97 protein-coding genes (1 of these 97 running past the window's edge) are annotated in these 115,343 nt (G+C 73.3%); 61 read left to right on the top strand and 36 right to left on the bottom strand.

All coding sequences use genetic code 11. The features are described from left to right. From OC439_RS05415 to OC439_RS05380, 8 genes are all read right to left on the bottom strand, one after another. On the bottom strand, nt 1-675 hold the 5' portion of the coding sequence (locus OC439_RS05415; RefSeq protein WP_262012498.1) for a ribonuclease Z. 255 nt of this gene lie to the left of the window's left edge; 675 of the gene's 930 nt are visible here — the first part of the coding sequence; it begins with the start codon at nt 673-675; its stop codon lies beyond the left edge, outside the window. 309 nt (nt 676-984) lie between these two features. Further along, the gene (locus OC439_RS05410; protein ID WP_262012497.1) at nt 985-2,169 is read right to left on the bottom strand and encodes an osmoprotectant NAGGN system M42 family peptidase; all 1,185 of its coding nucleotides are present in this window, start codon (nt 2,167-2,169) and stop codon (nt 985-987) included. Then, complete coding sequence (ngg, locus tag OC439_RS05405) at nt 2,166-4,004, bottom strand: N-acetylglutaminylglutamine synthetase (RefSeq protein ID WP_262012496.1); 1,839 nt, start codon at nt 4,002-4,004, stop codon at nt 2,166-2,168. The genes OC439_RS05410 and ngg overlap by 4 nt, the downstream gene beginning before the upstream one ends. Nucleotides 4,005-4,006: 2 nt before the next feature. Further along, the gene (locus OC439_RS05400) at nt 4,007-5,797 is read right to left on the bottom strand and encodes an N-acetylglutaminylglutamine amidotransferase (RefSeq protein ID WP_262012495.1); all 1,791 of its coding nucleotides are present in this window, start codon (nt 5,795-5,797) and stop codon (nt 4,007-4,009) included. A 354-nt stretch (nt 5,798-6,151) separates the two neighbouring features. Continuing rightward, nucleotides 6,152-6,814, bottom strand: a complete 663-nt coding sequence (gene msrA / locus OC439_RS05395; RefSeq protein WP_262012494.1) for a peptide-methionine (S)-S-oxide reductase MsrA — start codon at nt 6,812-6,814, stop codon at nt 6,152-6,154. Nucleotides 6,815-6,890: 76 nt separating this feature from the next. Continuing rightward, complete coding sequence (locus OC439_RS05390) at nt 6,891-7,304, bottom strand: HIT family protein (protein WP_135243386.1); 414 nt, start codon at nt 7,302-7,304, stop codon at nt 6,891-6,893. Between the two features lie 117 nt (nt 7,305-7,421). Beyond that, entirely contained in the window at nt 7,422-8,114 is a 693-nt protein-coding gene (locus OC439_RS05385) for a nucleotidyl transferase AbiEii/AbiGii toxin family protein (protein ID WP_262012747.1), read from the bottom strand. Further along, nucleotides 8,114-8,443, bottom strand: a complete 330-nt coding sequence (locus OC439_RS05380) for a hypothetical protein (RefSeq protein ID WP_262012493.1) — start codon at nt 8,441-8,443, stop codon at nt 8,114-8,116. The genes OC439_RS05385 and OC439_RS05380 overlap by 1 nt, the downstream gene beginning before the upstream one ends. A 95-nt stretch (nt 8,444-8,538) precedes the next feature. Between OC439_RS05380 and OC439_RS05375 the strand changes: the two genes are divergently transcribed. The 4 genes from OC439_RS05375 to ilvA all read left to right on the top strand — a co-directional run bounded on the left by OC439_RS05375 (nt 8,539) and on the right by ilvA (nt 13,263). Continuing rightward, complete coding sequence (locus tag OC439_RS05375; protein WP_262012492.1) at nt 8,539-9,681, top strand: cystathionine gamma-synthase; 1,143 nt, start codon at nt 8,539-8,541, stop codon at nt 9,679-9,681. A 16-nt stretch (nt 9,682-9,697) separates the two neighbouring features. Then, nucleotides 9,698-11,110, top strand: coding sequence for an amidase (locus OC439_RS05370; RefSeq protein WP_262012491.1), 1,413 nt, complete (start codon nt 9,698-9,700; stop codon nt 11,108-11,110). Between the two features lie 147 nt (nt 11,111-11,257). After that, nucleotides 11,258-12,046, top strand: a complete 789-nt coding sequence (locus OC439_RS05365) for a DUF4328 domain-containing protein (RefSeq protein ID WP_262012490.1) — start codon at nt 11,258-11,260, stop codon at nt 12,044-12,046. Continuing rightward, nucleotides 12,043-13,263, top strand: coding sequence for a threonine ammonia-lyase (gene ilvA / locus OC439_RS05360; RefSeq protein ID WP_194798525.1), 1,221 nt, complete (start codon nt 12,043-12,045; stop codon nt 13,261-13,263). The genes OC439_RS05365 and ilvA overlap by 4 nt, the downstream gene beginning before the upstream one ends. A gap of 171 nt (nt 13,264-13,434) precedes the next feature. Here the strand turns inward: ilvA and greA are convergent, their stop codons facing one another. Together greA and OC439_RS05350 are read right to left on the bottom strand one after the other, a co-directional pair. Further along, on the bottom strand, nt 13,435-13,935 hold the full coding sequence (gene greA / locus OC439_RS05355; protein ID WP_018787521.1) for a transcription elongation factor GreA: 501 nt from the start codon (nt 13,933-13,935) through the stop codon (nt 13,435-13,437). Nucleotides 13,936-14,080: 145 nt separating this feature from the next. Further along, nucleotides 14,081-14,515 (bottom strand): DUF4307 domain-containing protein, encoded by a 435-nt coding sequence (locus OC439_RS05350; RefSeq protein ID WP_262012489.1) that lies wholly within the window; start codon nt 14,513-14,515, stop codon nt 14,081-14,083. Nucleotides 14,516-14,758: 243 nt separating this feature from the next. Between OC439_RS05350 and mca the strand changes: the two genes are divergently transcribed. From mca to purE, 7 genes are all read left to right on the top strand, one after another. Then, the gene (mca, locus tag OC439_RS05345) at nt 14,759-15,640 is read left to right on the top strand and encodes a mycothiol conjugate amidase Mca (protein ID WP_260026532.1); all 882 of its coding nucleotides are present in this window, start codon (nt 14,759-14,761) and stop codon (nt 15,638-15,640) included. Nucleotides 15,641-15,688: 48 nt separating this feature from the next. Continuing rightward, nucleotides 15,689-15,973: a hypothetical protein gene (locus OC439_RS05340; protein WP_262012488.1), complete on the top strand. Its 285-nt coding sequence runs from the start codon at nt 15,689-15,691 to the stop codon at nt 15,971-15,973. A 216-nt stretch (nt 15,974-16,189) separates the two neighbouring features. Further along, on the top strand, nt 16,190-18,685 hold the full coding sequence (locus tag OC439_RS05335) for a putative bifunctional diguanylate cyclase/phosphodiesterase (RefSeq protein ID WP_262012746.1): 2,496 nt from the start codon (nt 16,190-16,192) through the stop codon (nt 18,683-18,685). A 111-nt stretch (nt 18,686-18,796) separates the two neighbouring features. After that, on the top strand, nt 18,797-19,693 hold the full coding sequence (locus OC439_RS05330) for a hypothetical protein (RefSeq protein WP_262012487.1): 897 nt from the start codon (nt 18,797-18,799) through the stop codon (nt 19,691-19,693). 85 nt (nt 19,694-19,778) lie between these two features. Next, the gene (locus OC439_RS05325) at nt 19,779-21,815 is read left to right on the top strand and encodes a thioredoxin domain-containing protein (RefSeq protein ID WP_262012486.1); all 2,037 of its coding nucleotides are present in this window, start codon (nt 19,779-19,781) and stop codon (nt 21,813-21,815) included. A 64-nt stretch (nt 21,816-21,879) separates the two neighbouring features. Then, nucleotides 21,880-23,037 (top strand): 5-(carboxyamino)imidazole ribonucleotide synthase, encoded by a 1,158-nt coding sequence (locus OC439_RS05320; protein ID WP_262012485.1) that lies wholly within the window; start codon nt 21,880-21,882, stop codon nt 23,035-23,037. After that, nucleotides 23,037-23,528: a 5-(carboxyamino)imidazole ribonucleotide mutase gene (gene purE / locus OC439_RS05315; RefSeq protein WP_262012484.1), complete on the top strand. Its 492-nt coding sequence runs from the start codon at nt 23,037-23,039 to the stop codon at nt 23,526-23,528. The genes OC439_RS05320 and purE overlap by 1 nt, the downstream gene beginning before the upstream one ends. Before the next feature lie 291 nt (nt 23,529-23,819). Here the strand turns inward: purE and OC439_RS05310 are convergent, their stop codons facing one another. Continuing rightward, a complete protein-coding gene (locus OC439_RS05310; protein WP_262012483.1) occupies nt 23,820-28,727 on the bottom strand; it encodes an SCO7613 C-terminal domain-containing membrane protein in 4,908 nt (1,635 codons plus the stop codon). A 161-nt stretch (nt 28,728-28,888) separates the two neighbouring features. After that, nucleotides 28,889-30,316, bottom strand: coding sequence for a UDP-glucose dehydrogenase family protein (locus OC439_RS05305; protein ID WP_013284143.1), 1,428 nt, complete (start codon nt 30,314-30,316; stop codon nt 28,889-28,891). 247 nt (nt 30,317-30,563) lie between these two features. Between OC439_RS05305 and OC439_RS05300 the strand changes: the two genes are divergently transcribed. Continuing rightward, on the top strand, nt 30,564-31,727 hold the full coding sequence (locus tag OC439_RS05300; protein WP_262012482.1) for an acyl-CoA dehydrogenase family protein: 1,164 nt from the start codon (nt 30,564-30,566) through the stop codon (nt 31,725-31,727). 53 nt (nt 31,728-31,780) lie between these two features. Here the strand turns inward: OC439_RS05300 and OC439_RS05295 are convergent, their stop codons facing one another. Further along, the gene (locus OC439_RS05295) at nt 31,781-32,434 is read right to left on the bottom strand and encodes a hypothetical protein (RefSeq protein ID WP_262012481.1); all 654 of its coding nucleotides are present in this window, start codon (nt 32,432-32,434) and stop codon (nt 31,781-31,783) included. 23 nt (nt 32,435-32,457) lie between these two features. Between OC439_RS05295 and OC439_RS05290 the strand changes: the two genes are divergently transcribed. Then, nucleotides 32,458-32,973: an acyl-CoA thioesterase gene (locus OC439_RS05290; protein ID WP_262012480.1), complete on the top strand. Its 516-nt coding sequence runs from the start codon at nt 32,458-32,460 to the stop codon at nt 32,971-32,973. A gap of 153 nt (nt 32,974-33,126) precedes the next feature. After that, nucleotides 33,127-35,118 (top strand): acetoacetate--CoA ligase, encoded by a 1,992-nt coding sequence (locus OC439_RS05285; protein WP_262012479.1) that lies wholly within the window; start codon nt 33,127-33,129, stop codon nt 35,116-35,118. A gap of 10 nt (nt 35,119-35,128) precedes the next feature. Here the strand turns inward: OC439_RS05285 and OC439_RS05280 are convergent, their stop codons facing one another. Then, nucleotides 35,129-35,818 carry a TIGR03089 family protein gene (locus OC439_RS05280; protein WP_262012478.1) on the bottom strand — a complete coding sequence of 230 codons (690 nt, stop codon included), beginning with the start codon at nt 35,816-35,818 and terminating at the stop codon, nt 35,129-35,131. 150 nt (nt 35,819-35,968) lie between these two features. Here OC439_RS05280 and OC439_RS05275 point away from each other — a divergent pair, with 150 nt between their 5' ends. Then, nucleotides 35,969-37,114, top strand: coding sequence for a glycosyltransferase family 4 protein (locus tag OC439_RS05275; RefSeq protein ID WP_194798512.1), 1,146 nt, complete (start codon nt 35,969-35,971; stop codon nt 37,112-37,114). Nucleotides 37,115-37,178: 64 nt separating this feature from the next. Next, nucleotides 37,179-38,270 (top strand): mannose-1-phosphate guanylyltransferase, encoded by a 1,092-nt coding sequence (locus OC439_RS05270; RefSeq protein ID WP_262012477.1) that lies wholly within the window; start codon nt 37,179-37,181, stop codon nt 38,268-38,270. Between the two features lie 55 nt (nt 38,271-38,325). Here OC439_RS05270 and OC439_RS05265 read toward each other — a convergent pair whose 3' ends face one another. Next, nucleotides 38,326-38,895, bottom strand: a complete 570-nt coding sequence (locus OC439_RS05265; RefSeq protein ID WP_262012476.1) for an NUDIX hydrolase — start codon at nt 38,893-38,895, stop codon at nt 38,326-38,328. Between the two features lie 39 nt (nt 38,896-38,934). On the opposite strand from OC439_RS05265, the gene OC439_RS05260 reads away from it, so the two are divergent. Beyond that, nucleotides 38,935-39,978, top strand: a complete 1,044-nt coding sequence (locus OC439_RS05260; RefSeq protein WP_262012475.1) for a DUF4185 domain-containing protein — start codon at nt 38,935-38,937, stop codon at nt 39,976-39,978. 242 nt (nt 39,979-40,220) lie between these two features. Then, nucleotides 40,221-41,210 carry an ArsR/SmtB family transcription factor gene (locus OC439_RS05255; protein WP_262012474.1) on the top strand — a complete coding sequence of 330 codons (990 nt, stop codon included), beginning with the start codon at nt 40,221-40,223 and terminating at the stop codon, nt 41,208-41,210. 15 nt (nt 41,211-41,225) lie between these two features. Here the strand turns inward: OC439_RS05255 and OC439_RS05250 are convergent, their stop codons facing one another. Both OC439_RS05250 and cofD read right to left on the bottom strand, forming a co-directional pair. Continuing rightward, complete coding sequence (locus tag OC439_RS05250; RefSeq protein ID WP_262012473.1) at nt 41,226-42,311, bottom strand: coenzyme F420-0:L-glutamate ligase; 1,086 nt, start codon at nt 42,309-42,311, stop codon at nt 41,226-41,228. Next, nucleotides 42,308-43,255 carry a 2-phospho-L-lactate transferase gene (cofD, locus tag OC439_RS05245; RefSeq protein WP_262012472.1) on the bottom strand — a complete coding sequence of 316 codons (948 nt, stop codon included), beginning with the start codon at nt 43,253-43,255 and terminating at the stop codon, nt 42,308-42,310. Before cofD ends, OC439_RS05250 begins: the two co-directional genes overlap by 4 nt. 99 nt (nt 43,256-43,354) lie before the next feature. Here cofD and OC439_RS05240 point away from each other — a divergent pair, with 99 nt between their 5' ends. The 6 genes from OC439_RS05240 (at nt 43,355) to OC439_RS05215 (ending at nt 49,972) form a co-directional block, all read left to right on the top strand. Next, nucleotides 43,355-44,290 carry a hypothetical protein gene (locus OC439_RS05240; protein WP_262012471.1) on the top strand — a complete coding sequence of 312 codons (936 nt, stop codon included), beginning with the start codon at nt 43,355-43,357 and terminating at the stop codon, nt 44,288-44,290. A 169-nt stretch (nt 44,291-44,459) separates the two neighbouring features. After that, complete coding sequence (locus OC439_RS05235; RefSeq protein WP_262012470.1) at nt 44,460-46,985, top strand: bifunctional FO biosynthesis protein CofGH; 2,526 nt, start codon at nt 44,460-44,462, stop codon at nt 46,983-46,985. A 150-nt stretch (nt 46,986-47,135) separates the two neighbouring features. After that, complete coding sequence (locus OC439_RS05230; protein WP_262012469.1) at nt 47,136-47,429, top strand: hypothetical protein; 294 nt, start codon at nt 47,136-47,138, stop codon at nt 47,427-47,429. A gap of 72 nt (nt 47,430-47,501) precedes the next feature. Continuing rightward, nucleotides 47,502-48,899, top strand: a complete 1,398-nt coding sequence (locus OC439_RS05225) for a DUF4331 domain-containing protein (protein ID WP_262012468.1) — start codon at nt 47,502-47,504, stop codon at nt 48,897-48,899. A gap of 13 nt (nt 48,900-48,912) precedes the next feature. Continuing rightward, entirely contained in the window at nt 48,913-49,251 is a 339-nt protein-coding gene (locus OC439_RS05220) for a hypothetical protein (protein ID WP_013284160.1), read from the top strand. Nucleotides 49,252-49,711: 460 nt separating this feature from the next. Then, on the top strand, nt 49,712-49,972 hold the full coding sequence (locus OC439_RS05215) for a WhiB family transcriptional regulator (protein WP_013284161.1): 261 nt from the start codon (nt 49,712-49,714) through the stop codon (nt 49,970-49,972). A gap of 99 nt (nt 49,973-50,071) precedes the next feature. On the opposite strand, the gene OC439_RS05210 is transcribed toward OC439_RS05215, so the two are convergent. Then, a complete protein-coding gene (locus OC439_RS05210) occupies nt 50,072-50,521 on the bottom strand; it encodes a metallopeptidase family protein (protein ID WP_018787548.1) in 450 nt (149 codons plus the stop codon). A 153-nt stretch (nt 50,522-50,674) separates the two neighbouring features. Between OC439_RS05210 and OC439_RS05205 the strand changes: the two genes are divergently transcribed. Next, entirely contained in the window at nt 50,675-51,046 is a 372-nt protein-coding gene (locus tag OC439_RS05205) for a DUF3499 domain-containing protein (protein WP_091418612.1), read from the top strand. Between the two features lie 298 nt (nt 51,047-51,344). Here the strand turns inward: OC439_RS05205 and OC439_RS05200 are convergent, their stop codons facing one another. From OC439_RS05200 to OC439_RS05190, 3 genes are all read right to left on the bottom strand, one after another. Then, nucleotides 51,345-52,724, bottom strand: coding sequence for an NAD(P)/FAD-dependent oxidoreductase (locus tag OC439_RS05200; protein ID WP_262012467.1), 1,380 nt, complete (start codon nt 52,722-52,724; stop codon nt 51,345-51,347). A 5-nt stretch (nt 52,725-52,729) separates the two neighbouring features. Next, nucleotides 52,730-54,076 carry an aspartate aminotransferase family protein gene (locus OC439_RS05195; RefSeq protein WP_194798500.1) on the bottom strand — a complete coding sequence of 449 codons (1,347 nt, stop codon included), beginning with the start codon at nt 54,074-54,076 and terminating at the stop codon, nt 52,730-52,732. A gap of 148 nt (nt 54,077-54,224) precedes the next feature. Further along, nucleotides 54,225-54,737: an Lrp/AsnC family transcriptional regulator gene (locus OC439_RS05190; RefSeq protein ID WP_262012466.1), complete on the bottom strand. Its 513-nt coding sequence runs from the start codon at nt 54,735-54,737 to the stop codon at nt 54,225-54,227. 205 nt (nt 54,738-54,942) lie between these two features. On the opposite strand from OC439_RS05190, the gene OC439_RS05185 reads away from it, so the two are divergent. From OC439_RS05185 to OC439_RS05150, 8 genes are all read left to right on the top strand, one after another. After that, nucleotides 54,943-56,127, top strand: coding sequence for a spermidine/putrescine ABC transporter substrate-binding protein (locus tag OC439_RS05185; RefSeq protein WP_262012465.1), 1,185 nt, complete (start codon nt 54,943-54,945; stop codon nt 56,125-56,127). Further along, entirely contained in the window at nt 56,124-57,281 is a 1,158-nt protein-coding gene (locus OC439_RS05180; protein WP_262012464.1) for an ABC transporter ATP-binding protein, read from the top strand. Before OC439_RS05185 ends, OC439_RS05180 begins: the two co-directional genes overlap by 4 nt. 76 nt (nt 57,282-57,357) lie before the next feature. Continuing rightward, nucleotides 57,358-58,266 (top strand): ABC transporter permease, encoded by a 909-nt coding sequence (locus tag OC439_RS05175; RefSeq protein WP_262012463.1) that lies wholly within the window; start codon nt 57,358-57,360, stop codon nt 58,264-58,266. A gap of 58 nt (nt 58,267-58,324) precedes the next feature. Then, on the top strand, nt 58,325-59,149 hold the full coding sequence (locus tag OC439_RS05170) for an ABC transporter permease (RefSeq protein ID WP_043326456.1): 825 nt from the start codon (nt 58,325-58,327) through the stop codon (nt 59,147-59,149). Next, nucleotides 59,146-60,567: an NAD(P)/FAD-dependent oxidoreductase gene (locus OC439_RS05165; protein ID WP_262012462.1), complete on the top strand. Its 1,422-nt coding sequence runs from the start codon at nt 59,146-59,148 to the stop codon at nt 60,565-60,567. Before OC439_RS05170 ends, OC439_RS05165 begins: the two co-directional genes overlap by 4 nt. After that, the gene (locus tag OC439_RS05160) at nt 60,567-61,769 is read left to right on the top strand and encodes a saccharopine dehydrogenase family protein (RefSeq protein ID WP_262012461.1); all 1,203 of its coding nucleotides are present in this window, start codon (nt 60,567-60,569) and stop codon (nt 61,767-61,769) included. The genes OC439_RS05165 and OC439_RS05160 overlap by 1 nt, the downstream gene beginning before the upstream one ends. Further along, a complete protein-coding gene (gene speB / locus OC439_RS05155) occupies nt 61,766-62,779 on the top strand; it encodes an agmatinase (RefSeq protein ID WP_262012460.1) in 1,014 nt (337 codons plus the stop codon). The genes OC439_RS05160 and speB overlap by 4 nt, the downstream gene beginning before the upstream one ends. A 212-nt stretch (nt 62,780-62,991) precedes the next feature. Further along, nucleotides 62,992-63,840, top strand: coding sequence for an endonuclease domain-containing protein (locus tag OC439_RS05150; RefSeq protein ID WP_262012459.1), 849 nt, complete (start codon nt 62,992-62,994; stop codon nt 63,838-63,840). A gap of 145 nt (nt 63,841-63,985) precedes the next feature. On the opposite strand, the gene OC439_RS05145 is transcribed toward OC439_RS05150, so the two are convergent. From OC439_RS05145 to OC439_RS05130, 4 genes are all read right to left on the bottom strand, one after another. Continuing rightward, nucleotides 63,986-64,435, bottom strand: coding sequence for a hypothetical protein (locus OC439_RS05145; protein ID WP_262012458.1), 450 nt, complete (start codon nt 64,433-64,435; stop codon nt 63,986-63,988). A gap of 133 nt (nt 64,436-64,568) precedes the next feature. Continuing rightward, complete coding sequence (locus OC439_RS05140; protein WP_262012457.1) at nt 64,569-64,916, bottom strand: DUF779 domain-containing protein; 348 nt, start codon at nt 64,914-64,916, stop codon at nt 64,569-64,571. Next, the gene (gene adh, locus OC439_RS05135; RefSeq protein WP_262012456.1) at nt 64,916-66,421 is read right to left on the bottom strand and encodes an aldehyde dehydrogenase; all 1,506 of its coding nucleotides are present in this window, start codon (nt 66,419-66,421) and stop codon (nt 64,916-64,918) included. Before adh ends, OC439_RS05140 begins: the two co-directional genes overlap by 1 nt. A 40-nt stretch (nt 66,422-66,461) precedes the next feature. After that, nucleotides 66,462-67,742: a transcriptional regulator gene (locus tag OC439_RS05130; RefSeq protein ID WP_262012455.1), complete on the bottom strand. Its 1,281-nt coding sequence runs from the start codon at nt 67,740-67,742 to the stop codon at nt 66,462-66,464. 236 nt (nt 67,743-67,978) lie between these two features. Here OC439_RS05130 and OC439_RS05125 point away from each other — a divergent pair, with 236 nt between their 5' ends. The 6 genes from OC439_RS05125 to OC439_RS05100 all read left to right on the top strand — a co-directional run bounded on the left by OC439_RS05125 (nt 67,979) and on the right by OC439_RS05100 (nt 74,441). Then, a complete protein-coding gene (locus OC439_RS05125; RefSeq protein ID WP_091418650.1) occupies nt 67,979-68,644 on the top strand; it encodes a response regulator transcription factor in 666 nt (221 codons plus the stop codon). Further along, nucleotides 68,641-69,693 carry a sensor histidine kinase gene (locus OC439_RS05120; RefSeq protein WP_262012454.1) on the top strand — a complete coding sequence of 351 codons (1,053 nt, stop codon included), beginning with the start codon at nt 68,641-68,643 and terminating at the stop codon, nt 69,691-69,693. Before OC439_RS05125 ends, OC439_RS05120 begins: the two co-directional genes overlap by 4 nt. 115 nt (nt 69,694-69,808) lie before the next feature. Next, the gene (locus OC439_RS05115) at nt 69,809-71,944 is read left to right on the top strand and encodes a pyridoxal-phosphate dependent enzyme (protein ID WP_262012453.1); all 2,136 of its coding nucleotides are present in this window, start codon (nt 69,809-69,811) and stop codon (nt 71,942-71,944) included. Further along, complete coding sequence (locus OC439_RS05110) at nt 71,941-73,074, top strand: D-alanine--D-alanine ligase family protein (protein WP_262012452.1); 1,134 nt, start codon at nt 71,941-71,943, stop codon at nt 73,072-73,074. The genes OC439_RS05115 and OC439_RS05110 overlap by 4 nt, the downstream gene beginning before the upstream one ends. After that, entirely contained in the window at nt 73,071-73,706 is a 636-nt protein-coding gene (locus OC439_RS05105) for a M15 family metallopeptidase (RefSeq protein ID WP_262012451.1), read from the top strand. The genes OC439_RS05110 and OC439_RS05105 overlap by 4 nt, the downstream gene beginning before the upstream one ends. A gap of 75 nt (nt 73,707-73,781) precedes the next feature. Next, entirely contained in the window at nt 73,782-74,441 is a 660-nt protein-coding gene (locus tag OC439_RS05100; RefSeq protein ID WP_262012450.1) for a septal ring lytic transglycosylase RlpA family protein, read from the top strand. A gap of 67 nt (nt 74,442-74,508) precedes the next feature. Here OC439_RS05100 and gabT read toward each other — a convergent pair whose 3' ends face one another. Both gabT and OC439_RS05090 read right to left on the bottom strand, forming a co-directional pair. Next, the gene (gene gabT / locus OC439_RS05095) at nt 74,509-75,780 is read right to left on the bottom strand and encodes a 4-aminobutyrate--2-oxoglutarate transaminase (protein WP_262012449.1); all 1,272 of its coding nucleotides are present in this window, start codon (nt 75,778-75,780) and stop codon (nt 74,509-74,511) included. Between the two features lie 5 nt (nt 75,781-75,785). After that, nucleotides 75,786-77,222, bottom strand: coding sequence for a gamma-aminobutyraldehyde dehydrogenase (locus tag OC439_RS05090; RefSeq protein ID WP_262012448.1), 1,437 nt, complete (start codon nt 77,220-77,222; stop codon nt 75,786-75,788). A 142-nt stretch (nt 77,223-77,364) separates the two neighbouring features. Between OC439_RS05090 and OC439_RS05085 the strand changes: the two genes are divergently transcribed. After that, nucleotides 77,365-78,804 carry an aldehyde dehydrogenase family protein gene (locus tag OC439_RS05085; protein ID WP_262012447.1) on the top strand — a complete coding sequence of 480 codons (1,440 nt, stop codon included), beginning with the start codon at nt 77,365-77,367 and terminating at the stop codon, nt 78,802-78,804. 12 nt (nt 78,805-78,816) lie between these two features. On the opposite strand, the gene OC439_RS05080 is transcribed toward OC439_RS05085, so the two are convergent. Beyond that, nucleotides 78,817-80,052, bottom strand: a complete 1,236-nt coding sequence (locus OC439_RS05080) for an SUKH-3 domain-containing protein (protein ID WP_410054889.1) — start codon at nt 80,050-80,052, stop codon at nt 78,817-78,819. 156 nt (nt 80,053-80,208) lie between these two features. Here OC439_RS05080 and OC439_RS05075 point away from each other — a divergent pair, with 156 nt between their 5' ends. The 14 genes from OC439_RS05075 (at nt 80,209) to efeB (ending at nt 96,581) form a co-directional block, all read left to right on the top strand. Further along, nucleotides 80,209-80,544, top strand: coding sequence for a YbaB/EbfC family nucleoid-associated protein (locus OC439_RS05075; protein WP_262012445.1), 336 nt, complete (start codon nt 80,209-80,211; stop codon nt 80,542-80,544). Between the two features lie 3 nt (nt 80,545-80,547). Next, nucleotides 80,548-80,904 carry a hypothetical protein gene (locus tag OC439_RS05070; protein ID WP_135243437.1) on the top strand — a complete coding sequence of 119 codons (357 nt, stop codon included), beginning with the start codon at nt 80,548-80,550 and terminating at the stop codon, nt 80,902-80,904. A gap of 432 nt (nt 80,905-81,336) precedes the next feature. Beyond that, nucleotides 81,337-85,155: a toxin glutamine deamidase domain-containing protein gene (locus tag OC439_RS05065; RefSeq protein ID WP_262012444.1), complete on the top strand. Its 3,819-nt coding sequence runs from the start codon at nt 81,337-81,339 to the stop codon at nt 85,153-85,155. Beyond that, nucleotides 85,152-85,595, top strand: a complete 444-nt coding sequence (locus OC439_RS05060) for a hypothetical protein (protein ID WP_262012443.1) — start codon at nt 85,152-85,154, stop codon at nt 85,593-85,595. Before OC439_RS05065 ends, OC439_RS05060 begins: the two co-directional genes overlap by 4 nt. A gap of 17 nt (nt 85,596-85,612) precedes the next feature. Then, the gene (gene nfi, locus OC439_RS05055; RefSeq protein ID WP_262012442.1) at nt 85,613-86,332 is read left to right on the top strand and encodes a deoxyribonuclease V; all 720 of its coding nucleotides are present in this window, start codon (nt 85,613-85,615) and stop codon (nt 86,330-86,332) included. Nucleotides 86,333-86,437: 105 nt separating this feature from the next. Beyond that, the gene (locus tag OC439_RS05050; protein ID WP_262012441.1) at nt 86,438-87,385 is read left to right on the top strand and encodes a hypothetical protein; all 948 of its coding nucleotides are present in this window, start codon (nt 86,438-86,440) and stop codon (nt 87,383-87,385) included. A gap of 199 nt (nt 87,386-87,584) precedes the next feature. Then, entirely contained in the window at nt 87,585-87,791 is a 207-nt protein-coding gene (locus OC439_RS05045; RefSeq protein WP_013284195.1) for a Trm112 family protein, read from the top strand. Beyond that, the gene (locus OC439_RS05040) at nt 87,788-88,984 is read left to right on the top strand and encodes an SIS domain-containing protein (protein ID WP_262012440.1); all 1,197 of its coding nucleotides are present in this window, start codon (nt 87,788-87,790) and stop codon (nt 88,982-88,984) included. Before OC439_RS05045 ends, OC439_RS05040 begins: the two co-directional genes overlap by 4 nt. Before the next feature lie 28 nt (nt 88,985-89,012). Next, on the top strand, nt 89,013-90,035 hold the full coding sequence (locus OC439_RS05035; RefSeq protein WP_262012439.1) for a cation diffusion facilitator family transporter: 1,023 nt from the start codon (nt 89,013-89,015) through the stop codon (nt 90,033-90,035). A 3-nt stretch (nt 90,036-90,038) separates the two neighbouring features. Next, nucleotides 90,039-91,199: a mannose-6-phosphate isomerase, class I gene (gene manA / locus OC439_RS05030; protein WP_262012438.1), complete on the top strand. Its 1,161-nt coding sequence runs from the start codon at nt 90,039-90,041 to the stop codon at nt 91,197-91,199. A 289-nt stretch (nt 91,200-91,488) separates the two neighbouring features. Then, complete coding sequence (gene ahcY / locus OC439_RS05025) at nt 91,489-92,988, top strand: adenosylhomocysteinase (RefSeq protein ID WP_262012437.1); 1,500 nt, start codon at nt 91,489-91,491, stop codon at nt 92,986-92,988. Between the two features lie 187 nt (nt 92,989-93,175). Next, complete coding sequence (gene efeU, locus OC439_RS05020; protein ID WP_262012436.1) at nt 93,176-94,102, top strand: iron uptake transporter permease EfeU; 927 nt, start codon at nt 93,176-93,178, stop codon at nt 94,100-94,102. Nucleotides 94,103-94,131: 29 nt separating this feature from the next. Beyond that, the gene (gene efeO / locus OC439_RS05015; RefSeq protein WP_262012435.1) at nt 94,132-95,262 is read left to right on the top strand and encodes an iron uptake system protein EfeO; all 1,131 of its coding nucleotides are present in this window, start codon (nt 94,132-94,134) and stop codon (nt 95,260-95,262) included. Then, nucleotides 95,259-96,581: an iron uptake transporter deferrochelatase/peroxidase subunit gene (gene efeB / locus OC439_RS05010; protein ID WP_262012434.1), complete on the top strand. Its 1,323-nt coding sequence runs from the start codon at nt 95,259-95,261 to the stop codon at nt 96,579-96,581. The genes efeO and efeB overlap by 4 nt, the downstream gene beginning before the upstream one ends. 7 nt (nt 96,582-96,588) lie before the next feature. Here the strand turns inward: efeB and OC439_RS05005 are convergent, their stop codons facing one another. Further along, nucleotides 96,589-97,542 (bottom strand): RDD family protein, encoded by a 954-nt coding sequence (locus OC439_RS05005; RefSeq protein WP_262012433.1) that lies wholly within the window; start codon nt 97,540-97,542, stop codon nt 96,589-96,591. Nucleotides 97,543-97,583: 41 nt separating this feature from the next. Here OC439_RS05005 and OC439_RS05000 point away from each other — a divergent pair, with 41 nt between their 5' ends. Next, nucleotides 97,584-98,537: a stage II sporulation protein M gene (locus tag OC439_RS05000; RefSeq protein WP_262012432.1), complete on the top strand. Its 954-nt coding sequence runs from the start codon at nt 97,584-97,586 to the stop codon at nt 98,535-98,537. Here OC439_RS05000 and OC439_RS04995 read toward each other — a convergent pair. Genes OC439_RS04995 through OC439_RS04975 form a run of 5 tightly spaced genes read right to left on the bottom strand, consistent with a single transcriptional unit; the run spans nt 98,515 to nt 103,535 of the window. Then, nucleotides 98,515-99,825 carry a DUF58 domain-containing protein gene (locus OC439_RS04995; protein WP_262012431.1) on the bottom strand — a complete coding sequence of 437 codons (1,311 nt, stop codon included), beginning with the start codon at nt 99,823-99,825 and terminating at the stop codon, nt 98,515-98,517. The two genes, OC439_RS05000 and OC439_RS04995, sit on opposite strands and share 23 nt — an antisense overlap. Continuing rightward, nucleotides 99,822-100,799 (bottom strand): AAA family ATPase, encoded by a 978-nt coding sequence (locus tag OC439_RS04990; protein ID WP_194798463.1) that lies wholly within the window; start codon nt 100,797-100,799, stop codon nt 99,822-99,824. Before OC439_RS04990 ends, OC439_RS04995 begins: the two co-directional genes overlap by 4 nt. Beyond that, entirely contained in the window at nt 100,796-102,097 is a 1,302-nt protein-coding gene (locus OC439_RS04985) for a DUF4350 domain-containing protein (protein WP_262012430.1), read from the bottom strand. Before OC439_RS04985 ends, OC439_RS04990 begins: the two co-directional genes overlap by 4 nt. After that, the gene (locus tag OC439_RS04980; protein ID WP_262012429.1) at nt 102,094-102,693 is read right to left on the bottom strand and encodes a DUF4129 domain-containing protein; all 600 of its coding nucleotides are present in this window, start codon (nt 102,691-102,693) and stop codon (nt 102,094-102,096) included. Before OC439_RS04980 ends, OC439_RS04985 begins: the two co-directional genes overlap by 4 nt. After that, nucleotides 102,690-103,535, bottom strand: a complete 846-nt coding sequence (locus tag OC439_RS04975; RefSeq protein ID WP_262012428.1) for a hypothetical protein — start codon at nt 103,533-103,535, stop codon at nt 102,690-102,692. The genes OC439_RS04980 and OC439_RS04975 overlap by 4 nt, the downstream gene beginning before the upstream one ends. A 223-nt stretch (nt 103,536-103,758) precedes the next feature. Here OC439_RS04975 and mtrA point away from each other — a divergent pair, with 223 nt between their 5' ends. From mtrA to hpf, 5 genes are all read left to right on the top strand, one after another. Beyond that, nucleotides 103,759-104,448 (top strand): MtrAB system response regulator MtrA, encoded by a 690-nt coding sequence (gene mtrA, locus OC439_RS04970; protein ID WP_088969953.1) that lies wholly within the window; start codon nt 103,759-103,761, stop codon nt 104,446-104,448. Between the two features lie 13 nt (nt 104,449-104,461). Continuing rightward, nucleotides 104,462-106,213 (top strand): MtrAB system histidine kinase MtrB, encoded by a 1,752-nt coding sequence (gene mtrB, locus OC439_RS04965; protein ID WP_262012427.1) that lies wholly within the window; start codon nt 104,462-104,464, stop codon nt 106,211-106,213. Beyond that, nucleotides 106,210-108,009, top strand: a complete 1,800-nt coding sequence (locus OC439_RS04960; RefSeq protein ID WP_262012426.1) for an LpqB family beta-propeller domain-containing protein — start codon at nt 106,210-106,212, stop codon at nt 108,007-108,009. The genes mtrB and OC439_RS04960 overlap by 4 nt, the downstream gene beginning before the upstream one ends. 7 nt (nt 108,010-108,016) lie before the next feature. Beyond that, nucleotides 108,017-108,721, top strand: a complete 705-nt coding sequence (locus OC439_RS04955) for a ComF family protein (protein WP_262012425.1) — start codon at nt 108,017-108,019, stop codon at nt 108,719-108,721. Nucleotides 108,722-108,971: 250 nt separating this feature from the next. Further along, entirely contained in the window at nt 108,972-109,616 is a 645-nt protein-coding gene (gene hpf, locus OC439_RS04950) for a ribosome hibernation-promoting factor, HPF/YfiA family (protein WP_091418726.1), read from the top strand. Nucleotides 109,617-109,658: 42 nt separating this feature from the next. On the opposite strand, the gene OC439_RS04945 is transcribed toward hpf, so the two are convergent. Next, the gene (locus OC439_RS04945; protein WP_262012424.1) at nt 109,659-110,765 is read right to left on the bottom strand and encodes a GNAT family N-acetyltransferase; all 1,107 of its coding nucleotides are present in this window, start codon (nt 110,763-110,765) and stop codon (nt 109,659-109,661) included. Then, nucleotides 110,762-111,919 (bottom strand): GNAT family N-acetyltransferase, encoded by a 1,158-nt coding sequence (locus OC439_RS04940; protein ID WP_262012423.1) that lies wholly within the window; start codon nt 111,917-111,919, stop codon nt 110,762-110,764. Before OC439_RS04940 ends, OC439_RS04945 begins: the two co-directional genes overlap by 4 nt. 169 nt (nt 111,920-112,088) lie before the next feature. On the opposite strand from OC439_RS04940, the gene secA reads away from it, so the two are divergent. After that, entirely contained in the window at nt 112,089-114,989 is a 2,901-nt protein-coding gene (secA, locus tag OC439_RS04935) for a preprotein translocase subunit SecA (RefSeq protein WP_262012422.1), read from the top strand. Nucleotides 114,990-115,343 lie beyond the last annotated feature (354 nt).

The raw sequence follows: 115,343 nt of genomic DNA, 5'->3' as shown, positions 1-115,343 counted from the left end.
CAGCAGGTCGGCGTGCTCGGCCAGCGCGTACACGCCGTCGCAGAGCCCGGTGTCCATCACGAACGCGAACCGCTGCCCCGGGCGGGTCACGCTCACCTCGTCCCGGGTCACGCGGCGCCCGTCGCGGTCCAGGTGGCCGTCGCGCAGCAGCTGCCCCACGTCCGGACCGGCGATGCCGTACGCGGCCAGCCGCTCCGGCAGCATCCGGCAGCCGTCCGGCTCGACCAGCCGGTACCCGTACGTCTCGATCGGGTGCCGCAGCCGGCGGGCCTCCAGCGTGCCGACGCCCAGCGTGATCCGCTGCCCGTCGGTGTCGATCGGCTCGACTGCCAGTTCGGCGGTCTCGTAGAAGCTGGACGCGTGGCGCAGCCGGGCGAAGTACTCGGCGCCGCCGGCCGGGAAGTGCACCGCCACCGGACGCGGTACGCGGTCCAGCGAGAGGCGCTGGATCATGCCGGGCAGGCCGAGGCAGTGATCGCCGTGGAAGTGGGTGACGCAGATCCGGGTCAGGTCGGTGGCGGTGATCCCGGTGTGCAGCATTTGGCGCTGGCTGCCCTCGCCCGGGTCGAAGAGGATCACCTCGTCGTCCCAGCGCAGCAGGTAGCCGTTGTGGTTGCGTTGCCGGGTCGGGGCCTGGCTTGCCGTACCGAGCACCACCAGCTCACGCATGGACACGGCATCCTCCGGAAGGCAAAAAGCGACCCCCGGGGCTTCCGCGCTCGCGCGCGGGCCGGCTGGACTGGGCCGGCACCCCGGGGGTCGGGTGGCTGTCGTGGTTTCGCCGCACCGCTGCCACACGGTCTCGACGATCCTGCAGGTGCCCGCCTCGCGGCGGGCGAGTTTTCACTGTCGAGGACAGCGGCTAGCGGACAGCCACCTCACGAGTCCGATTGCTATACAAGTCTGGACCACCTCCTTTCCCGTGTACCGCCACGCTATCCACTTCGCGGCGGCCGCGGCAACGGATTTCGATCACAGGCCCGGTCAGTCCAGGCCGATCGGGCCCTCGCGCGGGCCGTCCTCGTTCGCCGGCTGCACGGCCAGCGACGGGAAGTCGGCCAGGTCGCCCTCCGGCTCGGCGTCCCACTCCGGGAAGACCAGCGGGCTCTGGAGGTAGAGGCAGAGCAGCTGGGTGAGCTGGTGCAGGCCGTCGAGGTGGGTGCGCTCGTGGCCGTGGGTGGCGTCCACGCCGAACCCGAGCAGCGCCACCCGGGCGTGCGCCCCGGCCTCGACCGCGGCGGCCACGTCCGAGCGGTAGTAGTCGAACACGTCCCGGACCAGGTCGACGCCGTGCTCCTTGGCGATCGAGGCGAGGTTGCGGGTCAGGTGGTAGTCGAACGGGCCGACGCCGTCGCCCATCGCCAGCGTGGCGGCGGTCTCCCGGGACTGCTGGCCCGGCGCGACCACCGCCGCGTCCACCGAGACGATCTCCGCGACGTCCGGGTCCAGGCCGTGGCTGGCGCCGTGGCCGATCTCCTCGGTGACGGTGACCAGCAGGTGCGCGGTGACCGCCGGGGTGATCCCGGCGTCGACCATCGCCTTGAACGCGGTCAGCACCGCCGCCACGCCCGCCTTGTCGTCCAGGTGCCGGGACTTGACGTACCCGTTCGGGGTGATCGTCGGGTTGGGCAGGAACGCGACGAAGTCCCCGGCGTCGATGCCGAGCGCCCGCAGCCCGGCCTCGTCGTGCACGGGCTCGTCCACCCGCACCTCGACCAGTTCCCAGCCGACGCCCTGGAGGTCGACCGCCTCGTTGTAGCGGTGGCCGCTCGCCTTCAGCGGCAGCACCTGGCCGGTGACGACCCGCTCCAGGTCGTCGGTGAAGATCCGCACGTGGGCGCCCTCGGCGAAGCGGGCGCTGTGCGTACCGATGGGGTTGACCTCCAGCCGGCCGTTCTCCTTGAGCCGCTTCACCATGCCGCCGATGGTGTCGGTGTGCACCACCACGGCCCGGTCTGCGCCGGTCGACCGGGGGCCGGGCAGACAGGCGCTCAGCGCCCCGCGACGGGTCAGCGTGGAGCTGATCCCGATCGCGGAGAGCCGCTCGCCCACGTACTGCTGGATGTGGTCGGTGCGCCCCGACGGGCTGGGGATCTCCAGCAGCTCCACCAGCACCTGGCGGAGGTAGTCGAGGTCGAGCTTGAGCGGTTGGGGCTTGCGTGCGGTCATGCCCCAGAGCTTGCCGCACCGGCCGGCGACCAGAGTCGCTGCGGTGCCCGGGTACCCGGGAAGAGCAGGTCGACGAAGCGCTCGGCGGTCGGCTGCGGCTCGTGGTTGGCCAGTCCGGGGCGCTCGTTCGCCTCGATGAACACGTGTTCCGGCTGGTCCGGGGCGGGGACCAGCAGGTCCAGCCCGGTGACCGGGATGTCCAGCGCCCGGCTCGCCGTGACGCACGCCTCGGCGATCGACGGGTGCAGCTCGGCGGTCACGTCGTGGATCGTGCCGCCGGTGTGCAGGTTGGCCGTCCGCCGGACCGCCAGCACCTCGCCCTCCGGCAGCACGTCGTGCATCCGGTACCCGGCCTCCGCCACCACCTCGCGGGTCATGTCGTCGACCGGGATGCGGGACTCGCCGCCGGTGGCGGCGGCCCGGCGGCGGCTCTGCCGTTCGATCAGCTCGGTGATGTCGTGCACGCCGTCGCCGGTGATCTGCGCCGGCCGGCGCACCGCGGCGGCGACCACCTCGTGGTCGATCACCACGACCCGCAGGTCCTCGCCCGCGCGCAGCTCCTCGATCAGCACGTCCGGGCAGAACCGGCGGGCCAGCTCGACGGCCGCGGTCAGGGCCTCCGGCGTACGCACGCCGACGGTGATGCCGTTGCCCTGCTCGCCGCGCGCCGGCTTGACCACCACCGGGCCCACGTCGTTCAGGAACGCGACGTCGTCGGGCTCGCCGGTGGCGGTACGCCCGCGCGGCACCGACAGCCCCGCCTCGGTGAGGATGCGCCGGGTCACCCGCTTGTCGTCGCAGCGGCTCATCGCCACCGCCGAGGTCAGCTCCGACAGCGACTCGCGGGTGTGGATGGTCCGGCCGCCGGTGGTCAGCTTCAGCTCACCCCAGTGCGGGTCGGTCACCTCGACCCGGATGCCGCGGCGCATCGCCTCGTCCGCGACGATCTTCGCGTACGGGTTCAGCTCGTCGTACCCCTCCGGCATGGCGGGCAGGAACAGGCGCTCGTTGATCGGGTTCTTCCGCTTCACGCAGAGCGTGCCGGTGCGGTGGAAGCCGAGGCGCTCGTACAGCCGGATCGCACCCGAGTTCTCGGCCAGCACGGACAGGTCCACGAACGCCCGGCCGCGCTCGTCGAGCCGGTCCGCGAGCGCGGTCAGCAGCGCCTGCCCGGTGCCGGGCGGGGCGGTGTTGAAGTCGACTGTGAGGCACCACAGGCTGGCGCCGTTCTCCGGGTCGCCGAAGACCGCGACGTGGTCCACGCCGGTGATGGTGCCGACCACCTCACCTGTGGTGTCCTCGGCCACCAGGTGCAGGAACCGGTCCGTGCCGGCGTTGTCCACCAGCACCTCGACCGGTGCGGTGACCATGCCGTTGCGCGCGTAGATCCGGTTCACCGCCTCGGCGTCGGCGGCGTCACGCAGCGGCCGGACGGTCAGCCCGGGCACCTCGCCGCCCTCGGTGGCGGCGGGCCGCTTCTCACCCAGCGGCAGCCGGTACGTCAGCGACGGGTCGATGAACAGCTCGTCCGGCAGCCGGGACACCAGCACGTGCGGGTCGCGCAGGTAGATGCAGATGTCCCGGGCGCCGACCGCCTCGGAGCGCAGCACGTCGGCCACGTGCACCTGGTCGTCGAACGTCTGCCCGAACACCAGCCGGCCCCAGCCGCAGTCCAGCACCACGCCCGAGGCGTCGGTGGACGCGGTCTCCGGCTGCCGCGGCTCCGGCGTACCCGGTGCGACCGGGTCACCGCCGGGGCCGATGCGTTCCCGGCGGCGCCCCAGCACCCGTTCCCGGTCGGTACGCGCCGTTCCGGTGGCGAGGGTGTCCGTCACGGTCAGTCGATTCCGTGGCTCTGGAGCCACATTTCCAGGAGTCCCAGTTGCCACAGCTTGTTTCCGTTCAACGGGGTCAGTTCGGCATTCGGGTCGGCGAGCAGCGCGTCGACGTAGTCGGCGCGGAACAGGTCACGACGGCGCGCCTCCGGGGCGGTGAGCGCGTCGCGTACCCGGTCGAGGAGCTTGCCCTCCAGGTGGGTGAGCCCGGGCACCGGGAAGTAGCCCTTGGGCCGGTCGATGACCTCGTGCGGCAGGACCCGGCGGCCGATCTCCTTGAGCACGCCCTTGCCGCCCTGAGCCAGCTTCAGCTCCGGCGGGCAGCTCGCAGCCAGCTCGACGAACTCGTGGTCGAGGAACGGCACCCGGGCCTCCAGCCCGTGCGCCATGGTCATGTTGTCGACCCGCTTCACCGGGTCGTCCGTCAGCATGACCTGGGTGTCGATCCGCAGGCCGGCGTCGACGGCGGTCTGCGCCCCCGCGCGGCCCAGGTGCGCGGCCACGAACTCCCGCGCCGGGTCGCCGTCGGCCAGCCACGCCGGGTTGAGCACCCGGGCCAGTCCGGCCGCGTCGCGGTCGAAGAACGCCTTCGCGTACGTCTCGAGCGCCTGCTCCCGGTCCACCCCGGCGAGCGGCGGGTACCAGTGGTAGCCGCCCAGGATCTCGTCCGCGCCCTGACCCGACTGCACCACCTTGACGTGCTTCGCGACCTCCTGGCTGAGCAGCCAGAACGCGACGCAGTCGTGGCTGACCATGGGCTCGCTCATGGCCGCGACGGCGGCCTCCAGCGGCGGCAGCAGGTCACCGGTGGGCACCCGGATCTGGTGGTGGTCGGTGCCGAACGTCTTCGCGACCAGATCGGAGTAGACGAACTCGTCGCCCTCCCGCCCGCCGACCGCGTCGAAGCCGATGGAGAACGTGGCCAGGCCGGACCGGGCCTGTCCCTCGCCGGCGAGCAGCGCGACGACCAGGCTGGAGTCGAGGCCGCCGGAGAGCAGCACGCCCACCGGGACGTCGGCCACCATGCGGCGGCGTACGGCGGTGGTCAGCGAGTCGAGCAGTGCGTCCTGCCAGTCCCGCTCGGACCAGCCGGCCCGCTCGGCGGCGCGGCCGAAGGACGGATCCCAGTAGACCCGCTCGTGGGTGGAGCCGTCCGCCTCGTACACCCGGACCGTGGCCGGCGGCAGCTTGGTGACGCCGGCCAGGATGGTGCGCGGCGGCGGCACGATGCTGTGGAAGCTCAGGTAGTGGGCGAGCGCCACCCGGTCGATGGTGGTGTCGATGCCGCCGCCGGCGAGCAGCGCCGGCAGAGTCGAGGCGAACCGGACCACACCGGGGCTCTCGGCCAGGTAGAGCGGCTTGATGCCGAGGCGGTCCCGGGCCAGCACCAGGCGGCCGGTGTCGCGCTCGCTGATCGCCACCGCGAACATGCCGATCAGGTGGTCGACGAAGTCGAGCCCCCACTCGGCGTACGCCTTGACCACGACCTCGCTGTCGCCGGACGAGAAGAACCGGTGGCCCTTGGCCTGCAGTTCGGCGCGTAGTTCCCGGTAGTTGTAGATGCAGCCGTTGAAGACACCGGTGAGCCCGGCGGCGGCGTCCACGATGGGTTGGCCGCTCGCCGCGGACAGGTCGATGATCTTCAGGCGCCGGTGTCCCAGCGCGGTCGGGCCCTGCGACCAGATGCCGCTGTCGTCGGGCCCTCGGTCACTCATCGTGGCCGCCATCCGCTCCACGGCCGAGACGTCGGCGCGTGAACCGTCACGGCGGAACTCTCCCGCAAGTCCGCACATACGAGCCAATGCTGCCAGAGCTTGTTGCAGTTCGCCTGTTGAGACGATGACGAACGTGTGACAGCTTGCTACGATGCGCCGTCACGCAGGGTGGTTGCCTGTCACGCCTTCGGTTCCTGCCCCTCCACGCCCGGATGCCGGAAACCCGGCCCGTCCCCGGTGTGAGGAATACCGCACGGACCGGCGCGCCCCGGCATCGGCGGCTTTCGCCGATCTTGCACTTTGGTGCCCCGTAATCCTCGTAATCCGGGCAACTCGTGGGCCGAAACTGCAAGATCGCGTGAGCGTAGACGCTGCCGGCACGGTGATCGGCCTCGCCGTTCACCGTGCCGGACTCGTGGTGCGGGTCGCGGGCTAGCCCGCGGTGCGGGCCACGCCGACCGGGCAGCTCAGCCCGTTCGGGCCGTGGTTGCAGTAGCCGTTCGGGTTCTTCGTCGGCGCCAGGTACTGCTGGTGGTAGTCCTCGGCGAAGTAGTAGTCGCCGAGCGGGGCGATCTCGGTGGTGATCTCACCCTTGCCGGCCCGGGCCACGATCGGCGCGAACGCGTCCCGCGACGCCTTGGCCGCGGCCAGCTGCTCGTCGGTGGTGGTGTAGATCGCCGAGCGGTACTGGGTGCCCACGTCGTTGCCCTGGCGCATGCCCTGGGTCGGGTCGTGGTTCTCCCAGAAGACCTTCAGCAGGTCCTCGTAGGCGATCTTCGACGGGTCGTAGACCACCTGGACCACCTCGGCATGCCCGGTCATGCCCGAGCAGACCTCCTCGTACGTCGGGTTGGTGGTGTACCCGCCCGCGTAACCGGCGGACGTGGTGATCACGCCGGGGAGGGTCCAGAACAGCCGCTCGGCGCCCCAGAAACAGCCCATGCCGAAGACGGCGACCTGCGCGCCCTCGGGGAACGGGCCCTTCAGCGAGGACGGAAGCACCTCGTGCCGGTCGGCGATCGGCATCGCGATCGGGCGGCCCGGCAGGGCCTGGTCAGGAGAGATCATCTCGGCCTTCATGCGGCGGAGGAACACGGTGGGACTCCTCTCTTGGCTTTCCCAGCGTGTGCAACAGCGTCGGCCCCGGGTTCCTTACCCGCCCACGCCGACGTCAGGCCAGCGCCGCCGAGATCCGCCCGGCGAACTCCGTCGCCTCGGCGTCGTCGGCGTAACGCGTACGCGGCCAGAAGAAGCCGCGCAGCCCGTCGCCCTTGGTGCGGGGCACCACGTGGGTGTGCAGGTGCGGTACGGACTGGGACACCCGGTTGTTCATCGCCACGAACGTCCCACCGGAGCCCAGACCGGTCTCCACCGCCACGGCGATCCGCTGCACCAGCCGGAAGTAGCCGGGCAGCGCGTCGGCCGGCAGGTCGGACAGGGTGACCAGGTGGGTGCGGGGCACCACGAGCACGTGGCCCTTGAACACCGGCCGGGTGTCGAGGAACGCGACCCCGTCCGGCTCGTCGGTCACCCGGAAGGCCGGCACCTCGCCCGCCACGATCCCGCAGAACACGCACCCGCTCATCCGCCCACCCTAGGCCCGGCCCGGCCACCCCACCTCGGGCGAGCGTGATCATGAAGTTGGCGGCGACAAATCGGACCGTCGGCACCGCTAACCTCATGATCGGCGAAACCGGGCGGGTCAGGCGCGGTCTAGGTAGGCGTCCCAGTCGTCTTCGGGGATGCCAGTCGGGCCGGTCTCGCCGTTGGCGAGGCGAGCCCGGATGTCCGCCTCCCACCGCAGCGCCCATCCGCGCAACTCGTCGACCTGCTGCTCGGTGAGCCCGTACGAACGGAAGGTCCGACCGTCCCGCTCCGTCACACCACCCAGCCGGTCGGCCAGTTCGTCCAACGAGAAGCCGGCGGTGTGACGGGCGCCGAGGTGCTCCAACTCCGACCAGGTGAGCCGCTCGGAGGCCGCGCGGACGTCGATGTAGTCCCGGTGCGCGGCTCGGTCGTGCAGCGCGCGGACCTTCAGCCCCACCGCATCCTCGAAGGCCAGCACCGGGCCCAGCGCCATGCGGGCGGGCGGCGCGAGCGCCTCTTTGAGCAGGTCGACCTCGCACGAGGAGGCGTTGTCCGAGATCAGCAGGCGAGCCATGCGCGGCGTCGACTCGATGATCCGAGCGGAGAACCCGGCCGCGACGTAGGCGGCGGCGAGGCGGTCCGTCACGGCGTCGAGCGGCAGCGCGGCGGCCGTAGCGAAGTCGATGTCCTGGGAGGGCCGGTCGACCAGGTCGTGGGCACACATGGCATAGCCGCCGGCGAGCATCAACCCCAGGTCGTCACCAGCAGCGAAACCGATCTCCAGCAGGCGACGGTGCAGCGCGTCCATCACCCGGCGACGAGGTCGGGCAGTTGCCGCTCCCAGAGGCGGGTCACCCGCCGCGCGGTCAAGCGCCGAATACGTGGCCAGTCCTGGCGGAGCAGGGCGGCGTTGACGTGTCTGATGATGTCGTCCCGCTGGCCGCAGTCCAGCAGGAGGCAGTAGAGGGTCAGCCGCTCACTCGGGTCACCCACGTCATAGTCGGCGGGGCCCGACCAGGCGAGGCGCACGGGCAAGCTGACCCGCCCCGACCGCGGGCCGCTCAGGAGACCCAGCGAGGCCGGGATCCGGTCGGCGACGCCGTGCAGGCGAGAGGGGAGCGCCTCGGTCGTACTCACCGAACCAGTATGGCCGACCGCCCCGACACCTTCGCGGTTGTGACTCGCGCCGGGTTGCCGGAAGCGGGAGCGGGCGGGAGGCTAACGTCTGCGGCATGAGCCACGGCTTCGAGACACTCGCCATCCACGCCGGTCAGGACCCGGAGGCCCGCACCGGTGCGGTGATCCCGCCGATCTACCAGACCAGCACGTACGCCCAGGACGCCGTCGGCGCGCCCCGCGAGGGCTACGAGTACAGCCGCTCCGGCAACCCCACCCGGGACGCGCTCCAGGAGTGCCTGGCCGCGCTGGAGGGCGGCCCGGTGGCGCTCGCCTTCGCCAGCGGATTGGCCGCCGAGGACACGTTGCTGCGGACCGTCTGCAAGCCGGGCGACCACGTGGTGATCCCGGACGACGCGTACGGCGGCACGTACCGGCTGTTCGCCAAGGTGGCCGAGCGCTGGGGCCTGGCGTACACCCCGGCGAAGGTCTCCGACCCGGACGCCGTGCGGGCCGCGATCCGTCCCGGCGCGACAAAGATCGTCTGGGTGGAGACGCCGACCAACCCGCTGCTCGGCATCGCTGACATCGCGGCACTCGCCGCCGTGGCGCACGACGCCGGCGCGCTGCTGGTGGTCGACAACACGTTCGCCTCGCCGTACCTCCAGCAGCCGATCGCGTTCGGCGCGGACGTGGTGGTGCACTCCACCACCAAGTACGTCGGCGGACACTCCGACGTGGTCGGCGGCGCGCTCGTCGCGGCGGACCGCGCGCTCGGCGAGGAGCTGCGCTACCACCAGAACGCGATGGGCGCGGTCAACGGGCCGTTCGACGCCTGGCTCACCCTGCGCGGCATCAAGACCCTCGGGGTACGGATGGACCGGCACTGCGACAACGCCGAGCGGATCGCGGCCTACCTGGACGGACACGCCAAGGTCGCCCAGGTCGTCTACCCGGGCCTGCCCTCGCACCCCGGCCACGAGGTGGCCGCCAAGCAGATGCGCCGGTTCGGCGGCATGATCTCGTTCCGTGCGGCGGGCGGCGAGGAGCACGCCGTGGAGATCTGCAACCGGGCCCGGTTGTTCGTGCTCGCCGAGTCGCTGGGCGGCGTCGAGTCCCTGATCGAGCATCCGGGCCGGATGACACACGCAAGCGCTGCGGGCTCGCCGCTTGAAGTTCCCGGCGATCTCGTGCGACTGTCTGTCGGCATCGAGACGGTCGACGACCTGCTCGCCGATCTGGAGCAGGCCCTGGGCTGACCGCTGGTTGGGGAGGGTGGCAGTGCCGGACATCTTGCCGACGACCTGGGTCGGGACGACCGCGAAACAGATCGCCCGGGCGGTACGCCGTGGCGACGTCTCCGCCACCCAGGTCGTCGCCGACCACCTGGACCACGTCGCCCGGGTGGATCCCGAGCTGGGCGCGTTCCGCGCGGTGCGCGGCGGTGAGGCGATCACCGAGGCGGAGAAGGTCGACGAGCAGGAGGAACTGGCGAACCTGCCGCTCGCCGGGGTGCCGGTGGCGGTCAAGGAGAACACGCCGGTGGCCGGCCTGCCCACCTGGAACGGGTCGGCCGCGATGCGTACGCAGGTGGCGGAGGCCGACCACGAGGTGGTCCGGCGGCTGCGCGGCGCGGGCGCGGTGATCCTCGGTGTGACCCGGATGCCGGAGCTGGGCCTGTGGGCGCTCACCGACGACGACACCGCTGTCACCCGCAACCCGTGGGATCCGGCGCGTACCCCCGGTGGTTCGTCCGGCGGCGCGGCCGCCGCGGTGGCCGCCGGGCTGGTGCCGATGGCCCACGGCAACGACGGTCTCGGGTCGATCCGCATCCCGGCGGCCTGCTGCGGCCTGGTCGGGCTCAAGCCCGGCCGGGGCGTGGTGCCCTGCCAGCTCGGCGCGGACGACTGGTTCGGCCTCACCGAGCACGGCATGCTGACCAGCACCGTCGCCGACGCGGTGGTGGGTTTCTCGGTGCTGGCCGGCCGCCGGCCGGACAAGCTGGTCCCGCCGGAGCGGCTGCGGGTGGGCGTCTCGCTGCGCTCGCCGGTGCGTGGCGTCTCGCCGGACGCGCCGAACCGGGACGCGGTCGCCGCCGCCGGCCGGTTGCTGGCCGCGGCCGGTCACGACACCGTGCCCGCCGATCCGGTCTACCCGACCCGGCTCGGGCTCCAGGGCATCGCCACCTGGTTCGCGGCGGCCGCCGCCGACGTGCGCGCCGCCGGGGTGGCGCCGCGTCAGCTCCAGCGCCGCAGCCGCCGGCACGTCACGCTCGGCGAGTGGGCGCAGCGCCGGGGGTACGTGCGGGAGGCCGACCGGGCCGCCTGGCGCGAACGGTCGGTGCACTTCTTCGCGGACAACTCGATCGACCTGCTGCTCACCCCGGCGCTGGCCGGGCCGCCGCCGGAGGCCGCCGGCTGGTCCGGCCGCTCCTGGCTGGCGAACATGTCGACGAACATCAGGTACGCCCCGTACGCGGCGCCGTGGAACATCGCCGGGCTGCCGTCGATCGTGGTGCCGGTCGGCCGCCGCCCGGACGGCCTGCCGGTGGGCGTGCAGTTCGTCGGGCCGCCCGGCTCCGAACTGCTGCTGCTCGGGGTGGCCGGCCAGTTCGAGATGCAGGCGCCGTGGGCCCGGCACGCCCCCGGCTACCCCCGCGTCGGAACGGGGTCGCCGGCCACCGCGTGATCGTCTAGCGTGTGCGCACCCTGTCGCGCACACCATCTCGGACGGTCCCCGATGAACTGCCAGACCTGCGGGGACCCCACGTCCCCGGCCTATGAGGAGTGCCGGCGCTGCGGCACCCGAGTCGGTCAGCCCGCCGTGAGCCCCGGCGTGCCCACGTACGGCGTGCGCGGCCTGGCCGTGGCCGGCGCGTTCGCGGTCGGTGCCGCCACCCTGTGCTACCTGCTCACCGCCCTGTTCCCGCTCGTGGGTGTGCAGATGGCCCGCTCGGCCGCCGAGCAGCTCGACCGGGACGTGCTGCTCGGCGCGGTGCTGGCCGAGGTGCTGTTCTCGCTGCCGTACCTGCTCGCCCTGCTGACCGCCGGGACGCTCGTGGTGATCTGGACCTGGCGGGCGCGCAAGAACCTGGACGCCTTCCCGGGCGCCGTGCCGAACCTGAGCCCGGCGTGGGCGATCGCCGGGTGGCTGGTGCCGCTGGTCAACCTCGTGGTGCCGGCCCGGGTACTCGCCGACCTGCTCCGCAACAGCGTGTGGCAGCGCCGCCAGTCGTGGCTGGTCGGGGTGTGGTGGGTGAGCTGGCTGGTGTTCCTGATCGGTGACCGGTTCGTCGCGCGGGCCGAGCAGCAGCGCTACGACCGGCTGACCGAGCTGCCCCGCAACGACGCGGAGTTCGCCACGTACGTGCGCTTCTACGAGGACGCGCTCGCACCCCGGCTGGTGCCGGCGGTGGCCTGCCTGGTCGCCGGGATCGCGTTCGTCGTGCTGATCCGCCGGATCTCCGCCGCCCAGCAGGACCGGCTCTCCCGGGCCGTGCCCGCGTGGCCGGGGCAGCCGGTCTGGCCCGGCCACGCGGGCTGGCCCGCGCCCGCCGCGCCGATGCCGGTTGCGCCGACGTCGCCGCAGGTTCCGCCCACCCCGGGTGGCACGATCGGGGCATGACGGAACTGGTCGGCCTCGCCGACGTGCAGGCCGCGCGGGAACTGCTCGCCGGTGTCACCCGCACCACCCCGCTGGAGCCGTCCCGGCCGCTCAGCGCCGCGCTCGGCGGGCCGGTCTGGCTCAAGTGCGAGAACCTCCAGCGCGCCGGGTCGTACAAGGTGCGCGGCGCGTACGTGCGGATCTCCCGGCTCTCGGCCGAGGAGCGGGCCCGCGGCGTGGTCGCGGCGAGCGCCGGCAACCACGCCCAGGGGGTGGCGCTCGCCGCCGGGCTGGTCGGCGCGCACGCCACCGTCTTCATGCCGGTCAACGCGCCGCTGCCGAAGGTCGCCGCGACAAAGGGGTACGGCGCGCAGATCGAGCTGGTCGGCAACACGGTGGACGAGTCGCTCGTCGCGGCGCAGACGTTCGCCGAGCGGACCGGGGCGGTGTTCATCCACCCGTTCGACCACGCCGACGTGATCGCCGGGCAGGGCACCGTGGCGCTGGAGATCCTGGAACAGTGCCCGGAGGTGCGCACCATCGTGACCGGGGTGGGCGGCGGCGGGCTCGTCTCCGGCATGGCGGTGGCGGCCAAGGCGCTGCGTCCCGACGTACGCGTGATCGGGGTCCAGGCGGCGAGCGCCGCCGCCTTCCCGCCCTCGCTGCGGGCCGGCGAGCCGCTGCGGCTGCCCTCGTTCGCGACGATCGCCGACGGCATCGCCGTGGGCCGTCCGGGCGAGCTGACCTTCACCCATGTCCGCAAGCTGGTCGACGACGTGGTCACGGTCTCGGAGGAGGACATCTCCCGGGCGCTGCTGATGCTGCTGGAACGCGGCAAGCAGGTGGTCGAGCCGGCCGGTGCGGTCGGTGTGGCGGCGCTGCTGGCCGGCGCGGTGGAGGTGACCGCGCCGGTCGTCGCGGTGCTCTCCGGCGGCAACATCGACCCGTTGCTCATGCTCCGGGTGATCGAGCACGGCCTGGCGGCGGCGGGGCGGTTCCTGCGCATCACCGTGCGCTGCACGGACCGGCCCGGCCAGCTCGCCTCCCTGCTCGGCGAGATCGCCGAGCACCGGGCCAACGTGGTGGACGTGGTGCACCAGCGCGCCAACCCGCACCTGCGCCTCGGCGAGGTGGAGGTGGCGCTGTCCGTGGAGACCCGCGGGGTGGAGCACTCGGACACGCTGATCAGCGCGCTGCGGGCCAGCGGCTACCAGGTGGTCTTCACCGGCGAGGGCTGAGCCCCCGGCGGCACGGGCGCCCGCGGCGGATCGCGAACGTCACAGCCGAACGCGAACGCCCCGGCCGGATGATCCGGTCGGGGCGTTCGGGTGTGCGGCTCGGGTCCGAGGAGGGCCTGTCAGCCTCGGTCGGGTTCGGGACCCGAGCCATCCGGCGCGGGTCCGGAGGGGTCAGCCGCTGTACGGCTCGAAGGAGACGATGGTCACCTTGATATCGGCGCCGCTGGGCGCCGTGTAGGTGCAGGTCTGCCCCGCCTTGCCGCCGAGGATGGCCTTGCCGAGCGCGGACTCGGGGCTGTAGACCGTGAGGTCGGTGGTGGAGGCGATCTCCCGGGAGCCGAGCAGGAAGGTCTCGCTGTCGTCGGCGTCGTCGTCGAAGTAGATCTTCACGACCATGCCCGGCGACACCGCGTCGGCGTCCGGCGCCTCGCCGACCTTGGCGGTGCGCAGCAGCTCCTTGAGGTAGAGAATGCGGCCCTCGGCCTTGCCCTGCTCCTCGCGGGCGGCGTGGTAGCCGCCGTTCTCCCGCAGGTCGCCCTCCTCGCGCCGGGCGTTGATCTCGGCGGCGATGACCGGCCGGTTGGCGATCAGCTCGTCGAGCTCGGCCTGCAGACGGTCGTAGGCGTCCTGGGACAGCCAGGTGGCGGGCGCCTCGTTTCCATTTGTGGACACAGGCGGTCTCCTCGATTGGTGCGGACTGGCTGACAGGTGAACTTGCAAGGCTACCAGTGCGGGTCGCGTCGAGGTGTGATCAATCACCCCGGGTGCCGGCGGCGGGACCGGGGTGCGGTGGCCGGCGACTCGCCGGCGGCCCGGCTCAGCCGGCGGGCCGGCAGCGCAGGACCTCGCCGATGAACGGCCGGGCGCTCGTGGGCACCTCCTGCCGGGTCCGGATGTGGCGCTGGCCGGGCTCCGCGGTCACGGTGGCCTCGGCGCTGCCCACCTGGGCCCCGTCGTGGGAGCGGGCCCGCAGCAGACAGGTGGCGGAGCCGCCCGGCGGCACGGTGACCCGGAAGTCGACGACCACCCGGGAGTCGGTGATGTCGGAGTAGCTGATCATCTCGCCCTGGTACTCCGGGTCGCCGTACTGGTAGTAGAGCTTCGCCGCGCCCAGCCCGAGGACGGCGAGCATGACCGTCACCGTCAGGGCGAGCAGGACCGGCCGGCGGCGCCCCGGCTCCCGGCGGCGGCCGTAGCGGCCCGGCGGGAAGACCGGTGCCTTCGCGGCGACTGTGGCGTGCGTCTCGCTCACCGGCGGGTATCTCCTGGCGTTGTTGTCGGCGGCATCGGCAAGAATGGCTAGGTCCATCTTCCCAGCCCGGCGCTGAGTCAAGGATGGCAGGTCGGCCTGGACCGGCGGGCGTGGCCCTGGCCACTCCGGTGGCGGCCCCCGACCGGCCGTCACGGGGGCTTTCGCGGGCGCGGGGGGAGATTCCGGCAGGTCAGCCGGTCGGCCCGGGGGTCGGTCGGCGGGCACAGACGAGGAGCGCCGAAGGTGGCAGAACAGCTGCGTCTCATGGCGGTGCACGCCCATCCCGACGACGAGTCGAGCAAGGGCGCCGCCACCATGGCGAAATACGTCGCCGAGGGGGTGGACGTCCTGGTCGTCACCGCCACCGGTGGCGAGCGGGGCAGTGTGCTCAACCCCAAGATGGACCGCCCCGACGTCTGGGCGAACATCGGTGACATCCGGCGGGCCGAGATGGACGCCGCCCGGGCCATCCTCGGCGTCGAGCAGGCGTGGCTCGGCTTCGTCGACTCCGGGCTGCCCGAGGGCGACCCGCTGCCGCCGCTGCCGGAGGGCTGCTTCGCCCTCCAGGACGTGGACGTCGCCGCCGCGCCGCTGGTGCGCCTGATGCGGCAGTTCCGCCCGCACGTCGTCACCACGTACGACGAGGAGGGCGGCTACCCGCACCCCGACCACATCATGACCCACAAGGTCACCGTGGCGGCGTTCGACGCGGCCGGTGACCCGGACCGCCACCCCGAGCTGGGCGAGCCGTGGCAGCCGCTGAAGCTCTACTACGACGTGGGCTTCTCCCGCGCCAAGATCATGAGCCTGCACGAGGCGGTGCTCGCCGCCGGGCTCGAGTCGCCGTACGGCGACTGGATGAAGCGCTGGGACGAGCGCCCCGACAAGGGCGCCCGGATCACCACCCGGGTCGAGTGCGCCGACTACTTCCCGGTCCGCGACGACGCGCTGCGCGCGCACGCCACCCAGATCGACCCGGACGGCTTCTGGTTCCAGGTCCCGATGGAGCTGCAGAAGCGCGCCTGGCCGACGGAGGACTTCCAACTCGCCCGCTCGCTGGTCGACAGCCCGCTGCCCGAGTCCGACCTGTTCGCCGGCGTACGAGAGGCGTGCCGTGCCCACTGACCCGGCCGGGGTCTACCCTGGTGCTCAGTCGCACATCGGAGGAACACCATGCTGACCACCGTCGAGGTGCTCGCGCAGAACAACTTCGGTGACACCCGCACGGGTGGTCTGGCCGGTCCGATGGGCCTGTTCCTCATCGTCGCGCTGGCCACCGTCACCGTCCTGCTGATCCGCAACATGAACGCCCGGCTGCGCCGGCTGCCCGACCGCTTCCCCCAGCAGGGCACCCCGGGCCGGGCCGATTCCGCAGTCGCCGATCCGACAGACGGGCTCGTCGAGCAGGATTCACCGACGAACGCCCACAACGGCTCCCAGCAGGGTCGCAACAGCTGAACACCGCGTGAATCACGTCGAAGCCGGTCGTCGCCCCCTGTTGCGACCACCGGCTTTGGCTTAGCCTTCCGCCGGGGGGGCCGTCAGGCCCCGGACCCTGCGCGGAAGGGGGACGCCGATGTCGATGGCAGCACCGGCCCCCGACCATGCCCCGGCCCGACGCGTCGACGGGGCGGCCCCGTGACCACCGAGCCGGCCGACCGTTCCCCCGACCGGATCGGCCTGCGCGGGACACCGGTGGGCGTCGTCCTGCTCACCGTCGCGGTCGCGCTGACCGGTCTGCTCGCCGCCGTGCTGGGCCTCACCGTCCCGTCGCACCTGCCGGCCGACGACTCGCTGCCCGGTGCGGCGCGGTTCGGCATCGCCGTTGTCGCGTTCGCGGTGGCCCAGCTCGCCCGGCTGCGCTTCCGCAGCGCATCGGGCATGGTGAGCATCACCTGGGGCGAGGCCGCGCTCGTGGTCTGCCTCTGGCTGGTGCCTGCGGGCTGGCTCCCGGCCGCCGCCCTGCTGGGCGTGGGCACCGCCTGGACCGTGATGTCGCTGGTCTCCGACCGTCGTCCCGCGCTGGAACTGGTGGGGATCGCCGGTTCGCTCACCGCCGCCACCGCGCTCGCCGCGGCGGTGGCCACCGCGCTCGGCCCGCCGCTGCTCGCCGCGCCCACGCCGGAGCTGGCGCTCACGCTCACCGCCGCCGCGGTGACGTACCTGCTCACCACCGCCTTCCTGGGCGCTGTCACGCTCGCCCTGCGGCACGGCATCGCGATCGGGCCGCCGCTGCTCGCCGCGTTGCGCGGCAAGCTGCTCATGTTCGTCGGCAACGTGGCGGTCGGCCTGGTGGTCGTCGCGCTGCTCGAACTCGACGCGCGCTGGCTGCTGCTCCTGCCGCCGCCGCTCTGGCTGCTCCAGCAGACGTACCGCCACCGGCTCCGCGCCGACCAGGAGCGGCGTACGTGGCGGGCGTTCGCCGAGGCCACCGCCGCACTGAACCAGCTCGACGAGCGCGGCGTGGCGACCGCGGCGGTGACCGGCGCGCTCACCCTGTTCGGCGCGGAACTGGTCGAGGTCGACGTGGCCCGGGGCGAGGGCCGCTGGCGCCGCTACCGGGCCGACCGCGGCGGGCAGGTACGCGACCGTGAGGTGGAGCCGTCGGCCGGCGCCGAGGCGGGGGAGCACGAACTGGTGCGCCGCCTCGCGGTGGGATCCGCCGACGTCGGCCGCCTGCGGGTGCGCTTCGCGCGGTCCGCCCCGCCGAGCGCCCGGGAACGCGACGGCGTGGCGGCCTTCGGGGACGCGCTGGCCGCCGCCCTGCACGACGCCGCCACGCACCGGGAGCTGCGGCTGGTCACCGCCCGCTCGTCGTACGACGCGGTGCACGACCAGCTCACCGGGCTGCTCAACCGGGCGGCGCTGCTCGCCAAGGGGGACCAGGCGCTGCGGCAGCGCGCCCACGACCACCCGGTGGCCCTGCTGCTGCTCGACGTGAACCAGTTCAAGGAGGTCAACGACACGCTCGGGCACTCGGCGGGCGACCAGCTGCTGCGGCTCACCTCCAACCGGCTCGCCGCGCTGACCCGGCCGGGTGACCTGCTCGGGCGCCTCGGCGGCGACGAGTTCGCACTGCTGCTGACCTCGGTGCCGCTGGTCGAGGAGCGGACCGCCCCGCTGGCGTACGCGCTGCGCCAGGCCCGGGAGGTCGCCGAGCGCCTCGCCGCGCCGACCGAGGTGGCCGGGGTGCGGATGTCCATCGAGGTGGCGGTGGGCGTCGTGGTGGCCGACGCGGGCGCGGCCGACCTGACCGAGCTGCTGCGGCGCGCCGACATCGCCATGTACCAGGCGAAGGAGGGCGGCGGCAGCGTCGCCGCGTACGACAGCTCCCGCGACGCGGCGAGCACCGACCACCTGGCGCTGCTCGCGGAGATGCGGGAGGCGCTGGCCGCCGACGACCAGCTGGTGCTGGCGTTGCAGCCGGCGGTGGACCTGGCGACCGGCGCGCCGACCGGGGTGGAGGCGCTGATCCGGTGGCGGCATCCGCGCCGGGGCTGGCTCGGCCCGGCCGACTTCATCCGCCCGGTGGAGAACAGCGAGCAGCTCGGCACCTTCACCCGGTACGTGCTGGACAAGGCGCTGGCGGTCGCCTCCGGCTGGGCACGGGACGGGCTGGACGTCCCGATCTCGGTGAACCTGTCCGCGCGCAGCCTGCTCGACCCGCGGCTGCCCGCCGAGATCGACGAGGCGCTGCGCCGCCACCAGGTGCCGCCGCACCGGCTGGTCCTGGAGATCACCGAGACGGTGGTGATGAGCGAGCTGGAGGTCATCGACGAGGTGCTGGCCACGCTCCGCGGCATGGGCGTGCAGCTCGCCGTGGACGACTTCGGCACCGGGTTCTCGTCGCTGACGTTCCTCACCCGGATCGCCGTCGACGAGTTGAAGGTGGACCGCTCGTTCGTACTCCGGATGGCCGACTCACCGGAGGCGGCGGCGATCGTCCGGACTACCGTCGGGCTGGCCCACGAGCTGGGGCTGCGGGTGGTGGCCGAGGGCGTGGAGACCGCCGAGCAGCGCACCGCGCTCGCCGAGCTGGGCTGCACCGCCGCCCAGGGCTACCACTTCTTCAAGCCGATGCCGGCCGACAAGATCACTGCGGTGCTGGGGTCGCTGCGCGACGCCGCCCGCGGCAACGTGTTCCCGCTGCGCGCGGACGGCGCCTCCTGACCCGTCCGTCCGACGTGGACGGGGCAGCGGAGGACGCCCGGTCGGTCCTACGCTGCTGGCACGGCGGGCGCGGCAGGCGTCCCCGCTGACGTCCACACGGGGAGGACGACGATGAGACGTTCCTGGAGACGGGTCCTGCTCGCCTCGACCATGGCGCTGACCACCGGCGCTGCCGGCCTGGTCATGTCCGCGCCGGCGCAGGCCCGGCCGGCGGAGTCCTGGTCGTTCGCCGTCATCGGCGAGCCGGGTGATCCGATCACCGCCGGCAACTCCTACTCCTACAGCTCCGCCGCGCCGACGCCCGGCGACGAGATGAACGCGTGGGGCGGCGAGCAGCGGCGGTTCGGGATGGACTTGTGGAGCGAGACCGACAACACCTGGCGCCTGGAGATCAGCGCCCCGGCCGGTCAGACGCTGAAGGCGGGTGACACCTACCAGAACGTCAGCCAGCCGGTCTACGGCAGCGACGCGGCCAGCCTGCAGCTCTACAACGGCGGTTGGGGGCGCTCCTGCGCGCAGAGCACCGGTTCGTTCACGGTCCTGCACGCGGACTGGGGCCCGTTCGACTACGTCGAGCGCTTCGACGCCACCTTCGAGATCCGGTGTGAGGGCGCGGCCGGCGGCCTGCGCGGCGAGATCCACATCGGGAACCCGCCACCGCTGCCGGCACTCGACGTCACACTGACCGTCGACCCGGTGGCGACGGTGGACAACAAGGGCGTCGCCACCGTCCGCGGCTCGATCACCTGCACCCGGGCGGACTCCTTCTCCATCGCGGGCGAGCTGGTCCAGGAGCAGAAGAAGGCGGGCATGGTGCGCGGCTACTTCTCACCCCACATCCCGTGCGTCCCGGGCCAGGTGGTGCCCTGGTCGGCCACCACCTACCCGGCCGACGTCAAGTTCCAGCGCGGCACCGCCCAGGCGGTCAGCGAGATCCTGGTCCGCGACTTCGAGTACTGGAACGAGTTCACCGTGCGGGACACCTCGACGCTCACCCTGACCCGGTGAGACGGCGGCCGGGCCGGGACCACGACCCCGGCCCGGCCGCCGCACTCGCGCCGCACCGGCTCCGCGCGCTCGCTAAGGTCGGGTGGTGAACCGACTCGCCGAGGCCACGTCGCCCTACCTGCTCCAGCACGCCGACAACCCGGTCGACTGGTGGCCCTGGTGCGACGAGGCTTTCGCCGAGGCGAAACGGCGCGACGTGCCGGTGCTGATCTCGGTCGGCTACGCGGCCTGCCACTGGTGCCACGTGATGGCCCACGAGTCGTTCGAGAACGAGGCAGTGGCCCGGCTGATGAACGACGACTTCGTCTGCGTCAAGGTCGACCGCGAGGAGCGTCCCGACGTCGACGCGGTCTACATGACCGCCACCCAGGCGATGACCGGGCAGGGCGGCTGGCCGATGACCGTCTTCGCCACGCCGGACGGCACCCCGTTCTTCTGCGGCACGTACTTCCCCCGCGCCAACTTCATCCGTCTGCTCGGCTCGGTCGCCACCGCCTGGCGCGACCAGCGTGAGGCCGTGCTGCGGCAGGGCGCCGCCGTGGTCGAGGCGATCGGCGGCGCGCAGGCAGTCGGTGGCGTGACGGCCCCGCTCACCGCCGACCTGCTCGACGCCGCCGCGAGCCAGCTCGCCCGGGAGTACGACGAGACGAACGGCGGTTTCGGCGGCGCGCCGAAGTTCCCGCCGCACATGAACCTGCTGTTCCTGCTCCGGCACCACCAGCGCACCGGCTCGGCGCGCAGCCTGGAGATCGTCCGGCACACCTGCGAGGCGATGGCCCGCGGCGGTCTCAACGACCAACTCGCCGGTGGCTTCGCCCGCTACTCGGTGGACGGCCACTGGACCGTGCCGCACTTCGAGAAGATGCTCTACGACAACGCGCTGCTGCTGCGGGTCTACACCCAGCTCTGGCGGCTCACCGGCGACCGGCTGGCCCGCCGGGTGGCCCGGGACACCGCCCGGTTCCTCGCCGACGAGCTGCACCGCGCCGGCGAGGGCTTCGCCTCCGCGCTCGACGCGGACACCGAGGGCGCCGAGGGGCTCACCTACGTCTGGACACCCGACCAGCTCGTCGAGGTGCTGGGGGCCGACGACGGCCGGTTCGCCGCGGACCTGTTCGCGGTCACCGCCGACGGCACGTTCGAGCACGGCACCAGCGTGCTGCGGCTGGCCCGGGACGTCGACGACGCCGACCCCGGGGTGCGGGCCCGCTGGCAGGACGTGGTGGGCCGGCTGCTGGCCGCCCGCGACACCCGCCCCCAGCCGGCCCGCGACGACAAGGTGGTGGCCGCCTGGAACGGGCTCGCGATCACTGCCATCGCGGAGTTCCAGCAGGTCGCCGCGCTGCTCGTGTCGCCCGACGACGAGGACGCGAACCTGATGGACGGCGTGCTGATCGTCTCCGACGGCGCGATGCGGGACGCCGCCGAGCACCTGGCCACCGTGCATCTCGTGGACGGCCGGCTGCGCCGGGTCTCCCGGGACAAGGCCGTTGGCCAGCCGGCCGGAGTGCTGGAGGACTACGGCTGCGTCGCCGAGGCGTTCTGCGCCATGCACCAGCTCACCGGCGAGGGGCGCTGGCTGACGCTGGCCGGTGAGCTGCTCGACGTGGCGCTGGCCCGGTTCGCCGGCCCGGACGGCGCCTTCTACGACACCGCCGACGACGCCGAGCGCCTGGTCACCCGGCCCGCCGACCCGACCGACAACGCGACCCCGTCGGGCCGGTCGGCGATCGTCGCGGCGCTCGTGGCGTACGCGGCGCTGACCGGCGAGACCCGCTACCGGGAGGCGGCCGAGAAGACGCTGTCGACTGTCGCGCCGATCGTCGACCGGCACGCCCGGTTCACCGGGTACGCGGCAACCGTCGGCGAGGCGCTGCTGTCCGGGCCGTACGAGATCGCGGTGGCGACCGGCGACCCGGAGGGTGACCCGCTGGTGGCCGCCGCGCGGCGCCACGCCCCGCCCGGCGCGGTGGTGGTGGCCGGCGCCCCGGACCAACCCGGCGTGCCGCTGCTGGCCGGGCGGCCGTACGTCGACGGGAAGCCCGCCGCGTACGTCTGCCGGGGCTTCGTCTGCCAGCGGCCGGTGACCGGCGTCGAGGAGCTGATCGCGCAGCTCGGCTGAGCGGAACGGGCCGGGCCGCCCTCACGGTCCGGCCCGGCACCGGCCCTTATAGGCTGGCGGCGCTATGGACTCCCGTACCGGTCTCCCCGTCGTGGGCATGGTGGGTGGCGGCCAGCTGGCCCGGATGACCCACCAGGCCGCCATCGCTCTCGGCCAGTCGCTGCGCGTGCTGGCGCTCGCCCCGGACGACGGCGCGGCGCTGGTCGCCGCCGACGTCCAGTACGGCGACCACACCGACCTGGCCGCGCTGCGGACGTTCGCCAAGGGCTGCGACGTGGTCACCTTCGACCACGAGCACGTCCCCAACGAGCACATCCGCACCCTGACCGACGAGGGCGTGAAGCTGTTCCCGCCGGCTGAGGCGCTCGTGCACGCGCAGGACAAGCGGGTGATGCGGGAACGGCTCGGTGAGCTGGGCGCGCCGAACCCGGCCTGGCGTCCGGTGGAGTCCCCGGCCGACCTGATCGCCTTCGGCGAGGAGACCGGCTGGCCGGTGGTGCTCAAGGCCGCCCGGGGCGGCTACGACGGGCGCGGCGTCTGGATGGTCGACGACGCCGGTCAGGCCGGTGAGCTGGCCGCCACGCTGCTCGCCGGTGGCACCCCGCTGCTGGTCGAGGAGCGGGTGGCGCTGCGCCGGGAACTGGCCGTGCAGGTGGCCCGGTCGCCGTTCGGGCAGGTCGCCGCGTACCCGGTGGTGGAGACGGTGCAGCGCGACGGCATCTGCGTCGAGGTGCTGGCGCCCGCGCCCGACCTGCCGGAGGAGCAGGCCGTGGCCGCGCAGCAGCTCGCCATCGACCTGGCGACCGCGCTCGGCGTGGTCGGCCTGCTCGCGGTGGAGCTGTTCGACACGCCGTCCGGGCTGGTCGTCAACGAGCTGGCGATGCGGCCGCACAACTCCGGGCACTGGACCATCGAGGGGGCCCGGACATCGCAGTTCGAGCAGCACCTGCGGGCGGTGCTCGACTACCCGATGGGGGACACCTCGCTGACCGCGCCGGTAGTGGTGATGGCGAACGTGCTCGGCGGCGAGCCGGGCGGCATCTCCATCGACGAGCGGCTGCACCACCTGTTCGCCGCCGAGCCCGGGGCCAAGGTCCACCTGTACGGCAAGCAGGTCCGCCCGGGCCGCAAGATCGGGCACGTCACGGTGCTCGGCAACGACCTGGACGACGTACGGGCCCGGGCCGCGCGTGCCGCCCGCTGGCTCCAGGAGGGGCACTGATGAGCACCGTCGGGCTGATCATGGGCAGCGACTCGGACTGGCCGGTCATGAAGGCCGCCGCCGAGGCGCTCGACGAGTTCGGCGTGCCGTACGAGGTGGGCGTGGTCTCGGCGCACCGCACCCCGGTCAAGATGATCGAGTACGGCCGGTCCGCCGCCGGCCGTGGCGTCCAGGTGATCATCGCGGGCGCGGGCGGGGCGGCTCACCTGCCCGGCATGGTCGCCTCGGTCACCCCGCTGCCGGTGATCGGCGTCCCGGTGCCGTTGAAGTACCTGGACGGCATGGACTCGCTGCTGTCCATCGTGCAGATGCCGGCCGGCGTGCCGGTCGCCACCGTGTCGATCGGCAACGCCCGCAACGCCGGCCTGCTCGCGGTACGCATCCTGGGCGCCTCCGACCCCGTGCTGCGCGACAGGATGGCCGCCTACCAGGCGAGCCTGGAGGACCTGGTCGCGGAGAAGGACGCCGCACTGCGCGCCTCCCTGATCTGACCGTCTCGTCACTCTCTGTTTCCCAGGCGTCTGGTCGCTCAGCGTGACCGGCCGGGGCGACGGGTGTCTGCGCCCTCCGCCGACTTTGCTCTGCAGCCATCGGCGCAGCGCGGCCCTGACCTGCGCTCCGGCCTCGCGTCCCGAGCGGCTCGGCCGCAGCCGTCGTCACGGTTGGTGACTGTCGCCTCCGTGGGTGCAGAGCAAAGGCGGCAGAGGGGCATCACCCCCGCCGCAGCCCGTCGACACGGAGCGTGACCTGCTCCACGACGGGTCAGGCCGACCGGGACCGGCTCACCGCATGCCGCGCAGGGCGGTCTGGAGGCGTTCCTGGGCACGGCGACGGCGCTCGTTGCTCGCGCCCAGCACCAGCAGCACGATGCCGACCGGGATCAGCACCAGCCACGGGCCGAGGCTGAACAGCGCGTGCACGGCCGCGATGGCGGTCACCGTCGCCCCGACGATCACCGGCGCCTGCTGCCGGCTCGTCGAGCCGAAGATCAGCACCGCGACGGCGCCGAGCAGCAGCAGCACCTGGCGCAGCATGCTGGATTCGGTCGCGATCACGATCGCCAGCGTGGGCAGGAACGCGGTGACCAGCGCCGGCCCGTACGCCACCCAGCTCGACAGGTCGGGCCGGTGCCGCAGTTGCAGGACACCGACCAGCAGGGCGAGCGCGGCGAACGGCAGCGTGTACGCCTCCGGCAGCGCCACGTCGGCCACCCGCATCAGGATCCACCAGGCGCTGATCTCGCAGGCCACCACCGCCCAGAACAGCAGGTTGCGTTCCATCGGGCGGCGTCCCGGACGGCTCGCCGCCACCCCGAGGACCGCACCCCAGGCGGCCAGCAGCGCGGCGATGTGCCGGGGCGAGTCGTACGCCAGCGCCAGCGCGATGAGCGCCGCCCCGTAGCCGCTCCACTCGACCGTGGCCGCCTCCCGGTAAGCCTCGGGACGGCGCAGCCGGGGCAGCGTGGCGGCGAACACCTGCAACGCCGCGCCGACAGCGAGCACCCCGAACGCGGACCAGACGGCCGCCAGCCCGGACTTCAGCCCGATCGTGAGTACGAACAGCTGAGCCATCACCGAGCCGAACAACCAGCCCAGGATGCGCGCCCGCTGGGTGGTGCCGAACAACGCGGCGACGGCGCCCACGCCGACCGCCCCGCCGAGCGTGAACACGGTCAGGTCGCTCGTGGCGAGGCTGCCGGCCAGCCCGGCGCCACCCGCGGCCAGCCCGAGCGCGAAGACCAGCACCCGGGCCACCCGGATCGACCGGCCCGGCTCGGCGATCGCCGGCGGCGGGGTGAGCGCCAGCCCGAGCATCGAGATGGTGAACACCGCCAGCGCGGCCAGCGCGGTCACCGGCCAGCCCTTGCCGAGCGCCACCGGCGTGATCAGCAGCGTGATCGCCGCCCCGGGCAGGATCACCGGCACCGCCCGGGACCGCCGGCCGCCGCTGAAGCCGGTGGCGGCGAGCGCCGCGGTCATTGTCAGCAGCAGCGCGGTGAGCACGTGTGTGGGGTTCACCGCCTCCGGCGGCGGGGTCAGCAGCTCAGGCGGCGGACCCTGCCACACCCGGCGCAGCACCGCGAACGGCGAGAACAACGCCACCACGAGCGAGGGCGCGAGGGTGGCCAGGGCCAGCGCGGTGGGCAGCGCCGCCGCGGCGAGCGCACCGGCGGCCGGGCTGACCCGCCAGCGCAGCTCGGGATCGTCCGGGGCGCGCCGTAGCGCCCCGTTGAGCAGCACGGTCCAGCGGCGTACCGGCCGCCCCGAACCGGCGGGCGGGACGGTGGCCGCCCGGATCAGCTCGGCGAGCACACCGAGCAGCGCGGCGGCGGCGGCGAACACGCCCGCCGGCAGGCCGACCGCGAGCGCCGCGGCGGCGGTCACGGTGGCCGCGCCGACGACCGCGACGCTGGCGTACGGGAGATATTGCGGCACCTGCCGTCGTACCGCCGCGATCGCGGCCAGACCGATGCTGGCGGCGGCGAGCGCGGCGGTGAGCACCACCTGCGGTGGACGCCCGTACTCGACTGCCAGCGCGGCCACCGCGCCGGGCAGCGCGAGCAGTGCGGCTCCGGCACCCGCGCCGCCCACCTGCACCAGGTGCCGCGGCATGCCCTCGGTGCGGACGTCGTCGACGAGCGACGGCGCGACCGCCCGGGCCACGGCGGCCACCGTGGCGCCGATCAGCGCGATGCTGCCCAGCGCCAGCGCGGTGGTCCACGGCCGCACCAGCCCGGCACCGGCGGCGTGCAGCGCCACCACCCCGGCCACCGTCGCCCGGGACAGCGCGGCCCGGGGATCGGCCGACGCGGCGGCCGACATGCCGTAGACGGTGGCCACCATGCAGCCGACCAGTACCGGGGACCACCAGGGCAGGTCGAACGCGGCCGGGGCGCCCACCGTGGCGAGCACGGCGGCCAGGCCGGAGACGTCGTACTTCCACGGCGGCGGCAGCAGGATCGCCGCGGTCACCCCCAGCAGCGCCAGCGCCACCGGGGCCTGCCAGGTCGATCCGCCGGTCGGCGCGGCCGGCCAGCCGGTCAGGTCACCGGCCCAGATCGGGCCGGGGGTGGCCAGCACGCCGAGTCCGCCGCGCAACGCGCTCCAGGCGGCGATCAGGCCGATCAGCGTGCCACCGGCGGCGATGCCGAGGATCGGGCCGCGCCGCCACTCCTCGGGTAGCGCGCGGGCGGCCACCGCCACCAGCAGCACCAGCGCGGAGGCCACCACGAGCTGACCGCCGGGGGCGAGCACCGCGGCGATCCGGGCCAGCGTGGCGACGAGCGCCACAGTGGTGGCGGCGAGCGCCAGGTCGGACCCGTCGAGGGACATGTCCGCGCGGCGCCCGGCGTCGATGCGCGGGGCGAGCGCCAGCAGCGCGGCGGCGACCAGGAGCAGGCTGCCCACCCAGGCGTCGGCCGAGGTCGCGCCCGGCGCACCGAACGCGGCGGCGGCGACCGCCACCGCGCCGAGCACCGTACCGAGCGCGTGCGGCATGCTCAGGTGCCGCTGCGCCACCTGCACCAGGGCGGCATAGCCGAGCGTGACGCAGACGGCGAGGAAGCTCGCCGCGAGGATCGGCACGGTGATCTCGCGCAGGTTCGCCGGTGTGGCGACCGGCGGCGTCGGCACCGTGGCCGCCACGAACGCGGCGACGGCACCGGGCAGGGCGAACGCCGCGCCACCGGCGGCCCAGGAGCAGACCGTCTCCGTCGCGGCGGCGGCGAGCCGGACCCGCGGGGCGAGGGACACCAGCGCCCCGGCCAGGAACAGCACCGTCAGCGCGGCGGCGGTGAGCGCCGGGCGGGCGAGCGAAGCGCCCGCGCCGATCAGGCCCAGCCCGGCCGCCGTCACCGCGTGCGCCACAGCGGACCGTTCGGTGCGTGCGGTCAGCCCGAGCACGCCGACCGCTACCGCTGTGAGCAGCATCGGCCAGCAGGCCGCCGCCCAGCCCAGACCGAGCGACGCGGGTACGGCGAGCGCGGTGAGCGCCGCGCCGACCACCGCGAACTCGCGCCGGATCTCGGCCGGCAGCGCGATCACAGCGGCGATCGTGAGCAGCAACGCGCTGGCCGCGAGCTGCCAGCCGGTCGGGCCGACCGCCCGGGCCAGCTCGGCGTGCCATCCGCTCAGATCCGCCGACCAGGCCGGCAACGCGGCCCGGACCGGGGCCAGCCCGGCACGCAGCGCGCCACCGGCGACCACCAGGCCGCTGACCGTGAGCGCCACCGCGGAGGCGATCTGCGGCCCACGCCGGGCCGTCTCCGGTACGGCCCGGACGGCGAGCCCGGTCAGCGCGATGACGGCGGAGATGAGCAGCAGGGACCGGCCGGGCAGGGCCACCGAGGCGACCCGGCCGAGCGCGCCGATGACCGCCAGCGTGAGGATGCCGGCGCCCACGTCCGGCAGCGGCGGCCGGCGCAGCACGAGCGTCCCGGCCAGCGCGACCAGGGCCGCGAGCAGCAACGTCGCGCCCGCGGCGGCGGCCGGCGGCACCGTGGCGGCGCGCAGCAGGCCGGTGACCGCGTACGCCAGCGCGACAGCGACCGCCACGCCGTGCAGCAGCCAGGTCAGCTCGGGCAGCCAGGGCACCGGCCGGGCGGCGGCGGCCGGACCCGGTGGCGTCTCGCCGCCCAGCACCTCGGCGGACTCCTCCGGCGCCGACTCGGGCCGGTCCTCGTCGGCGCGCTGCCGGGGCGGGACGGGAGGCACCGGCTCGGTGACGGGCAGGTCACGCCGGACCGGCCGCTCGCGTACCACCGCCGAGCGGGCCAGCGCCAGGTCGAGCACCGCCACCACGGTGAGCACCAGCGCCCAGCCGACCGGCCCGGTGATCCGCTCGTACGCGAGCAGCGGCAGCACCGGCTGGGCGGCCAGCACCGTGGCGAAGCGTGGCGCGCGCAGACCCGTCCCGTACGCGTACCCGAGAGCGACGAGCGTGGTGACCAGGAAGATCGCCCCGGCGAACGCGGCACCTGATCCTTCGCCGCCGATCCGGTCGACGGCCCACAGCGCGTACCCGGCCAGCGGCACCAGCAGCAACCCGACCGCGGCGATGGTCTCGGCGGTGGAGGTGAGCCCGCGGCGGGCCAGCACCGGCGGGGCGAGCAGCATCAGCGCCGTCGCCACCAGCAGCACGCCGAGGCGGGCCAGCGCGTCCATCGAACTGGTGGCGACCGCGGCGAAGACCACGGCGGCGACGCCGAGCAGGAGCGCGCCCAGTCCGAGCGGGATGTTCTGCACCTCGCGCGAGGACGCCTCGGGCGGGTGCTCCGGGTCGTCCGCGTCGAGCCAGCGCGGGCGGCCGCGTGGCGGCGACGGGGGCAAATCCTCCGGCGGGCCGGGCGGCGGCGTGCCCTGGCGGGGCACCCGGGGCGGCGCGCCGGTGGCCGCGGTGGGCGGGCGGCGGCCGGGCCGGCGGCGCAGCACCCGGCGCGGTCGGGTGGCCTGCCGGATCCGTTCCTCACCGGCGTGCGCCAGGATGTCCCGCTGGAAGAGGGCGGCCTGCATCTTGGCGGCGATCTGCCGCTGTTCCCGGGCGATCTCGGCGTCGCGGGCCTTCATCTCGGCGATCGAGCGCTCGATGTCGGCCAGGTGCTCGGCCCACTGCGGCTGGTGCGCGCCGCAGTGCGGGCAGACGACGGCGGGCTTGATGTCCTGCCCGCACGAGGCGCACCTGAAGCTCTCCACGACAGTCTCCCGTCCGCCCGTGCCCCCGCACTGTGGACCTCCCAGAGGCAGCATGCCTTGAGTGGGCCGGGATTTCGACAGTTGCCGCCGCGTTCCGGACAACAAAAACGGACCGGCCGCCGGGAGACGTTCCCAGGCGGCCGGTCCGCGCGCTCAGCGGATCAGGGGCGGCCCATGCCGCGGTACTCCCAGCCGGCCTGCGTCCACAGTGTGGAGTCGAGGCAGTTGCGCCCGTCGACCACCTTGCGGCCGTTCGCCAGCTCGCCCAGGGCCACCGGGTCGGCGTTGCGGAACTCGGCCCACTCGGTGAGCACGCAGACCAGGTCGGCGCCGCGGACGGCGTCGTTCATCGTCTCCTCGTACGTCAGCTCGGGCACCGCCCGGCGCGCGTTCTCGACCCCCTGCGGATCGAACACGTGCACGTCGGCGCCGGCCTTGCCGAGCAGCGAGGCGACCGCGAGCGCCGGCGCGTCGCGTACGTCATCGGTGTTGGGTTTGAACGTGGCGCCGAGCACCGCGACCCGCGTGCCGGACAGGTCCGGGCCGGCCGGCCCGGAGCGGCGGCCGAGCAGCTCGGCGGCGAGCTGCACGACGCGGCTGCGGCGGCGCTGGTTGATCAGGTCGACCTCGTGCAGGAAGCGCAGCGCCTCACCGGCGCCCAGCTCCTGCGCGCGGGCCTGGAACGCGCGGATGTCCTTGGGCAGGCAGGCACCGCCGAAACCGAGCCCGGCCTGGAGGAACCGGTTGCCGATGCGCGGGTCGTAGCCGATCGAGCGGGCGAGCTGGGTGACGTCGCCGCCGGCCGCCTCGCAGACCTCGGCCATCGCGTTGATGAAGGAGATCTTGGTGGCGAGGAACGCGTTCGCGGCGACCTTGACCAGCTCGGCGGTCGCGAAGTCGGTGACCACCAGCGGCACCTCGCGGTCCTCGGTGGCGGCCAGGTCGAAGACGCCCTTGTGGGCGGCGAACAGCATGCCGTTGGCCCACTCGCTCTTGACGCCGACCACGATCCGGTTCGGACGCAGCACGTCGTCGACGGCGAAGCCCTCCTGGAGGAACTCGGGGCTCCACGCCACCTCGACGCCGAGGTCGGCCGGGGTGTGCTTGCCGACGAGCTGCTCCACCCACTCGGCGGTGCCCACCGGCACGGTGGACTTGCCGACGATCAGCGCCTTGCGGGTCAGGTGCTGGGCGAGGCTGGTCACGGACGCCTCGACGTACGACAGGTCGGCGCCCATCCCGTCGGCCCGCTGCGGGGTGCCGACGCAGATGAAGTGGACGTCGCCGAAGTCGGCGGTCTCCTGGATGTCGGTGCTGAACCGCAGCCGGCCGGCGGCGAGGTTGCGCCGCAGCAGCTCGTCGAGGCCCGGCTCGTGGATCGGCACCTCGCCGGCGTTCAGCTTGGCGATCTTGTCGGCGTCCACGTCGAAGCCGAGCACCTCGTAGCCCAGCTCCGCATAGCAGATGGCGTAGGTCGCACCGAGGTAGCCGGTGCCGAGGAAGGTCACCCGCGGGCGGGCGGCGCCGGACGGCGGGGTCACCGCGGCGATGGCGGGCATCGGCTGGGTGTTCGGGTACGGAATCGTCACGCCTGTCTTCTCCGCTCGCACTGGCGGCGCTTCCACGCGTCGCATTCTGCTGGGGCGCCGAGGCCGGGCACCGAGGGAACTGGATGTCTGCTGTGAGGGTAATGGGGTCGGGCGGGCGAGGCTCGGGCGCGAGCCTACCCGCCGGTAAGGTTCGGCCGGGGCCGGTGGCTATCCTTCAGTTTGCGGCAGTCGTCGGCCCCCGGGCGGCACAGACTGCGCATGATAGCGGTGAAAGGGGAGGGCCGACATGGCCGCAGAGCAGTCGTTCGACGTCTACCGGTTGCCGGAGGAGCACGAGGCGATCCGGGAGGCGGTCCGTGAGGTCTGTGCGGCCAAGGTGGCTCCGCACGCCGCCGAGGCGGATGAGACAGGTGAGTTCCCCAAGGCGTCCTACGAGGCCCTGCGCGCCGCCGACTTCCACGCCCCGCACATCCCGGTCGAGTACGGCGGCGCCGGCGCTGATGCCCTGGCCACGGCCATCGTGATCGAGGAGGTGGCCCGGGCCTGCGCGTCGTCCTCGCTGATCCCGGCGGTGAACAAGCTGGGCACCATGCCGCTGCTGCTGGCCGGCTCCGAGGAGCTGAAGCGCAAGTACCTCACCCCGGTCGCGGCCGGGGAGGGCATGTTCTCCTACTGCCTCTCGGAGCCCGAGGCGGGCAGCGACGCCGCCTCGATGACCACGAAGGCGGTACGTGACGGAGACCACTGGGTGCTGAACGGCGTGAAGCGGTGGATCACCAACGCGGGCGTGTCCGAGTACTACACCGTGTTCGCCGTGACCGATCCCACAGCCCGGTCCCGGGGCATCTCCGCGTTCGTGGTGGAGAAGTCCGACCCGGGCGTCAGCTTCGGCGCCCCGGAGAAGAAGCTCGGCATCAAGGGCTCGCCCACCCGCGAGGTCTACTTCGACAACGTCCGGATCCCCGCCGACCGCATGATCGGCGCCGAGGGCACCGGCTTCGCCACCGCGATGAAGACGCTGGACCACACCCGGGTCACCATCGCCGCCCAGGCGGTCGGCATCGCGCAGGGCGCGCTGGACTACGCCAAGGGCTACGTCCAGGAGCGCAAGCAGTTCGGCAAGCCGGTCGCCGACTTCCAGGGCATCCAGTTCATGCTCGCCGACATGGGCATGAAGCTGGAGGCGGCGCGGCAGCTCACGTACGCCGCCGCCGGCAAGTCCGAGCGCGGCGACGCGGACCTGACCTACTTCGGCGCGGCCGCCAAGTGCTTCGCGTCCGACGCCGCCATGGAGATCACCACCGACGCGGTCCAGCTGCTCGGCGGCTACGGGTACACCCGCGACTACCCGGTCGAGCGGATGATGCGGGACGCCAAGATCACCCAGATCTACGAGGGCACCAACCAGGTGCAGCGCATCGTCATGGCGCGTCAGCTGCTCAAGGGCTGACGAGCGACGTTCGGGCGGGCGGGCCGGTCACGTACCGGCCCGCCCGCAATCGTTCAGCGGCTCTCGGTGCCCTCCGGCCGGCCCGCGCCGCGCGGGGGCGCGGACCACGGCGACTCGCCGCCGGTGCGGCGGGGCAGCGGTTCGGTGGGGGACTCGGGGTACGCCAGCGTTAGCGGCGGCGTGTCCGGGTCCTTCGCCGGCGCCGGCGGCCAGTCGGTGAGCGTCGGCTTGTGCTCCACCGGTGTGACGGCCGGGGTCAGCTCCGCCTCGGCCGTCGCGGGTGTGGCGGGACGCCGCCAGCGGCTCGTGCTGAACACGGCCATCAGCAGCAGCACCCCGATGAGGAACAGCGTGCCGTTGTCCAGCGGGTCGCGCAGCGGCAGCGGGTCACCGAGCAGCTTCAGGTCGTCCGGCACCCGGTCCCGCACGCTGAACGGCGCGACGAACAGCCCGACGTACGGGACCGCGAGCAGCAGGCCGGCCGCCAGCGGGCCGAACGGCGAGAAGCGCAACGTGCCGAGCAGGCCGAGCAGGATGCCGGCGACGCCCAGATAGACGGCCGGCTCGATCAGGTTCGGCGTGCTGTACGTCCCGATCTCCACCCAGCGGTCGACGGTCCGCTCAGATCCGTCCTGACCGAGCGTGACGAGCACCCAGGTGACGGGCGCCACCGCCAACCCGGCGAGGAAGCTCCAGAGATGTCGCATCCGCGCACCGTACCGTTTTCGGCATGACAGATCATCCCGCGGTCCCGCCGGGTAAGCCGACCTCGTACTCCCGCGTCACGCTCAGTCGCATCATGACCGCGGTCGATGTCAATCTGTACGGGACCGTGCACGGTGGGGTACTGATGAAATTCGTGGACGACGTTGCCGGAGCGGCCGCGGCGCGGCACAGCGGCGGCACCGCGGTGACCGCGTCCATCGACGAGATCGTCTTCTCCGAGCCGGTCCGGGTGGGCGATCTGGTGCACGCCCACGCCCAGATCAACTGGACCGGCCAGACCTCGATGGAGGTCGGGGTGAAGGTGGTCGCCGAGCGCTGGGACTCGGCCGAGGAGGAGCCGGTCCGGGTCGCCACCGCGTACCTGGTGTTCGTGGGCGTCGACGTGGGTGGCACGCCCCGGCCGGTCCGCCCGGTGCTGCCCGAGACGCCGGACGACGAGCGCCGCTTCCGGGAGGCCGAGATCCGGCGCGCGCACCGGCTCGCCCGGCGCCGCGCGATCCAGGCCCACCGCGCCGGCTGACGGGTGCCCGCCCACACCGGTGCGGGGTGCGGGGTGTGGGCGGGGCACGCCCCGTACGGCGCCCCCGGCGCGGACAATGGCGGCACGAGGTAGGGCAAGATGGCGCCACGGCTCCGGCACACCGTCGTGGCGGGCCCAGGGGAGGGTGGAACAGTGGCTGACGTGCTGTGGACGCCGCCGGCGGACGTGCGGGAGCGGTCCCGGATCGGTGACTACCTGCGCTGGCTGGCCGAGCACCGCGGGCTGGAGTTCGCCGACTACGACGCGCTGTGGCAGTGGTCGGTGACCGACCTGGACGCGTTCTGGCGTTCGATCTGGGACTACTTCCAGGTGGTCGCGCACACCCCGCCGACCGCCACGCTCACCGACCGGGCCATGCCGGGCACCCGCTGGTTCCCCGGCGCGACGCTCAACTACGCCGAGAACGTGCTGCGCATGCCGGGTCTGGGCGACGACGACCCGGCGGTGATCGCGCACGGTCAGACGCGCGCGCCGGAGACGCTCACCGCCGCCGAGCTGCGCGAGCGGGTCCGCCGGGTGGCGGCCGGGCTGCGCCGCCTCGGCGTGGGACCGGGCGACCGGGTGGCCGCGTACGCGCCGAACATCCCGGAGACGTACGTCCTGCTGCTCGCCACGGCCAGCCTGGGCGCGATCTTCTCCTCCTGCGCGCCCGAGTTCGGCACCCGCAGCGTCACCGACCGCTGGCAGCAGATCGAACCGACGGTCCTGGTCGCCGTGGACGGCTACCGGTACGGCGACAAGCCTGTCGACAGGCGCGCCGAGGTGGCCGCGATCCGGGCCGCGCTGCCGTCGCTGCGGCACACGGTCGCCATCGCGTACCTCGATCCGGACGGCCCGGCCCCCGACGGCGCGCTGCCGTGGGCGGAGCTGGCGGCGCCGACGGACGAGCCGTTGACGTTCACGCCGGTGGCGTTCGACCACCCGCTCTACGTGCTCTACTCCTCCGGCACCACGGGCCTGCCCAAGCCGATCGTGCACGGCCACGGCGGCATCCTGCTGGAACACCTCAAGATGCTGGCGCTGCACCACGACCTGGGCCCGTCCGACCGGTTCCTGTGGTTCACCACGACCGGCTGGATGATGTGGAACTTCCTGGTCTCGGGCCCGGCGGTGGGCGCGGCGATCGTGCTGTTCGACGGCAACCCGGGCAACCCCGACCTGGGCGCGCTGTGGCGGCTGGCCGCCGACACCGGCACCACGTACTTCGGCACGTCCGCGCCGTTCCTGCTGGCCTGCCGCAAGGCCGGCCTGGTGCCGCGCGAGGTCGCCGACCTGTCCGCGGTGCGCGGCCTCGGCTCGACCGGCGCGCCGCTGCCGGCCGAGGGCTTCACCTGGGTGTACGAGAACGTGAGCGACCGCCTCCAGCTCCAGTCGCTGTCCGGCGGCACCGACGTGTGCACCGGGTTCGTCGGCGGCGTGCCGCTGCTGCCGGTGTACGCGGGGGAGATCGCCTGCCGGGCGCTGGGCGCGAAGGTGGAGGCCCGCTCGGCCGACGGCAGCGCGGTGATCGGGCAGCTCGGCGAGCTGGTGATCACCGAGCCGATGCCGAGCATGCCGGTCGGGTTCTGGAACGACCCGGACGGCGCGCGCTACCGGGAGGCGTACTTCGAGGTCTATCCCGGGGTGTGGCGGCACGGCGACTGGATCACGGTGAACGAGCGCGGCGGGTGCGTGATCACCGGCCGGTCCGACGCCACGCTCAACCGGGGCGGCGTACGCCTCGGCACCGCCGAGTTCTACTCCGTGGTCGAGGGGCTGGACGAGGTGGTCGACTCGGTGGTCGTGCACCTGGAGGACGACGAGGGCGGCGCGGGTGAGCTGCTGCTGTTCGTGGTGCTGGCCGAGGGCCTGGAACTCGACGACGACATGCGTAAGAAGATCTGCCGGGAGCTGCGTACGGCGCTGTCGCCGCGGCACGTGCCGGACGAGATCCACCAGGTCCGGGCCGTGCCCCGCACGCTGAGCGCGAAGAAGCTGGAGGTGCCGGTCAAGAAGATCCTGACGGGTACCCCGGTGGACAGCGCGGCGGCCAAGGGCGCCCTGGCCAACCCCGAGTCCCTGACGGCGTTCGCCGCCCTGGCCCAGCGCCGGGCCACCACCGACACCCCCGTCTCCCCTCGCTGACGCTGGAGGGTCAGCGCAGGGTGTGGGTGGTCTTCTCGGTTTCGGCGCGGGAAGGCAGGCGGGCCGGGTCGGGGTGGGCGCACGCGACCACGCTCGCGCCTGCCGTGAGCGGGGTGAGCAGCCAGTCGACCGGGTCGGGGTGGGTGGTCACGTCTACCAGGAGGCGGTCGCCCTGGGTCAGGCCCAGCTCGATCGCGCGCGCCCGCGCGCGGGCCAGCAGCGCCGCGTCCCCGTCCCCGGCGGCCGGGTACGGCGTGAAGTGGTCACCGTGCCCGCGTACCGCCCCGACGAAGTCGGTGCAGCCCGCCGGCACCTGCCGCATCGGCAGCGCGAACGGGTCGAGCGCCAGCGCGTACCGCTCGCCGGCCGGCCACCCGGCCGCCTCGTCGACCCGGTCGACGGCCACGAACAGCGCCTCCACCGGCCCCGGCGTGCCGGTCACCGTCAGCTTCGCCGACCAGCAGCCGAGCAGCACTGCGGCGGTCTGCCAGTGCGGCGGCAGCAGCACCCCGGCCGTGTCGCCGGGCGCGGCGCCCACCTCGTCGGTGAGCAGGTTCGCGGTCTTCGCCACCCAGTTCGCGAGCGTCGCCCCGGAAAGTTCGGTGCGCTCGCCGGTGGCGTCGTCGTACCAGGTCAGCAGCGGTCGGGTGGGGTCGGTCGCGATCGCGTCGGCGAACACCCGGGCAATGTTGTCGGCCATCGGCGCGAACGATACGCGCCCCGCGTGCGTACTCGATGACAACGACAAGTCGGCGTACCGTCGGGTCGCGGTCAGCGCCTTCCGCCGGGCCCGGCGTAGGCTTGCCGAGAGTGTTCTTCCCCACAACTGCGCCACCTGAGGAGTCGCCCCGTGACCGCCGGTCGCCCGCCCCGCGTTCTCATCGACGCCACGAGTGTCCCCGCCGACCGTGGCGGCGTCGGTAGATACGTCGACGGACTGCTCGGCGCGCTGGGCCGGGTCTGCGGCACCAGCGTCGACCTGGCCGTGGTCAGCCTCCGCACCGACCTGGAGCGCTACACCCGGATGCTGCCCGGCGCGGAGGTGATCCCCGCCCCGGCGGCGGTCGCGCACCGGCCGGCGCGCCTGGCCTGGGAGCAGACCGGCCTGCCGCTGCTGGCCCAGCAGGTCGGCGCCGAGGTGCTGCACTCGCCGTTCTACACCTGCCCGCTGCGCGCCGGCTGCCCGGTGACTGTGACCGTGCATGACGCGACCTTCTTCACCGAGCCGGAGCACTACGACAAGTCGCGCCGGACGTTCTTCCGCAGCGCGATCAAGACGTCGCTGCGCCGGGCCGGCCGGGTGATCGTGCCGAGCAAGGCGACCCGCGACGAGCTGATCCGGCTGCTGGACGCCGACCCGACCCGGATCGACGTCGCCTACCACGGCGTCGACCAGGACGCGTTCCACGCGCCCGGTGACGAGGAGAAGGCACGTGTCCGGGCCCGCCTGGGCCTCGGCGACAGCAGCTACATCGCGTTCCTCGGGGCGAAGGAGCCGCGCAAGAACGTACCCAACCTGATCCGCGGCTGGGCCCGGGCGGTGGCCGACCGGCCGAACCCGCCCGCGCTGGTGGTGGCCGGCGGCCAGGGCCACGACGACGACATCGACCGCGCGGTGGCCGAGGTCCCGTCGCACCTGCGGCTGCTGCGCCCGGGTTACCTGCGCTACGCCGACCTGCCCGGCTTCCTCGGCGGCGCGCTGGTGGCGGCCTACCCCTCGTACGGCGAGGGCTTCGGCCTGCCGATCCTGGAGGCGATGGCGTGCGCCGCCCCGGTGCTCACCACGCCGCGCCTGTCCCTGCCCGAGGTGGGCGGCGACGCGGTGGCCTACACCAGCGAGGACCCGGACCAGATCGCCACCGACCTGGCCGCCCTGCTGGACGACGAGCAGCGGCGGCTGTCCCTGGCCAAGGCCGGTTTCGACAGGGCCAAGGAGTTCACCTGGGAGTCCAGTGCCGAGGTCCACATCGCGGCGTGGCGACGGGCCCGGTCCTGAGCGCCGGCTGCCGGTCCCGGGCGACCGACCGTGACGGCTCGCCCGCTTCGGGCATGATGTGCTGATGTTCTACGCCGTCATCCCGGCGGGCGGCAGCGGCACGAGGTTGTGGCCGTTGTCCCGTGCCGGCCATCCCAAATTCCTCCACCCGCTGACCGGCACCGCCGCCTCGCTGTTGCAGGCCACCGTCGACCGGTTGTCGCCGTTGACCACTCCGGAGCGCACGCTCGTGGTCACCGGTGCCGCGCACGCCGCGGCGGTGGCTCGGCAACTGGCTGGCCTGCCGGAGGAGAACATCCTGGTCGAGCCGTCGCCGCGGGACTCCTGCGCCGCGATCGCGCTGGCCGCGGCGGTGATCGCCACCCGGACCCCGGACGCGGTGATGGGCTCGTTCGCCGCCGACCACCTGATCGGCGACCCGGCCCGGCTGGCCGAGGTGGTACGGCAGGCCATCCGGGGCGCGGAGCAGGGGCTGCTGATGACTGTGGGCATCACCCCGACGCGTCCGGAGACCGGCTACGGCTACCTGGAGACCGGTGAGCCGGTGGGTGACGGCACGCTGCGCCCGGTACGCGAGTTCAAGGAGAAGCCGGCCGCCGAGGTGGCCGAGGTGTACGTCCGTTCCGGGCGGCACCTCTGGAACGCCAGCATGTTCGTCTGGCGGGTGGACGTCTTCCTGTCCGAGCTGGCCCGCCAGCAGCCGGAGCTGCACGCCGGGATCACCGCCATCGCGGCGGCCTGGGGCACCCCGGAGCAGGACGACGTGCTCGGCCGGATCTGGCCGACGCTGCCCCGGATCTCGGTCGACTACGCGGTGATGGAGGGCGCGGCGACTGCGGGCCGGGTGGGTACGGTGCCCGGCGACTTCGGCTGGAACGACGTGGGTGACTTCCACACGCTCGGCGAGGTGCTGCCCGCCGACGGCGCCGGCAACGTGGTGCTGGGCGGGGACGCCAAGCCGGGCGTGCTGCTGCACGACACCACAGGCACCGTGGTGGTGCCGCACTCCGGCCGGCTGGTGGCGACCGTCGGGGTGCACGACCTGATCGTCGTGGACACCCCGGACGCGCTGCTGGTCTGCCCGCGCGACCGCGCGCAGGACGTGAAGAAGATCGTGGACGAGCTGAAGGAACGCGGCGAGGAGGGCCTGGTCTGATCCGCCGGGCCGCCGGAGGGGGCACGCGTCCGGCCGCCCGGCGCGGTACCGGCGCTCAGCCGCCGGCGTGGCGGGCCAGCACCGCGAGCGCCGGCGGCACGAGCTGGGCGGTGGCGTGGGCGAGCGGCTCGGGCAGCCGGTCCGGCGGGAACCAGCCGAGCGCCTCGGATTCCGCGCTGACCCGCTCGACCGCGCCCGCCGGGGCCAGGGCGGCGTACCGGACGTCGTAGTGGAACGACCCGCCCTGGCAGGTGACCTCGTGGATGTCCACGTCGATCGGCTCCGGCTCGACGGTCAGGCCGGTGATGCCGGACTCCTCGGTGGCCTCGCGCAGAGCGGCGGCCGCGAGCGTCCGGTCGCCGGGCTCGCAGTGCCCGCCGAGCTGCATCCACCTGCGGATCTTGCCGTGCAGGCAGAGCAGCACCCGGCCGTCCGGGTCGAGCACCAGCGCGCTCGCCGTGACGTGCCCGGCGCGGTGCGTCCGGCTCATCGCGACCGGCCCGTCGGCCAGCAGCGCCAGCGTGCGGTCCCGGGCGGCGCCCGCGGCGGGGCTGGTCGCCGTCCAGCGGCTCAGCGTCGCGACGGCGTCGGCGTGCAGTTCGGTGTACGAGGTGAGGTCGGGCACCCGGACACTCTACGAGCGCCGCCTCCGTACCCTGGCGCGGTGACCCTGCGACTCGTCGAGTTCCTGGTGGCCGGCAACGAGGCAAGCGACCTCCTGCCGGTGCGGTCGGCCACGCTGCTGCGGGCGCACGGCGCGCGCCGCGGCTTCTGGACCGTGCTGGACGAGGGGCCGGTCGAGCAGTGCCTGGCGCTGCTGCTGGAACGCGACGACGGCCACTGGGAGGCGCACCACGTGGCCGCCGACGCGGGCCCGGAGAACGGCCGCACCGAGGACGGCGAGGCGCTGGCCCACCACGACGGCTGGGTGTACGTCTTCGGCTCGCACTTCGGGTCCAAGCGCGGCCCGCTGCGGCCCCGGCGCGCGTTCGTGGCCCGGTTCCGGGAGGACGACGCGGTGGCCGGGCCGCTGCCGGTGCACGTGGTGCGCAACCGCTTCCGGCTGCACCGGGCGGTGAACGACGCGCTCGCCGCGGCCCCGCTGACGCTGCTGCCGGCCGGCGACCGGGTCCGGGAGCGGTTCATCGTGGAGACGCTGGCCCGGGGTACCGCCCGCGCCAAGAGCTGGGTGACCCGGCTGGCCGCCGACGACCTGCCGGTCAACGTGGAGGCGGCGGCGTTCACCCCGGCCGGTACGGCGCTGCTGGGCCTGCGGTTCCCGGTGACCGCCGCGGGGGAGCCGGTCTACGTCGAGCTGGCCGGCGTACCGGAGATGTTCGACGACCCGGAGCACTCGGGTGACCTGCGGGCGCTCGGGGCGTACGCGCTGACCGGGGTGACGCCGCCCGGCGCGCTCGCCGGCTTCCGCGCGATCACGCCGACCGGCGACGGCGGATATGCGGCGGTGACCGGGTCGATCGACGCGCTGGGCAAGGGTTCGGTGCTGCTTGACGACCACCCGCACGGCGGTGAGGTGACCTCCCGGCACGTGCGGTTCCGGCACGACGCGGGCGGGGACGCCCTGGTGGCGGGGGAGGTGGTCGCGGAGCTGGCGCCGTTCCACCACGTGGAGGGGCTGGCCGAGCTGGCGGGACGCTGCTATTACGTCACCGACGAGGACCATCGGGTGGCGCTCTGGATCGGATGAGCGAGGGCCGGGCGGCACCCCTGCGACTGAAGTCGCAGACCCTCGTGGTGCCACCCGGCCACGCCCGTCAGCCGGCGTCCGGGTCGATGTTGCGCCCCGGCGTCGGCAGGCAACAGAGAGTTTGCCCAACCCGCCCGCCCGCCGTCGAGGTTTTTCACCTGACGCTTAAAGATGGAGATTAGTGCCGGCGGGTACAGTGCGAAGTGTGGCTGGCACCCCCGCCGTCCGCACGGGAGCAATCCATGTTGAAGATCATTTTCTCGGGCGAGGACGTCCTGCGGACCCGGGTCGCACCGGCCGCGGACCCGCTCTGGGAGCTGGTCCTCAGCCTGCACCTGCTCCAGGGGCGCAGCCGGGACCCGATGATGACCACGTGGCGGCGCACCGTGGCGCACGGACTGCGGACCGACACCGACGCCGAGCAGTACCGGCTGCTGCTCGCGCTCAACCCACCGCGCGGCTACTTCCCCGACTTCCTCACCCCGTCCGCCAGCCGGGAGGGCATCGAGGCCGGGCTGGACGCCGTCCGGGGCACCCCTGTGGACATGCTGCGCCGCGACCTGACGCGGCTGGCCGGGGAGACAGCGCTGCCGTCGTCGGCCACCGCGCTCGCCCGCGGCGAACCGGAGACGCTGCACCACCTCACCGACGCCATGGCCCGCTACCAGTCGCTGGCGGTCACGCCCTACTGGGCCCGGGTGCAGGCGGCGGTCGAGGCGGACCGCGCCCGGCGTGCGCGTGCCATGCTCGACGGCGGCGCCGAAGGGCTGCTGGCCAGCCTGCGGCCGAACATGCGCTGGGTCTCGGGCGTGCTTGAGGTGCTCGACTACCCGGACACGCGGGAACTGCACCTGGACGGCCGGGGGCTGCTGCTCGTGCCGTCGTTCTTCTGTTCGCGTACGCCGGTGGCGCTCGTCGACCCGACGCTGCCGCCGGTGCTGGTCTACCCGGTGGACCGGCTCGCCGGCCTGACGCCCGCGTCCGGCGCCGCCGCGTCACCGCAGGGCGAGGCGCTCGCCGCCCTGCTCGGCCGTACCCGCTCCCGGGTGCTCCAGGCCGCCGACGAGGGCTGCACCACCGGCGAGATGGCCCGCCGGCTGCGCATCTCCGCCGCCGCGGCCAGCCAGCACACCACGGTGCTGCGCAACGCGGGACTGCTGGTCAGCCAGCGTGACCGCAACACCGTCCTGCACACGCTCACCCCGTTGGGCCGGGCCGTCCTCGACGCCTGAGCACGCCCGCCGGAGTCAGAGCGCCAGCGTGGCGCTCGCGGCGCTGCCGGACGGGGGCGGGAGCAACGTCGAGTCGATCCCCTCCGCGGCCAGCGCGGCGCGCAGGCGTTGCAAATCCGCGCCGAACCGGACCAGGTCCGCCCGGTCGACCGGGGTGGGCGCCGCGCCGAGCAGCAGGCCGGTGGCCGAGGCGGGCCAGCCGGGCACCGTCGCGGCCAGTCCGTCGCGTACCTCGTCGTCGGTGACGTGGGTGAAGACGGTGCCCGGCGCGACCACGTCGGCCACCGCCTCGATCGCCCGCCGCACCGCGTCCGCATCGGCGGGCTCGGGGCCGACCCGGTCCGCGAGCGTCGCCGCCGCCCGCAGACCGGCGGCGCGCGCCTCGGCCGTGCCGAGCGAGAACAGGTCCATCGAGGCGTCGCGCACCAGCGTGCGGGCGCCCTCGTCGTCGTCCCGGGTCGCGGCGAGGTAACCCCGCACCACGGCGACCGGCACCTGGTCGCACTTGCCCTTGATCAGCTCACCGGCCGCTGCCAGCTCGTCGACCACCGCCATCTGGGTGACGAACAGCTCGTTGCCGTACGGGTCGACCTCGCCCCGGTGGTCGCGGATCGCCGGCATGCCGGCGACCCCGAGCGCCACGTCGGTCAGTCCGTTGCGCCACGGCCGGCCCATCGTGTCGCTGACGATCACCGCCACGTCGAGGCCGTACCTGTCGCGCAGCGCGGCGCGCAGCGCCCGGGCGGACGCGTCCGGGTCGACGGGCAGCAGGACCAGCCGGGTCTTGTCCACGTTCGAGGCGTCGATGCCGGCGGTAGCCATCACGAACCCGTGGTGGGTCTGCACGATCCGGGTCGCGCCCCGCGTCGCCACCACCCGGGCGGTCTCCCCGGCCAGGATGCGGTCCCGCTCGGCGAGCCGTTCCGGGCCGTCGGCCGGCACGTCGACCAGCCGGCCCTCCGCCTTCGACACGATCTTGCTGGTGACCACCAGGACGTCGTGGTCGCGCAGCCAGGGCGCCGCACCGGTGATCAGCGCCGCCAGGTCGTCGCCCTCGGTCACGTCGCCGATGCCCTGCACCGGCAGGATCTCCAGCCTCACATCAACTCCAGCGCGGCGCGCACCATCGCGGCGGTCGCCGCCTCGTCGGTCATCCGCAGCGGCGCGGCGCGGACGGTCACGTCCGGCACCACGGTGCCCTCGTCCTCCGGCGCGACCAGCCAGCCGTCGAGCAGGCCGCCCGCCGGCCGGGCGCCGTAGAGGCCGCCCACGCCGGCCGCGCTGCACTCCACGCCGAGCACGGCGAGGCAGCGGTCGGCCATGCCGCGTACCGGCGCGCCGCCGATGATCGGCGACACCCCGATCACCGGGGCCGGCCCGCCGGTCACCGCGTCGCGCAGACCGGGCACCGCCAGCACCGGCGCGATGCTCACCACCGGGTTGCTCGGCGCGATCAGCACCACGTCCGCGGCGGCGATCGCCTCGACCACGCCGGGCGCGGGCTTCGCCGCGTCGGCACCGACGAAGACGAACCGGTCGGTGGGTACGCCTGCTCGATGGCGAACCCACCACTCCTGGAAGTGGATCGCCCGCCGGCCCTGCTCGTCGGTGACGACGGCGTGGGTCTCCAGGCGGTCGTCGGTGGCGGGCAGCAGCCGTACGCCCGGCTGCCAGCGGGCCGCCAGCGCCTCGGTCACCTGGGACAACGGGTAGCCGGCGTTGATCATCTGGGTGCGCACCAGGTGGGTGGCGACGTCCTTGTCGCCGAGGCCGAACCAGCTCGGCTCCGCGCCGTACGCGGCCAGCTCGTTCTTCACCGTCCAGGTCTCGCCCGCCCGGCCCCAGCCGCGCTCCGGGTCGGCGCCGCCGCCGAGCGTGTAGAGCACGCTGTCCAGGTCGGGGCAGACCTTCAGCCCGTGCAGCAGCAGATCGTCGCCGACGTTCACCACGGCGGTCACCTCGGCGCCCACCTCGCGGGCGTACGCCCGCACGCCGAGCAGGAAACGGGCGCCCCCGATGCCGCCGGTCAGTACCACGATGCGCATGGCGTCCATCCTTCCGCACGCGCCGCCATCGATCGTCCGGTGGCCGGAGAGACTACGCTCACTTCGGCAACTGTCCGCTTTCGTCCCCTGGGGGAGTCCGTGACCAGCCCCGCCGAGCCCGCGTCCGGCGACGCCGCGCAGGCCAGCCAGTTGATCAAGCCGTTGCGCGAACTCGCAGCGCTCGTCCTTCTCGGCGCCAACGCCGTGCTTCTCTTCGTCGGCCTGGTGCGCCTGCTGCCGATCGACGACTACAGCACGGCCAGCGGCCGGGCCGGGAGCACGTATTTCACCTTCGTCGGCCTGGAGTCGACGGTCCTGCCGCTGCTCGCCGTCCTGATCGCCACCGCGATCCTCCCGGTCGTACCAAAGGCCAAGCTGATCACGCAGGTGGCGCTCGTCGAGTACGCCGTGTCCGTCGTGTTCGGCGCGCTGACGTTCCTGATCTGGCTGGTCGGCCGGCTCGCCGACGGTGAGGTGCTGGACGCGTTCCTCGGTCTGCTCACCCGCGTGGCGTGGCTGGCGATCTTCGGGGTCGCCGCGTTCGTGGTGTTCAAGATCTGGCGCACGCTCTACTACGTGCCGAAGCCCAAGCCGCAGCCGGGCGTGTACGGCCAGGCCCAGCCCGGCTGGCCGCAGCAGCCGGGTCAGCCCGGCGGCTACCCCGGTCCGGGCGGCTACCCGCAGCAGCCCGGCCCGGGCTTCCCGCAGGCCGGCTCGCCGCCGCCCGGCTGGCCGCAGCAGCCCGGTCCGTACGGCCAGCCGCAGTCGGCGCCGCCGTTCAACACCGCCCCGCCGCATGCGCCGCAGTCCGGCCCGCCGTCCGCCGACCCGCAGGCCGGCGCCCCGTACGGCGGTCCGCAGCAGGCGCCGCAGTACGGCTCGTCGCAGTCGGCGCCGCCGTTCGGCCAGCCGCCGTCGGCCGACCCGACGCAGGCGATCCCGCGCCAGTCCGCCGAGCCGGGCGCGCCGTCGGCCGCCGCCGACGACGAGCGCACCCAGCGGTTCGACCGCGAGGACCCGAACCAGCCCCGCTGAGGTCCGGGCGGCGGGCGACGGAGCATCCTCGCCCGCCGCCACCTCGGGCCCGCCACCAGCCCGCACCGTCCCGCCCGCCGCTGTGCGGGGGACCACCCGGTTCGTCCCGCTGCCCGGATCGCGACCGGGGGCGGGCATCCGGCCGTGCGGCAGCGCCTAGGCTGGGCGGATGGTTGATCGCAGCGACCCCGAACCGACCGAGGCCAGCATCCGGCGGGCACTGGGGCGGGCCGCCACCGGCCGGGCGCTCGACGCCGGCGAGGCGAGCGCGCTGCTGGCCGCTCGCGGGCCGATGCTCGACGACCTGCTCCGGATCGCCGGCGACATCCGCGACGCCGGGCTGCGCGACGCCGGGCGGCCGGGCGTGGTCACGTACTCGAAGAAGGTCTTCATCCCGCTGACCCGGCTCTGCCGGGACCGCTGCCACTACTGCACGTTCGCCACCGTGCCGCACCGGCTGCCCGCCGCCTACCTGGAACGCGACGAGGTGCTGGCGATCGCCCGCGAGGGCGCCGCGCAGGGCTGCAAGGAGGCGCTGTTCACGCTCGGCGACCGGCCCGAGGAGCGGTGGCCGGCGGCCCGCCGTTGGCTGGACGAGCGGGGGTACGACTCGACGCTGGACTACCTGCGCGCCTGCGCGGTGGCGGTGCTGGAGGAGACCGGCCTGCTGCCGCACCTGAACCCGGGCGTGCTCACCTGGTCGGAGCTGCAGCGACTCAAGCCGGTCGCGCCGAGCATGGGCATGATGCTGGAGACCACGGCCACCCGGCTCTGGTCCGAGCCCGGCGGCCCGCACTACGGCTCGCCGGACAAGGAACCCGCGGTACGCCTGCGGGTGCTCGACGACGCCGGCCGGGTCGGAGTGCCGTTCACCACGGGCATCCTGATCGGCATCGGCGAGGACCGGGCCGAGCGGGTCGACGCGATCTTCGCGATCCGCCGGGCGATGCGGGAGTACGGCCACCTCCAGGAGGTGATCGTGCAGAACTTCCGCGCCAAGCCGGACACCGCGATGCGCGGCATGCCCGACGCGGAGCTGCACGACCTGGCCGCCACCGTGGCGGTGGCCCGGGTGCTGCTCGGCCCGAAGGCCCGCATCCAGGCCCCGCCGAACCTCATCGCGGGCGAGTACGACCTGCTGCTGCGCGCCGGCATCGACGACTGGGGTGGCGTCTCCCCGGTCACGCCCGACCACGTCAACCCGGAGCGGCCCTGGCCGCACCTGGACGAGCTGGCGGCGCGTACCGCGAGTGCCGGGTTCACGCTGCGCGAGCGGTTGACCGTCTACCCGGAGTACGTCCGGGCGGGCGAGCCGTGGCTCGATCCGCGCCTGCTGCCGCACGTGAGCGCGCTCGCCGACCCGGCCACCGGGCTCGCGGTCGAGGCGGCCCGCCCGGAGGGACGGCCCTGGCAGGAGCCGGAGGAGGTGTACGGCGGCCGCACCGACCTGCACGTCACCATCGACGTCACCGGCCGTACCGACGACCGGCGGGGCGACTTCGACAGCGTGTACGGCGACTGGGCCGAGGTGGCCGGCAAGGTGGCGCCGGAGGCGCGCGCCGGCGTACCAGTGGGTGGTGGCGCGGACGCCGACCTGCGCGCGGGCCTACGGCTGGCGGCTGGCGACCCGGCGGCGCTGCTGACGCCGGCGCACGAGGCCGAGGCGCTGGCGCTGTTCGGCGCGGACGGCCCGGCGCTGGACGAGCTGTGCCGGCTCGCAGACGACGCGCGCCGGGACGCGGTCGGCGACGACGTGACCTACGTGGTCAACCGCAACATCAATTTCACGAACGTCTGCTACGTGGGCTGCCGGTTCTGCGCGTTCGCCCAGCGGGAGAGCGACGCCGACGCGTTCCGGCTCTCGCTGGAGCAGGTCGCCGACCGGGCCGAGGAGGCGTGGACGGCCGGCGCGACCGAGGTCTGCCTCCAGGGCGGCATCGACCCGAAGATGCCGGTCACCGGTTACGCCGACATCGTCCGCGCGATCAAGGCGCGGGTGCCGGACATGCACGTGCACGCGTTCTCCCCGATGGAGATCGTCACCGCCGCCGCGAAGGCCGGCGTGCCGGTGCGGGAGTGGCTGCTCCAGCTCCGCGAGGCCGGGCTGGACACCATCCCGGGCACCGCCGCCGAGATCCTCGACGACGACGTGCGCTGGGTGCTCACCAAGGGCAAACTGCCGGCCTCCGCCTGGGTCGAGGTGGTGAGCACGGCCCACGAGCTGGGCATCCGGTCCAGCTCCACGATGATGTACGGCCACGTGGACCACCCGGGCCAGTGGCTCGCCCACTTCCGGGTGCTGGCCGGCGTGCAGGACCGTACCGGCGGGTTCACCGAGTTCGTGGCCCTGCCGTTCGTGCACACGAACGCGCCGATCTACCTGGCCGGCATCGCCCGCCCGGGCCCGACCTGGCGCGAGAACCGGGTGGTGCACGCGATGGCCCGGCTGCTGCTGCACGGCCGGATCGACAACATCCAGTGCTCCTGGGTGAAGCTCGGCGACGCGGGCACCGTGGAGATGCTGCGCGGCGGCTGCAACGACCTGGGCGGCACGTTGATGGAGGAGACGATCTCCCGGATGGCCGGCTCGGGCAACGGGTCGGCCCGTACCGAGGAGCAGTTGCGCGCCATCGCGACCGCCGCAGGGCGGCCGTTCCGCAAGCGGACGACCGCGTACGGTCACGCCCGCGCCTGAGGTCGAACCTTTCCCCGCCGCGGCCCGTACCTGTGGATGCCGGCGGCGGTTTCGGCGAGGACCGCCGCCGGTGACCCCGAACCGGGGCCCGGCGGTGTCCGGGCGCCCGGCCCGCTGCGGCGCTGCGGCGCCGGTCCGGAAAGGTTGCCGATGAGCACTGACGAGACCACCGAGGCGCCGAAACGGCGGACCTGGCCGCGGTTGACCCGCAGGCAGACGCTCACCGCCGCGGCGAGCGCGACACTGGGCGCCGCCGCCCTCACCGTGCCGGGCCTGTCCGCCGCGCAGAACGCCCCCACGGCGAGCCGGCGCGACGAGCCGATCGTGGTCCATCTCCGCGACGCCGCGGCCGGCGTCATGGACGTCTTCGTCGGCGCCAACCGGGTCGAGGTACGCGACCGCGGCCTGGCCGACCGCCTGGTGCGCGCCGCCGGCCGGCGCTGATCCCACCCTCCGCCGGCGCGGGCTCCCGGCGCCGGTTCCGACTTCCGTTCCCCCGACGAAGGTGCGTCCGCCATGTCCTCTCACCGCGAGGCCCCGGAGATCGCCAAGGATCCGGTCGCCGACAGTTCCGACCTGTACGCGTTCGTCACGCCGAGCCAGCCGGACACGGTCACGTTGATCGCCAACTACGTGCCGGTGCAGCTTCCCTCCGGCGGCCCGAACTTCTTCGAGTTCGGTGACGACGTCCGGTACGAGATTCACATCGACAACGACGGGGACGGTTATCCGGACGTCACCTATCGTTTCGAATTCACTACCGAGATCACGAACCAGAACAGTTTTCTCTACAACACCGGGCCGATCGAGTCGCTGGAGAGCAAGAACTGGAACCGGCGCCAGTTCTACCGGCTGACCCGGATCGCGGACGGTCGCGCGCGGGTGCTGGCGCACAAACTGCCCTGCCCGCCGTGCAACGTCGGACCGCTGTCCACGCCGAACTACCAGAACCTGGTCCGGCAGGCGACGTTCAAGCTGTCCACCGGCGAGAAGGTGTTCGCCGGGCAACGCGCCGACGGTTTCTTCGTCGACCTGGGCGCGGTGTTCGACCTGGGCACGCTGCGGCCGTTCCAGCAGTTGCACGTCGCCGGCAAGAAGCTGTTCCGGACCGAGGGCGAGCCGGTGAACGCGCTGGACCGGCTCAACGTGCACAGCCTCGCCGTGCAGGTGCCGCTGCGCCAGGTACGCCGCAAGGCGTCCCGCTACGGCTACGCCGACCGTGCCTCGACGATCGGGGTCTGGACCAGCGCGTCCCGCCAACAGGTGCGGGTGCTGGGGGACCGGGTCGCCGCCGACACCGCCGCCGGGCCCTTCACGCAGGTGTCGCGACTCGGTAACCCGTTGTTCAACGAGGTCATCGTGCCGATGTCCAGGAAGGACGTCTGGAACACGCTGCCGCCGTCGGAGGACAAGCGGTTCGCCGGGTTCGTGGAGCGGCCCGAGCTGGCCGGGCTGCTGCCGGCGCTCTACCCGGGCGTGTTCCCCAATCTGGACGCGCTGAACAAGTCCAAGAAGCCGCGTGCCGACCTGGTGGCGATCCTGCTCACCGGCGTCCCGGCCGGACTGATCGACGGCTTCGCCAACACCACAGGCGACGTGCAGGCGGACATGCTGCGGCTGAACACGGCGATCCGGCCCAGCCGTACCCCGGACCGGTTCGGTGTGCTCGGCGGCGACCTGGCCGGCTTCCCCAACGGCCGCCGTCCCGCCGACGACGTGGTGACGATCGCGCTGCGCGCCATCGCCGGGTTGACCGTGCCGCTGGTCGACAAGACGTTCCGGCCGGACGCCGCCGCGGCGGCGGTGACACCGGGCCTGAGCGCGGCCGACGTGACAGCGCCGTTCCTGGCCGACTTCCCGTTCCTCGGCACGCCGTACGACGGGTTCGGCAACCCGCAGGCGAAGAAGTCCTGACGGGAGCCGGCGAATGTCACACCATCACGATCTCGGCCCGTCGGAGGTCGGCAGCGTCGTGCTCGACCTCGGCGGTGACCGGGGCGCGCTGATCATCCACACCGGGCGGGACCTGCACGGCCGGGAGATCGAGATCAGCCGCGTGGACCTCGACGGCCCGCGGACCCACTCCGCCGTACGCGAGCGGCACGTCCGGGACGGGGTGTTCCACAGTGCGGTCTACCCGGATCTGGAGGCGGGTGTGTATACCGTCTGGTGGGACGAGAGTACGTCCGCCGGCGCGATCTCGGTCACCGGTGGGTCGATCGCCGAATTCGTTTGGCCCACCAGCTCACCAGCCCGCTTGGACTGATCCGTCAGTCGCGCCGGGACCCGCGCCCCGTCCACATGATGGACGGGGCGCGGTCGGCGTTGGACGGCTCGACGGGCGGTACCGCGGGAAGCGGGTTACCCTTTGCCCCACCAATTCTGATCTTGGTACGAGCGGCCGGCGGGGGCGTCCGGCCGGCCTGTCGGCGATGCGCCACGGCAGAAAACTTCCGGCAACTCGCCGGGGAGGGCGTTACTCGTCCGGGGTCTGAATCGATAGGGCAGGTTGCGAGGCTACGGGCGACCGGGGCGGTCGTCACGGACGTGTCGGGAGGGCGACTCCATTATCAAGTTTGGCTTGACGGCGCACGCATTACACGCGTGTAATTTGAATGGGGTTGTTCGCACGGAACGCAACAAATGGTGACCGTACGGACAGGCACGCCTTTCGCGTGGGGGGTTGCAGCGGCGAATGACGCCGGTGCGCGACAAGGAGGCAATCGATGGACGGCCAGCTCGAGGTGGCCGACCTGCTCGGGAACGCGCCGGAGTGGCAGGAGCGAGCGCTCTGCTCGCAGACCGACCCGGAGGCGTTCTTTCCCGAGAAGGGCGGCTCGACCCGCGAGGCGAAGCGCATCTGCTCGCGGTGCGAAGTGAAGACGGAATGCCTGGAGTACGCGCTCGGCCACGACGAGCGGTTCGGAATCTGGGGTGGCCTCTCCGAGCGGGAGCGGCGCAAGCTCAAGCGGCGGGTCGCCGCCTGATCCACGTACGGGTCCACGGGCGGTGGGGGCCGCCCGGACCCGGGTCGTCGTCCGGCCGGCGCGTCCGGCCGGGTGGCGGCGCCTGTCCGGCCGGCCCGGTCAGGCCAGCTCGTCCGGGTCGACGCCGAGCAGATTCGCCACCTGCTCGATGATCACGTCGTGCACCAGGTCGGCGAGGTCCTCGCGGTCCATCGCGCGGAACTCCAGCGGCCGCCGGTAGAGCACGATCCGCGGCGGCACCTCCTGGCGGCCGGGCCGCCCCGGCAGCAGCCGGGCCAGCGGCACCTCGCCGTCCTCCAGCACGTCCGAGTCGTAGACGTTCAGATCCGGCGGGACGTCCTCGACCGCGAACTCCACCCCGGCCAGCTCCTTGGCGAACCGGCGTTCGAGCGTCTCCACCGTGTCGAGCACCAGATCGTCGAAGACCTCGGCCTTCGTCCGCGCCAGCGGCACCGTGGCCGGCACCAGCCGCCCGCGCAGCCCGCGACCGTGCCGGTCACGGTGGGTGCGCCGGCCGGAGCCGGGGCGGCGGTTCTGGGGGCTCGTCATGACGGACAGGGTAGCCCGGGCCGGCGGTCCACCCGCCGTCGCGCGGCCGACCGGCGCGCCGGTGTGCCGATCGGCGGAATTGTGATCACCATGACGGGCGTGTCGTAACGCGAAGCGGTGCGCCGGACCCGGTAATGGGGATACCCTGCCGCCGTGAGGTCACCACGGCGCTGCTCCCGTAACGGCTGCCCCCGGCAAGCGGTCGCCACACTGACCTATGTCTACAACGAGTCGACGGCGGTGGTGGGCCCGCTCGCCGCGTTCGCCGAACCGCACACGTACGACCTGTGTGAGCCGCACGCCCGTAGCCTGACCGCCCCGCGGGGCTGGGACGTGGTGCGGCACGAGGGCGAGTTCGAGCCGCCGCCGCCCACCACCGACGACCTGGTGGCGCTGGCCGAGGCGGTACGCGAAGCCGCCCGCCCCGCCCCGCCGCGTCCCCCGGAGGACGAACCCACCACCAAGCCCCAGACCCCCCAGCAGGGCCGCCGGGGCCACCTCCGGGTCATCCCGCCCCACCACTGAACGACCCCGCCCCGGACCCTCCATCGGTCGATCATGAAGGTCCCGCTGGTCGGCCAAGTGCACGGACCAACGGGCGCCCGCCGGCCGGTCTCGGCCAGGTCGTCCGGGGTGGCGGGCGGGAGGCCCAGGATCGGGCTGACCGGCCCGTCGACGTCCGCGCCACCCTCGGCCGGCGCGACCGCCGTGGCCCGGCCAGACCAAGGTCAACACCAGTACGGGGAAGTGGCGCCATCCAGGCCACCCGGACCCCACCACCACCCCGAACTGGTGTCGATCATGAAACCCGGGCGCACCGGGGTCAGTGGCCCAGGAAGCGGGTGAAGAGATCGGCTCGGCGGGACGGGCGGGACGTGCGGTGCTCGCTCTTGTCGGCTGAGGACATGATCTTCAGGCCGGCGTTCATGGCGAGCCAGCGCAGCGGCTCCGGTTCCCAGTGGGGGGAGCGGTGCCCGACCCAGGGCAGCGCCGTGAGGTCGCTGTCCACGCCCCGGATCAGGTCGGCGAGCGTACGGCCGGCGAGGTTGCTGGTGCCGACGCCGTCACCGACGTAGCCGCCGGCCCAGGCCAGACCGGTACGGCGGTCCAGCCCCACCGACGCGGCCCAGTCCCGGGCCACGCCGAGCGGTCCGCCCCAGGCGTGCGTCACCGGCACGTCCGGCCCGAGCACGGGGAACAGTTCCCCGAGCGCCCGGCGCAGCGCCGCGAACACCCGGGGCTCCCGGTCGAAGCCCTGCCGGACCCGGGAGGCGTAGTGGTAGGGCGCGCCCCGCCCGCCGAACGCGAGCCGGCCGTCGGCGGTGCGCTGGCCGTACACGATGACGTGCCGGTAGTCGGAGAACGTCTCCCGCTGCGCCAGCCCGATCCGTGCCCAGGTCTCCTCGGGCAGCGGCGGGGTGGCCACCATCAGCGAGTAGACAGGTGCCACCGCACGCCGCTGGCCTGGTAGCCCCGGCGTGTAGCCCTCCGTCGCACGCACCACCACGGGCGCCCGGACCACGCCCGCCGCTGTCACCGCCACGCCCGGCCGCAGCGCGGTCACCGTTGTGCGCTCGTGGATGCGTACGCCCCGGCGCTCCACCGCCCGGGCCAGACCCCGGACCAGCTTCGCCGGGTGCACGGCGGCGCAGTGCGGGGTGTACGTGCCGCCGCGTACCCCCTCGGCGTTGCACCGCGCGGCGGCCTCGCCGGCGTCGAGCAGCGTCAGGTCGTCGTCGGTCAGCCCGTGCGCGTGGGCCTGGGCGACCTCGGCGCGGGCCCGCTGGAGCTGGGCCTCGCCGCGGGCGAGCGTCACCGTGCCGCCGGCCTGCCAGTCGCAGTCGATGCCCTCGGCGGCGGCGACCCGCCCCACCTCGGCGACCGTGTCGTGCATGGCCCGCTGCATGGCCAGTGCCCGGTCCCGGCCGTGCCGCCGGGCCAGCGCCGGCAGCGAGGTGGGGAACAGTGCCGAGCACCAGCCGCCGTTGCGCCCCGACGCGCCGTACCCGGCGATCTCCCGCTCCAGCACGACGACGCGCAACGTGGGATCGGCCTGGGCCAGGTAGTACGCCGTCCACAGCCCGGTGTACCCGGCGCCCACGATCGCCACGTCGGCGTCCGTGTCGCCGGGCAACCCGGGTCGCGGTGTCAGCGGTTCGTCCAGGCCGGACAGCCAGTACGACAGCTGCTGGTATCCCGTCATCGGCGTCAGAGCCGCGACCACGCCTCGGTCAGCACCGCGCGCAGGATCTGCTCGATCTCGTCGAAGTGCTGCTGGTCGGCGATCAGCGGCGGGGCAAGCTGCACCACCGGGTCGCCCCGGTCGTCCGCCCGGCAGTAGAGCCCGGCGTCGAACAGCGCGGTGGACAGGAAGCCGCGCAGCAGCCGCTCGGACTCGGCCTCGTCGAACGTCTCCCGGGTCGTCTTGTCCTTGACCAGTTCGATGCCGTAGAAGTAGCCGTCGCCCCGGACGTCGCCGACGATCGGCAGGTCGTGCAGCTTCTCCAGGGTGGACCGGAAGGCGCCCTCGTTCGCCCGGACGTGCCCGATCAGGTCCTCCCGGGCGAACACCTCCAGGTTGGCCAGCGCGACCGCGCAGGAGACCGGGTGGCCGCCGAACGTCACGCCGTGCGCGAACATGCCGGTCTCGGTGAGGAACGGCTCCATCAGCCGCTCGCTGGCGATCATCGCGCCGAGCGGGGCGTAGCCGGAGGTGATGCCCTTGGCGGTGGTGATGATGTCCGGCTGGTAGCCGTAGCGGACGGCGCCGAAGTACTCGCCGAGCCGGCCCCAGGAGCAGATCACCTCGTCGCTGACGAGCAGCACGTCGTACGCGTCGCAGATCTCACGTACCCGCTCGAAGTAGCCGGGCGGCGGCGGGAAGCAACCGCCGGAGTTCTGCACCGGCTCCAGGAAGACGGCGGCTACCGTCTCCGGCCCCTCCCGCTCGATCGCCCGGCCGATCTCCTCGGCGGCCCAGCGGCCGAACGCCTCGGCGTCGTCGCCGTGCTCGGGGGCCCGGTAGAAGTTGGTGTTCGGCACCTTGATGCCACCCGGCACCAGCGGCTCGAAGTCGGTCTTGATGCCGGGCAGGCCGGTGATCGACAGCGCGCCCATCGAGGTGCCGTGGTAGGCGATGTAGCGGCTGACCACCTTGTGCTTGGTGGGCTTGCCGGTGCGCTTGAAGTAGGCCCGGGCCAGCTTCCACGCCGCCTCGACGGCCTCGGAGCCGCCGGTGGTGAAGAAGACCCGGTTCAGGTCGCCGGGGGTGAGCGTGGCGATCTTCTCGGCCAGCTCGACGGCCTTCGGGTGGGCGTACGACCAGAGCGGGAAGTAGGCCAGCTCACCGGCCTGCTTGGCGGCGGCCTCGGCCAGCTCGGCGCGGCCGTGACCGGCGTTCACCACGAACAGCCCGGCCAGCCCGTCCAGGTAGCGGCGGCCCTGCGCGTCCCAGACGTACGCGCCCTCGCCCCGGACGATTGTCGGAACCTCGCCGGCGGGGTAGCTCGCCATGCGGGTGAAGTGCATCCAGAGATGGTCGGTGGCGTTGGCCATGTCAGCCCCATCGGGTCTCGGGCCGGTCAGGGGTGACACCGGCCGCTCTGCCCACGGTTATCCCACAGGCGATGCCGATAAGGCAAGCGAACAAGCTTCAGCGCGACGGATTCAGCGCCATATCACTGCGCTGTCAACGGAATCCGCATCAGGCGGTGCCCCAGCTGTAGGTCTGCTTGCGCAGCTTCAGGTAGACGAACGCCTCGGTGGAGAGCACCCCGGGCACGCCGCGCAGCTTCTGCAGGATCTCCAGCAGGTGTGCGTCGTTGCGGCAGACCACCTCGGCCAGCAGGTCGAACGAGCCGGCGGTGATCACCACGTAGTCGATCTCCTCGAACTCGGCCAGCCGGTCGGCGACGGGTTCCAGGTCGCCGTCGGTACGCAGCCCGATCATGGCCTGGCGGGGGAAGCCGAGCTGGAGTGGATCGGTGACCGCGACGATCTGCATGACGCCCGCGTCGAGCAGCCGCTGCACCCGCTGGCGTACCGCCGCCTCGGAGAGGCCGACCGCCTTGCCGATGCTCGCGTACGGGCGGCGTCCGTCCTCCTGGAGCTGCTCGATGATCTGCTTGGCCACGTCGTCGAGCAGAGCGTGGTTGGCGCCGTCACGCACAGTGACCCGACGGGCGCCGTTTCCGTTCTCCTGGTGCCGGTTGACCATCGACGCTCCTCGTGTCCAGTTCTCCGTGTTGAGCGTAGTGCCCCGCGCAGTCTGGCGTATTTCGTGGCGACTGGCTATTCCGGCAACGGAATCCCTTGTGAGAGAGGTTTTCTCATGTCAGGATCAGTCGTCCATCGCCACTGACCCTCCCGCCGGCGCGCCGCCCCCGTCCCGCCGCCGACGATGCCCCCCAAGGAGTCGTCACATGCGTAGTCCCCTCCGGCCCCTCACCCGGCGTGGTCTGCTCACCGGGACCCTCGGCTCGGCCGCGCTGCTCGCCACCGCGGGCACCCTGGCCGGCTGCGGGACCAAGGGCGCCCAGCAGACCGAAGCCGGATGCAAGAGCGAGGATCTGTCCGCCACCGAGAAGAAGGTCGCCTTCTCGAACTGGCCGCAGTACATGGACACCGACGAGAAGGACGAGTCCAAGCGCCCCACGCTCGACGCGTTCGTCGCCGCCACCGGCATCCAGGTGACGTACACCGAGGACGTCAACGACAACAACGAGTTCTTCGGCAAGGTACGCAACCAGCTCGCCGGGTGTCAGAGCACCGGCCGGGACATCATGGTGCTCACCGACTGGATGGCCGCCCGGGTGATCCGCCTCGGCTGGGTCCAGAAGCTGGACAAGTCGAAGATGCCGAACGTCGAGGCGAACCTGCTGCAGTCGCTGCGCGGTCGCTCCTTCGACGCCGAGACCCAGCTCGCCGTCCCGTGGCAGTCCGGCCTGGCCGGGCTCGCGTACAACGCGAAGGTCACCAAGGAGATCCGCACCGTCGACGAGCTGCTCACCCGTCCCGATCTCAAGGGCAAGGTGACTGTGCTGTCGGAGATGCGCGACACCATCGGCCTGCTGCTCCAGTCGCTCGGCCACGACCCGGCCAAGTTCACGTCGGCCCAGTTCGACGACGCGCTGAACAAACTGAAGAAGGCCGTGGACAGCAAGCAGATCCGGCGGTTCACCGGTAACGACTACGCACCCGACCTGGCCAAGGGCGACATCGCCGCGTGCATCGGCTGGTCCGGCGACGTGGTCCAGCTCGGCTTCGACGACGAGAAGATCAAGTTCGTGGTGCCCGAGTCCGGCGTGATGCTCTGGTCGGACAACATGCTGGTGCCGAACAAGGCCACCCACAAGGCCAACGCCGAGGCGTTGATGAACCACTACTACGACCCGGCGGTGGCGGCGAAGCTGGCCGCGTACGTCAACTACATCTGCCCCGTGCAGGGCGCGCAGGCCGAGATGGAGAAGATCGACCCGGACCTGGCGAACAACCCGCTGATCTTCCCGGACGACACGATGCTGTCCAAGGCCAAGGTCTTCATGGCGCTCGACGAGGCGCAGGAGAAGGAGTACGAGACCAAGTTCCAGCAGGTGATCGGCGCGTGAAGGGGCAGCAGACCCCGGCCGGTGACCTGCGACTGGTCGACCTGACCAAGCGGTTCGGCGTCTTCACCGCCGTCGACGACCTCACCCTCACCATCCCGCAGGGCTCGTTCTTCGCCCTGCTCGGCGCGTCCGGCTGCGGCAAGACCACCACGCTGCGGATGATCGCCGGGCTGGAGCAGCCGACGAGCGGACAGGTGCTGCTCGGCGAGCAGGACATCGCCGGGCTGCGGCCGTACAAGCGGCCGGTGAACACCGTCTTCCAGAGCTACGCCCTCTTCCCGCACCTGGACATCCACGAGAACGTGGCGTTCGGGCTGCGCCGCCGCGGCATCCGCAACGTGGGCGACCAGGTGGAGCGCATGCTCGCGCTGGTGCAGCTCGAAGGGTACGGCCGGCGCCGCCCGGCCCAGCTCTCCGGCGGCCAGCAGCAGCGCGTCGCGCTGGCCCGGGCGCTCATCAACCACCCGCAGGTGCTGCTGCTCGACGAACCACTCGGCGCGCTCGACCTCAAGCTGCGCCGGCAGATGCAGATCGAGCTGAAGCGGATCCAGACCGAGGTCGGCATCACGTTCGTGCACGTCACCCACGACCAGGAGGAGGCCATGACGATGGCCGACACGGTCGCGGTGATGAACGCCGGCCGGATCGAGCAGCTCGGCGCGCCCGCCGACATCTACGAGTACCCGGCCACCGCGTTCGTGGCGAACTTCCTCGGCCAGTCCAACCTGCTCGCCGCCGAAGCCGGCGGTCGCGCCGCCGACGACGTGCTGGTCACGGCGCACGGCTCGCGCTTCTCGGTGCCCGCCGGCCGGGCCCGGCTCACCGACGGTCCGGCCTTCCTCGGCGTACGTCCGGAGAAGCTGCATCTGGTCGACGGCCCGGACCGGGTGCCGGCCGGACACCAGCACGTCGGTGGCGTGGTCACCGACGCCTCCTACGTCGGGGTGAGCACCCAGTACCTGGTGCGCACCGCGTGGGGCAGCGAACTGTCCGCGTTCGCCGCGAACAGCGGGCTGGGCGGTCAACTGGCGGTCGGCACAGCGGTGACCGCGCACTGGGATCCGCGGCACGCGTTCCTGCTGCCCCGGGCCGCCGGTGAGGACGACCAGACCGCGCCGCTGCTCGACGAGCCGCCGGTGGGTGCGCTGCCATGAGCGAGCGCAGCGAGCGAATCGGCTGGCTCAGCGCGATGGTGCCTCATGACGGCACGGAGCGAAGCGGAGTGGCGGCATGAGCGCGCTGGCCCACGTACCGACCTCCGCCGGGAAACCGGCGCCGCCGCCGGTGCGGCGCGGGCGCAGCCGGCTCCTGCCGTACCTGTTGCTGCTGCCCGGCGCGGTCTGGCTGCTCGTCTTCTTCGCGCTCCCGCTGGTGCAGCTCGCCTCGGCCAGCCTCTACGACCCGGCCGGCTCGCTCTCCACCGGGTACGCCATGACCTGGGCGTTCAGCAACTACCCGGACGCGTTGCAGGCGTACTGGCCGCAGTTCTCCCGGTCGTTCCTGTACTCGGCGATGGCGTTGGTGCTCGCGCTGCTGATGGGCTACCCGCTGGCGTACGCGATCGCGCAGAAGGCCGGCCGGTGGAAGAACCTGCTGCTGGTCGCGGTGGTCGCGCCGATGTTCACCAGCTTCCTGGTGCGCACGCTGGCCTGGAAGACCATCCTGTCGGACAACGGCGCGCTCGTCGGGCTGCTGCGCGACGTGCACCTGCTCGGCCCGGACGGCCGGCTGCTCGCCACCCCGATCGCCGTGGTGCTCGGTCTGACGTACAACTTCCTGCCGTTCCTGGTGCTGCCGCTGTACGCGAGCCTGGAGCGGCTCGATCCCCGGCTGCTGGAAGCGGCGAGCGACCTGTACGCGAGCCCGCTGCGCGCGTTCGCCAAGGTCACGCTGCCGCTGTCGATGCCCGGCCTGATCGCCGGCACGCTGCTGTTCTTCATCCCGGCCACCGGTGACTACATCAACGCCGAGCTGCTCGGTACGCCGAACGAGTACATGATCGGCAACGTCATCGACTCGGCGTTCCTGGTCCGGCTGGACTATCCGCAGGGCGCGGCGCTGTCGTTCCTGCTGATGGCCGCGATCCTGGCGATCGTCTTCGTCTACCTGCGGAAGGCCGGCACGGAGGAGGTGCTCTGATGAGCGCGAGGAGCGCAGCGAAGCGGAGCCCCGCAGTCGCGAATGGAGGCAGGCTCTGATGAGGCGCTGGCTCGCCGACCGGTGGGTGATGGGCGTGGCCCTGCTCGTCCTCGGCTATCTGACGCTGCCGATCATGGTGGTCGCCGGTCTTTCCTTCAACCGGCCCTCCAGCCGGCTCTCCTACGACTTCAACGAGTTCACGCTCGACAACTGGAAGCAGCCCTGCGCCACCTCGGACATGTGCGACGCCGTGGTGCGCAGCATGCAGATCGGCCTCATCGCCACAGTCGTCTCCACGCTCCTCGGCACGCTGATGGCGTTCGCGCTGGTCCGGCACAGCTTCCGCGGCCGCTCCGGGCTCAACGGGCTGATCTTCCTGCCGATGGCCACCCCGGAACTGGTGATGGGCACCTCGCTGCTCGCCCTCTTCGTCGCCGCCGGGGTGCCGCAGGGCTTCTGGACCATCGTCATCGCGCACGTCATGTTCTGCGTGTCGTTCGTCGTGGTCACCGTGAAGGCCCGGCTCTCCGGCATGGACCGGCGGCTGGAGGAGGCCGCGATGGACCTGTACGCCAGCGAGTGGCAGACGTTCCGCCGGATCACGCTGCCACTCGTGCTGCCCGGCATCGTGGCCGCCGCGCTGCTGGCGTTCTCGCTCAGCTTCGACGACTTCATCATCACGAACTTCAACGCCGGCACCACTGTCACGTTCCCCATGTACGTCTGGGGCGCCTCCCAGCGCGGCATCCCGCCGCAGGTGAACGTGATCGGCACGGCCATGTTCGTGATCGCGTTGCTGCTCGTCGGGGCCACCTCGCTGCGTGGGCGGCGGGCGCGCCGGGCCGCCCTCGCGGTGGTCGCCACACCGGCGGGCAAGCCATGACACTCCCGCATACCGGCCGGGCGCTGGCCGACGCCGCGCCCGTGTCGTACTGGCTGGACCGCCCGGTTCGCCCCGACCCGCTGCCGCCGCTGACCGGGACGCACACCGCCGACCTGCTCGTGGTCGGCGGCGGGTACGCCGGGCTGTGGACCGCGCTGCTCGCAAAGGAGGCCGACCCGGACCGCGACGTGCTGCTCGTCGACGCGGGCACATGCGGCTGGGCGGCGTCCGGGCGCAACGGCGGGTTCTGCGCCGCGTCGCTCACCCACGGGCTCGCCAACGGCGTCGAGCGGTTCCCCGGCGAGATCGGCGAGCTGGAACGGCTGGGCCGGGAGAACCTGGACGCCATCGCCGCCACCGTGGCGAAGTACGACATCGACTGCGACTTCGAACGCACCGGCGAACTGGCGGTGGCCGTCGAGCCGTACCAGCTCGACGGGCTCGCCGCCGACGCCGAGCTGGCCCGCCGGTACGGCCACGACGTGCGGCTGCTCGACCGCGACGAGGTACGCGCCGAGGTGGCGTCGCGGACGTACCTGGGCGGGATGTGGGATCGCGATCGGGTGGCCCTGCTCGACCCGGCGAAGCTCGCCTGGGGACTGCGCCGCGCCGCGCTCGACCTGGGCGTACGCGTGCACGAGCACACCCGCGTCACCGGCCTGGCCGGCGACGGCGCCGGGATGCGCGCCACCACTGCGGGCGGCGCGGAAGCGGCGCCCGGCACGGTACGGGCGCGGCAGGTCGTGCTGGCCACGAACGCGTTCCCGCCGCTGCTGCGCCGGCTGCGCTCCTGGATCGTGCCGGTCTACGACTACGCGCTGATGACCGAGCCGCTGACCGAGGCGCAGCGCGACGCGATCGGCTGGCGGCACCGGCAGGGGCTCGCCGACACCGGCAACCAGTTCCACTACTACCGGCTCACCGCCGACAACCGGATCCTGTTCGGCGGCTACGACGCGATCTACCACTACGGCAACCGGGTGGCGCCCGCGCTGGAGCAGCGCGAGGCCACCTTCACCACGCTCGCCTCGCACTTCTTCACGACGTTCCCGCAGCTCGCCGATGTGCGCTTCAGTCACCGCTGGGGTGGCGTCATCGACACCTGCACCCGGTTCTGCGCGTTCTTCGGCACCGCGTACTCCGGACGCCTGGCGTACGCGGCCGGGTTCACCGGGCTCGGCGTCGGCGCGACCCGGTTCGGCGCCCGCGTGACGCTCGACCTGCTCTCCGGCACCGACACCCCGCTGACCCGGCTCGACCTGGTGCGCCGTAAGCCGCTGCCGTTCCCGCCGGAACCGGCCCGGTCCGTGGGCATCAACCTCACCCGCTGGTCGCTCGCCCGCGCCGACGCGCGTGACGGACGGCGCAACCTCTGGCTCCGTACTCTCGACCGTCTTGGACTGGGGTTCGACTCCTGATGCGTATCCTCCTGGTCGGCGCCGGTGGCGTCGGCTCCGCCGCCGTATCCATCGCCGCCCGCCGTACCTTCTTCGAGATCATGGTGGTCGCCGACCACGACCCGGCGCGTGCGGCGCGGGCCGTCGCCGGGCACGGCGACCGGTTCGTCGCCGCCACAGTCGACGCGTCCTCCGCCGACGCGGTGGCCGCGCTGTGCCGGGAACACCGGATCACCCACGTCCTCAACGCGGTCGACCCGCGCTTCGTCATGCCGATCTTCGACGGCGCGTTCGCCGCCGGGGCCGACTACCTGGACATGGCGATGTCGCTGTCCCGGCCGCACCCCGAGCGCCCCTACGCCGAGACCGGGGTCAAGCTCGGCGACGAGCAGTTCGCCGTCGCGGAGCGGTGGGCCGCCGCCGGGCGGCTCGCGCTGTGCGGCATCGGCGTCGAGCCGGGCCTGTCCGACGTCTTCGCCCGCTACGCCGCCGACGAACTCTTCGCCGAGATCGACGAGATCGGGGTACGCGACGGCGCGAACCTGACAGTCGCCGGGTACGAGTTCGCGCCGTCGTTCTCCATCTGGACCACCATCGAGGAGTGCCTCAACCCGCCGGTGATCTGGGAGGCCGGGCGCGGCTGGTTCACCACCGAACCGTTCAGCGAGCCGGAGGTGTTCGACTTCCCGGCCGGGATCGGCCCGGTCGAGTGCGTCAACGTCGAGCACGAGGAGGTGCTGCTCATCCCGCGCTGGGTGCCGGCGAAGCGGGTCACCTTCAAGTACGGCCTCGGCGCCGAGTTCATCGAGGTGCTCCGCACGCTGCACAAGCTCGGACTGGACTCGACCCAGCCGGTGCGCGTGCGCGGGGTCGAGGTGTCGCCGCGCGACCTGGTGGCCGCCGCGCTGCCCGACCCGGCCACGCTCGGCGACCGGATGAGCGGCAAGACGTGCGCCGGCACGTACGTCACCGGCACCGGCCCGGACGGCCGCCCGCGCCGCGTCTATCTCTACCACGTGGTCGACAACGAGTGGTCGATGGCCGAGTACGGCCACCAGGCGGTGGTCTGGCAGACCGCCGTCAACCCGGTCGTCGCGCTGGAACTGCTCGCCACCGGTGCCTGGTCCGGCACGGGCGTGCTCGGCCCGGAGGCGTTCCCGCCGACCCCCTTCCTCGACCTGCTCACCGGCTACGGTTCGCCGTGGGGGATGGAGGAACGATGACCCGGTACGGCCCGATGTACGGCCCCGACATCACGTTCCTCGGCGTGCCGCCGTGCACCGTCGAGGAGCCGGTCACGTTCGCCGACGCGGATGTGGTGATCATCGGGGCGCCGTTCGACGGCGGCACCTCGCACCGGCCGGGCACCCGGTTCGGGCCGTCCGCCATCCGACAGGCCTGCTACCTGCCGCACGACGGCTCCCGCCCGTCGCTGGCGCTGCGCGTGGACGCGCTGAAGGATCTGTGCGTCTACGACGCCGGCGACGTGGAGATGTTCGGCGGCGACATCGAGCGTTCGCTCGCCGCGCTGGAGACCGCCGTGCACGCGGTAGCCGCCGCCGGGGCGATCCCGGTAGTCCTCGGCGGGGACCACTCCATCGCGCTGCCCGACGCGACGGGCGTGGCCCGGCACCACGGGCTCGGCCGGGTGTCGCTCGTGCACTTCGACGCGCACGCCGACACCGGCGACGTCGAGTTCGGCTCGCTGCACGGTCACGGCCAGCCGATGCGTCGGCTCATCGAGTCCGGTGCGGTACGCGGCGACCGCTTCCTGCAGATCGGGCTGCGCGGCTACTGGCCCGGCCCGGACACGCTGGCGTGGATGGCGGAACAGCGGATGCGCTCGTACGAGATGACCGAGATCGTGGCGCGCGGGCTGGACACCTGTCTGACCGAGGCGTTCGGCATCGCGACCGACGAGTGCGAGGGCGTGTTCCTCTCGGTCGACGTGGACGTGGTCGACCCGGGCATGGCGCCGGGCACCGGCACGCCCGAGCCGGGCGGGTTCACGTCCCGGCAGTTGCTCGACGCGGTGCGCCGGGTCTGTTACGAGCTGCCTGTGGTCGGGCTGGACGTGGTCGAGGTCGCCCCGCCGTACGACCACGCCGACATCACCGCGTACCTGGGCAACCGGGTGGTGCTGGAGGCGCTGTCCGCGATAGCCCGCCGCCGCCACGACGCCGAGACCGGAACCCCGTGGAACCCCACCCAGCCGCTCCTGGATGGTCGCTGACCCCCTCCCCCTCCCCGTTGATCTTGCACTTTCGGCCCCGGAATCCCGGGCATCTCGGGCGTTTAGAGGGCATCAACTGCAAGATCGCGCGTGTGGGGTGAGGGTTTAGCACACGGGCGGGGGCGGTGGGGGTTTTGCACATCCCGGTTCTTGTCCACAGGGCAAGGCGATGGTGTGGGAACCGGGCCGGGGTGGGGCTGCATGGTTCGGGTATGTCGACGCAGCTGTGGCGGACCCGGGAACTGATGCGGGTGCTCACCGTGAAGCGAGTACGCACGCAGGTCGTGCGGGAGGAACTGATCCGGGTGCGGCGCGGTGTCTACGCGCCGACACCGTGCGATGACGAGGACGAGCTGCGAGCCCTGCTGCTGTGTCTTCCGGGCGGCGCGATGCTGGCCATGCAGAGTGCGGCACGCCGCCACGGCTTCGGCGTACTTCGGGAATCCGCCGTACACGTGCAGTTGCCGCCGGACGTCGCCAAGCCCCGGCTGCCGGGCCTCGTCGTCCATCACTCGATCCTGCCGGTCCGGCCGGTGCTTGTCGGTGGCCTGCCGTGTGTGCCGGCCGCGCAGTGCGCGGTCGACCTGGCCCGAGCCGTACGCCGGATGGATGCGCTCCCCGTGCTCGACGCCGCGCTCCGGGCGGGCGCCGCGACGACCGACGACCTAGCGGCCGAGCTGCCCCTCCATCGCGGTCTGCGGGGCATCCGGCAGGCGCGCGATCTCGTGCCCCGGGCTGACGGCCGAGCGGAATGCCGGCAGGAGAGCCAGCTACGGCTGCTGCTGCTCGACGGCGGGCTGCCGGTGCCGGAGCCGCAGATGTGGATTCACGACCGGCACGGCATTCCCCGCTTCCGGATCGACCTGGGCTACCGCGAGCGACGGGTCGGAGTGGAGTACGACGGGCTGTCCCACCTGGACCGGGATCACATGCGGTACGACCGCGACCGGATCAACTGGCTGGACGCCAACGGATGGCGGATGCGCTACTTCACCGACCGCGACCTGTACAGCCGCCCGTCCCACATCCTCACCACCCTCCGAGTCGCCCTAACCCCCTAACCCCCCCCGGGGCCGCCCCCGAAGCCCGCCGAAGCCCTCCCGAAGCCCGCGATCTTGCACTTACCTATCCCGCAAAAGGGATCGATCCGACAAACAAGGGGCACCAAGTGCAAGATCGCGGGGGCGGGGGCCGGGAAGGGCGGGGTCAGGGGCGGGTGCAGCGGGGGCGCAGGCGTACGGGCTCGGTGGTTTCGGTAATCGAGTTGGGCTCGATCACCAGGCGGGCGATCGTGGTGGCCCGGCCGGGACGGAATCTGCCCTGGTCGGCGGGGATTGTTGCGGTCCAGGTGCCGGCGGTGCGCTCGTCGGTGCACGCGCCGATCACGCCGAACCCGAAGCCGGTGACCGAGCCGCGCCGTACCCGCTGGTCGAGGTGCACCTCGATGTACGCGAGGCCGCGCTCCGCGCCGCAGTCGAACCGGCCACCGACGGTGGCGGTGTGCGCCCGCGCGTCGGCCGTGCCGAACCAGTTGACGGAGATGCTGGGGGAGGCCGCCGGGGCGGCGACGGCGGCGCCGGGTGCGAGCCCGAGCGTGGCGGCGGTGGCCAGGGCGGTGAGGCCGGCGGCGAGCACTGGCTGTCGGACCGGGTGCATGGGCGGTCTCCTGTCGGGCGGTGGCGAACGCGACCCGGTAGCGACTCGAACGGTGGTGGGACGCGTTCTCCGAAGTGGACGGCGTCAGCATCCCACCGCCGCGATGCCCGCGAGCTGCAAGATCTCGGACAGATCAGCGGTTCAGGTGGGACCGGATGAGGAAGCGGACGCCCTCCGGGGCCTCCAGGGAGAAGCCGCTGCCCCGGCCGGGCACCACGTCGACCGTGAGCCGGGTGTGCTGCCACAGCTCCCACTGGGCCTTCGACATCCAGAACTCCACCGGCTCGGGCACGCCGTCGACAGCAAGCGAGGCGAGCAGCACGTCCGAGCCGCCGGTGCGGAACTCGCCGGCCGGGTAGCACATGGGGGCGCTGCCGTCGCAGCAGCCGCCGGACTGGTGGAACATCAGCGGGCCGTGCTGCCCCCGCAGCGACCGGATCAGGTCGGCCGCCGCGGGGGTCACTGTCACGGTGTCGCCCATCAGAAGAAGCCCAGCTTCTTCGGCGAGTAGCTGACCAGCAGGTTCTTGGTCTGCTGGTAGTGCTCCAGCATCATCTTGTGGTTCTCCCGGCCGATGCCGGACTGCTTGTAGCCGCCGAACGCCGCGTGCGCCGGGTAGGCGTGGTAGCAGTTCGTCCACACCCGGCCGGCCTGGATCGCCCGCCCGGCCCGGTACGCGGTGTTCAGGTCCCGGGTCCACACGCCCGCGCCGAGCCCGTACAGCGTGTCGTTGGCGATCTTCACGGCGTCGTCCAGGTCGGCGAAGGAGGTCACCGACACCACCGGGCCGAAGATCTCCTCCTGGAAGATCCGCATCGAGTTGTCGCCCTCGAAGATGGTCGGCTGGACGTAGTAGCCGCCGGACAGTTCGCCGCCGAGGTCGGCGCGCTCGCCGCCGGTGAGGACGCGAGCGCCCTCCTGCCGCCCGATGTCCAGGTAGGACAGGATCTTCTCCAGCTGGTCGTTCGACGCCTGCGCGCCGACCATCGTGTCGGTGTCCAGCGGGTGCCCCTGCCTGACCGCCTTCGTCCGCTCGACGGCGGCGGCGAGGAAGTCGGAGTAGTGGCCCTGCTGGATGAGCGCCCGGGACGGGCAGGTGCACACCTCGCCCTGGTTGAGCGCGAACATGGTGAAGCCTTCGAGGGCCTTGTCCCGGAAGTCGTCGGACGCGGCGCTGACGTCGTCGAAGAAGATGTTCGGGCTCTTGCCACCCAGCTCCAGCGTGACCGGCTTGATGTTCTCGCTGGCGTACTGCATGATCAGCCGCCCGGTGGTGGTCTCGCCGGTGAACGCCACCTTCGCCACCCGCGGCGAGGACGCCAGCGGCTTGCCCGCCTCGACGCCGAAGCCGTTGACCACGTTGAGCACGCCGGGCGGCAGCAGGTCGCCGATCAGCGAGAGCAGGTAGTGGATCGAGGCGGGCGTCTGCTCGGCCGGCTTGAGCACCACCGCGTTGCCGGCGGCAAGCGCCGGGGCGAGCTTCCACACCGCCATGAGGATCGGGAAGTTCCACGGGATGATCTGCCCGACCACGCCCAGCGGCTCGTGGAAGTGGTAGGCCACGGTGTCGTCGTCGATTTCGCCGAGCGAGCCCTCCTGTGCCCGGATCGCCCCGGCGAAGTAGCGGAAGTGGTCGATCGCGAGCGGGATGTCGGCGGCGAGCGTCTCGCGTACCGGCTTGCCGTTCTCCCACGTCTCGGCGATCGCCAGGGACTCCAGGTTGTCCTGCATGCGGTCGGCGATCCGGTTGAGGATCAGCGAGCGTTCGGCGACCGACGTGCGGCCCCACGCGTCGGCCGCGCCGTGCGCCGCGTCGAGCGCCTTCTCCACGTCCTCGGCGGTGCCCCGGGCCACCTCGCAGAAGGTCTGCCCGGTCACCGGCGTCGGGTTCTCGAAGTACTTCCCACCGTGCGGCTTCACGTACTCGCCGCCGATGTAGTGGTCGTAACGGGACTGCCAGTGGGTGGGGGCGTCGTAGCGCGTCATGGGTACCTCCGCCGTCCGTCTGGGGTGGATGGCGGGCAGGCTAGTTTCCGGGACGTTGCAGGAACGTTGCGCGCGGCAGCGCGTACTCCTCGGCGAGCTGGCGGGCCCGCGCGAGCGCGAGTGGCCGGCGGGGCGCGCCCGGCGGCAGGGCCCGGGCCAGGGCCTGCCACGCGGCCAGGTCGTCGGTCCCGGCCGCCGTCGCGGTCCAGGCCGCGAGCAGCCCCGGGTCGGCGCCGGCCAGCACGGCGGCGCGCAACTGGCCGTCGACCAGGCGGCGCAGTCGCGCGACTCCCGGCGCGTCCGACCCGGGCAGCAGGGGCCCGGGGTACGCGCGCAGCGCCGCCGCCGGATCGCCACGTTCCAGCAGTTCGGTGACGGTACGGAAGTCGGCGCGCACGGCCGGCCGCAGCCGGTACGGGCGGGAGTCGAGCAGTTCCTCGCCGAGCACGCGGCGCAGCCGGGACAGTTCGGCGCGCAGCGTGACCGGGTGCCGCCTGTCGTCGCCGTAGAGGTCGAGGCCGAGCTGTTCCCCGGTTCGTCCCTCGGGATGGTCGACGAGCAGCACCAGCAGTTCGCTGTGCCGCCGGCCGAGCCGGATGCGCCGGCCGCCGACGCGCAGCTCCGCCTCGTCGCGCCCGAGCGCCGACACGTACGCCACGTCCGGCGCGGCGGGCGCGGCGCCGGCCAGGAACGCCTCGGCGGCGCGGGCGGTGGCCCGGACCAGCGCGAGGCTCTGCGGGTTGGCCAGGTGGTCCCCGCCGGTGATGTCGACGGCCCCGAGTAGCGCGCCGCTGGCCGGGTCGTGGATCGGCGCGGCGGCGCAGGTCCAGCGCTGCACCGGCCGGACGAAGTGCTCGGTGGCGAAGATCTGCACGCCGTGGTCGACGGCGAGGGCGGTGCCGGGGGCGTTCGTGCCGGCGTGCGCCTCGTCCCAGCGGGCGCCCGGCACGAAGTTCATCCGCTCGGCGTGCCGCAGCACCCCCGGGTGGCCCTCCACCCAGAGCAGCCGGCCGGCGGCGTCGCAGACCGCCATCAGGTGCGCGCCGTCCTGCGCGATGCCGCCGAGCAGGTCGCGGAACAGCGGCATCACGCGGGCCAGCGGGTGCGCGGCGCGGTAGCTCTCCAGCGCGTCGTCGGTGAGGTCGACCGGCGCGGTGGCCTCCGGGTCGAGCAGCGCGGACCGCTCCCACGAACGGGCCACCACCTCCCGGACGCCACCGGTGGTGCCCCTGGCGAGGAACGCCTCGTGGGCGGCACCGATCTGCGCGATCCGCTCCGCCGGATCCGCGCCGAACTCCAGGGCGAGCCACGGGTCAGCCACCAGCGCCTCCTTCCACCCATCGTGACCCACCTCACCCCGGAGCGCCAATGCGTGATCCGGGTCACTTGAGCGGTGCTCGGGCCGCCGGCGGACCGGACGAACGGCCCAGACGGCCCTACGCCGGTTGTCGCAGCGTGGCTCGCGTGGAGGATGGCTGCTGCGGACGCTTACGGAACCCTTAACTCCGGCCTGCGAAGGTGTGCCGGACGACGAGGAAGACACGGGGGAGCGCAACGGTGCGGGTGCTGGTGGCGGACGACGAGCGGCTCTTGGCGGACACGGTCGCCGAGGGGTTGCGACGGTTCTCCATGGCTGTCGACGTCTGCTACGACGGGGACGGCGCGCTGGAACGGATCGGGGTCAACCGGTACGACGTGGCGGTGCTGGACCGGGACATGCCCGGCGCCACCGGCGACGAGGTGTGCCGGAGCCTGGCCGGGTCCGACGCCGGCACCCGCGTGCTGCTGCTCACCGCCGCCGCCGGCATCCGGGACCGGGTCGCCGGCCTCGGGCTGGGCGCCGACGACTACCTGACCAAGCCGTTCGCGTTCGCCGAGCTGGTGGCGCGGGTGCAGGCGCTGGGCCGCCGGTCCACCCCGGCGCTGCCGCCGGTGCTGGAACGGCACGGCGTGGTGCTCGACGTGGCCCGGCACACCGCGACCCGGGACGGCAGCCCGCTCGGGCTGAGCCCGAAGGAGTTCGCCGTCCTGCACGTGCTGATGCGGGCCGGCGGCCGGGTGGTCAGCGCCGAGGAGCTGCTGGAACAGGCGTGGGACGAGTTCGCCGACCCGTTCACCAACGCGGTCCGGGTGACGGTGATGACGCTGCGCAAGAAGCTCGGCCAGCCGTCGGTCATCCACACCGTGCCGAAGGCCGGCTACCGGATCGGCGAGCCGGAGTGAGCCCGCGTCGCCGCATCCTGCTGGTCGGGGTGCTCGCCCTGCTGGCCGGGTTCATGCTGCCCAACCTGGTCAAGTCGCTGCTCGGACTGGTGTGGGGGCGGGCCGAGCAGTTCTGCGGCCTGGCCACGATCGGCGCGGTGTGCGAGCCGGGCCGCCCGTTCGTCCCGCTGCTGCCCACGCTGATCGAACTGCTGGTGCTGGCGGCCATCGGGTTCGCGGTGTGGGGCGCTGCCCGCTGGTGCCTGCGCCCGGTGCACGACCTGGCCGCCCCGATCGCGAACCTGGGGCCGCAGAACCTCGGCTACCGGATCCGGCGCGGCGGCCGGGACGAACTGGCCGGGCTCGGCCGCGCCATCGACGACATGCTGGACCGGGTCACCGCCGGTTACGAGGGACAGCGACGGTTCGCCGCGAACGCCTCGCACGAACTGCGTACGCCGCTCGCGGTGCAGCGGACTCTGATCGAGGTCGGCATGGCCCAGTCGCTGACCGGCGAGCAACTGGAACTGCTGACCGCACAACTGCTCGCCACGAACGAACGCAACGAGCGGCTGATCGAAGGGCTGCTCGCGCTCAGCGAGAGCGACCAGGGCCTGCGGTCCTCCACCCCGCAACGCCTCGAACAGATCGTCAGCGGCGTGCTCGCCGCGTACGCCGACCGGGCCGCCGAAGCCGGCGTGACGGTCGAGTCCCGGCTGTCGCCCCGGATCGTGACCGGTGAGCGGGTGCTGCTGGAACGCCTTGTCACGAACCTGGTGGAGAACGGCATCAAGTACAACCGCGAGGGCGGACGGCTCGTCGTCACGGTCGGCGGTGACCCCGCGCTGACCGTCACCAACAGCGGGCAGGCCGTCCCCGCCGAAGCGGTCGACGGGCTGTTCGAACCGTTCCGGCGCCTCGCCCGGGACCGGACCAACCAGGGCGGCGGCGCCGGGCTCGGCCTGGCCATCGCCCGCTCCATCACCCAGGCGCACGGCGGCGTCATCGCCGCCCGCCCGGGTGAGGACGGCGGCCTGCGGGTCGACGTCCACCTGCCCCCCGTGGGCTGACCACCCCACACACGACTCCGGGAGCCGCCGTCGCGGCGTCCCGCGATGACACCTGCCCGAGGACGGGACCGGCGCCGCCGCCTTCCACCCGCAGACGGCCGGAGAGGAGACCGCAGTGCCGACCCGTATCGAGGGGAACGCGCCGTCCGACGGCCGGGTGGTCTGGGCCGACGTGGCGAAGGGCGCCTGCATCGTGCTCGTGGTGCTCTGGCACGTCGTCGTCAAGGACTACCTGCGTGTCGACTGGCGGGTCGGCCTGCCGGTGCCGGGCGCGTGGGGGCTGCTCGGCGAGCAGTTGCTGCCGCTGCGGATGCCGTTGTTCTTCGCCATCTCCGGCGTGTTCGCAGCGAACGCGGTGGCCCGCTCGTGGCGGGTGGCCGGGCGGCCCCGGATCGCACGGAACCTCTACCTCTATGCCATCTGGCTGCTCATCCACACCGCGCTGCTGGCGCCGGCGCCCGGATTCCCGACCGACCGGGCCACCGACAGCGGTGAGCTGCTGGCCCAGCTCACCGTGACGCCGTCGAACCTGTGGTACCTGTACGCGCTGGCGCTCTACTTCGCGATCGCGAAGGCGCTGCGCCGGGTCCATCCGGCGGTGCTGCTGGCCGCTGCGGGCGCGCTGTCCGCGGTGGCCGCCACCGGGCTGCTGGACAGCCCCGGCAACCGGGGGCAGGTCTACCAGAATCTGGTGTTCTTCCTGGCCGGGGTGCACCTGAAGCCGTACCTGACGCGGTGGGCGGACGGCACCAGCACCCGCCGGCTCGCCGGCACCGGCCTCGCGTACGCGATCGGGCTGGCCGCCATGGCGCTCGCCGGCGCGCAGAGGTGGCCCGGCGTGTACCTGCTCGTCTCCGTGATCGCTGTGGCGTTCGGGCTGACCGCCGCCGCCCGGCTGGCCCGGCACCGCCTGGCCGGTCCGGCACTGGCCCGGCTCGGCCGCCGCACCCTCCCCGTCTACGTGATCCACATGCCGGTGCTTGCGCTGCTGGACCGGCTCCTCGCCGCACCGGTGGCCGGCCTGCCCGGGCCGGCCCGGGCGCTGCTGGTGACCGTCTACCCGGTCCTGCTCACCGCACTCGTACTGGCACTGAGCCTCGCCGCGCACCGCGGCCTCACCGCGCTCGGCGCGCACTGGCTGTTCGACCTGCCGCGCCGCCGCGCCCACTCGAATCCCGAAGGAGAGACCATGCCCCGAATCGACGCGCCGGTACTGCCGGACCGAACACATGTCGAGGAGGCCGCCCGCGTGCTGTCCGGCCGGGTGGTGCGTACCCCGGTGCTGCACAGCCCGGCGATCGACCGCCTGGCCGGCGCCCGCATCCTGCTCAAGGCGGAGAACCTGCAGGACGGCGGCTCGTACAAGATGCGCGGCGCGATGCTGGCGGTGGGCCGGCTCGCCGCCGCCGGGCACACCGGCGTGGTCGCGCAGAGCACCGGCAACCACGCCGTCGCGGTGGCGCTCGCCGCGCGCCGGCACGGGCTGGCCGCGACCGTCGTGCTGCCGGAGGACGCCGCGCCGGTCAAGGTGGACCGGGCGCGGGCGGCGGGCGCCCGGGTGGTCCGGGCCGGCACCACAGTCGAGGAGCGCCTCGCAGTCGCCCGGCGGATCGCCGAGGTGGAGGGCCACCCGCTCGTCGACGCGTACGACCACCCGGACGTGGTGGCCGGGCAGGGCAGCGCGAGCCTGGAACTGATCGAGGAGGCGGCGCGGCGCGGCACACCGCTGGACGCGCTCGTGGTGCCGGTGGGCGGGGGCGGCGGCATCGCCGGTGCCTGCCTGGCGGCGGCCGGAACGCCGATCGAGGTGTACGGCGTGGAGCCGGTCGGGTGCGACTCGCTGGCGCGCAGCCTGGCCGCCGGACGGCCCACACCCGTCGCCCCGGCGCCGAGCCTGGCCGACGGACTCCGTCCCGGCTGCGTCGGTGACCTGCCGTTCGCGGTGGCCCGCAACCGCGTACGCGGGGTGGTCCGGGTCGACGACGACGCGATCGCCGAGGCGTTCCGGCTGCTCCTGCTGGACCTGAAGGTGCTCGTCGAGCCGTCCGGCGCGGCCGCGCTGGCCGGCGCGCTGCGGCTGGGCGAGGTGGCCGGCGCGGGCGGCGTCGTCCGTCCCGGGGACGGGGCGCCGTGGCCGCCCGAGGGCCGGCGGCGGATGACTGTCGGCGTGGTGCTGACCGGCGGAAACGTGGAAGCGGACCTGGTGGCCCGGCTGGCGGGCGACCGGATGACTGTGGGAGTGGCGGCATGAGGGCGACAGTGCGGATCGGTGTCCTGTTCGGAGGCCCGTCGGCGGAACACGAGGTCTCCAGCGCCTCGGCGCTCGGCGTGGCCCGGGCCCTGGCCGAGCAGGGGCACCGGGTGGTGGCGCTCGGCATCACCCGTACCGGCGGGATCCGGCTGCTGCCCGAACCGGTGCTGGCGCAGCACCTCGGCACCGTGGCCGCCGGGCGGGCGATCGACGACCGGCTGCCGGTCACCGGCCCGGCGGTCGAGCTGCGACGCGGAACGACAGCCGGCACTGTCGCGGTCGGCGCGGCCGACGCCCCCGCGACTGTGCACGCCGAGCTGGACGTGGTGTTCCCGGTGCTGCACGGCCCGTACGGCGAGGACGGCGTGGTGCAGGGGCTGCTGGAATCGCTGGGCGTGCCGTACGTCGGGTGCGGGATCCTCGCCTCCGCAGTCGGCATGGACAAGGTGGCGATGAAGCGGGCGCTGCGGGCCGAGGACGTGCCGACCACGCCGTACGTCTGGTTCGACGAGCCGACCTGGCGGGCCGCGTCCGACCCGGAGAAGCTGGTGGTCGGGCTGCGCGGGCCGCTGTTCGTCAAGCCGGCCCGGATGGGCTCCTCGATCGGGATCTCCCGGGTCGCAGACGGCGACGACCTGGTGGCGGCCGTGGAGGAGGCGTTCCGGCACGACCACGTGGTGCTCGTCGAGCAGGGCGTGACCGGCCGCGAGCTGGAGTGCGGCGTGCTCGGCGGCTGGCAGCCGGAGGCGTCGGCGGTCGGCGAGGTCCGGGTCGCGGGCGGCTGGTTCGACTACCGGCAGAAGTACTTCGGCGACGCCGACCCGATGATCGTCCCGGCGCCGCTGCCGGACGAGGTCACCGAGCGGATCCGCGAGCTGTCGGTGCGGGCGTTCACCGCGATCGGCGGCTGGGGCCTGGCCCGTGTCGACTTCCTCTACGACGAGGCCACCGGCGACCTGTTCGTCAACGAGCTGAACACGCTGCCCGGCTTCACCGCGCACTCGATGTACCCGAAGGTGTGGGCCGAATCGGGCGTCGCGTACCCCGAGGTGGTGGACCGGCTCGTCGCGCTCGCCTTCACCAGGCACGCGGCCCGGCCGTCGCGCGAACACCCCGGGGGTACGCCGTGATCCTGCTCTCCGACCCCCGGGTCGCCGCGGTGTCCAGCCGCGACGACGGCGAACCCCTGGTGGACCTGCGCGACGTGCCCGGGCTGCGGGTGGACGGGCGGGCCGCCGACCCCGCCGGGGCGTACGCCCGGGTCCGGCTCGGGGTCGCGGACCGGTTGCTGGCCGCGCAGCGCGCGCTGCCGGCCGGGCTGCGCCTGCTCGTGGTCGAGGGGTACCGGCCGTACCGGGCGCAGCTCGACATCTTCACCGGCTACCGGGACGAACTGCGGCGGCGCCACCCGGACTGGCCGGCGGACCGGCTGCACCGGGAGACCACCAAGTTCGTCTCGCCGGTCGCTGTGGCCCCGCACAGCACCGGCGGAGCAGTCGACCTCACCCTGTGTGACGCCGACGGGGCGGAGTTGGACATGGGCACCGCGCTCGACGCCACCCCGGAGGAGAGCGCCGACGCCTGCTTCACCGCCGCCCGGCACATCCCGGTCAGCGCGTGGCGCAACCGGAACGTGCTGGTGGCGGCGCTGAGCGGTGCGGGGCTGGTGAACTACCCGACGGAGTGGTGGCACTGGTCCTACGGCGACAGGTACTGGGCGCTGATGACCGGAGCGCCGCACACCCGTTACGGTCCGTTGTAGTCCATCAGTCCAGGTGAACGTTCCGGCCCTCCCGTCCGTACCACGCGTCGAACGACAGCGACGACGGGAGAGAACGTGAGGGTGCAGCGCAAGCACGTGCTGGCGGCGACTGTGGCGGTGACCGCCACGGTGGCGGTCTCGGTGGGCACCGGACTCGGTTTCGCGGACACCGCGCCGGCCGCGCGATCGGTCTGCGCCGGGTCGGTGACCTTCTCGGCCGAGGGCGGGCCGCCGGCCGCGACGAGCGACAGGTTCCCGGTGGGCACCCGGCTGCGGGTGACGAACCTGGACAACCGCAAGGTGGCCACGGTGACGGTGACCGGGCCGTCCGGGAGCTGCGTGCTGCTGAACGCCGCCGCCATGGACCTGGTACGCGAGCCGGGCAAGAACGTCATCCGCCGCAACGTGGTGGAACGCCTCGACGGCGGCGGCGCTCCGGCGCCCGGCGTGCAGCCGGGTGAGACCCGGCCGGGCGCGGCGCAGCCGATCGGCGGCAGCGTCTGCTCCGGCGCGCTCACGTTCTTCGCCGAGGGCGGGGCGCCGGCCGCCACCAGCGGTCAGTTCCCGCTCGGCACCCGGCTGCGGGTGACGAACCTGGACAACGACAAGGTGGTGACCGTGACGGTGACCGGGCCGTCCGGTAGTTGCGTGCTGCTGAACACGGCGGCCATGGACGCGATCCGGGAACCCGGCAAGAACCTGGTCCGGCGCAACACCGTGGAACTGCTCCGCTGATCCTCCGGGCGGAACACCATGGGCCGGTCCTGGGGGAGATCGGGCCCATGGTGTTCCACGTCCGGGTTCAGGCGAAGGCGGCCGCCAGGATGTCCAGTCCCCGGCCCAGCTCGTCGTCGGAGATGACGAGCGGAGGCAGGAACCGCAGCACGTTGCCGTAGGTGCCGCAGGTCAGCGTGAGCAGCCCGGCCGCGTGGCAGGCCGCCGAGATCGCCGCCGTGGCGGCCGGGTCCGGGGTCAGCGTGCCCGGCTGCACGATCTCCACGGCGAGCATCGCGCCCCGGCCGCGTACCTCGGCCACGCGCGGGTCACCGGCGGCGATCGCGCGCAGCCGCTCACCCATCACCGCGCCGATCCGGCGCGCGGCGGCGGCCAGGTCCAGCTCCCGCATCGTCTCGATCGACGCGAGCGCGGCGGCGCAGGCGATCGGGTTGCCGCCGTACGTGCCGCCGAGACCACCGACGTGCACCGCGTCCATCAGCTCCGCCCGGCCGGTCACCGCCGCCAGCGGCAGGCCGCCCGCGATGCCCTTGGCCAGCGTGACCAGGTCCGGCTCGACGCCCTCGTGCTCGCAGGCGAACCAGTCGCCGGTGCGGCAGAAACCGGTCTGGATCTCGTCGGCGACGAACACCACCCCGGCCGCCGTCGCCCACTCGCGCAGCGCCGGCAGGAAACCCTCAGCGGGTACGACGAAACCACCCTCGCCCTGGATCGGCTCGATCAGCAGCGCGGCCACGTTCTCCGCGCCCACCTGCTTCTCGATCATCTCGATCGACCGGGCCGCCGCGGTGGCGCCGTCGAGCCCGCCGTCGCGCAGCGGGTACGACATCGGCAGCCGGTAGACCTCACCGGCGAACGGCCCGAACCGGTGCTTGTACGGCATGTTCTTCGCGGTCAGCGCCATGGTCAGGTTGGTCCGGCCGTGGTACGCGTGGTCGAACACCACCACCGCGGGCCGCCCGGTCGCGTGCCGGGCGATCTTCACCGCGTTCTCCACCGCCTCGGCGCCGGAGTTGAACAGCGCCGAGCGCTTCTCGAAGCCACCCGGGGTCAGCGCGTTGAGCTGCTCGCAGACCGCCACGTACGACTCGTACGGCGCGACCATGAAGCAGGTGTGGGTGAACCGTTCGACCTGCGCGCGTACCGCCTCGACCACGCGCGGCGCGGAGTTGCCCACGTTGGTGACCGCGATGCCGGCCGCGAAGTCGATCCACTCCCGGCCGTCCACGTCGGTGATCGTGCCGCCGCCCGCCCGGTCCACGTACGCGGGGATCGTGCTGCCCACGCCCCGCGCCACCGCCTCGACCCGGCGCTTGTGCAGCTCATCGCTGGTGGTCATGGGGATCAGCCCTCGATGTTGTGCATGACGTGCTTGACCCGGGTGTAGTCCTCCAGGCTGTAGACCGACAGGTCCTTGCCGTGGCCGGAGTGCTTGAAGCCGCCGTGCGGCATCTCCGAGACGAACGGGATGTGCGTGTTCACCCAGACGCAGCCGAAGTCCAGCCGACGCGTCATCCGCATGGCCCGGCCGTGGTCGCGCGTCCACACCGAGGCGGACAGGCCGTAGTCCACGCCGTTGGCCCAGCGCACCGCTTCGTCCTCGTCGGAGAAGCGCTGCACGGTGATGACCGGCCCGAACACCTCGTCCTGGATGATCTCGTCGGTCTGGCGTACGCCGGAGACCACTGTCGGGGCGTAGAAGAAGCCGCGCTCGCCGACCCGGGCGCCGCCGGTGGTGACGTTCGCGTGGTCCGGCAGCCGGTCCACGAAGCCGCTCACCCGGGCGAGCTGGTTGGCGTTGTTCAGCGGACCGTAGAGCACGTCGGCGTCGTCCGGCGCGCCGGTGCGGGTGTTGCGGGCCTGCTCGGTCAGCGCGGCCACGAAGTCCTCGTGGATGCCCGGACCGGTGAGGACGCGGGTCGCCGCCGTGCAGTCCTGACCGGCGTTGAAGTAGCCGCCCATCGCGATCGCCTCGGCCGCCGCCGCCACGTCCGCGTCGTCGAAGATCACCACCGGGGCCTTGCCGCCCAGCTCCAGGTGCGTCCGCTTCAGGTCCGGCGCCGCCGCGGCGGCGACCTCCATGCCCGCGCGGGTCGAGCCGGTGATCGACACGAGCTGCGGGGTCGGGTGGGACACCAGCGTACGGCCGGTGTCGCGGTCGCCGCAGACCACGTTGAACACACCAGGGGGCAGGTGCTCGGCGGCGATCTCGGCCAGCAGCAGCGTCGACACCGGCGTGGTGTCCGACGGCTTCAGCACCACCGCGTTACCCGCCGCCAGCGCCGGGGCGATCTTCCAGACCGCCATCATCAGCGGGTAGTTCCAGGGCGTCACCTGGGCGCAGACGCCGATCGGCTCGCGCCGCACGTACGAGGTGTGCCCGGCCATGTACTCACCGGCCGAGCGCCCCTCCAGCAGGCGGGCCGCCCCGGCGAAGAAGCGCAGCTCGTCCACCGCGGGCGGCAGCTCCTCGTCGGCGGTGAGCTGCCGGGGCTTGCCGGTGTTGCGGACCTCCGCGTCGACCAGCTCGGCGGCCCGCGACTCCACCGCGTCGGCGAACTTCAGCAGCGCCCGCTGCCGCTCGGCCGGCGTGGCGTCCCGCCAGGTCTCGAACGCGGCGGAGGCGGCCTTCATCGCCGCGTCCACGTCCGCCGTGCCGGAGACCGGGGCCTGGGCGAAGACCTCGCCGGTGCACGGGTCGATCAGGTCGGCGTAGCCGCCGTCCACCGGGTCGACGTACTCGCCGTTGACGAAGTTGCGCAGCTGCTGCTGGTCGCTCATCAGAAGTCTCCGAGAAGGTGGCCGGGAGGAGGGTCAGCGGAGGTTATCGCAATCTGACTGCCATCTTGGCTACTAAATCCGAGGCAGACAAGGGTTTGAGCAACTGTTTCCGCGTGGGCACCTGTGGTCTAGGCTGCCGGTCGTGGAGCCGAGAGCCTTCTACGTCGCCGGTCGCCCCGCCCACGGCGAGGACGAGCTGACAGTCACCCACCCGTACGACGGACAGCCGGTGGGGCGTACCACGCTCGCCACGGCCGACCAGGTCGAAGCCGCCGTCGCGGGCGCCGACCGGGTGGCGGCGGAGGCCGCGGCCCTGCCCGCGCACGCCCGCGCTGCGGCCCTGGACCACGTCTCCCGCCGGCTCGCCGAGCGGGCCGACGAGGTCGCCGCGCTGATCACCGCCGAGAACGGCAAGCCGGTCAAATGGGCGAAGGCCGAGGTGGGACGCGCGATCTCCACCTTCCGCTGGGCCGCCGAGGAGGCCCGCCGCTTCTCCGGCGAACTGCAACGACTCGACACCGACCCCGCCGCCACCGGCCGGATCGCCCTGGTCCGGCGCGTGCCGCGCGGCCCGGTGCTCGGCATCACCCCGTTCAACTTCCCGCTCAACCTGGTCGCCCACAAGGTCGCCCCGGCGCTCGCCGTCGGCACCCCGATCGTGGTCAAGCCCGCCCCGGCCACCCCGCTCACCGCGCTGCTGCTCGGCGAGATCCTGGCCGAGACCGACCTGCCCGAGGGCATGTTCTCGGTGCTGTCGCTGCCGAACGAGCGCGCCGCCGAACTGGTCACCGACCCGCGGCTGCCGGTGGTGTCGTTCACCGGCTCCGGACCGGTCGGCGCGGCCATCCGCCGGGCCGCCCCGGACAAGCACGTCACGCTGGAACTCGGAGGCAACGCCGCGGCGGTCATCTGCGAGGACTGGGCGGCGGACGAGGACCTGACCTTCGCCGCGCACCGCATCGCCACGTTCTCCAACTACCAGGCCGGGCAGTCGTGCATCGCGGTGCAGCGGGTCTACGTGCACGAATGGCTCTACGACGGCTTCCTGCCCCGGCTCGTCGCGGCGGTGCAGGCGCTGCGCACCGGCGACCCGCGATCCGAGCTGACCGACGTCGGCCCGCTGGTGTCGGTCGAGGCGGCGCAGCGCGTCGAGACCTGGGTGGACGAGGCGGTCGCCGCCGGCGCCGTCATCGAGACCGGCGGGCGGCGCGACGGCGCCACCTACCCGCCCACAGTGCTCAGTGGCGTACCCGCCGACGCGAAGGTGTGCGCCGAGGAGGTGTTCGGACCGGTGCTGGTGGTCGCTCCGGTCGTCAACGACCGGGCCGCGTTCGCCGCCGTCAACGACTCGGCGTACGGGCTCCAGGCCGGTGTCTTCACCCACCGGCTCGACGTGGCGTTCGACGCCGCCCGCACGCTTGAGGTCGGCGGCGTGATCGTCGGGGACGTGCCGTCGTACCGGGCCGACCAGATGCCGTACGGCGGCATGAAGGGCTCCGGAGTCGGGCGGGAAGGGCTGCGCAGCGCGATGGACGACTACACCGAGCCGCGCGTCACGGTGCTGACCGGCGTGGCCCTCTGATCGCCCGCACGCTCACCAGGTGCCGTCGTCGCGGACCCGGGCGGGGGCGCGGCCGAGCAGCAGGGTGGTGAGGGCGGCGTCGATGTCGGCGCCCAGGAACCACTCGCCGGCCTGGTCGAGGGCGAAGACGCGGCCGTGCTCGTCGACCGCGAGGATGCTCTCCTGACGCTCGCTGCCGAGCGGGAACAGACGGGCGCCCAGGACGGCGGCGAAGTCGGCGAGGGAGTCGGCGGTGTGCGCGGCCCGCAGCGGATTCGTGGTGAACCGGCTGATCCACACCTGCTCGCCGGGCCCGCGCCGCCGGCTCAGGACGGCCGGGAACGCGGTGAGCGCCGCCTCGGCGGCGGGGAACGCCTCGTGCCGGTGATGCTGTCCCGCGACCGCTTTCGTCTCGGTCATCGCGCCCATCGCGAGTGCCTCGTTGAACATGCTGATCTGCCAGCCGCCGTCCATGAGGGCATGGGCGACCTCGTCGGGAAAACGGCCGGGTTCAATGACCTCGCGCGGCTCCGGGCGCCATTCCTCCACGAAGGCGAGGTCGGACCACGGCAGTACCGCGAACCGCACCAGGAACCGGACGCACGAGTCGCAGGGAAGATCCGCTTGTCCGCCCTGCGGATCGCCCGGCTCACGACTGCGATAGACCTCGATCCGGCTGGTGCCGAGCAGGTCGCGCGTGTCCTCGATGGACAGCGGCGGCAGACCCTCGGCGGCGCGACGGTGGTCGTGCTCGTAGAGCGCGTCGGAGACGACGATCATCTCGGCGTGCCGCTCCCCGCCGCGTACCAGATGCCCTGCGGGTAGTTCGTCCAGATAGGACTGCACCAGCGGGTGGTGGCGTACCTCGATCTCGCCCTTCGCGCCCTGCGCGACGTGCTGCCGGCCGTCGACAGTGAGGTGCGCCGCCGCGCCGGGCGTGGGCAGGCGGGTCAGCTCACGCAGCAGTTGGGCGGCCGGATCGACGGTACGCGGCGGGCGCGGTTCGGCCGGACGTCGCTGCCGGTACATCCGCTCGACCGCCGCGGCCGGCACCCGCGGCCACGTGGACACCTCGCCGGTCTCCTTGTCGATGACAGTGGTCGGCAGGTCGCCGGGGAGCGCCCGGGCCTCGGTGGACACGATGGAACTCACCACGTAGCCCAGGTCGAACTCCTCGACCTCCGGCGTGCAGGGAAAACCGAGGCGGTCGGAGTCCCGCCGGGCCCACACCGAGGCGATCTGCTCGGCCTGCTGTCGCTCGATCACCACCTGAAATTACCGGACCCCACGGATTTCGTGGCACCCGGTATGGTCGGCCCTACCCACGGTGACGGAAGGGGAGCGACGGTGGCCGAGAGTGCGGACCGGGATGCGAACCGTGCACTACGAGCGCGATTCGACGAGGTGTACGGCCAATACCAGCGCTTGCGGTCCGGTCTGGACGAACTCCAGACCAAGCTGGCCGACCTGCGGGTCACCGAACGCTCCGACGACGGTCAGGTGACCGCGATCGTCGGCGCGCGAGGCGAGCTGATCAGCGTCGAGGTGAGCCCGGCGGCGTTCCACGACCGGGACGCCCGGGCGCTGAGCCGGAAGATCACCGAAACCGTGCTGCGTGCCTCCACCGCGGCTACCACCGCCACCCGCGAGCTTGTCGCCGGCTACCTGCCGCCGGGCTCGCCGTCGGTCGAGTTCCTGCGCACCCATGACTTCGGCGCGCTGCTCGGCCGGGCCGACTCCGCGCTGGCCCGCGGCGAGTGACAGGTGGCCGGGGGAGAGATCTGGCTGGACCCGGACCGGGCCCGCCGCGGCGGGGCCGACCTGGCGCTGTCGGGGCGGGCGGTGAGCGCGGCCCGGCGGGAGACCGGCGAGCCGATCGCCGCCGCGAGCGCCCAGCGGCCCTGGGGCCGCGACGACATCGGCGCCGCGTTCGACAAGCACTACCAGGGCTACGCCGAGACGCTGCTGCGCGCGTGGGAGCTTCTCGGCCGCTCGCTGGAGGTGCTCGGGTCGGACGTCGTCCGCTCGGTCACGGCCACCGTGGAGACGGACCTCAGCAACGCCCGTGACCTCGGGACGATCCCGCAGCAAGGGCACAACCCCCATCGGCCCCGGCGCTGACCACCGGAGGACCCGCGCGTGAGCATGCTGCCCAGCCCGATCCCGCACCCGCTCGACTTCTGCCCGTGGGACCTGCCCGGCTGGATCTACGAGGCGCTCGACTGGGTGGTCGGCGTCGAATGGCCGGAGGGCGACGAGCGCGCCGTCTGGGACCTGGCCGACCAGTGGTACGGCGTGGCAGGCGTCCTGACCCGTCCGCGCGACGACGCGATCACCGCCGCCGGCGAGGTGAAGAGCGGGTACGGGGGAGTCGGCCTGGTCGCCGGCGCGTTCGACACGGCGTGGCACAAGCTCGCCGAAGGTGAGGACGCGCCGCTGCACGTCCTGGTCGCGGCGACCGACGAGCTGGCGCGTCTGGTCGACTCCTGCGGCTGCGACATCGAGGGCGCGAAGCTGGAAGCCTGGATCGAGCTGGGCATCCTGGTCATCGAGTTGCTGTCCCTGGCCGTCGCGACGGTGCTCACCCTGGGCGCCGCCTCACCGGCGGCGGCCGCCGCGATCACCGCCACGCGGGTCGTGGTGCAGCAGATCTTCAAGCGGCTGGTGGCTCAGCTCGCTCGCAAGGCGGTCAAGCAGGGCCTCAAGGAGGCGGGCGAACGGGCCGCGAAGGAGGCGGCCAAGTCCGGTGCCCGCAAGCTGGCCCGCCGGGCCGCGATCGGCGGCCTGCTGGAGGCCGGTCAGGAAGCGGGCACAAGCCTCGGCACGCAGGCGTACCAGAACTCCACCGGCCGGCGGGACGGCCTCGACCTGACCGACGTGAGCACGTCGGCTCTCGGCGGATTCGCCGGCGGTGCGGTCGCGCCGCTGGCCGGGCTGGGCCGGCACGCCAACGGGCCGTTCGCGGAGATCGCCGAGCGGTTCGGGCGGGAGATGGGCGGGGAGACGCTCGCCGAGACCGCTGCGGGTCTGGCGACCGGCCAGGGGCCGTCGCTGGAGGACCTGGCGCGCGCCGCCGCCTCCGGCGCCAGCGGGTCCGCCACGAACCAGGCGGACTCGGCACTGCAACGCCGCCTCGACGGGCAGCTGAGCGGGTTGACGGTGTCCCCGGTCGGCCTGGACGTGCCGGTCGCCGCCGATCCCGTCGGGCTGATCCCGGCCCAGCGGGTCGCCGAGCCGATCGTCCAGGGCAGCGGCACGATCGCCGGCGCCGTTCCCGCGACACCCTCACACGTCACGCCCCAAGCCGCCGGTCCGCACCCGCTCGCCGTGGACCTGCCTCACCCGGCGCCGGATCCCACGACGACGCCGCCGCACAGCGATGTCGTCCCGCACGACGTGGCACGTCCGGCGGTCACCACGAGCCCCACGTTGTCCTCGGTGATCACGGACGCGCCCGTCGCCACGCCCCCGCCGACCGCGTCCGGAGTCCACAACGGCGTAGGTCCGGTGACGGCGCCGATCGACCACCCCACGCCGTCCTCGACCAATCCGGTCCAGGCGGCAGCCTCACCGACGACACTCCCTACACCATCTGCCGACCACACGCGGGTCGCGGCGCCACCAACGGCGGACCGCGCCGCTCCCTTCAGCAACGGAGTTCAGGCGGGACCGCCTCCGGTCTCGCCGGTCCATCCGCCGACGGGGCCGCATCCGGGAGCGCCGGCCGTCGGGCCCGAGCCCCGACCGGGGCCGAACACCCGTTTTCCGCTGCTGGAGTCCTTGGCTCCGCATCGCCCTCCTACCGACTCCCCGGGGCCCCACCCGGGCCCGCCCCATGTCCAGGCGTGGCCCCGTGAGACCGCCGAGCAGCGCGCCGCGCGGCTGAAGGCCGATCGGGAGGGTCTGGACCGGCGGCGCTACCAGGGCTATCTGCAGTCCCAGCGTGCCTTGCACGAGGAGAACAGACGAGAGGCGCAGATCAAGGAGCTGCGTGATCTCGCCGAACAGCATTACGAGGCGGCGCGTTGGCTCCTCATGCAGGCCCACGAACTGCGCCAAGCCGGGCGGCACGAGCTCGCCGACAGGCACGTGTGGGAGGGCCGGCGGCGAGAACGCCTGCATTACCGAGCCGTCGATGAGGTGGAGGCGGTCCGTGCCGGCCAGCGTCTGCCGCAGGAGGTGATGGTCGAGGACGACCTCGACTTCTACCGCATCAACGACGACGTGGCGGACCTGGCCGTCGGCGCGGTGGAGACGGCCGACCACTCCGCGCTCACCGGTCACGGGCACCCCGAGCCGATCGACAGGTCCCGGCCCTACGGCCGCCGGGGAGGGCTCCGGCCTCCGCTGGCGCTGCACCAGACCGACCTCGAACGGCAGATGCCCCGCAACCCCGACGGCAGCGTGACCCGTACCGCCGATCCCCGGCGCGGCAGATGGTTCCGCCTCGCGAACGACGGCGGACCGGCGGCCGACGCGACCCGGGGGATCAACTGCCTCGACTGCACGCTGTCGCTGTTCGAGACCTGGGTCCACGGACGGCCGCGCGTCGCGGCGCCGCGTACGTTCGACGGCTACCTGAACGGCGACGTGAACCGGCCGGTGGGCGGGGAGGCGGACGGGCCGCTTCGCGTCGAGCAGACGACCGGCGGCCGGTTCCAGAACCTCTGCCCGCCGGACCGGCCCGGTGTCACCGGCCGGGAGCGGCAGCTGTTGGTGGACGGCGGTTACCGAGACCTGTACGCGCAGCTGGCGTCGGGTGGCCACGGCAGTTACGCGTTCCTCATCACCAGCTTCGAGGGCGGCGGATCGCACGCGTGGGTGGCGTTGAACCAGAACGGCACGATCCTCTTCCTCGACCCGCAGACGGGCGAGGTGGCGGACCGGCCGATCTACCACCACAGCGGCCGTCCGGCCCGCGGCAACGTGGTCGGCGTCGACGCTCTGGTGCTCGGCCCGGACGGCCGGCCGATGCCGCTCGCCGGCCGCCCACCCGGCACCTACAACGTCCTGCCCGAGCCGCTGCCCCGCCCGGCGCCGCCACGGCCGCCGGCCCCGCCGCCGATCGCCGACGGACCCGTCCCGGACTTCAACCACGTCCACCTGCTCGGCGAGTCCACGACCATCCACCGCCGCGCCGACGGACCGATGCCGGGCAGCGCGCCGCCCGTCGAGCCGGAACCCGACCGGGTACGCGAGGACCACCGGCAGGCACACGCCGACCGGATCGCGGCCGGGCTCTACGTGCGCGACGCGCTGGCGGAGAGCGGGAACCTCGACGCCGCCTTCGCCGCCGGCGTGACGCCCGTCGAGTTGGCGCAGCACGCCGACGTGTCGACGTTGCGGCGGCTCGTACCGGGGCTGGACGAGAGCGGTGCGGCCGACCTCACCCGGTTGTTCGCCGACCCGCGCGTGCAGCGGATGCTCGACCAGAGCTGGGAGGCGCCGCCGCGACGCGAGGAGTTGCTGGCCGAGAGGTTGGTGCGGCAGCTCGCTGAGCGGCCCGACCTGGTCCGGATGATCCTGGCGACACCGGAACTCGCCAACTCGCTCACCGCCCGGCCGCTGACCCTGCATCACTTGGCCAGCCACCAGCAGGCCATCGACGTACTCGGCGAGGTCATCGACGACATCGCGGTCCGCGGGGTCGATGCGGTCATGTCGCATGAAACATTGACGCCCCAACCGACGCCCATCACTCACGAGCAGCGTCGACTCGTCGAATCGGTCGCATCTCGCCGCCAGTCGAGACTGCAACCTGGGTTTGATGAAAGGCGACGTCATGATGAGGTCTACCGCCTTGCATACGTTGACCGGCTGTATGCGGATGCGGTGGTCGCCCAGCAGGAGCTGAACAGGCTTGCCATCAAACTGGCTGCACACGGCGGCACACCCGGCTGGCGGACCGAGCCCAAGAGCCGAGAGCGTGTCCTCGACAAGCTGGAAGGCGAGTACGAGAATGACGCGTCCCAGCTCAAGGACTTGGCCGGCGCCAAAGTGCAGTTCGACAGCATCGATGCGGTTTACCAGGCGCTCGGCCGTCTGGCAGCCGACCCGGAGGTCGTGATTCTGCACATCAAGGATCGTTTCCTCAATCCGCAGGGGAGCGGTTATCGGGACCTACTGCTGAACCTCCGGATGTCGAATGGCCATGTGGGAGAGCTTCGGCTGCACCTGGTGTCGCTCGATGACATCGCAGAGTGGGAGCATTCGTTGTACGAGGTTCGGCGCGACCTCAGCGCGGCGGCAGAGATCGAGGGCAGGTCGTTGACACCGGGGGAACGTGCGATTCGGGACGGACTCCTCCGGCGAGTGCAGAACGCTTACTGGAGCAAGGTGCAAGAGAGTCTTGGGGAGGAGCCACCGCGGTGAGTCAGGTAGAGGGCTTGCGGCTGCCGAAGTTCTTCGATTACTTCGGGTCCCCTCTGAAGCTCGTAGCCACCGCCGACGGCGGCATGGCGGGCTGGCGGCTTTCCAAGGACACGGGGGGCTGGCGGGAGGCCAACAATCTCGTCGACAAGGTGCTTTTCGTCGGCGGCGACGAGATCAATCAGATCTCACCGGATGAGTTCGTACAACTCACTGAGCACGAGCGAGGTCGCTATCTGAGTGGCGACGGACCGATCTTCGCTCTCTATGAAACCGTCCAGGCGATCGAGGACACGCTTCGGGCGGAACGCCGGTACCCGACGCCGCAGGAGCAGGCACTGATCCGGGGCGTCCGGCGGCGGACCTTCGTGATGTTCGAGGAGCAGCTCCAGCAGGCCGGTGACCCCGCCGCCGACCCCACCATCGCCTCCATCGCCTCCTGACAGCGACCGGGAACGCCATGCCCTCCACCGACGGCCCACCCGTGCCCTACGTGCCGCCCGCCGACGTGGCGGAGGCGCGACGCGTACAGGAGGAGTTGCGGTCCCGGGTGGACCTGGTCGGGCCCGGTCCTGCCGCGCCCGCGACGGTGGCCGGCTTGGACGTGGCGTACGCGCAGGACGGTGACCTGCTCGCGGCGGCCGTCACGGTCCTCGACGCGGCCACCCTCGACGTGGTGGACGAGGCGGTGTGCGTGGGGCGGCCCGCCTTCCCGTACGTGCCGGGGCTGTTCGCGTTCCGCGAGATGCCGGCGTTGCTCGCCGCGCTGGACCGGCTCACGGTCCGTCCCGAGCTGCTGGTCTGTGACGGGCACGGCCTGGCGCACCCGCGCCGGTTCGGGCTGGCCTGCCACGTGGGCCTGGTGACCGGGCTGCCGACGATCGGGGTGGGCAAGACGCCGCTCGTCGGCTCGTGGACGGGTCCCGGTCCCGAGCGTGGGGACAGCGCCGACCTGTGCGACGGCGGCGAGGTGGTCGGGCGGGTACTGCGGACTCAGGACGGTGTCCGGCCGGTCTTCGTGAGCGTCGGGCACCGGATGGGGTTGGACGACGCGGTGGAGCGGGTACTGGCTCTGACGCCCCGGTACCGGCTGCCGGAGACCACCCGTACGGCCGACCGGCTGTGCCGGCGGGCGCTCGCCGATGCAGGCGCGTCGGGCGGTGACCTGGGCGGGCGGTGATCGCGTGGCGCTGCACACATGTGGCGTGCTCGATGCGCGGGTGCCCGGAGGGGCCGGTAGTAACCTGACCGGCGGATCCGGTCCGGACGCAACGGTGAGGTGGAGATGTCGGCAGGGCGGCACGCGGCGCGGTGGGCCATGGTCGGCGCGCTGCTGGGTGGCCTGATCGCCGTCCCGGCGTCACCGGCGTCGGCCCGGGACGACCGGGTGGGACTGCGCGCGGCGAAGAGCTTCACCGCCGGTGGGCCGCCCGGAACGGTGGCGGTCGAGGTGCGCAAGCGGACGGACGGCTGCGTGCAGTTGCGTACCGCTGTCGGGCTCCGGCTGGAGGGCCTGCGGGCCGACCGGGTCCGGGTGCAGGTGGCGTCCGGCGGCCGATGGGTGCCGGTGCAGGTCTCCGGGGACGGCGGCGCCGTCGCCACCGCCGCGGTGGCCCCGGTCGACCGGCCGCTGTGCAAGGGCAAGGGCGTCACCGTGCGTTACCGGGTGTCCTTCCTGGCCGGGACCGTCGGCGGCCGGCTGGAGCTGGCCGGTGAGGCGAGCGCCGCGAACGGCGACGTGCTCGGCCGGGCCGGCGGGTCGGCCCGGCTGGTGGGCGCGGCGACGCCGAGCCCCACCCCGTCCCGTAAGCCCTCGCCGACGCCCAGCGCGAGCGAGACCACGGCGGCCGAGGCGACCAACACGTCGCCGGTCGCCGCCGCCGTCGCCCCGGCCACCGCCGCGGCCGACGACTCGTCGTTCGGAGGTTCCATGATCATGTGGTTCGGTATCGGGCTGGTGCTGGTCGGCGCCGCCCTCATCGTCCTGCTGCTGCGCCGCAACCGCGCCGACCGCGGCGGTGACGGCGCGGATGCCGGCCTCCCGCCGGTCCCGCTGCCGCGCAGCACCACCACCTACCGCTCCGGCACGCCCGGGCCGGCCCCCACGGTGTACGGGGGCGCGACGCCGCCCCGCCCGGCCGGCAACGTGTACGGCGCGCCCGCGTCCGCCCCGACGCCACCGGCCCCGCCCGCCGGGGACGCGACGAGCGTCTTGCCCCGCTTGCCGGACTGAGCCGGAACCCGACCCGCTCCCGGGGTTACCGTGACGGTGGGTGGTCATGCCGTGACCCGGTAGCCGCCACCTGCCCGACCGGAGGACGGAACACCGGGGCCGAACGGGGCCCGGTGCCGGGGCCGCTCGGCCGATAAGATCGCGTGCGCCGATCGGCACCGCCGACCGGTGAGACCGCATACGTGGAAGGAGCCGCGCCGTGGCCCTGGACCCGCAGTTGCTCGACATCCTCGCCTGCCCGGACACGCACCACGCCCCGCTCGACTACGACGCGCAGGCGCAGACGCTCACCTGCACCGAGTGCGGTCGCATCTTCGAGGTCCGGGACGACGTCCCGGTGCTCCTGCTGGACGAGGCGCGTGGTGGACCCGCCGCCGACGACGCGCGGGGCGGGTCGTCGCGGTGATGGAGGGTACGGCCGGGGTCAGCGGCCACCGGCACGCGGACGAGGCCCTGCTGGACGACGCGGCGCAGCTCTCCGAGCGGGATCCGGGCGGCATGCTCCGGTTCACCGCGTCCGCCGGCGCCCAGGTGCGCGAGTCGGCGGCGCTGGCCGCCGAGGCGAACCTGACGGTGCTCGCCGACGACGGACGACCCCGCGCGGTGGTCATCGCCGGCATCGGCACCGCCGGGCGTACCGGTGACGTGCTGGCCACCGTCGCCGGGCCGCGCTGCCCGGTGCCGGTCATTCCGCACCGCAGCGCCGGCGTGCCGGGCTGGGTGGGCGCGGCGGACGTGGTCATCGCGGTGAGCGCGTCCGGTCGCAGCCCGGAGGCGCTGGGCGCGGCCGAGGCGGCGCACCGGCGCGGCGCCCGGCTGGTCGCCGTCGGCGCGCCCGACTCGCAGCTCCAGTCCGTGGCGGAGCGGGCGCGGGCGCCGTTCATCCCGGTGCCCCGGCGCGCGCCGGCCCGGGCCAGCCTCTGGGCGCTCACCGTGCCGGTTCTGCTGGCCGCCCGTACCCTCGGGCTCGTGAAGGTCAACGAGGCGGATCTGGCCGAGACGGCGGCCCGGCTGGACGCCGACGCCGATCGATGCCGGCCGACCGCCGAGTCCTTCGTCAACCCGGCGAAGTCGCTGGCGCTGGGGCTGTCCGGTTCGATCCCGATCGTGTGGGGTTCGTCCCCGCTGGCCACCGTGGCCGCCCGGCGGTTCGGTGACACGCTGTCCGCGAACGCCCGCTACCCGGTGGTCGCCGGTGCGCTGGGCGAGGCGGGCCGGGGCCGCGTCGGCCTGCTCGACGGGGTGTTCGGCGGCCTGGCCGAGGGCGAGCGGGACATCTTCGCCGACCCGGGCGACGACGAGCCCGACGGCACCCGGCTGCGGCTGGTGCTGCTGCGCGACGGCGGGCTCAACGCCGACGACGACACCGACGAGCCGCTGGCGGTCGAGGAGCGCCGCGCGGACGCGGTGCAGACGCTCGCCGAGCGGCGCGGCGTGCGCTGCGACGTGGTGACCGCCGAGGGCGGCTCCGCGCTGGAGCGGCTCGCGTCGCTGGTGGCGGTCCCCGACTTCGCCTCGATCTACCTCGCCCTGGCACACGGGCTGGACCCGATGGCGGTACCGGCCATCACGGAGATGAAGGAGCTGGCTAACCAGTGAGCACACGGGGCATCGAGCGAGGCGGGGAATGAGCGCAAACGGGGGCACCAAGGCGATCGTCGCCGCCCTGGCGGCGAACCTCGGCATCGCCGTCACCAAGTTCATCGCGTTCGCCCTCACCGGCTCGTCGTCGATGCTGGCCGAGTCGATCCACTCGGTGGCCGACTCGGGTAACCAGGGCCTGCTGCTGATCGGCGGCCGGCGGGCCAAGCGGCAGGCCACGCCGCAGCACCCGTTCGGGTACGGCCGGGAGCGCTACATCTACGCCTTCATCGTGGCGATCGTGCTCTTCAGCATCGGTGGCCTGTTCGCGCTCTACGAGGCGTACCACAAGGCGTCCGACCCGCACCCGATCGAGAGCTGGCAGTGGGTGCCGGTGGCGGTGCTCGTGGCGGCGATCGTGATGGAGAGCTTCTCCTTCCGTACCGCGATCAAGGAGTCGAACCTGGTCCGGGGCAACCAGACCTGGGTCCGGTTCATCCGTCGCGCCAAGGCGCCGGAGCTGCCTGTGGTGCTGCTGGAGGACTTCGGCGCCCTGGTCGGTCTGGTCTTCGCGCTGTTCGGTGTCGGCATGACGCTGATCACCGGCAACGGCATGTGGGACGCGGCGGGCACCGCGATGATCGGCGTGCTGCTGGTGATCATCGCGATCACGCTGGCGATCGAGACCAAGAGCCTGCTGCTCGGCGAGGGCGCCGAGCAGAGCGAGCTGGAGAAGATCGAGCAGGCCGTGACGAACGGTCCCGAGGTCGAGCGGATCATCCACATGAAGACGCTCTACCTCGGCCCGGAGGAGCTGATGGTGGCCGCGAAGATCGCGGTGCCGGCCTGGGAGACCGCCCACGACCTGGCCCGCGACATCAACGCGGTCGAGGCGCGGATCCGGCGTGAGGTGCCGACCGCCCGGGTGATCTACCTGGAGCCGGACATCTACTCGCCCGCCGCCGAGCAGGCCGGCACCGGGCAGGCGGCGGACACCGCCGTCCCGGAGGCCGTGACCACTGGTGGGACGCACGCGGCCGACGAGGTCGCCGGGCGGCCCGGGAGCTGACCGATGGAGTTGTTGCAGGGCCGGATCCGTGACTACGCCTGGGGCTCGCGCACCGCGATCGCCGAGTTGCAGGGGCGGCCGGTGCCGAGCAACGGGCCGGAGGCGGAGCTGTGGCTGGGCGCCCACCCGGGCGCCCCGGCCACTGTGCAGCGCGACGGCCGGCCGGTCAGCCTCACCGACCTGCTGGTGGCCGAGCCGGGCCACTGGCTGGGCGAGCGGCTGGTCGGCCGGTTCGGCACCCGGCTGCCGTTCCTGCTGAAGGTGCTCGCCGCCGACTCGCCGCTGAGTCTCCAGGCGCATCCGGACGCCGAGCAGGCCCGCGCCGGGCACGCCGCCGACGTGGGGCGGGTCAACTACGTGGACCCGTACCACAAGCCGGAGCTGCTGGTGGCGCTCTCCGAGTTCGACGCGCTGTGCGGCTTCCGCGACCCCGGGGAGTCGGCGGAGGCGATCGCCGCGTTCGGCGTACCCGCGCTGGAACCTGTGGTGGCGGCGTTGCGGGACGGGCCGGCGGGGCTGCGGGAGGCGGTCCGCCTGCTGTTGAGCTGGCCGCAGGCGGAGCGCGCCGGGCTGGTGGCGGCCGTGCTGGCGGCGGCGGAGGCCGGGCCGGCCTCGGCGGACGCCGAACTGGTCCGCACGCTGGCGGCCGGCTATCCGGCCGACCCGGGCGTGGTGGTGGCGTTGCTGCTGCACCATGTCCGGCTGTCGCCGGGCGAGGGCATCTGGATGCCGGCCGGGAACCTGCACGCCTACCTGCGCGGCACCGGCGTGGAGATCATGGCGGCCAGCGACAACGTGCTGCGCGGCGGGTTCACCGCGAAGCGGGTCGACGTGGACGAGTTGCTGCGGGTGCTCCGGTTCGAGGTGCTGACCCGGCCGGTGCTGCGGCCGGAGCAGGTGGAGCCGGGCGTGCTGACCTGGCCGGTGCCGGTGGAGGACTTCGCGCTGCACCGGGTCGAGGTGGCCGCCGGGTCGGCTGGTGTGCGGCTGACGCTGCCCGGGCCGCGGGTGGTGCTCTGCCGGGCCGGGAAGCTGACGGTCGACGACGGCGTGGGGTCGGTGACGCTGGACGCGGGTCAGGCCGCGGTGGGTACGGCGGCCGGTGGCCCGCTGGCGGTGAGCGGGGCGGGCGAGGCGTTCGTCGCCACTTGCGGCATGCACTGACCCGGACAAGTCCGACTTTCCCGAAACGGCTTGACGGTCACCATGCGTGGTGTGACTCTATGGGTACGCAGCGTTGTCGCGACGAAGGTCCGGTGACGTGCGGGGGAACCAAACCGGGGGGATGCGCGGGGCGGCCGGGCCGTGAGTGGGAGAGTCCGCTCACGACCGACCGCCCCGTGCGCTGTCCGCCGACCGGCCGATTGCGCGGTCGGCCAACCGGGCACGGGTCGAGTGGCCCGCGAGCGTAAGGTGGAAGGCTGCGCACCACCATCGTTCGACAGGAGCTTCCATGACCAGCACCCTCCCGGCGGCCTCCAGCGGCGCGTCGTCGCAGGCCCGGCCGAGCACCCTCGCCGAGGGCGACTACAAGGTGGCGGATCTGTCGCTCGCCGCGTTCGGGCGCAAGGAGATCCGGCTCGCCGAGCACGAGATGCCCGGCCTGATGGCGATCCGGCGCGAGTTCGCCGAGGCCCAGCCGCTGGCCGGCGCCCGCATCACCGGTTCGCTGCACATGACCGTCCAGACCGCCGTCCTGATCGAGACCCTGGTCGCGCTCGGCGCGCAGGTCCGCTGGGCGTCCTGCAACATCTTCTCCACCCAGGACCACGCCGCCGCGGCGATCGTGGTCGGCCCCGAGGGCACGCCGGAGGCCCCGGCGGGCGTGCCGGTCTACGCCTGGAAGGGCGAGACGCTGCCGGAATACTGGTGGTGCACCGAGCAGGTGCTGGCGTGGCCCGACGGGCAGGGCCCGAACATGATCCTGGACGACGGCGGCGACGCCACCCTGCTCGTCCACAAGGGCACCGAGTTCGAGAAGGCCGGCGTCGTGCCGCCGGTCGAGTCCGCCGACTCCGAGGAGTACGCGGTCATCCTCGAACTGCTGCACCGCTCGCTGGCCGAGGACGGCCAGCGCTGGACCCGGATCGCCGCCGGCATCAAGGGCGTCACCGAGGAGACCACCACCGGCGTGCACCGGCTCTACGAGATGCACCGCGCCGGCACGCTGCTCTTCCCGGCCATCAACGTCAACGACTCGGTGACCAAGAGCAAGTTCGACAACAAGTACGGCTGCCGCCACTCGCTCATCGACGGCATCAACCGCGCCACCGACGTGCTGATCGGCGGCAAGATGGCCGTCGTCATGGGCTACGGCGACGTGGGCAAGGGCTGCGCCGAGTCGCTGCGCGGTCAGGGTGCCCGGGTCGTGGTGACCGAGGTCGACCCGATCTGCGCGCTGCAGGCGGCGATGGACGGCTACCAGGTCGCCACGCTCGACGACGTGGTGGAGCAGGCCGACATCTTCATCACCGCGACCGGCTGCTTCGACGTCATCACCAACGAGCACATGGCCCGGATGAAGCACCAGGCCATCGTGGGCAACATCGGCCACTTCGACAACGAGATCGACATGGCCGGTCTGGCCAAGCGCAGCGACGTGACCCGGGAGAACATCAAGCCGCAGGTCGACGTGTGGCGCTTCGACGACGGCCACGCCATCATCGTGCTGTCCGAGGGCCGCCTGCTGAACCTGGGCAACGCCACCGGCCACCCGAGCTTCGTGATGTCGAACTCGTTCGCCAACCAGACGATCGCCCAGATCGAGTTGTTCACCAAGACCGACGAATACCCGATCGGCGTCTACGTGCTGCCCAAGCACCTGGACGAGAAGGTCGCCCGGCTGCACCTGGACGCGCTCGGCGCGAAGCTGACCACGCTCACCAAGGAGCAGGCCGCCTACCTGGGCGTCTCCCCGGAGGGCCCGTTCAAGTCGGACCACTACCGCTACTGAGTTCCACGCTCCCGGAGGGACCGGGGTCGGCCGCCGCGCGGCCGTCCCGGTCCTTTTCGCGTACGGGGGGAGTCCGGCGGATGTCGAACCGGGTGACGTTACCCGGATCAGCTTGACGTTTGCTGTGAAGAGGAGCAAGGTATGGCTGCCCTAAGTTAACTGAGGCAAGCCTGAGTACGGAGTCTCCATGTTCGCCACGTACCTGATCGGCCTACGCGAGGGCCTGGAAGCGACGCTCGTGGTCAGCATCCTCGTCGCCTTCCTGGTCAAGTCGCAGCGCCGGGACCGGCTGCCGCAGGTGTGGGCCGGCGTCGGCCTGGCCGTGGCGCTCTCCGTCGGCTTCGGCTCGCTGATCCAGTACACCTCCACCTCGCTGCTGCGCACCTCCGAGTCGCGCGAGCTGTTCGAGGCGGTCACGTCGGTCGCCGCCGTGGTGTTCGTGACCTGGATGATCTTCTGGATGCGCCGGGCCGCCCGCACCATCGCCGGAGAGCTGCGCGGCAAGCTCACCGACGCGCTCGCGGTCGGCTCCGTGGCCGTGGCCGGCATGGCGTTCCTCGCGGTCATCCGCGAGGGCCTGGAGACCGCGCTCATCTTCTACGCCGCGGCCGAGAGCGCGGCCGGCGGCACCGGGCCCGGCTCGCTGCTCGCCCTGGCCGGCGGCATCGCCACCGCCGTCGTGATCGGCTTCCTGCTCTACCGCAGCGCGGTACGGATCAACCTGAGCCGGTTCTTCACCTGGACCGGCGCGCTGCTCATCCTGGTCGCCGCCGGCATCCTCAAGTACGGCGTGCACGACTTCCAGGAGGCGGGCGTGCTGCCCGGCCTGAACGACCTGGCCTTCGACATCTCGAACACGCTCGACCCGGGCTCCTGGTACGGGGCGCTGCTCGCCGGCATGTTCAACGTCACCGCCGCGCCGACGGTGCTGGAGCTGGCCGCCTGGGTCGCGTACGCGGTGCCGGTGCTCGTGCTCTTCCTGCGCAAGCCGGCCAAGCCCGCTCAGCCCGCGGAGCCGGCCCGGCCCGCCGAGCAGGTCCCGGCCGCCGCGCCCGCAGCCGACACGTCCGACGCGCCGGCCGACGTCGCCGCCGTTCCGTCCCCCCGCGCCTGAACCACCGTTCCCGGAGGAGACCCCGCACGATGCGTACCACTCGACTCGTCGCGCCCGCCGCCGCCGGGCTGCTCGCCGTCGCCGGACTGGCCGGCTGCGGGGGCGGTGACGACGCCGACGCCACGAACGGCGGGCCGATCGCCGTCAAGGCCACCGACACCGTCTGCGAGGTCGGCGACACCGAGATCGACGCCGGTCAGGTGACCTTCAAGGTGACGAACACCGGTTCCAAGGTCAACGAGTTCTACGTCTACGCCGCGGGTGACCGGGTGATGGGCGAGGTGGAGAACATCGCCCCCGGGCTCAGCCGTGAGCTGCGGGTCGAGCTGACCGCCGGCACGTACGAGACGGCCTGCAAGCCGGGGATGAGCGGCCGGGGCATCCGGGGCGCGCTGAAGGTCTCCGGCACCGCCGCCACCGTCGCCCCCGACGCCGCGCTGACCCAGGCCACCGAGAGCTACCAGCGGTACGTGCGCAGCCAGACCGCCGCGCTGCTGACCAAGACCGAGGAGTTCGTGGCCGCGGTCAAGGCGAACGACGTGGCGAAGGCCAAGGCGCTGTACCCGGTGGCCCGCACCTACTGGGAGCGGATCGAGCCGGTCGCGGAGAGCTTCGGCGACCTCGACCCGAAGATCGACGGCCGTGAGGAGGTGGTCGAGGAGGGCATGGAGTTCACCGGCTTCCACCGGATCGAGAAGGACCTCTGGACCACCGGCGACGTCAGCTCCGACGGCGCGATCGCCGACCGGCTCCTGGTCGACGTCAAGGCGATCGTCGCCAAGGCCGACGCCGAGAAGCTCACCCCGCTCCAGCTCGCCAACGGCGCCAAGGCGCTGCTCGACGAGGTCGCCAGCGGCAAGATCACCGGCGAGGAGGAGCGCTACTCGCACACCGACCTGTGGGACTTCAACGCCAACCTGGAGGGCTCGAAGGCGGCCATCGCCGCGCTGCGCCCGGCGCTGGAGCAGCGCGCGCCCGACCTGGTGAAGCAGCTCGACAGCGAGTTCGCGAACGTGGAGGCCACGCTCGGCAAGCACCGCGCCGGCGACGGCTGGAAGCTGCACACCCAGCTCGGCAAGGACGAGCTGAAGGAGCTGTCGGACGCGGTGAACGCGCTGGCCGAGCCGGTCAGCAAGGTCGCGGCGGCAGTCGCGCGATGACCGGCCCGGCCGGCGGTGACGCGACGAGCGAGCCGAACCGCGAGCGGACCGGCCGCGGCCTGTCCCGGCGCCGGGCGATGACCCTGGCCGGCGTCGGCGTGGCCGGCGTCGCCGGGGTGGCGGGTGGCGCGGGCGCGCTGCTCGCCGGCGGGAACGAGGCATCAGCCACCGGATCCGCCGCCGGGTCGGTGCGGTTCCTCGGTGAGCACCAGGCCGGCATCACCACCCCGGCCCAGGACCGGCTGCACTTCGTCGCGTTCGACGTGATCACGAAGGACCGGGACCGGCTCGTCGCCATGCTCCAGGAGTGGACCGCCGCCGCGGCCCGGATGACCGCCGGGAAGGACGCCGGGGTGATCGGCGCGGTCGGCGGCATGCCCGAGGCCCCGCCGGACGACACCGGCGAGGCGCTCGGACTACCTCCATCGCAGCTCACCCTCACCGTGGGCTTCGGGCCGACGCTGTTCCGCGACGCGCAGGGCCGGGACCGTTTCGGCATCGCCGCGCGCCGCCCGGCCGCGCTCGCCGACCTGCCGCACTTCGCCGGGGACGCGCTCAAGCCGGAGCTGTCCGGCGGCGACCTCTGCGTCCAGGCCTGCGCCAACGACCCGCAGGTGGCGGTGCACGCCATCCGCAACCTGGCCCGGATCGGCATGGGCGTGGTGAGCGTCCGCTGGTCGCAGCTCGGCTTCGGGCGTACCTCGTCGACGTCCCGGGACCAGGCCACCCCGCGCAACCTGTTCGGCTTCAAGGACGGCACCGCCAACCTCAAGGCCGAGGACGCCGGCCTGCTCCGCGACCAGCTCTGGGTGCAGCCCGGCGACGGTCCGGACTGGATGACCGGCGGCTCCTACCTGGTCACCCGGAAGATCCGGATGCTGATCGAGACGTGGGACCGCAGCCCGCTCGCCGAGCAGGAGATGATCGTCGGCCGGACCAAGGGCAGCGGCGCGCCGCTGGGCCGCCGGGACGAGTTCGACGAGCCCGACTTCGCCGCGAAGGGCGACGACGGCGCGCCGCTCATCGCCGACACCGCGCACGTACGACTCGCTCACCCGGACGCGAACGGCGGGGCCCGGCTACTGCGCCGCGGCTACAACTTCGTGGACGGCTCGGACGGGCTGGGCCGGCTCGACGCCGGTCTGTTCTTCATCGCCTACCAGCGGGATCCGCGCCGGCAGTTCGTGCCGATCCAGACCCGGCTGGCGCGCAACGACGCGATGAACGAATACCTGCGGCACGTCTCCAGCGGGCTGTTCGCCTGCCCGCCCGGCGTACGCGACGCGGCCGACTGGTGGGGGCGGGCGCTGTTCGCCTGAGCCCGGCTCAGCGGCGTACCGGATCGGGGCCGGCGTCCGGTGCGGCGGACCGCAACCGGCCGGTGACCGGCGTGGCGGGACGCAGGGCGGCCGGCACGGCGGCCGACGCCGGGACCAGCTCCGGCCAGAGTGTGGCGGTGACCGCCCGGGCCCGGCCCAGCCGCAGCGCCGCCCGGCGCCCCCGCTCGGCCAGGACGGCGGACAGGTAGACCCAGTCCGGCGCGGCCCACGGCGGCGGCGGCGAGGTGACCGCGGCGACCTCCGCCCACAGCGCCCGGCCCAGCCGGAAACGGTCCGGTTCGGCCAGCTGGGGGAGCCGGTCCAGGTACTGCCGGACGGCCAGCGCCAGCCCGTCGTCGAACCGGGTCAGGTCGAGCGTGGCCGCCCAGGCCAGCAGCGGCGGCGGGGCCGGTGGCAGCGGCCGCCACAGCGTGGCGCCGCGGCTGTGCACCACGAGCGTGCCGGCGACCAGGTCACCCAGCCGGCGACCGCGCGGGTCGGTGAGCATCACCGTGACGCTCGCGACCCAGCTCAGCAGCGGCAGCACCAGCCCGGGCCACTCCACCGCCACGCCCACGAGCGCCCGGGTCAGCGACTGGCCCACACCCACCGGGCCGCCGTCGGCGCGTACCACCCGCAGCCCCACTGCCAGCTTGCCCACCGTCCGGCCACCGGCGAAGCGTTCCATCGTCACCGGATAACCGAGCAGGACCAGCACCATCAGCACGACCTGGAGCGCGCCGGCCAGCGCCAGATCGAGGGAGTCACCGAGCAGCGCGAGCGCCGCCATCGCCAGCACCGCGCCGAGCACCAGGAACAGCGCGACCTGGATCACGGCGTCGATCAGCAGGGCGAGCACGCGGGAGCCCAGCCGGGCCACCCGGACGTCCAGCTCCACCGCCTCGCCGCTGACCAGACCGGCGTCGCCCCAACGGGGCGGTGGAGGAGGTTGCGCGCGCACCCCGACAGTGAACACCATGGACGCCGAACGGGGGAGGGTGAGTGGATCTCGACGCGTACGTGGCCGAACACGGCGCCGAATGGCGGCGGCTGGAACACCTGACCGGGCGGCGTCGGCTCGACGCGGCAGAGGTCGACGAGCTGGTGGCGCTCTACCAGCGCAGTGCCACGCACCTCTCCGCGCTGCGCGCCCGGGCACCCGAACCGGCGCTGGTGAACCGGCTGTCCCACCTGGTCCTCGCGGCCCGCGCCCGGGTCACCGGCCGGCCCCGGCCGTCGTGGGCGGCGGTGGGCCGCTTCCTGGCCGCCGACCTGCCCGCCGCGCTCTACCGGGCGTGGCCGTGGTGGTGCGGCGTGGCCACCGCGTTCAGCGTGCTGAGCGCCTTCCTCATCTGGTTCGTCGCCGGCAACCCCGACACCGCCGCCGCGTTCGTCGGCGACGAGGAGGCCCGGCAGCTCGTCGACTCCGGTTTCGCCGGCTACTACTCCGAGTTCTCCGCGCCCACGTTCGCGTTCCGCCTGTGGACGCACAACGCCTGGCTGGCCGCCCAGTGCCTGGCCGCCGGTGTGCTCGTGGTGCCGGTGTTCTGGCTGCTGTGGCAGAACGCGCTGAACATCGGCGTGGTCGGCGGCGTGATGATCGCCTACGGCCGGGCCGACGTCTTCTTCGGCATGATCACCCCGCACGGGCTGCTGGAGCTGACCGGCATCTTCGTCGCCGCCGGGGTCGGCCTGCGGACCGCCTGGGCCTGGATCGCCCCGCCCGCGCACCTCGGACGCGGCCGGGCCCTCGCCGAGGCGGGACGGCTCGCCGCCGTGGTCGCGGCCGGCCTGGTCGGCGTCTTCGCCGTCTCCGCGGTGATCGAGGCGTTCGTGACCCCGGCGCCGGTGCCGATCCCGCTGCGGGTGGCAGCGGGCGCCGCGGTGTGGCTGGCCTTCCTGGCGTACGCGCTGGTGCTCGGCCGGCGCGCGGTCAGAGCCGGCCGAGGGACTTGAGCCGCAGATAGGTGTCGGCGACGGCCGGGGCGAGCCGGTGCCCCGGCACGTCCACCACCGTCACGCCGTAGCGCGACAGGGCGGCGCGTACCCGGTCCCGCTCGGCCAGCGCCCGCCACGCCGACGCGGCCGCGTACGGGTCGTCCGGGCCGGCCGGGGTGGCGGTGGCGAGCCCGGTCAGCACCGGGTCGCCGGCCGCCGCGAGCACCACCCGGTGCCGGGTGGCCAGCCGGGGCAGCACCGGCAGCAGCCCGTCGCCGATCGCGCCCGCCTCCAGCGCGGTGAACAGCACCACCAGGCTGCGCTGCCGCTCCCGGCGCAGCACCTCGGCGGCGATCAGCTCGAAGTCGGTCTCGACCAGCGCGGGCTGCAACGGCGCCACCGCGTCGACCAGCCGGGCGAGCAGTGCCGCACGGCCGCTGCCGGTCACCCGGGCCCGGATCTCGGTGTCCGCCGCCAGCAGGTCCACCCGGTCACCGGCGCGGGCGGCCAGCGCGGTGAGCAGCAGCGCCGCGTCGATGGCGGTGTCCAGCCGGGGCTCGTCACCGAGGCGTACCGCCGACGTGCGGCCGGTGTCCAGGACGCACACCAGGCGCCGGTCCCGTTCCGGGCGCCAGGTACGCACCAGCACGTCGGCGCGGCGGGCGCTGCCCCGCCAGTCGATCGAGCGGACGTCGTCGCCCACCGCGTACTCGCGCAACGTGTCGAACTCGGTGCCGTGGCCGCGCCCCCGGGTCACCTGCACGCCGTCGATGACCCGCAGCCGGGACAGCTTCTCCGGCAGGTGCCGGCGGGAGTCGAAGCGGGGCAGCACCCGCAGCGTCCACTGCGGCGTCGCCGGCCGTTCGGCGTGCTGCCTCGCGCCCAGGCGCATCGGCCCGAGCGACCGTACGGTCAGCGCCGCCGCCGGACGGTCGCCGCGCCGGGTCGGGGTGAGCCGGACCGGCAGCGTGGCGGCGCCACCGGGCGGCACGGTGAGCAGGCGGTCCGGCGGCACGTCCGGGCGTGCCCCGGCCGACGGCACCCAGGCGTCGCGTACCTGGGCGTACAGCGTGCGGTCGGTCGGGTTGGCCAGGTGCAGCGTGACGGTCGCGGTGCCGCCGAGGCGGACCGTCCGTTCCCCGGAGCGGGTCACCGTGAGCGCGTCCGGCGGCACCGCCATCGCCCGGTCGAGCAGCACCAGCAGCAGCACCGCCGCGGTCAGCACGGCGACGCCGAGGAACGGGGCCGGCCAGGCCGGCAGGGTCAGCGCGCCCACGCCGAGCAGCAGACCCGCCCGCCAGGTCATCGCGGCGTCGGCACGGTGGCCAGCACCGAGTCCAGCACGGCGTCCGCTGTGACGCCCTCCAGCTCCACCTCCGGGCGCGGGCGCAGCCGGTGCCGCAGCGTCGGGCGGGCGACCGCCTTGACGTCGTCCGGGGTGACGTGGTCGCGGCCGGCCAGCCAGGACCACGCCTTGGCGGCGTTCAGCAGCGCGGTGGCACCGCGCGGGGACGCGCCCAGCTCCAGCGCCGGGGCGGCCCGGGTGCCCCGGCACAGGTCCACGATGTAGCCGAGCACCGGCTCGGCCACGTGCACCCCCCGCACCTCCGCCCGGGCGGCGGCCAGGTCCGCGGAACCCGCCACCGGGCGTACGCCGGCGGCACGCAGGTCGCGCGGGTCGAAACCGGCGTGGTGCGCGCGCAGCACGCCCAGCTCCTCCTCGCGCTCCGGCAGCGGCACCGTCAGCTTGAGCAGGAAGCGGTCGAGCTGCGCCTCGGGCAGCGGGTAGGTGCCCTCGTACTCGACCGGGTTCTGGGTGGCCACGACGATGAACGGGTCGGGCAGCGGACGGCGCTCGCCCTCGACGGACACCTGCCGCTCCTCCATCACCTCCAGCAGCGCCGACTGCGTCTTCGGCGGGGTCCGGTTGATCTCGTCGGCGAGCAGCAGGTTGGTGAAGACCGGCCCCTCCCGGAACGTGAACGCGGCGGTGCGCTGGTCGAAGATCAGCGAGCCGGTGACGTCGCCGGGCATCAGGTCGGGGGTGAACTGCACCCGCTTGGCGTCCAGGTCGAGCGCGGCGGCAAGCGTCCGGACCAGCAGCGTCTTGGCCACCCCCGGTACGCCCTCCAGCAGCACGTGCCCCCGGCAGAGCAACGCGATCACCAGGCCGGTGACCACGGCGTCCTGCCCGACGACGGCCTTCGCCACCTCGGCACGCAGCCGGTGCAGGGCGGCGCGGGCGCCGGACGGTGCGGTGGTCGTGACGGGTCCGGTCACCGGGTGTCTCCTTCGCTCGGATGCGGGGCCAGGGTACGGGTCAGGGCGTCCAGGTCGCGGGCCAGCTCCAGCAGCTCGCGGTCCTTCTCCGGGGCGGGGCCGTAGAGCAGGTCGGCCATCCGTTCCGGGTCGGCGCCGACGCGCTCGGCGACCCGGGCGGCCACCTCGTCGTCGGGCGTGTCCGGGGGCAGGTTGAGCCGGGTCACGAGCCGGTCCAGGGCGGCGGCGCGCAGCGTCGCGGCGACGGTGTCCCGGGCGCCCGCCCGGCGGTAGAGCCGCGCCCGGCCGCGTACCGTCTCGGCGGACCGGACGGTGACCGGCAGCGGCTCCGACACCGGCGGCCCGAGCCGGCGGGCCCGCCACAGCACCACGAGCAGGCCGGCCAGGGCGAGCTGCACCAGGAGGGCCCAGAACCAGAGCGGGAAGGCACCCCAGAGCGGGTTCTCCCGCGGCGGGTCGGCGCGGTCGGGTGGGTCAGGCCGCTCCGACCGGCCGCTGCCGGCCGGTGCGGGCTGGTCGGTGACCGGATCCGGGGACCAGCTCGGCCCGGTCGGGGCCGGCACCGGCTCGGGCAGGTCGAGCCAGACCAGCGGGCGTCCGCCGCCGAGCAGGCCGGTGGCGAGGGCCTCGTTGCCCCACTCGCCGATCCGGTCGTTGCGGAACGGGTCGCTCGCGCCGGCCAGCACCACCTCGACCCGGCCGGGGACGCGCAGCAGCGCCCCGGCGTAGCAGTCGTCGACCTCGGCCGGCCCGTCGTAGCGTTGCAGGTCGATCGCGGCGGTGCCGGCCCGTACCGCCTCGGGCAGCCGGCACGGCGTGCCGTCGGCATCCGGCGGCACCGCCCGGGCGGCCCAGCGGCCGCCGGCCGGCACGACCGGAGTGTCCAGTTCGGCGAGCACCCGCCGGGACGGCTCGACCAGCACCAGCCGGCTACCCGGCGGCAGGGTGGTCAGCTCGTCGAGCCGGTCCGGGTGCACCAGAGCGGGCGCGGGCACGAACAGCGTGCTCGGCTCGGCCCCGGCGGTACGCAGCGCCGCCGTCAGGTCCGTCTCCCGGCGCACCGGCACGCCCTGCGTCCGCAGCGCCTCCGCGAGCCTGCTCGCGCCGTCGTCGTCGGTGGCGACCGGGGACAGGAAGCCGGGCTCGTCGGCGTCGGGCCGGTCGATCGCGTGCAGCACGAGCGTGGTCACGATCAGCAGCACGGCGAGCCCGAGCGGGACGAGCAACCGGTACGGCCGCCGACGCGGTGCCGCCGTGGTCGCCGTCGTCGTGGTCTCCGGTACGACAGTGGCGGTCACCGCGGCTCCTCCCCGGTCAGCTCGCGACTGAGGTCGGTGGCGAGTTCACGCATCCGCCGGTCGTGCGCGGCGGTGGCGGGACGCTGGGCGTACCAGAGGTCGGAGAAGATCGCGCCGGCCGCGTGCAGCGTCGGCCGGACCCGCGGCCGGGTGCGGGCCGCCGCCTCGGTCAGCTCCACGACGGTGAGCCCGGGGCGGGGTTCCACCACCTGCCGGACGACCAGGAGCCGGACCATCTCGCGCAGCCGTTCCCGGACCGCCTCGGCGTACCGGCCCTCGGCCGCCAGCCGGTCGGCCAGCCCGGGACCGGCCGCCGCCGGTTCCGGCAGCCGGGGCGCGGGCAGGCGCACGGCCGGCGGATCGGTGCGCGGCCAGCGGGCACGCCGCCGCCGGAACCGGGGCAGCCGCAGCCGGGGCAGGCGAGGACGCCGCAGCCGGGGCAGCGTGAACCGGGGCAGCCGGCGTGGCACCCAGGCCGGGAAGAAATACCAGCCCAGCGCCACCAGCAGCGCGACCGCCAGCAGGATCAGCGCGGCCAGCGGCAGCGGCACCACGTCACCGAGGGCCGCCACCGTCTCGGTCCACCACCGGCTCACCGGTGTGCCGCCAGCAGGACGGGCTCGGGCACGCCGGCCGGCGCGCGGGAGAGCCGGATGTCCAGCCCCTCGGTGCGGACCCGGGTCTCCAGGTGCAGCACCGCGTCCAGGCAGGCGAGCGCCGGGTACGCGAGCGCGTTGACAGCGGTGAAGGCGGCGATCGTCAACGGCAGCGCCCAGGCCGACACGTCGAACAGGCCCAGCATGCCGAGACCCTGGTAGACGCCCAGCCCGATGCCGAGCCGGATCAGCCACCAGCCGAGGTAGCCCAGCAGCCGGATCGCGGCGCCCCGGGCGCTGACCCGGCCGGCCAGGCGTACCGCCCGCCAGGGCGCCAGGTGCGCCGGCACCCCGTCCAGCACCAGCACCGGCACCACCAGGCCGAGCAGCGCGTACGCCGGGAACCAGCCCGGCCCGGTCAGAGCGGCGGCCGTGACGGTCAGCCCGACCAGGACGGCGGCCGGCAGCGCCACGCCGAGCCGGGCGCCGCGCAGCAACTCGGCCGGCCGTGGACGGCGCCCCAGCAGCGCTGCCCCGGCGCCGCGCGCCGCCGGGGCGCCGAGCAGCGCGACGATCGCCGCCTCGGTGCCCGCGCCGGCCGCCAGCAGCAGCCAGTACTCCGGGAGGGTGTCGCCGAACTCCACCGGCCACCAGTACGGCGGTTCGGTCTCGGCGAGCATGCGCAGCGGGTGGAGCACCGCCTGTTCGGCGAGGGCGAGCAGCAGGGCGAGCGGCACGAGCACCCGGGCCTGGTCGCGCAGCAGCAGCACGGCCGCGTCGAGCAGCTCGCCGACGGTCAGCGGACGGCGCGGCAGCACCGCGGTCGGGCCGGCGTCGGGCACGCGTACTCCTGGGCGGGGGCGAGCGGAGGTGGCGGGCGGGGCGACGCCCGGGGGATCATGGTTGCACGGCGGGTCCGCATCCGGTGGACCCGTCCGCTCCGGCGCGCCACGCTGGGCGGCCACGCCGACTTGCTGTGGTGCGCGGGGCCGCCCGGCGCTACGGTGCCGTGGAGACGCCGAACACCGAACACTCCAGACGAACGGGGATGGAACGATAAACCCCATGAGAGCCCGGGTACTCGTGGTCGACGACGACCCCGCCCTCGCCGAGATGCTCGGCATCGTGCTGCGCAGCGAGGGCTTCGTGCCGTCCTTCGTCGCGGACGGCGAACGGGCGTTGGCCGCCTTCCGCGACAGCCGACCCGACATCGTCCTGCTCGACCTGATGCTGCCGGGCATGAGCGGCATCGACGTGGCCCGCGCCATCCGGGGCGAGTCCGGCGTGCCGATCGTGATGCTGACCGCCAAGAGCGACACCGTCGACGTGGTGCTCGGGCTGGAGTCCGGCGCCGACGACTACGTGGTGAAGCCGTTCAAGCCCAAGGAGCTGGTGGCCCGGATGCGGGCCCGGCTGCGCCGGGGCGAGGACGTGGCGCCGGAGATGCTGACCATCGGCCCGCCCGGCAACCAGATCACCATCGACGTGCCGGCCCACACGGTCAGCCGCGACGGCGAGGAGGTGAAGCTGACGCCGCTGGAGTTCGACCTGCTGGTCGCGCTCGCCCGCAAGCCGCGTCAGGTCTTCACCCGCGAGGTGCTGCTGGAGCAGGTCTGGGGTTACCGCCACGCGGCGGACACCCGCCTGGTCAACGTGCACGTGCAGCGGCTGCGCGCCAAGATCGAGCCGGATCCGGAGCGACCCGAAATCATCCTGACCGTGCGGGGCGTGGGCTACAAGGCGGGTACCGGATAGCCTGGTCAGCACTGTGCTGACCTCGCTGCCCGAGTCGCCGACCCCCGCGCCCCGCCGGCTCTCCGCCGTGCGGGCGCTCTGGCTCGCCCTGACCGGCCGCGTCGCCCGGCTGGTGGCAGCCGTGCACCAGGCGTGGCGGCGGTCGCTCCAGGTCCGTGTGGTCACCATCACGCTGGTGGCGTCGAGTCTGCTGGTGGGCGGTTTCGCCTATCTGATCGCTGACAAGATCACCAGCATCCTGCTGGAGAACGCCGAGACCGACGTGCGGCTGCGGTTGAGCAACGGCAGCGAGTACGCGGCCAAGCAGTTCAACCTCTACAGCCAGCCGCAGGAGGCGCAGCTCCAGAACACCATCGACGGCACCGTCAACTACCTGGCCGGCGGCGACCCCACCCAGACCAGCGGCGTGGTGGTGGCGATCACCGCCGACAACTTCGCCGAGTTCATCGAGCCGCGGACCACGCCCGACGTGCCGGTGGACACGGTGATCGGCGACGAGCTGCGGGCCACCGTCGCCTCGGGCAAGGTCGCGCACCAGATCCGTACCGGCTCGCTCGGCGGCGAGCGGACGAAATACCTGGTCTACGGCTCTCCGGTGCCGACCAAGTTCGGGCAGGTCGAGCTCTACTACCTCGTACCGCTGGCCCGGCAGGACGCGACGGCGGCCGACGCCCGGGCCACGGTGGTCGCCACCGGCGTGGCGCTGGTGCTGCTGCTCGGCCTGCTGGCCGCCCTGGTCACCCGACTGGTGGTGACCCCGGTACGGGTGGCCGCGCGCACCGCGCAGCGGCTCTCCGCCGGTCTGCTGGACCAGCGCATGGTGGTCTCCGGCGAGGACGACCTCGCGCTGCTGGCGGCCTCGTTCAACCAGATGGCGACGAACCTGCAACGGCAGATCCTCCGGCTGGAGGAGATGTCCCGGCTGCAACGCCGGTTCACCTCCGACGTCTCGCACGAACTGCGGACGCCGCTGACCACGGTCCGGATGGCCGCCGACCTGATCTTCGCCGAGCGCGACGAGTTCGACCCGGCGGTGGCCCGCAGCGCCGAGCTGCTCCAGGCCGAGCTGGACCGGTTCGAGGAACTGCTCACCGACCTGCTGGAGATCAGCCGGTTCGACGCCGGTTTCGCGGTGCTGGACAGCGAGCCGACCGACCTGGTGCCGGTGGTGCACCGGGTCACCGAGCGGCTGGCCGGGCTGGCCGAGCGGGTCGGGGTGACCATCGAGCTGGACCTGCCGGACACTCCGGTGATCGCCGAGGTCGACCCGCGCCGCGTCGAGCGGGTGCTGCGCAACCTGGTCGGCAACGCGGTCGAGCACGGCGAGGCCAAGCCGGTACGGATCACCCTGGGTCAGGACCAGAGTGCGGTGGCGATCACCGTGCGGGACCACGGGGTCGGCCTCAAGCCGGGGGAGGAGAAGCTGGTGTTCAACCGCTTCTGGCGGGCCGATCCGTCGCGCGCCCGGCAGACCGGCGGCACCGGGCTGGGCCTGTCGATCAGCCTGGAGGACGCCCGCCTGCACGGCGGCTGGCTGGAGGCGTGGGGCGCGCCCGGGCAGGGCGCGCAGTTCCGGCTCACCTTGCCGGCCCGGGCCGGGGACCGGCTCACCACCAGCCCGCTACGGCTGGTGCCGGCCGACGCCACGGTGCCGTTCGGCGGCCCCCGCGACGGCGAGCTGTCCGCCATCGGGCCCGGCGGCGGCGTCGCCGCGCTGACCGCCGGACCGGCCGCCGGCGGCGACCACGCGGAGGCGCGGCCGTGAGGCGCCGGGTCCTGACCCTGCTGCTGACCGGCGCGCTGCTGCCGGCCGCGCTCGCCGGATGCGGCATCCCGGACGAGACCGACGTGCAGGTGGACGGCTCGGCGCCGGCCGCCGAGTCCGGGGTGCTCAACGGCAGCCCGGCCCGTCCGCCCGAACCGGCGGACAGCAGCGAGCCGGTGCCGTTCGTGGAGAACTACCTGCGGGCCGCCGCGGCCGGGGAACGCGACCAGGCGTACGCCCGGGCCCGCAAGTTCCTCGCCGCGGAGGCCCGCGACCTGCTTTCGGGCAAGCCGCAGACCAGCGAGATCGAGCTGACAGTGGTGCGGCTGCGGGAGAAGCCGGAGAGCACGCCGCCGAACAACCAGGGCACCAGCACCGTCACGCTCAAGGTGCAGCAGGTGGGCGTGCTGCGCGCCGACGGCACGCTCGGCCCGCCGGTGGCCAGCGAGACGCAGTACGTCTTCGAGCTGCGCCGGGCCGAGCCGGCCGGCACCGGCCTGCTGATCACCGAGCTGCCGAACATGCTGCTGGTCAGCGACTCTGCGGTGCGCGAGTACTACCGCCCCCGCACCGTCTACTTCTGGAACCCCGACCTGACCCGGCTGGTGCCGGACCAGCGCTACCTGCCCTCGTCGGCGCCGACCGAGCGCCGGATCACCGAGGTGATGAAGTGGCTGGCCGACCGCCCGTCGGACTGGCTGTCCCCCGCCGTGACCGGGCTGCCCGACGGCACCCAGCTGATCAACAACGCGACCGGCACGGACGGCCACTGGGAGATCAACCTCAACATGCCGGGCGCCAACGAGCAGCGGCTGACCCGGCTCGGCACCCAGCTGGCGTGGTCGCTGTCGGACCTGGACGGCCAGGTCGACCTGAAGATCCAGAACCAGAAGCGGCTCACCGTCGACCTGCGGCGGGAGCGGGTCTCGACCGCCGCCTATCCCCGCGGCGGCGATCCGATGCGGTACGCCGTCTACGACGGCGCGGTCCGTCCCCTGGCGTTCGGCGCCGAGTCGCGGGCCGCCGCGCCGCTGCCGCCCGCGGAGAACCGCAATGTGGTGTCCGCGTCGCTCGCCCGCGCCGACGACCAGGTGCTCGCCGCGCTCGTGGTGACCGGGGCGGACAACCGCAGGCGGCTCAAGGTGGGCAGTGGCCCGGAACCGGTCGCGACGCTCAGCCCCAGCGACCGGACGTTCCGGGCGATGAGCCGTCCCACCTGGCTGCGCTCGCTGAACAAGGCCCGTCCGGCGGGTCTGGTGGCGGCTGACGGGCGGCTCTACCGGTTCGACGGCACGGGCCGGATGAGCGAGATCCCGCTGTCCGTCCCCGGGCCGGTGACGGCGGTCGCCGGTTCCCTGGACGGGCACCGGATCGCGCTGGTCTCCGGCGGCGTGGTCTTCGTCGCCGCGGTGAGCGCCGACGGTGGCGGGGCCAGCCTCGGACAGCTCCGCCGGGTCACCACGCTGCTCACCGGCGTGACGGTGGTGGACTGGGTGGCGGAGAACGAGCTGGCGCTGGCCGGCAACGAGGCGGACCGGCGCTCGGCGATCCACCAGGTCAGCGTGGACGGCGCCTGGGAGACCCCGCTGACGGTGGAGATCGGCGCCCCGGTGACCCAGCTCGCCGGATATCCGGGCGGCGGCGACCGCGGCCTGGCCGCGTTCTCGTTCATGTTCGAGACGGACGGCGCGGCCTGGCGGAACAACCCGTTCGACTACGTCAAGCGGGAGCAGGTGCTCGACGTACCGGCCGGCAGCCGGGCGACGAACCCGACCGCGCCGTTCTTCCTCTACTGAGCCGCGCGTGCGTGATCTGGGCGGGCTCTGGTCGGACCTGACCGACCTGGTGCTGCCCGCCGGGTGCGCCGGCTGCGGCGCGGGATCGGTACCGCTGCGGCACGGCTTCTGCGGCGGCTGCGTACGGGAGCTGGAGTCGCTGCGTCCCGCCCCGACGAGGCCCGATCCGGCCCCGCCCGGCCTGCCGCCCTGCGTCGCGCTCGGCCCGTACGGCGGCGCGCTGCGCGAAGGGCTGCTGGCGTACAAGGAACGGGGCCGGCACGGGCTGGCCCGGCCGTTGGGCGCGCTGCTGGCCGAGGTGGTCGCGGCGGCCGCGGGGCCGCCCGGCCCGGTGACGCTGGTGGCGGTGCCCGACACCGCACGCGCCGCCCGGGCCCGCTACGGCGACCACCTGGACCGGCTGGTCCGCCCGGCCGCGGCCCGCCTGCGCGCGGCCGGCTGGCCGGTACGCGTGCTGCGCCCGCTGCGGGCACTGCCCCGGACCGACTCGGTGGCGCTGGACAGCGCCGGACGGGCCGCCGCCGCCGAGGCGGCGTTCCGGTTGCGCCGCCCGGCGGCCGGACACCGGCCGGGGGAGGCCGTCGTGCTGCTCGACGACATCGTCACCACCGGCGCCACGCTCGCGGCGGTGAGCCGGATGTTGCACCGCGCGGGAATGACGCCAAAGGCCGCGGCCGTGCTCGCCGCAACGCAAAAGCGGCACCGTCGGTGACGCTTCGTGTATCCGTTTCACCCCTTGGTGTATGAGCTGTTAAATTTCGCGACCGCCTTCGGCAACCAGGGGTGACGGGTGGCCGTACAGGAGTTAGCGTTTCGGTGTCGGGGGTAGTGAGGGTCAAACCTTCCCCCGGCACTGGAAGGAGGCGTAGCCGAACAACACCGGTCGACGCCGAGCGGGGCCCTCCCGGCGCGTCGACCGGATCTGATCCGGACCGAACGACCGTCCGAACAAGGGAGGTCACGTGGACATCGTGGTCAAGGGCCGTAACGTCGAAGTGCCGGACCATTACCGGGTGCACGTAGCCGAGAAGCTCGCGAAGATCGAACGCTACGACCAGAAGCTCATTCGCGTGGACGTCGAGTTGTTCCACGAGCGCAATCCACGCCAGGCGGACACCTGCCAGCGGGTGGAGATTACGTGCGTGACGCGCGGCCCGGTGATCCGGGCCGAGGCCTGCACGAACGACTTCTACAGCGCGCTCGACGCCGCCATCGCCAAGCTGGACACGCGATTCCGCCGCGCGGCGGACCGTCGCCGGGTACACCGCGGACGGCACGCGCCGATCTCCGTGGCCGCCGCGACCGCCGGCCTACCTGTGGCCGACCTCGACGGTCCCGGCCTGGCGGCGCTCGACGGCCACGGCACCGCCACCGCGGTCGCCGAACGCCCCGACGAGAGCGGCTACACCGAACCCGACGACCAGCCGTGGCACATCGCCCGGGCGAAGGTCCACCCCGCCGAACCGATGACCGTCGACGACGCGCTGTTCCAGATGGAACTGGTCGGCCACGACTTCTACCTGTTCCAGGACAAGGAGTCCGGCCGCCCGAGCGTGGTCTACCGGCGGCACGCGTACGACTACGGGATCATCCAGCTCGACACGTGACCCCTTGACCGGCCAGGACGGGCCCTCGCGCGGGGCCCGTCCTCAGTTCCCGTCGGTGGCGAGCCGGCCGTAGACCACCGAGTCGACACGGACGCCGTCCGGGCCGGGCAGCCGGCCGCGCAACAGCCCCTCCCGCCGGAAGCCGGCCCGTTCCAGCACCCGCTGCGAGGCGACGTTGTCCGGCCGGGTGCCGGCCCACAGCCGGGACACCCCGACGCCGAACGCCCACCCGGCGACCAGCCGGACCGTCCGGGCCGCCAGCCCGCGCCCGCGCGCCTCGGGCAGCAGGCTGTAGCCGATCATGGCCTGCCCGGTGGCCGGCTCGTCGTAGAACAGCGCGCACCCACCGACGACGGCGCCGGTGGCCGCGTCGAGGATCGCCAGGTCGGCGGCCTCGCCCGCGAGCCAGCGGCTCGCCGCGAGCCGGCAGCGGCGCGCGAGCGCCGCCCGCTCCGGCGCCACCGGCGGCACCCGGTTCGCCACCACCTCAGGCAGCGAGTGCAGCCGGTACAGCGCGTCCGTGTCCGCCGGCTCCACCGGGCGCAGCGTCACCACGCCGTCGGTGAGCCGGCCGTCCGGCAGGTCCGGCAGCAGGCGGGGGACCGGCCCGGGCGGGTCGTCGGCCAGCCGCACCCAGGCGATCAGATCCTGGCGTACGCCGTCGCCGTCCGCGCCGGCCGCCCGGCGTACGCCCTCGTGCCGGTAACCGCAGGCCAGGGCGATGCGCTGGCTCGCCACGTTCTCCGTCCGGGTGAGCAGCTCCAGCCGGGCCGCGCCGGCGGCGAACGCCCGCCCGGTCAGCAGCCGGGTGGCGGCGGTCGCCACGCCCCGGCCGCGCGCCGCCGCTCCCACCCAGTAACCGATCTCGTACGTCGCCCGCTCCGCGCTGAGCCGGGTCAGCCCGATGCTGCCGAGCAGCCGGTCGGTGGCCGGGTCGGCGATCGTGTACGCGGCCCCGCCCGCCGCCCACGCCGCGGGCGCGCCCTCGTCGATCCACAAGCGGGCGGCGTCGGCGTCGTACGGGTCGGGCAGCAGGGGCATGAACCGGCGGATCTCCGGGTCGGTGCACCCGGCCACCATGTCCGGTACGTCCGCGAGGTGGCACGGCCGGAGCCGTACGCCGTACCCCTCGATCGTCTCCGGGGTCATGCCAGGTCGCCCGGCAGCAGGCCGCCGATCCAGACGTCCTGCCGCTCGCCGCGGTGCTGGACGCCGCCGCGCAGCGTGCCCTCGACGGTGAAGCCGGCCTTCTCGGCGGCCCGCCGCGAGGCGGTGTTGCCCACGTTCGCCCGCCACTCGATCCGGGCCAGGCCGAGCGTGGTGAAGCCCCAGGCGCACACCGCGGCGAGCGCGGCCGGCAGGTAGCCCCGGCCGCGGGCGTGCGGCGCTGTCATGTAGCCCACGTCGGCCACCAGCGGGTCGTTCGGCAGCAGGCGCAGGTCGATCGAGGCGACGTACTCGTCGTCCGGGTCGGCCACGGCGAACGTCACCGCTGTGCCCCGCGCCCAGGCCGGGCGCACCAGGTCGCGCAGGAAGCCCTCGGCGTGCTCCGGCCGGTACGGGTGCGGCACCGTGGTCCAGCGGATCGTCTGCTCGTCCTGACAGGTGCGGGTCACCGCGGCCAGGTCGCGTTCCTCCAGCGCGCGCAGCCGCAGCTCGGTGTCGCCGGCGGTGGCGAACAGGACCGGCTGCGGCCGGCCGAAGACCGCCGCGCGGCGGGCCTGGAGCGTGTCCGGGCCGTAGGGGACCGGGTCGCCGGCGGCGGCGACCTCGCCGGGGAACAGCGAGCCGATCCAGCCCTCGGTCCGGCCGCCGGGGCTGGGGTCGGCCAGTCGCAGCTCACCCTCGATGCGGAAGCCGGCGCGCAACGCGACCAGCCGGGAGGCGTGGTTGCCGATCTCGGCCTGCCAGGTGAGCCGGCGCAGCTTGAGCGCGTCGAACGCCCAGCGGGCGAGCGCGCGGGTGGCGCGGACCGCGACGCCCCGGCCCCGGGCCCACGGCGCGGTCCAGTAGCCCACCTCGGCCGAGTCCCGCGCGCGGTCGACGGAGACCAGGCCGAACGAGGCGAGCAGCTCACCGGTGCCGGCGTCGCAGACCGCGAAGAGCGCAGCGGTGCCCTCGGCCCAGGCGGTGGCGCTGATCGTGGTGACGTACTCCGTCGCGTGCTCCGGCAGGTACGGGCGAGGTACGGTGGTCCAGCGCTGGATGTCCGGATCCTGGCAGGCACGGTGCACCGCGTCGGCGTCCTCCGCGCGCCACGGGCGCAGCAGCAGGCCGTCTTCGATGATCTCCACAGGCTCCATTCGAGCCATCGTGCCGGATCGTTCGCGCACGGCGTAACCCGATTAGCGGCCGGTGGCGCACGGTCGCGACGTTATGTCGGGTTCCGGAGCCCGGACCGCCGCCACCAGTGACCATCGTCGCCTCGGAGCGCCTACGATGGTTCGAGACCGTCTAGGGGAGCGTTGATCCGTGTCGATTCTGGAAAAGTTCCTTCGCGCCGGCGAGGGCCGCATGGTGCGTCGGCTGAAGGCCATCGCTGCCGCCGTCAACTCGATCGAGGACGACTACGTCAACCTCAGCGACGACGAGCTGAGCGGCATGACCGAGCAGTTCAAGGAGCGGCTCGAGGATGGCGAGACCCTCGACGACCTGCTGCCCGAGGCGTTCGCGGTGTGCCGCGAGGCCGCCTCGCGGGTGCTCGGCCAGCGCCCCTACGACGTCCAGGTGATGGGTGGCGCGGCGCTGCACTTCGGCAACATCGCCGAGATGAAGACCGGTGAGGGCAAGACGCTCACCTCGGTCATGCCGGTCTACCTGAACGCGCTCGCCGGCAAGGGCGTGCACGTGATCACGGTGAACGACTACCTGGCCGAGCGCGACGCCGCCTGGATGGGCCGCGTCCACGAGTTCCTCGGCCTGCGCGTCGGCGTGGTGCTGCCGAACCGGCCCGCCAGCGAGCACCGCGCGGCCTACGAGTGCGACGTCACCTACGGCACGAACAACGAGTTCGGCTTCGACTACCTGCGCGACAACATGGCCTGGTCGAAGGACGAGCTGGTCCAGCGCGGCCACTTCTTCGCCGTGGTCGACGAGGTCGACTCGATCCTGATCGACGAGGCGCGTACCCCGCTGATCATCTCCGGTCCGGCCGAGCACTCCGCCCGGTGGTACCAGGAGTTCGCCACGGTGGTGGCCCGGCTCCAGCCCGGCACCGACGGCGAGGGCGACTACGAGGTCGACTACGCCAAGCGCACCATCGCCATCACCGAGCGCGGCGTGGCCAAGGTGGAGGACCGCCTGGGCATCGACAACCTCTACGAGTCGGTGAACACCCCGCTGGTCGGCTACCTGAACAACGCGATCAAGGCCAAGGAGCTCTACAAGCGCGACAAGGACTACATCGTCAACGACGGTGAGGTCCTGATCGTCGACGAGTTCACCGGCCGCATCCTGCACGGCCGCCGCTACAACGAGGGCATGCACCAGGCGATCGAGGCCAAGGAGGGGGTGGAGATCAAGCAGGAGAACCAGACCCTGGCCACCATCACCCTCCAGAACTACTTCCGCCTCTACGAGAAGCTCTCCGGCATGACCGGTACCGCCCAGACCGAGGCGGGCGAGTTCAACAAGGTCTACAAGGTCGGCGTCGTGACCATCCCGACGCACCGGCCGATGGTCCGGCTCGACCGGCCCGACGTCATCTACAAGACCGAGAAGGCCAAGTTCAACGCCGTCGTCGAGGACATCGCCGAGCGGCACGAGCAGGGCCAGCCGGTGCTGGTCGGCACCGTCTCGGTGGAGAACTCCGAGATCCTGTCGCACATGCTGCGCCGCCGCGGCATCCCGCACTCGGTGCTGAACGCGAAGTTCCACGCCAAGGAGGCGGAGATCGTCGCGCAGGCCGGGCGCAAGGGCGCGGTCACCGTCGCGACGAACATGGCCGGCCGCGGTACGGACATCCTGCTCGGCGGCAACCCCGAGTTCCTCGCCGCGAACGAGCTGCGCCAGCGCGGGCTCGACCCGGTCGAGCAGCCGGAGGAGTACGCCAAGGCGATGGAGGAGATCCTCCCGACCTGGAAGCAGGCGTGCGACGTCGAGGCGGAGGAGGTGGCGGCCGCCGGTGGGCTCTACGTGCTGGGCACCGAGCGGCACGAGTCCCGCCGGATCGACAACCAGCTCCGCGGTCGCGCCGGCCGGCAGGGTGACCCGGGCGAGTCCCGCTTCTACCTGTCGCTCCAGGACGAGCTGATGAAGCGCTTCCGGGCCGGCGCGGTCGAGGCGGTGATGGACCGCTTCAACATCCCGGAGGACGTGCCCATCGAGTCGAAGATGGTCACCCGCCAGATCAGGAGCGCCCAGGCCCAGATCGAGGGCCAGAACGCCGAGATCCGCAAGAACGTCCTCAAGTACGACGAGGTGCTGAACAAGCAGCGCCAGGTGATCTACGCCGAGCGCCTCCGGGTGCTCAACGGTGAGGACCTGTCCGACCAGGTCCGCAACATGATCGACGACGTGGTGACCGCGTACGTGGTCGGCGCGACGAGCGACGGCTACGCCGAGGACTGGGACCTCGACCAGCTGTGGTCCAGCCTGAAGCAGCTCTACCCGGTCGGCGTCACCGTCGAGGAGCTGGAGGAGGAGGTCGGTTCCCGCTCCGGCATCGACCAGGACTTCCTGCTCGCCCGCCTCAAGGAGGACGCGCACGCCGCGTACGACAGGCGCGAGGAGAACCTCGGCGAGGAGGCGGTGCGCCAGCTCGAGCGCATGGTCCTGCTCCAGGTGATCGACCGCAAGTGGCGCGAGCACCTGTACGAGATGGACTACCTCCAGGAGGGCATCAGCCTGCGGGCGTACGCCCAGCGCGACCCGGTCATCGAGTACCAGCGCGAGGGCTTCGACATGTTCGCCTCCATGATGGACGGCATCAAGGAGGAGACTGTCGGCTTCCTCTACAACCTGGACGTCCAGGTCGAGGAGGCGGAGCCGGAGGCCGAGGAGGTGCAGCTGCTGGACAAGCCGGTGGAGATCCGGGCCAAGGGTCTCAACCGCGCGCCGCAGCAGCAGGGCCTGCAATACTCGGCGCCCGCCGTGGACGGCGAGGCAGGCCGGGGCGCTCCGGTGATCGAGCGGCCCGAGCAGCAGGCGCCGGCGCTCGGCATCGGCCAGCAGTCCTCGGAGCGCCCGGCCGCCACCACGCCGCGCCGTGCACCGGCCGGGGCGAGTGGCCAGGCTGTGGCCGCCAGCACCGCCCGGCGGGCGGCTCCCGGCCAGGTCGACGGCGGCGAGGGCCCGTCCCGTAACGCGCCCTGCCCGTGTGGCTCCGGCCGCAAGTACAAGCGCTGCCACGGCTCGCCCAACGGCGGCAACTGACCCCGAACGAGCGCCCCGACGGGCCCCGGCCACCAAGGCCGGGGCCCGTCCCCGTCCCCGCCCGTCCCCGCCCTACCCGCCCCGCGATCTTGCAGTTTCGGCCCTCATTGTGCCCGTTTCGTGCTGTTATCGGGGGACCGAAAGTGCAAGATCGCCGCCGGTGGAGGCGCGGGTGTGGGCCGGAGATCCTCGTGCGGCTGGTTGTTCGGCGAGCCTTCCGTCAGGCGAGACTCGCGTTCCGCGTGGTGGGATTGTTGGAGATCTTGGTAGGAAATGGCCCCTATGGGGGCCGTTTGGTACCAAGATCTCGCCGGGAGCCGGGAGCCGGGAGCCGGGAGCCGGGAGCCGGGAGCC

The organism is Micromonospora sp. Mcm103 (assembly GCF_024519755.1).
GTDB classification, from domain to species: Bacteria; Actinomycetota; Actinomycetes; order Mycobacteriales; family Micromonosporaceae; genus Micromonospora; species Micromonospora aurantiaca.
Note: the sequence above shows the minus strand (reverse complement) of the source record. Positions and strands in the feature narration are given on the sequence as shown.

Bases quoted from the DNA above. Each gene is read 5' to 3' on its own strand.
- ilvA (WP_194798525.1), top strand. From the start codon at position 12,043: ATGACGGAACTGGTCGGCCTCGCCGACGTGCAGGCCGCGCGGGAACTG.
- OC439_RS04995 (WP_262012431.1), bottom strand. From the start codon at position 99,825: ATGACCTGGCGGGCGGGTCTGCTGCTCGGCGTGGGCGCGCTGACCCTG.
- OC439_RS05035 (WP_262012439.1), top strand. From the start codon at position 89,013: ATGAGCGCAAACGGGGGCACCAAGGCGATCGTCGCCGCCCTGGCGGCG.
- OC439_RS05230 (WP_262012469.1), top strand. From the start codon at position 47,136: ATGAGCACTGACGAGACCACCGAGGCGCCGAAACGGCGGACCTGGCCG.
- OC439_RS05235 (WP_262012470.1), top strand. From the start codon at position 44,460: ATGGTTGATCGCAGCGACCCCGAACCGACCGAGGCCAGCATCCGGCGG.
- OC439_RS05140 (WP_262012457.1), bottom strand. From the start codon at position 64,916: ATGGGCGACACCGTGACAGTGACCCCCGCGGCGGCCGACCTGATCCGG.
- purE (WP_262012484.1), top strand. From the start codon at position 23,037: ATGAGCACCGTCGGGCTGATCATGGGCAGCGACTCGGACTGGCCGGTC.
- efeO (WP_262012435.1), top strand. From the start codon at position 94,132: ATGCGTACCACTCGACTCGTCGCGCCCGCCGCCGCCGGGCTGCTCGCC.
- OC439_RS05400 (WP_262012495.1), bottom strand. From the start codon at position 5,797: ATGTGCGGACTTGCGGGAGAGTTCCGCCGTGACGGTTCACGCGCCGAC.
- OC439_RS05150 (WP_262012459.1), top strand. From the start codon at position 62,992: ATGTCGACGCAGCTGTGGCGGACCCGGGAACTGATGCGGGTGCTCACC.
- OC439_RS05290 (WP_262012480.1), top strand. From the start codon at position 32,458: ATGACAGATCATCCCGCGGTCCCGCCGGGTAAGCCGACCTCGTACTCC.
- OC439_RS05160 (WP_262012461.1), top strand. From the start codon at position 60,567: ATGCGTATCCTCCTGGTCGGCGCCGGTGGCGTCGGCTCCGCCGCCGTA.
- OC439_RS05200 (WP_262012467.1), bottom strand. From the start codon at position 52,724: ATGACGGGATACCAGCAGCTGTCGTACTGGCTGTCCGGCCTGGACGAA.
- nfi (WP_262012442.1), top strand. From the start codon at position 85,613: ATGCCCTCCACCGACGGCCCACCCGTGCCCTACGTGCCGCCCGCCGAC.
- adh (WP_262012456.1), bottom strand. From the start codon at position 66,421: ATGACGCGCTACGACGCCCCCACCCACTGGCAGTCCCGTTACGACCAC.
- speB (WP_262012460.1), top strand. From the start codon at position 61,766: ATGACCCGGTACGGCCCGATGTACGGCCCCGACATCACGTTCCTCGGC.
- OC439_RS05050 (WP_262012441.1), top strand. From the start codon at position 86,438: ATGTCGGCAGGGCGGCACGCGGCGCGGTGGGCCATGGTCGGCGCGCTG.
- OC439_RS05280 (WP_262012478.1), bottom strand. From the start codon at position 35,818: ATGGCCGACAACATTGCCCGGGTGTTCGCCGACGCGATCGCGACCGAC.
- OC439_RS05270 (WP_262012477.1), top strand. From the start codon at position 37,179: ATGTTCTACGCCGTCATCCCGGCGGGCGGCAGCGGCACGAGGTTGTGG.
- OC439_RS05390 (WP_135243386.1), bottom strand. From the start codon at position 7,304: ATGAGCGGGTGCGTGTTCTGCGGGATCGTGGCGGGCGAGGTGCCGGCC.
- OC439_RS05330 (WP_262012487.1), top strand. From the start codon at position 18,797: ATGAGACGTTCCTGGAGACGGGTCCTGCTCGCCTCGACCATGGCGCTG.
- OC439_RS05320 (WP_262012485.1), top strand. From the start codon at position 21,880: ATGGACTCCCGTACCGGTCTCCCCGTCGTGGGCATGGTGGGTGGCGGC.
- OC439_RS05110 (WP_262012452.1), top strand. From the start codon at position 71,941: ATGAGGGCGACAGTGCGGATCGGTGTCCTGTTCGGAGGCCCGTCGGCG.
- OC439_RS05145 (WP_262012458.1), bottom strand. From the start codon at position 64,435: ATGCACCCGGTCCGACAGCCAGTGCTCGCCGCCGGCCTCACCGCCCTG.
- OC439_RS05190 (WP_262012466.1), bottom strand. From the start codon at position 54,737: ATGGTCAACCGGCACCAGGAGAACGGAAACGGCGCCCGTCGGGTCACT.
- OC439_RS05340 (WP_262012488.1), top strand. From the start codon at position 15,689: ATGCTGACCACCGTCGAGGTGCTCGCGCAGAACAACTTCGGTGACACC.
- OC439_RS05185 (WP_262012465.1), top strand. From the start codon at position 54,943: ATGCGTAGTCCCCTCCGGCCCCTCACCCGGCGTGGTCTGCTCACCGGG.
- OC439_RS05215 (WP_013284161.1), top strand. From the start codon at position 49,712: ATGGACGGCCAGCTCGAGGTGGCCGACCTGCTCGGGAACGCGCCGGAG.
- OC439_RS05175 (WP_262012463.1), top strand. From the start codon at position 57,358: ATGAGCGCGCTGGCCCACGTACCGACCTCCGCCGGGAAACCGGCGCCG.
- ahcY (WP_262012437.1), top strand. From the start codon at position 91,489: ATGACCAGCACCCTCCCGGCGGCCTCCAGCGGCGCGTCGTCGCAGGCC.
- cofD (WP_262012472.1), bottom strand. From the start codon at position 43,255: ATGCGCATCGTGGTACTGACCGGCGGCATCGGGGGCGCCCGTTTCCTG.
- mtrA (WP_088969953.1), top strand. From the start codon at position 103,759: ATGAGAGCCCGGGTACTCGTGGTCGACGACGACCCCGCCCTCGCCGAG.
- OC439_RS04945 (WP_262012424.1), bottom strand. From the start codon at position 110,765: ATGACCCCGGAGACGATCGAGGGGTACGGCGTACGGCTCCGGCCGTGC.
- OC439_RS05300 (WP_262012482.1), top strand. From the start codon at position 30,564: ATGGCCGCAGAGCAGTCGTTCGACGTCTACCGGTTGCCGGAGGAGCAC.
- efeU (WP_262012436.1), top strand. From the start codon at position 93,176: ATGTTCGCCACGTACCTGATCGGCCTACGCGAGGGCCTGGAAGCGACG.
- manA (WP_262012438.1), top strand. From the start codon at position 90,039: ATGGAGTTGTTGCAGGGCCGGATCCGTGACTACGCCTGGGGCTCGCGC.
- OC439_RS04940 (WP_262012423.1), bottom strand. From the start codon at position 111,919: ATGGAGCCTGTGGAGATCATCGAAGACGGCCTGCTGCTGCGCCCGTGG.
- gabT (WP_262012449.1), bottom strand. From the start codon at position 75,780: ATGACCACCAGCGATGAGCTGCACAAGCGCCGGGTCGAGGCGGTGGCG.
- OC439_RS05295 (WP_262012481.1), bottom strand. From the start codon at position 32,434: ATGCGACATCTCTGGAGCTTCCTCGCCGGGTTGGCGGTGGCGCCCGTC.
- OC439_RS05375 (WP_262012492.1), top strand. From the start codon at position 8,539: ATGAGCCACGGCTTCGAGACACTCGCCATCCACGCCGGTCAGGACCCG.
- OC439_RS05225 (WP_262012468.1), top strand. From the start codon at position 47,502: ATGTCCTCTCACCGCGAGGCCCCGGAGATCGCCAAGGATCCGGTCGCC.
- OC439_RS05220 (WP_013284160.1), top strand. From the start codon at position 48,913: ATGTCACACCATCACGATCTCGGCCCGTCGGAGGTCGGCAGCGTCGTG.
- OC439_RS05410 (WP_262012497.1), bottom strand. From the start codon at position 2,169: ATGACCGCACGCAAGCCCCAACCGCTCAAGCTCGACCTCGACTACCTC.
- OC439_RS05165 (WP_262012462.1), top strand. From the start codon at position 59,146: ATGACACTCCCGCATACCGGCCGGGCGCTGGCCGACGCCGCGCCCGTG.
- OC439_RS05195 (WP_194798500.1), bottom strand. From the start codon at position 54,076: ATGGCCAACGCCACCGACCATCTCTGGATGCACTTCACCCGCATGGCG.
- OC439_RS05255 (WP_262012474.1), top strand. From the start codon at position 40,221: ATGTTGAAGATCATTTTCTCGGGCGAGGACGTCCTGCGGACCCGGGTC.
- OC439_RS05385 (WP_262012747.1), bottom strand. From the start codon at position 8,114: ATGGACGCGCTGCACCGTCGCCTGCTGGAGATCGGTTTCGCTGCTGGT.
- OC439_RS05090 (WP_262012448.1), bottom strand. From the start codon at position 77,222: ATGAGCGACCAGCAGCAGCTGCGCAACTTCGTCAACGGCGAGTACGTC.
- OC439_RS05170 (WP_043326456.1), top strand. From the start codon at position 58,325: ATGAGGCGCTGGCTCGCCGACCGGTGGGTGATGGGCGTGGCCCTGCTC.
- OC439_RS05210 (WP_018787548.1), bottom strand. From the start codon at position 50,521: ATGACGAGCCCCCAGAACCGCCGCCCCGGCTCCGGCCGGCGCACCCAC.
- efeB (WP_262012434.1), top strand. From the start codon at position 95,259: ATGACCGGCCCGGCCGGCGGTGACGCGACGAGCGAGCCGAACCGCGAG.